Consider the following 114,602-nt stretch of genomic DNA (forward strand, 5'->3'; position numbering starts at 1 on the left):
ATCAAAGTGGCTGTCATCTGCACGTTGTCGCCCGGCATGACCATCTCAACACCTTCCGGCAGCTCAACAGCGCCAGTCACGTCAGTCGTACGGAAGTAAAACTGCGGACGGTAGCCCTTGAAGAACGGCGTGTGACGACCACCCTCTTCCTTCGACAGAATGTAAACCTCTGCCTCAAACTTGGTGTGCGGGTTCACTGAACCAGGCTTCGACAGAACCTGACCACGCTCAACCTCATCACGCTTGGTTCCACGCAGCAGAACACCCACGTTCTCACCCGCGCGGCCTTCGTCAAGCAGCTTGCGGAACATCTCAACACCAGTACAGGTGGTTGTAGTCGTATCGCGGATACCCACGATCTCAATCTCTTCACCNACCTTGATGATGCCGCGCTCAACACGACCGGTTACAACCGTACCGCGACCAGAGATAGAGAACACGTCCTCTACCGGCATCAGGAACGCACCGTCAATCGCACGCTCAGGCTCAGGAATGTAGGAGTCCAGGGTCTCAACCAGGGTCTTCACCGCGGTGGTACCCAGCTCGTTGTCATCCTTGCCTTCCAGCGCCATCAGCGCAGAACCACAGATGATCGGCGTGTCGTCGCCAGGGAACTCGTACTGGTCAAGCAGCTCACGCAGCTCCATCTCAACCAGTTCCTTCATCTCTTCGTATTCCTCAGAGTCCGCACCGCCGCAGTCTTCCGCCAGCAGGTCAGCCTTGTTCAGGAATACCACGATGTAAGGTACGCCAACCTGGCGTGACAGCAGGATGTGCTCGCGTGTCTGCGGCATCGGGCCGTCAGTCGCACCACAAACCAGGATCGCGCCGTCCATCTGCGCCGCACCGGTGATCATGTTCTTCACGTAGTCCGCGTGTCCGGGACAGTCAACGTGCGCATAGTGACGGTTGGGAGAATCGTACTCCACGTGAGATGTCGCAATGGTGATACCACGCTCTTTCTCTTCCGGTGCGTTGTCGATGCCGTCAAAGGCAACCGCTTCACCGCCCCAAACCTCTGCACATACCCGTGTCAGGGCCGCTGTCAGCGTGGTCTTACCGTGGTCAACGTGACCGATGGTGCCCACGTTGACGTGGGGCTTAGTACGTTCAAATGTTTCTTTTGCCATTACGACAATCTCCTATCGACACCGGCCGCAGCCTTGCTACAGTTAAAAAAACCAAACAACTCCAAACACCAAGAAGGAAAAGTGGAGCTCATAACCGGACTTGAACCGGTGACCTCTTCCTTACCAAGGAAGTGCTCTACCGACTGAGCTATATGAGCCTTTAACCTTCAAATCCTGGAGCGGGTAGCGGGAATCGAACCCGCATCATCAGCTTGGAAGGCTGAGGTTCTACCGTTGAACTATACCCGCGCACCGCTAAACCAAATTTTTAACGCAGATCAATCGCTTGACCTGCTGAGTACAACTCCAGTCATACTCGTCATACATGGTGGAGGGGGGTGGATTATTCGGGGCTTCGCCCCTCACCCTCCGGGTCGCCGCAAGCGGCGCTCATCGCAGCGTTGCTGCTCTGTCGAACCTTGTGGTTCCAATCCACCCCTGGTTCGCCCTCAATCTAACCACCGCGCAACTCACATACAGCCGGAGCTACTTAAACTGGTGGAGGGGGGTGGATTCGAACCACCGAAGCTTTCGCGTCAGATTTACAGTCTGATCCCTTTGGCCACTCGGGAACCCCTCCGGAAGGCGGCATATTGTCCGGATGCCCCTACCCTATGTCAACCGCTTCTCCCAATAAAATTATCGACTTACACACACTTTTACGACCCCGGCACAGGGCGACGGAAAAGTGCGCCACCAACATCGTGGTATGTGCAGTCACTGTGCGGATTGCCTTGGGGAAACGAGGGTGGAATGGAGCTGGCGAGAGGAATCGAACCCCCGACCGGCTGATTACAAATCAGCTGCTCTACCTACTGAGCTACGCCAGCCTGATCCAGACCTGTGAATAATGAAACCCCTTATATGCGCACCTGATGACAAGTACCTATATATAGAAGGAAGAACACCCAGCGGGCTCCATACTCAACGGCGGGTGATTCTATGCCAAGGGTTGGGGTGTTGCAACAGGAAAGTAACCCGCTGCCAATCACCCGGCCGGTAAGGCCGCCGTTCGCGCTGGCGCTGCAAGGGAAACCGGCTTCAGCGTCCCATATACACTGCCAACATATCCGTCATTTCACTGATCAGCACCGACTGACTGAGCGCCAATTGCCTGGACGGATTGATATCGGGGTAGAACAGTCTTTCAGAGAGACTACTGACCAGCACCAGAATGACCATACGCAGTTGATTCGCTGACAGAGGTGCCGGTAATAGCTCGATAACCGGCTGCAACAGTGCCAGGTACTGACTCTTGCGTGCAGAGCCATGGCGGGAATCAGCCAGATCCCCACCAAGGCGAGCATACAGATGAAGTGTTCGCATCATGCCGCGATGAGTTGAATAAAACTCAACATGCGCGGTCACCAGGTGGTGCAGGCGTGCTTCCGCGTCGGAACACTGCTGCAGCACCTGTTCTGACCACAGGGAGTCGACCCAGGCTTGCAGGTCCTGCTCGTAGCGCCCGTATAACACCGGCAGGAGCGCATCCTTGTCCTTGAACCGCCGGTATACAGTACCAACCGCTACGCCTGCCTTCCCGGCGATATCCTTGATGCTGATCTGATCAAAATAGGCCTCCTCCAGTAGCGATTCGAGCGCATTTAACAGCCGCTCCTCGGTAGACTTCGATCGCGCCTGTTTGGGTGAGTGCGTTAGTGGCATGAGCTTGACTCCTTATAGCCACACAAGCCTATGCGAATTGTAATTCACATACAACGCAATACATGCTATTGTGAATTCTTATTCACATATATGCAACGGAGATCTGTATGCGCCGGCTAATAATCGGCACCTGCGCCATCTTTCTGGGACTCGCGGTCTATTCCATCCTGATGAGCAGCGCCGCCAATACCATCGGCCTCGAAGGCGAACTGCCATACTACCTGCTTAACAAGGGTTTATTTGCTGTTTTGCTGCTGCTGTTGGCACTGGCCCTGGGACATCGCGACCTGGTCGCACTGAATTGCCAGCCGCGTCTTTCTACCCTTGCCATATTCTGGCCCATGCTGCTCATCGCGCTCAGTATCACTGCCGGTGCCGAGCAGCCGGCAAGCGATCCGCGATCGCTCATACTGCTGCTTTTGATCGCTGTAGCCGTGGGCATAGGCGAAGAAGTACTGTTCCGGGGGTATGTCTTGCACTGGGCCAGCTTTGGCGGCGTGCGCTTCCAGATCGTCATCAGTGGCATCACCTTCGGTGCGGTGCACCTGCTTGGGTTAGGCAGCAGTATCCCCGCACCCGTGATACTGGCGCAGGTTTTTTTCGCCGCTGCCCTGGGTATGATTTTCGCAAGCGCCCGAATTCGTGATAACTCGCTGTGCCTGCCTATCGTGGTGCACGCACTTTTCAATTTTCTCGCGTTCCGCGCCGCAGGCGGTATTCACAGCACGTTTGAACACCCGGAACAGGTCATACCGGGCATGCTGCTGGCAGGCACCATAGCGCTGGCCTGGGCGATAGTTCTGATATATCGTGCACCTGGTTTCCGCAGCACAATAGCTGATCAGCAACACGGCGGCTGAAAGTCGATTCAAGGCGGCAAAACCAGCTAACGAGAATCCGGCTGTACCGGGCCGGCAACGAGACACGGCATGTGCCACGTATCCCGTCTAAACCTTTGAGAGCTCTACATGCTGCACTGCAGAATTATCCGCGTTCTGTCCCCCCTGCTTCTGGCGCTATTTGCCGCCTGTGCGCTTGCAGCCATTCGCACCACGCTGCCAGTCTCGGCTGAACTGGCGACAGACATCGCCCGCGAACAGTTCCCGGTAACGGTAAAGATCAACCAGGCCAACCTGTTCCTGACCGAGCCGAGGGTAGTCTTTGTGGATGCAAAGCGGATTGCCGTACACGTGCGCTTCCAGGCCTACGATCACCGCCCCGAGCACGGCATCGCCATGAGTGAGACAGGGCGGGCGGCATTTTCCGGGGAACTGGATTTTGATCCGGAGACACGGCAGATCCTGCTGTTCCGCCCAAAAATCGACCAGTTGGTGTTCGACAACGAAAGTCCGGCTGCGACCCACCTGTCGACAGAACTGGGCACAGCCTGGTCACGGCAGGTAAAGGACCCGTTGCGCACCGACCTGCCGAATCACCCATACATTGCCGCCTTCAAGGAGAATATCCGTGACGTGGGGTTCGACGGCCGCAGCATAAATCTTTCCATTTATTACTGATACGCAATCACGAGTCTGGTACTCCACCACTAACCCGGTCTTAAGGCGGCCGCGAGATCAGTCGCTGTTAGGTGCTGCGATTACCGCGACTATCAATCCTCTGCGGATTCTTCTTCTATCTCTTCCTCTCCCTCTTCTTCGAGCTCTTCCTCTATTTCTTCCTCAGATTCTTCATCGTCGCCTGAAGATTTGTTCTTATCCTTGCCTTTGGCCAGCCCGTTATTACTTTTCTCACCATCTTCGCCAGCTTCACCCTGTACCGGGCGCAGGATAACTCTCGTATAGGACGTTGCGACAGCCACATCCGCCGGGACAGTCAATCCCAACTGCTCGAGCAGGAGCGCAACAACTTCTTCTGTAAAGCCAAGGCTGACGCCGCGTATGCGCAGGACGTTGCCACCGGCACTGATGTCTAAAGTCTCATCCAGTGGCGTGAACACAGGAATTCGCTCAGTTATGCTACCATTTACCGAAATCAGGCCAGTCAACCGCAAGTCACTGCCATCCGTGGAGTCGCCTTCAGTCTCCGCCATTTGATGATCGATCCTGAAATTCTGCAGGCCGACCACGTTCTCACCACCATCGCATTGCAGAAGCAAACCGCCTCGGTGTTCGATTTCACCCAATGCCGATTCAAGATCCAGGGCACCGCTGCCTATGCTGAAGCGCAGGCGATCGCCACCAGGTTTGATCACTGCCGGCTTTATCCTCTCTATCTGGCAGCTCACCAGGGTTTCCAGAACGTCCTCCGACAATACCAGTGACGTCAGCCCCCCCTGTATTTGCACGGCAGGTGCCGCGTGTACGGTCACTGCCGTCATGGCCAGCCCCAAAATTGCTCCTCGCATCCTGTTCAACATAGCCAATCTCCTACGGCGGCCCTGACCTGCCGCGACACTGTGAAAGAACCTCGAGTATTCCGTACGGCACCGAGACGGTCCAATGACTACTGCTTATGACATGTTATTCCTATTTCATATATCTGCCAGCCACTTCGCCCGCCGCTGCCGGCTGTGCTCCCCCCAGCATGACAGGGATCCGCCACAGGTTCACTTTAGGCAGGGGCACCTGTACCCTGCTCTCGTCCCGGTAACACACCGAAATACATGCACATCCCCTTTTTACGCACAAGGCAATGACCGTCTACCGCGCTGACATAGACGGCCTCAGGGCCTTCTCCATCCTTGCCGTGGTGGTTTATCACGCCTTCCCCACGGCTTTGCCGGGCGGTTTTGTCGGCGTGGATGTGTTCTTCGTTATCTCAGGGTACCTGATTTCCGGCATCATTCTGAAAGGCCAGGCCACCGGGGATTTTTCCCTGGCGACATTCTATCGCCGGCGCATCCAGCGCATCGTCCCCGCGCTGCTGCTGGTACTGGTTTTCTGCCTGGCGGCGGGATGGTGGATACTGCTGCCCTATGAATATGCCATGCTCGGCAAACAGACTGCCGCCAGCGCTATTTTCGCGCCCAATATCCTGTTCTGGAGCGAAGCGGGCTATTTCGATACCGACAGCCGGCTGAAGCCACTACTGCACCTGTGGTCGCTGGGCGTTGAGGAACAATTCTACCTCGTCTGGCCGCTGGTGCTGGTAGCCGCAGCCCGCTTCGCGAAGCGCCCGTTGCTGGTGGTCGCGGTGCTGCTGCTCATGTCATTCATTGCCAGCACACTATTACCTGCCGATCCTGCCGCGCACTTCTTCCTGCCCCAGTTTCGCATCTGGGAGCTGCTGCTTGGTGCGGCGCTCGCTGCCAGTGGCGCATCACCGGGCTCGAACTTGAAGGCAGGCGCTGCCGCATTACTGGGCATCACCCTGCTGGTAATCGCCACGTACATTATCAACAGCTCTACCCATTTTCCCGGCTGGTGGGCACTCTTGCCGACGCTGGGTGCGGCACTGTTGATTTTTGCCGGCACTGACAACCCCATCAATCGCTTCCTGGGCTGGGCACCGCTGGTATTCGTGGGCAAGATCAGTTTCCCGCTCTACCTCTGGCACTGGCCACTGCTGACCTTTGCCAGGCTGATGGAGTCCGGTGAACCCAGTGCCGCATTGCGAGTAGCCATCGTGATCGCCAGCGTATTCCTGGCCTGGCTCAGCTACAGGCTGGTGGAAACCCCCTTGCGCTACCACCCGGCCCGTGGGGTACCGGCCATGCTGCTCACCGGGCTTTTGCTGACCGGGGCTGCGGGCGCGGTGATATTGCAAGGGGATGGCGTGCCATCGCGCACTGCCGGGATGGACCAGGCTTTTACCGCGTTATATTGGAAGGAAATCGGCTTACACCGACGGGATGACTGCTCTGACACACTGTCAGTGCCGGGCCGCTGCCTCAGCGACGGCAAGCCACCTGCTATTGCCGTCATCGGCGACAGCCACAGCACCAACACGTTTTTCGCCCTGCAACACGCCTATCGCGAGTCCAGCGAAGGCATCATCAGGCTCGGCCGCGGGGGCTGCCCGCCACTGCTATCGGTAGCGGTGACCGATACACGTGGCGGTAATAGCTGTATGCAAGATACCCGGGGGAATCTGGACTGGGTGCTGGAGAACCCGGCAATACACACGGTCTACCTGTCGTCCATGGGGCCGCCCTACATCAATCCGCGGCAGTCGCGGTATCGCCTGCACTACCCCGACAGACCTGAACTGCAGCAGAACGAGGCGATATTTGCCGCTGCCCTGGGCGACACTACCGCCCGCCTGCTGGACGCGGGCAAAGAAGTCGTGCTGGTAATCGACTGGCCGGGGCTTGGCATGCACCCTGAGACCTGTGTCGACACACGGCCAGTGCGCCTGACTAACTTTACCGCCCGCGACTGCAGCATACCGAGGGCGCGCTACGAGCGCAGCAATCGCAGGTATCGGCAAATACTGCAGGACATCGCCAGTGCGTCTCCACAGGTAAAGCTGTGGGACACCAGTGAAGTTTTCTGTGATGCGCACTACTGCTACGGCATGCGCGAGGGCAGACTACTGTATCGCGACCCGGGCCATCTCTCTCTCGACGGGTCGCGCTACCTCGGCGACCGACTAAATCTGAGCGCCGGAGGCAGCGACTGACGCCGCCATCAGTTCCAGGCCCTCAAATACGAGGTCGGGAGCATGGTCGGCATCCTGCCCCAACAGCGCCATCAGGGTCTTACCCGCACCACCGCAGAAGAACAACCGCGGCGCCGGATTGCCCGCCTGGCGCAGCGCGACCGTCACCGCACCTACCTGTGCCACGGCGATGCCATGGCGCACAGCGGCTGCCGTTGATGTACCCGGAGGCAGGGCGTAGGCAACGTCATCATCGAACCGGACGCGGTCGGTATCCAGCAGCAGCGCACGCTCCATAAGCGCCGGCCCGGGAATGATGTAGCCCCCTTCATGACGGCCATCGGCTGCCACCAGGTCAATGGTCAGCGCCGAACCGGCATCTACAACGCAGATGCGCCCGCCACAGCGAGCACGAGCCCCCAACATGGCAAGCCAGCGATCCACTCCCATACGTTCTGGCTCAGCGTAACTATTCGTCAGGCCGGCGAATACCGCCGGGGTTCGCGCAAACCAGGGCTCCACACGCCACTGTTGCCGCAGCAGGCCGGCCAACTCGTGCTCCAGTTCTGCACCCGCCACGCTGGCAAGCCAGATATGATCGACGCCAGTAACGCTGTGCAGCATCGCCTCGCGGCCGGCATTGTCGCCGTGGGCATAACCCCCGCGAGCGATAATCTCGCCGGCATGCCGAACCCGCCACTTGGCATAGGTGTTGCCAACGTCCATTTGCAGGGAAGTGGTCATGTCGCGCGCCTCAGGGATATCTCGCCGCCAAAGATTGATTGCACGCCGCTGGCCGCCGTTTCCAGTTGCAGCGCCCCGCGCTGATCAACACCCCGGGCAATGCCGGCCATTTGCTGGGCGCCGCTATACAGCACCACTGGCGCATCAGCATAGGCATCCAGTGCCTGCCACTCCTCCCGCCAGGGTCCGAAACCGGTGCTTTCAAAGCCAGCCAGCATCGGCAGCAACTCATCAAGTATCGTACCCAGCAACTGCGCACGCGTTGGGCGCTTGTGTTCACAACAACGGGCCACGTCGGTCCAGTCCTGGTCTATGGCTTCACCCTGCTGCGCCGGCATATCCACGTTCAGGCCGATACCCACGACCACCTGGCACTGGCCGCTGGCGTCACCGGTCATCTCCAGCAGGATGCCGCCAAGCTTGGCACCGTGCGCCAGTACGTCGTTGGGCCATTTAAGCTGCACCGGCGGCACGCCGCAGCGACGCAGCGCACGTGCGACCACGACACCGACAGCGAGGCTCATGCCCTCCAGTACGGCCGCGCCGCCAGCGTATTGCCAAACCGCCGACAGATAAATATTGCGTGCGTAGGGGCTGACCCACTCACGACCGCGCCGGCCACGGCCGGCACTCTGCTGCTCGGCGCTGCACACGTAACCCACGCCAACGCCACTTTCAATCTGCTGCAGCGCCTCGGCGTTAGTGGAGTCAATGTCGTCACGCAGGTCCAGATGGGCCAGCAGGGCCAGCGCTTCAGCCCCCATGACTGCGCGCACGGCCGCTTCATCCAGAAGGTCCATGCCGCCTGGAATCCGGTAGCCTCTGCCCTTCACCGACTCGATCTCGATACCCAGACCGGCCAGCCCGTTGAGCTGTTTCCAGACTGCCGTTCGGCTGACGCCCAGCGCGTTGGCAACATCCTGGCCGGAGACGAATTCCCCACTGGCAAGCAGCGGCAGTAACTTGGTATTTGGCATGGTTGGTGATGGCCCGCGAAACAAGCCGCGATGATAACAGGCCTGCCGGCGTCGGCCAGTGCATACGGAAATAATTTACCGTTTACGTTAACGTAAACTTGAGCTATATTTCACCGGTCCCTGAAGCCGAGGCGCCCGCGCAGCAGATGCCCGAGAAAACCTACAGCATTTCCGACCTTGCCAGTGAATTCGGCGTCACCACCCGCACTATCCGTTTTTACGAAGAAAAAGGGCTGGTCACCCCAAGGCGCGAAGGCCAGAAGCGCCTGTACAACCAGGCCGACCGTGTGCGCATCAAGTTGATCCTGCGCGGTAAGCGCATCGGCATGACCCTGGACGAGTGCGTCGAAGTCATCGACATGTATGATCCCGAGCACAATAACGCCGAACAGCTACACTCTCTTATCGCCAGGGTGCAGGACAAACGCGCACGCTTCGAGCAGCAGCGTCGTGATATCGACGAGATGTTAAAGGGCCTGGACGAGGTCCAGGCCCTGTGTGAAAGCGCCCTGGCGGAGGCCGGGGCAGCCAACTAACCAAGACGACAAGCAGGAAACCAGCATGAACACAGGCTACCCCACCCTCAACTTCGGCCTCGGCGAGGAAATCGACATGCTGCGCGATGCGGTCTACAGCCTCTGCCAGAAAGAGCTGGCCCCGCGCGCCGCCGACATCGACCGCGACAACGATTTCCCACATGACATGTGGCGCAAATTTGGCGACATGGGCCTGCTGGGCATTACCGTCGAGGAAGAGTACGGCGGCAGCAATATGGGCTACCTCGCCCACTCCGTGGCCATGGAGGAGATCAGCCGTGCCTCTGCATCCGTGGGCTTGTCCTATGGCGCTATGTCCAACCTGTGCCTGAACCAGTTACGCAAGCATGGTACCGAGGAACAGAAGCAGAAGTACCTGCCGAAACTGTGCAGCGGTGAACACGTGGGCGCACTGGCCATGTCCGAACCCAACGCCGGTTCTGACGTGGTCAGCATGAAACTCAGCGCCCGGCGCAAGGGTGACCACTACATTCTCAACGGCAACAAGATGTGGATCACCAACGGCCCGGATGCCGACACCTATATCATTTATGCCAAGACCGATCCGGAGGCCGGTTCCCGCGGGATCACTGCATTCATTGTGGAGCGCGATTTTGCCGGTTTCTCCCGCTCCCCCAAACTCGACAAACTGGGATGTCGCGGCTCAAATACCTGCGAGCTGGTATTTGAGGACTGCGAAGTACCTGCGGAAAATGTGCTGCGCAACGAAGGCGACGGCGTGAAAATCCTCATGTCCGGTCTTGACTATGAGCGCACCGTACTCTCCGGCGGTCCCGTCGGCATCATGCAAGCCTGTCTCGACCTGGTGCTCCCCTACCTGCACGACCGCAAGCAGTTTGGCCAGAGCATCGGGGAGTTTCAGTTAATGCAGGGCAAGCTGGCCGATATGTACGCCGACATGAACGCATGCCGTTCCTATCTCTATGCCGTGGCCGCGGCCTGCGACCGCGGTGAGGAAACGCGCCAGGACTGCGCGGCAGTCATCCTGTACACCGCAGAAAAAGCCACGCAGATGGCACTGCAGGCAATTCAGGCACTGGGTGGCGTGGGCTACACCAATGACTTCCCTGCCGGCCGCCTGCTGCGCGATGCCAAGTTGTACGAGATCGGCGCGGGCACCTCGGAGATCCGCCGCATGCTGATCGGCCGTGAACTGTTCAACGCCACCAGGTAACAACCGGAGTCTTCCATGACAGTGCTGCACTCGCATATCAATACCCGTGATGACGCCTTCAATCGCAACCGGGACGCCATGCAGGCACAGGTCGATGACCTGCGCAGGGTGGTGGAAAAAATTCGCCAGGGCGGTGGCCAGCGCGCCCAGGAACGGCATATCTCCCGGGGCAAACTGCTGCCTCGCGAGCGTCTCAATGCACTGCTGGACCCAGGTTCACCGTTTCTTGAGTTTTCACAACTGGCCGCGCACGGCGTCTACGACCACGATGTACCGGCTGCGGGAATCATTACCGGTATTGGCCGCGTCGCCGGCGTGGAGTGCATGATTTTCGTCAACGACGCTACCGTGAAGGGCGGCACCTACTACCCGCTTACCGTGAAAAAGCAGGGTCGTGCCCAGACCATGGCGGCAGAAAACAATCTGCCCTGCATCTACCTGGTGGACTCGGGCGGTGCCTTCCTGCCACTGCAGGACGAGGTCTTTCCCGACAAGGACCATTTCGGTCACGCGTTTTATAACCAGGCGCGCATGTCGGCACGCGGGATACCCCAGATTGCAGCTGTACTCGGCTCATGCACTGCCGGCGGCGCCTACCTGCCCGCCATGGCTGACGAATCCATCATCGTCAAGAACCAGGGCACTATCTTCCTCGGCGGTCCGCCGCTGGTGAAGGCCGCCACCGGGGAGGTCGTCAGCGCCGAGGAACTGGGCGGTGCAGATGTGCATTGCCGCACCTCGGGCGTTACCGACCACTACGCGAACAATGACCACCACGCGCTGCAACTGGTTCGTCGTGCGGTATCGCGCCTGAATCGCGTGAAACCGGTGCACATGGATATACGCGAGAGCATTGAACCCGCCTATCCCGTGGAGGACATCTACGGCGTTATCCCCGCCGACACAAAACAGCCTTATGACGTGCGCGAAGTGATAGCGCGGGTTGTCGACGGTTCCGAGTTTGATGAATTCAAGGCCTTGTACGGCGAGACACTGGTCTGCGGCTTTGCCCGCATTCACGGTTACCCGGTCGGCATTATTGCCAACAACGGCATCCTGTTCGCCGAGTCCGCGGTCAAGGGCGCACACTTTGTAGAGCTCTGCGCGCAGCGCAAGATACCACTGGTATTTCTGCAGAACATTACCGGCTTTATGGTCGGCAAGCAGTATGAACACGGGGGCATCGCCCGGCACGGAGCGAAAATGGTGCACGCCGTGGCCTGTGCCAATGTACCCAAATTCACCGTGATCATCGGCGGCTCCTTCGGTGCGGGCAATTACGCCATGTGTGGGCGCGCCTACGAGCCGCGCTTCATGTATATGTGGCCCAACGCGCGAATTTCGGTGATGGGCGGGGAACAGGCAGCTGGCGTACTGGCCACGGTCAAACAGGAACAGTTGGCACGGGAAGGCAAGTCGATGACACCGGAGCAAGAGGCCGCGTTCAAGCAACCCACGCTGGAACTGTACGAAAAACAGGGTCACCCCTATTACGCCTCTGCTCGCCTGTGGGACGACGGCGTCATCGACCCGGCAGACACGCGCATGGTCCTGGGCTTGTCGATTTCGGCGGCGCTGAATGCGCCGATAGAAGCGACGCAGTTCGGGGTGTTCAGGATGTGAACAGGACCAGGACAGCAGCATGAAACAGACAGCAGTGATGACCGGGATTGACTCCCGTGGCGTGGCCACAGTGACACTGGATCGCGCCGAGAAACACAACGCCTTCGACGATGCCATGATCGCCGAACTGCGCGAGGTCTTCGACAGCCTCGCGCAACAGGACGAGGTGCGCGTGGTCGTACTCGCTTCCGCGGGAAAGAGCTTCAGTGCCGGCGCCGATCTCGCCTGGATGAAGCGCATGGCAGAGTACGATCACAGCCACAACCTCGCTGACGCCAGGCTGCTGGCAGGCATGTTGAAATCCCTGTTCGAATTGCCACAGCCCACCGTTGCGCGCGTGCAGGGCGCGGCGTTTGGCGGAGCTGTTGGCCTGGTCAGCTGCTGTGACATGGCGGTGGCCAGCGAGCGTGCCAGTTTTTCTCTATCGGAAGTGAAAATCGGTCTGATCCCGGCCACCATTAGCCCTTTTGTAGTGCGGGCCATGGGCGAGCGCGCCTGTCGGCGCTATTTCACCACCGGTGAGCGCTTTGGCGCCGTGCGCGCACGAGAACTGGGGCTGGTCAGCGAAGTCGTCGACGGTGAAGCACTCGATGCAACCGTGGATCAAATTGTAACAAGCCTGCTGGGCAACGGTCCCCTGGCCGTGCGGCAGGCCAAGCAACTGGTGAGCGACATCGCCGGACGCGAGATATCGGACACCCTGGTCGAAGATACCTGTGAGCGCATTGCGCAGATCCGGGTTTCACCGGAGGGACAGGAAGGCCTCGCGGCATTCCTTAACAAGCGCCCGCCAGCGTGGCTCGAAAGCGCCGAGTAATCGGGCCGTACCCGCCGGCAGAGGGCATGACTGAGCGCCCGGGCCCATGAATGCCGCGCCGGCGGATTAACGACAGACAACAGCGGAACTGAATATGTTCAACAAAATACTGATAGCCAACCGTGGGGAGATTGCCTGCCGTGTGATTCGCACTGCCCACCGTCTGGGCATCGCCACGGTGGCCGTTTATTCGGACGCGGACCGCGATGCCTTGCATGTGCACATAGCCGATGAAGCCATACATATCGGTGCCGCTCCGGCCAGGGAGTCCTACCTGCTTGCCGACAACATCCTCGCTGCAGCACTGGCCACGCATGCCGATGCGGTGCACCCGGGATACGGCTTCCTGTCGGAGAATGCCGCCTTTGCCCGCGCCTGCGCCGAGCAGGGTGTGGTGTTTATCGGCCCGCCGGCGGCGGCTATTGAGGCCATGGGCTCCAAGTCTGCCGCCAAGCGCATCATGGGCGAAGCGGGCGTACCCCTGGTCCCCGGCTATCACGGCGACGACCAGGACCCGGCTGTGCTCAGGCAGGCGGCGGATGAAATGGGCTATCCGGTCCTGCTCAAGGCAACAGCAGGCGGCGGTGGCAAGGGCATGCGCCAGGTCTGGTCCGCGGACGAATTCGAAGCTGCCCTGGCAGCGGCAAAACGCGAAGCGGTGGCAGGTTTTGGCGATGACACCATGCTGGTGGAGAAATACCTGACGCGCCCGCGACACGTGGAGCTGCAGGTATTCTGTGACAATCACGGCAACGGGGTTTACCTGGCGGAGCGTGACTGTTCGGTTCAACGTCGCCACCAGAAAGTGATTGAGGAAGCGCCAGCGCCCGGCATGACTGAAGCCTTGCGACAGGAGATGGGAGAAGCGGCGGTCACCGCAGCCCGCGCCATCGATTACCGTGGCGCCGGGACCGTGGAATTCCTGCTCGATGAGGATGGCAGCTTTTACTTCATGGAAATGAACACCCGCCTCCAGGTCGAGCATCCCGTCACCGAGATGATCACCGGCCAGGACCTGGTGCATTGGCAGTTGCAGGTTGCCAGTGGCGAACCGCTGCCGCTGGCCCAGGACGAGGTGCAAATCCACGGCCATGCCTTTGAAGCGCGGGTTTATGCCGAAGATCCCGACAACGATTTCCTGCCCGCCACCGGCACCCTGGGCTTCCTGCAGCCACCGGAAGAGAGCCAGTATGTACGCGTCGATACCGGCGTACGCCAGGGCGATGAGATCAGCGTCTACTACGATCCCATGATCGCCAAGCTTATTGTCTGGGACGAATCCCGGGAACGCGCACTGCAACGCCTCGCCAGCGCGCTGGCCGAATACCGTATTGGCGGCACCGTGACCAACCTCGATTTTCTTTACAACCTGGCCACCTCGCGCCCGTTCACAGAGGCGGAACTGGATACCGGTTTCATCGAGCGTCACAGCGAGCTCATTTTCCACGACCGCCACCAGGACCTCGAGCGTGAGCTGCCGCTGGCGGCACTGGCACTGTTGTTGTACCAGCGGACACAGCAGCGAGCTGCTGCGCGTGACCCGTTTTCACCCTGGCAGGACAACAGTGGCTGGCGCCTCAACGAGCCGCATGTGCACCGGCTCACGCTGCACTGCCACCAGGCAGATCATGCCGTCACCGTCGAGCAGAAGGGTGACCTGTACCGGGTCAGCGCCGCCGGCAGCGAAACCACGCTCAGTGGTCATCTCGACGGCGACACACTGCACATCGATCGCGAGGGCCACCGCCAGCGCGGCACCCTGGCCCGCACCCACGATGGCTTCACGCTCTACCTGCCCGAGGGCGCCTGCCACTTCCACGAGGTGCTGCCGGACACCGGTGAAGGTGACGGCAGCAACGCCGGCGCGGGGCTGTCCGCACCGATGAACGGGACCATTGTCACCTTGCTGGTGGAACCCGGCACGTCGGTAGAGGCCGACACACCGTTGCTGGTCATGGAAGCCATGAAAATGGAGCACACTATCCGCGCCCCCGGCGCCGGCGTGGTCGAATCTTTCTATTACGCCGCTGGGGACCTGGTCGATGGCGGCGCTGAGTTGCTGCAATTCACAGCGCTCGAGGAGTAACACGCTATGACACTGCCACAACAGGTGCGCATTGTTGAAGTCGGCCCCCGCGACGGCTTGCAGAATGAACCTGGCACCATCCCCGTGGCCAGCAAGCTGCAACTGCTGGACGACCTCGCCGCCGCCGGCCTGCAGGTACTGGAAGCGGGTAGCTTTGTGAATCCCAAATGGGTACCGCAGATGGCCGATAGTGAAATCGTGTTCCAGAAGTTACGACGTCACCCGGGGGTACGCTACACAGCGTTGACGCCGAACCTGCAGGGCTTCGAGCGTGCACTGGCCGCCGGCGCTGACGAGGTCGCCGTATTTGCCGCCGCCTCCGAATCATTTTCCCGCAAGAACATCAACTGCGACATTGGCGAAAGCCTCAAGCGATTCGAAGCCGTGATGGCCGCAGCTCGTGATCACCAGATACCGGTGCGCGGATATGTTTCCTGCGTGCTCGGATGCCCTTATGAAGGCCCGATCGCGCCCGAGGCGGTGGCCGGCGTCAGCGCCGCACTGCTGGATATGGGCTGCTATGAGGTTTCCCTTGGCGACACCATCGGCACCGGCACACCCGGCAGCATGGCGACCCTGCTGGAGACCCTGCTCGCCTGCCTGCAACCAGAACAACTGGCCGTGCACTGTCACGATACCTACGGCCAGGCTCTGGCCAACATTCTGGTCGCCCTGCAACATGGCATTGCCACTGTGGACGCCTCGGTAGCCGGCCTGGGTGGTTGCCCCTATGCGAGCGGCGCTACCGGCAACGTGGCCACCGAAGACGTGGTTTACATGCTTGACGGCCTCGGCATCGAGACCGGCATCGATCTTGTCCGCCTGGTGCATGCGGGCAACGCCATCTCATCTACTATCGGGCGAAGCAGCCAATCGCGGGTGGCGAGGGCACTGGGAAATCCGTTGCAGACGGCAGCGCCCGCTTAGCAACGCCCACCGGGGCCGCAGTGAACGTTATTCCATGCGCAATAACATGGTACATTGCGGTCCATGTCCGACCGACTCATAATTGCCCTGCGTTACACCGCCGCCAGCCTGATCACCGCGTCTGGCCTGGTGCAGGTAGCTTCACTCTGGTTCCGCCCCCTCGACGAAATCGCCGTGGCTGCGTTGCTGCTGGGCGCCGCCTACCTGATTATCGGTATCGGCCTGTTCGGCCAGTCCCGGTTCACGTTGTTTCTCGCGATTCTGGTTCCCGCGGCAGTCGCGGTCCTCACGCTGCGCCAGGTGGAAACATTGTCCAGCCTGCAGTCGACAAGCATGGCCGCTGAATTGCTGGCCATTGTATTGGCCGCCGTGGTGCTCTGGCAGGTGCGCAACAGGCCCAGCCGATAATGCTCGACCCGCTGATTATTCTCATCGCCCTGGCAGGCGGCCTGCTCAGCAGAGCGCTCGGGCTGCCCGCCCTGCTCGGCTACCTCGCTGCCGGGTTCCTGCTCCATGAAACCAACATTGACGCCGGGCCGATGCTGCACAATCTCGCCAACATCGGCGTCACCCTGCTGCTGTTCACTATCGGCCTGAAACTGGCCCCGGCAGAGTTACTGAAGACCCGGGTTTGGGGCACGACGCTGCTGCACATGGCGCTGATGCAGGCGCTGTTTACCGCCGTACTGTGGATAGCCGGTGTGGCCATGCCCGGACTGGCGCTGGAGATCAGCGAGATGCTGATCATCGCCTTCGCCCTGACTTTCTCCAGTACGGTATTCGTGATCCAGGTGATGCAGGAAAAGGGCGAGATGTCCTCGCGCCATGCCAACCTCGCCATCGGCATCCTGGTCATCCAGGACCTCGCTGCGGTGTTGTTCCTGTCTGCAACCAAGGGCACTGTCCCCCACATCGAGGCCCTGTTCCTGCTGCTGCTGTGGCCGCTGCGGGTACCGGTAACGCGCTTGATGGAGCGCGCAGGCCATGGAGAACTGTTCACCATGTTCGGCCTCTGCCTGGCGCTGGGCGGTGCCGCCCTGTTTGAACTGGTCGGCATAAAAGGAGACCTGGGTGCGCTGATCATCGGTGCGCTGCTGGCGGGTACCCAGAAATCCAAGGAACTCTATCGCAACCTGATGAATTTCAAGGACCTGTTCCTGGTTGGCTTTTTCCTCACCATCGGGCTGGATGGCTGGCCTGCGGAGGAAGCGCTGATACTGGCGCTGGTGCTGGGCGTGCTGGCGCTGATCAAACCCCTGCTCTACTTCCCGCTGATGACCTGGTTCCACACTGCGCCGCGCACAGCACTGCTCAGTTCGAGCGTGCTCGGCAACTACAGCGAATTCGGCCTGGTCGTGGTGGCAGTCGCCGCGCAGGCCAGCTGGATTGATTCCGAGTGGGCCAGCGCCATTTCCCTGGCCATTGCCACCAGCTTCGTGCTGTCGTCACCCATCAACAAGCGTGCACATACACTGTACCGGCGTTACCACGATTTCTGGCTCCGCTTCGAGTCGGAGAAGGTCAGCGAGTCGCGTCCCGACACCAGTGGTGTGCGTATTATGGTGCTGGGCATGGGCAATATAGGCACCGGTGCCTATGACGCCATCGCTGAACATCATGGCCGGGAAGTGCTTGGTGTGGACCTCAATGAACGCAAGCGCGAGGAGCACGCGCGCAAGCATCGACGTGTGGTGATTGCCGACGCGTCAGATCCCGATTTCTGGATCCCGGTGCAACTGGACGAGGTCGAACTGGTGCTGCTCGCCCTCACCCATCACCAGGAGAATATGCTGGTGGCCAGCCTGCTCACCGACCTCGGCTACACCGGGCGCATTGCAGCAGTGGTACGCTTTTCAGAAGAGGCGCGTGACCTTGAGAAGCGCGGGTTCTCTGCGTTCAACCTCTACGCCCAGGCCGGGGCCGGTTTTGCTGATCACGCCGCGGCACAACTGCAGGCTGAACCGCGCTGATCGCCAACAGGTAGCTCAGGAGGACAATGAGGCAGGCCCTGCCATCGCGGTGCCATCAGCGTGCCGCCCCAGCAGCCACAGGAACCACGTATTCAGGACGAGGTAGCCCAGCCCGAGGAACACCAGCAAGCCGCCACTGCCTGCTGCCGCAGCGGCAGCCAGCAAAGCCGCGAGGCAAAGCAGCCGCAGCTGCTCCCAGCGCATCACGCTGGTCGCTGCCCTCGCCTCCAGCCAGAAGGTGGTGGTCATGGTTGTGGCCAGCAGAGCGGCCCAACCGGCCACGCCCGCAGCATAGCCCGGAGAGCTCTTCAGCAACCAGTCCAGGCAGGCAATGACCGCGATCAGTTGGAAAAAAGCGTACCAGGACACCGCCGCGGGCACCCCGGGATCGTATTTTACAAAGCTGGCGAGATCATTCTTGTGTCGTGGATAACGCCGGGCAACGTCCTCGGGTTGCCAGCCCGTGCGTGCAATCCACACGCGCAGCTTGTCGCGCCAGTCAGCGGCCCGCCAGCTGTCCTTGAACATATCCACGTACACATGTGTCAGGGCATGCACGGGATTAAAGCTGTGCAGCGGCCCCCGGATGCCGAAGACTACCGGTTCGCTGTCGAGTTCTTCCTGGAAAGTGCCGAACAGCCTGTCCCACAGGATAAACACGCCGCCATAGTTCCGGTCCATGTACAGGTCGTTCTGGGCATGGTGGACGCGGTGATTGGAGGGTGTGACAAAGATCCACTCGTACCAGCCCAGCTTGGGAATATGTTCGGTGTGCACCCAGAACTGGTAGAGCAGGTTCAGTGACGCCACGGTCACGAACACTTCAGCCGGCACACCAACCAGGAACAGCGGTATGTAGAATATCCACCCCAACAGGAACCCCGTGCTGGTCTGGCGCAACGCTGTCGTCAGGTTGTACTCCTCGCTCTGGTGATGCGCGACATGTGCAGCCCAGAGCAATGTGCGCTCATGCCCCAACCGGTGCAGCCAGTAGTAACAGAAGTCATACAACACAAAGGCCAGCAGCCAGGTCCAGACACTGCCGCTGTCAAGCAGTGGCAGCGAGAAGTACTGGGTAACGAGGTAATAGACGTAGCCGCCTATGCCGAGTGTGACCAGGCGCCTCGCCTGGCTGAGCACACCGAGGAAAAGACTGCTGACAGAATCGTTCAGGCGATAGGTGTTGCGCCCGTGATAGAAGCCGTAGGCCAGCTCCACCAGCATGGCGAACACAAAAAACGGGACGGCGTAAATGGTCAGGTCCATCGGCTCCCTGCTCTGATCCAATACCGCGCATGGCGCAAACGCCCCGTATTCTATTACGCAACGCGGGTAATTACAGCACATCGATACAGGGCCGAATTTGGCTAGTCAGTGATTCGGGGCAGGACTATAGTGGGCTCATGAACAACACGGACAATCTACCCCACGGGCTGGATCCAAAGGGCCTGCAAAGAGCGCGACTCGCCCGCGACCCGCGTTTTGACGGCGCTTTCTTCCTGGGTGTGAAAACCACCGGCATCTACTGCCGTCCCATCTGTCCGGCGCGCCCTGCGGCGGAGAAAAACGTCCAGTACTTCAATCTCGCCAGCCAGGCAGCCGCCGCGGGCTTTCGCCCTTGCCTGCGGTGCCGGCCGGAGTGCGCCCCCGGCAGCCCTGCCTGGCAAGGCACCTCCACTACTGTGAAACGTGCCCTGGACCTGATCGACAGTGGCGCCTTGAATACAGCTTCGGTGCCGCAACTCGCCGGGCGGCTCGGCGTGGGTGAACGCTATTTGCGCAAACTGTTCCAGCAGGAACTGGGCGTTTCGCCGCAGGCAGTAGCGCTCAACCGGCGCCTCTTGTTTGCGAAAAAACTGCTGGCGGAAACCGACATGCCGCTTACCCAGGTTGCTTTTGCTGCCGGTTTCGGCAGTGTCCGCCGCTTTAACAGCGCAGTGCTTGAACACTTCAGGCTCACTCCCGGCCAGATGCGCGGCCGACCCCTGCCGGCTTCGGGCGGCGGCATACGCCTGTTACTTCACTATCGCCCGCCCTATGACTGGGACGGCGTGGTGGCATTTCTCGCCCACCATGCGGTGAGTGGTATCGAGAAGGTCACGCCGGAGCGCTACCGGCGCACTATCAGCTGCAACGGCGAACCCGGCACCGTGGAAGTATCACCCTGTCCCGGACAGAATGCCCTGCAGCTGACACTGAATACGGCCGATCCGGGGCAATTGATGCCGGCGGTAGCGCGAGTGCGGCGCATGTTTGACCTCGACGCCAACCCGACACAGATCAACCGTCACCTGCAGACCGACAGCATTCTCGGTGCCCTCGCCGCCGTATCCCCGGGCGCGCGTTCACCCGGCCACTGGAGTCTTTATGAAGCAGCCGTGCGCGCAATCGTAGGACAACAGGTGAGTACCGTGGCGGCACGCACTGTATTGTCGCGACTTGCCAACGCGTGCAGCGACGCGCAGAGCCCGGTCTTTCCGTCTGCCGAGGGCATCGCCGCACTGCCTGACGACGCCTTCCCCATGCCAACACGGCGCCGCGATACCCTGCGCACGGTATGCGCCGCCTACAGTGGACGGGAGCAGGAACTGGATTTGCAAGAGCTGGCCGGATTCAAGGGCATCGGTCCGTGGACCGTGGCCATGGCCGCTATTCGCGGCGCCGGGAGCCCGGATACCTTCCCCGCAGGAGATCTCGGCCTGCAAAAAGCCTGGCTACGGCATGGTGGCAGCAAGGAGCAACTGCAGGTCACATCAGAACAATGGCGCCCGTGGCGCTCTTATGCTGCCAACCTGCTCTGGAGGAGCCTGTAGCCATGCACTACCAGTATTTTGAAAGCCCCGTGGGTCGCCTGCGCCTGCTGTCATACGGAACCTCGCTTGCTGCCATTGAGTTTGAGAATCTACAGGCCGAACGTGCGGATAGCAGCGAGCGTGCGGACGCGGTGCTCACTGAGTGCGCGCGGCAGCTCGATGCCTATTTCAGTGGCAACAGGCGGGATTTTGCCTTGCCATTGGCCCCGGGCGGCACCGCGTTCCAACAGCAGGTCTGGCGGGCCCTGGCCGATATTCCCTATGGCGAATTGCGCAGCTACCGGGACATTGCCAGGGTGATCGGCAGGCCCAAAGCGATGCGTGCGGTGGGGGCGGCCAACGGCCGCAACCCCATACCGATCGTGGTGCCCTGTCACCGGGTGATAGGCAGTAACGGTTCACTGACCGGATTTGCGGGGGGACTCGAAGCCAAGCGCGTGTTGCTAGCCCTTGAGGGCATTGAACTATAGCGCCTCAGCGGCGTTTCACACGGCTCGCATCAGCAGCTCAGAGACTGCCGGCGACGAAGCTGATCCAGGCCGCTTCCTTGATAAAACCCTTGCCATAGTCGGCGTAATCAGGCCCGAGGCCCTGGGCTGTGATGTCTTCTACCGACTTGCCTTCCTGCAGCAGTTTCGACACCTGCTCGGCGCTGGACTTGATGGCGGCCAGGTCGGCCTGCAGGTCGTCCCTGGTGCTCAACGGGCCATGCCCGGGCACAACCACGGTATTTTCGTCCATCATGGTGAGGGCTTTCTCAACGTTGGCGATAAAGCCGAAAACATTGCCGCCCGAGCCCAGATCAACGAACGGGAACGCCCCGGCGAAGTAGTGGTCGCCCATGTGCACCACGTTTTGCTCGGTGAAAAACACCATCGAGTCGCCGTCGGTGTGGCCGCTGGGAAAATGCTGTACCTGCAGGGTATCGCCGTTGAAGCGCACGGCGATTGCATCCGCATACGTCACCACCGGCAAGGCAGCCGGCGGACTGGGCTCAACCACGCGGTCGAAGGCCTTCATTTCCTGGCGCGTGCTCATACGCTGGTAGATGTTTTCGTGTGCCAGGATCACGGTGCCCTGCTCACCCCAGTAAAAATTGCCGCCCACATGATCGAAGTGCCAATGGGTATTGAGCAGGAAGCGGGGCGCGTCCTCGGAAGATTTGAGACCTGCCAGCGCCTCGGCATGGGCTTCGGCGTACTCGGCGTAGTCGGAATCAATCAGCAGCACGCCGTCATTGCCCACGGATGCCACCACGTTGCCACCCCGCCCCTTGAGCATGTAGAGCGGACCCTTTATCGGCGTGACGTTTACAGAGGGGCTGCTTGCTTCCTTGGCCACGGCTGCACCGGCAACCAATACCAGGCCAAGGCCAGCCACGAGGGAGAGAGTCTTGTTCATGATGCAGTTCCTGTGCTGTGATCAGGCGTTCAAATCGGGAATCATATCGTCCTTGAGCCGCTCGATTGCGTCCTTGAGACGCAGTTTTTCTTTCTTCAGCCGCTGCAGCAGGATCTGGTTCTGGTAGGGGTACTGGTACATCTCGTGGATACGCGCATCCAGGGTACGATGCTTGGTCTGCAATTCCAGCAACCGCATGGCAGGCGTCATCACCTCGTTGGCGGCTTCTTCCGCGGCGTCACCATTCGGGCCTGTATGGTTATTGTCTGTCATGCAATCATCTTATCCACGGCGAGCGCTGCAACGTCAGTCTGCAACTCTATACCCACTTCGTTTGCCGGCACAAGCCTTCTCATCAAACTAGCCCGCGGATGTTTTTACCCGGGCCAGCAATTGCTGCCACAGGGGGTGGACAGGATCTGCCAACGCCAGAAAATTGGGGCTTAACAGGGTATCCCGCCGATTATACGTCAGGGCCTTGCCATCGAGACCCAATAAAGCGCCGCCTGCAGCCTCCAGTAGCGCCTGCCCCGCCGCCGTATCCCACTCACAACAGGGCGAAAAACGCGGGTAGATATCTCCCTCACCGGCTGCCAACTGGCAGAACTTGAGGGCACTACCGCTGTTGTCCCGGTGGATGTCGTCCCACTGCTCCTCGAGCCACTGCAGGCAGCTTTGCAGGCGCTGGCCTTTGTGACGCCTGCTGGCCAGTATCGTCATCGGCTCGCCGTCACGCAACGGCCGGGTCGCAAGTTCGGTGACCTCACCCGACTTCATATCGAAGCTGCGCGCCGAGTGACCGGGGATGCCCACGTAGGCCAGCTCAGGCAAGGGCAGGTAAATCATGCCCAGCACTGGCCGATGCTCCACTATCAGTGCGATGTTGATAGTGAATTCACCGGTGCGCCCGAGAAATTCCTTGGTGCCGTCAAGCGGATCTACCAGCCAGAACACCGGCCACTGGCGACGGTCAGCTGCCTCTTTTTCAGTGGACTCTTCCGAGAGTATGGGGATGGCGGGGGTGATCGCCGACAACCCCTCGCACAGCAGTCGGTGCGAGGCAATATCCGCCCTGGTCAGGGGTGAGTCGTCGCCCTTGGCGGAGTATTCATCGGCACCGGGGGCGTGGTAGTGCTCACAAATCACCCGCCCTGCCTGCTGGCAGAGAGTCAGCAGGGGCGAGACCAGATCCGGGAGTTGAGGTGAGGCGATGTCCATAGGGCGCCACAATTATACCCGGCAAACGCGCGGGATGCGTGTGCAGCGTCAACTTGGCATAATCCAGCCTGCGTGCAACGGGAGTGCTGGCATGATCGACTGGGACCAAATTGATACCGTATTGCTGGATATGGACGGCACCCTCCTGGACCTGCACTTCGACAACTATTTCTGGATGCAGCACGTGCCGCGGGTGTACGCGCAGCAGCATCGGCTCAGCGAGGAGGAATCCGCGGAGAAGTTGCATACTGAATTCAGCATCGACCAGGGCACACTGGACTGGTACTCACTGGATTACTGGTCTGAACGTCTGCAACTGGATATTCCCGCCCTGAAGCGCGAACTGAAGCACATGGTCAGTGTGCGGCCCCACGTGACGGAATTCCTAACCCGGCTGCACCATTCCCACCGGGACGTGGTGATGGTCACGAATGCTCACCGCAAGACACTCGACATCAAGATGGACCATGTCGATATCACCGGCTGGTTTGACCGCGTCGTGGTATCACATGAACTCGATGCCGCCAAGGAAGAGCAGGCATTCTGGCACCGGCTGCAAGCCCTGCACCCGTTCAACCCGGAGCGCACACTGCTGGTGGATGACACCGAGCGGGTACTGGACTCCGCGCGAGACTACGGCATTGCCCACCTCCTCACCCTGCTGCAGCCGGACAGCCAGCGACAGAAACGTATCGACACGCGCTTCCCGGGCATTCATCATTTCGATGAAATCATGCCGGACACCCGGCAGCCATGAGGCCGGCCCCACGCCACCGACAGGACATCGGCAATGACTGAACACACGCTCGACAAACTGCGCCTCGACAAATGGTTGTGGGCAGCACGCTTCTTCAAGACCCGCAGCCTGGCCAAGGCGGCGATCGAGGGCGGCAAAGTCCATCTGGGCGGCCAGCGGGTCAAGGTTTCCCGTGAGATCAGCGTCGGTGACACCCTGCAGATACGCCAGGGCTGGGACGAGAAAGTCGTGGTGGTAGAAGCGCTTTCAGACCAACGTCGCGGAGCACCGGAGGCAGCCAGTTTGTATCGCGAAACGGCGGAAAGTCTGGCCCGACGTGAGGCCGATGCCGCGGCGCGCAAGGCCGCAGGGGGCATGATCGACCGCCCCGCCTCCCGGCCCACGAAAAAACAGCGGCGCCAGATTCACAGGTTCAAGGAAGGTTCGTAACGCCCCGCTACCGCGATGCGGTTCCTGCCTGCCTTCTTGGCCTTATACAGGGCCTGGTCGGCCCTCGATATGAGCTCGGCCGGCAGCAGTTCGCCCTCGGGCTGCACCGTGACCAGGCCCTGGCTCACCGTAATCACGTCTGCCGCACCCGAGCTCTCATGCGGAATCTTCTCGTCTTCAACCATGTCTTTCAGCCGGTTGGCGGTGCGCAGGGCTGAATCCGGCTCGGCACCGGGCAGGATCAGCACAAATTCCTCGCCGCCATAGCGGGCTACCACCTCACCGGCACGGGAGCTCGCCTGCTGCATCAAATCGGCCAGTTTCTGCAAGACCAGGTCACCGGCCGGGTGGCCGTAGGTGTCGTTGTAATTCTTGAAAAAGTCCACGTCCAGCAGGATCAGCGAAACGAAACCGCCGCTGCGGCGCGCCCGGTTGATTTCCTCTTTCAGGGCGCGATTGACCACGCGGCGATTCCCCAGCCCAGTCAACTCATCGATATTGGCCAGGTCTGTGAGCTGCCTGCGGGCATCACGCAATTGCCGGTTTCTGTCACGCAGGGAGTTGGTGATGTCCGCCAGTTCCTGCGACATGGTCTCTCGTTCCCAGTTGAGCACGATCATGTTGCGGAAGGACCGGTAGAGTCGGTCACAGACCACCACCAGGACAGCGCAGAATGCCAGCAGGCCCAGGCCGATCAACAGGTTGTAGGGTTGCTCCCAGTAGTGTGCCAGGCTCCACCAGGCAATCGGCCAGATGGCGGCAAACAGGTAGGCGATGAAGTACTCGCGAATGATCACGGAAAACCCGACCGAGATCGCGGTGATCATCAGGATCAGCAGCAGGAAGGTGTACTGCATGGTGATGGGCACGTGGTGCGCGGCAAAAATGTAGACACCGGCCCAGATCGCACCCGTGGCCGCAGCGCCGGCAATCAGGCGCAGGTACACGCCGCGGGCATTGGTCAGGTAGCTGCGACTGACCAGCGCGTTGCTCATTTGCAGCGAGCGCAGTAACAGCAGGATCAGGAAAGCCGCGGCCCAGAGCAGGATAACAGTGATATCCAGGAATGGCCAGAACATGGCAATCGTCGCCGCCACCCCGATCAGGTGCGCGGTCACGGTAGCCAGCTGTCCGTTCTGCATCAGCAGCTCAAGCTGGGAGGAGAATAGCTCCTCCCTGGGGATGCGACGTTGGTAAATCATGCATTTATCCTACATCTCAGCCATGGAAATCATACACACTCGTGGTAAAGCTGCGACCCAGGTCACACCCTGAATGGGGCATTCATTGCCCCGCGCGCCTGATTCGGCGACACTTGCAGCAGACCGAAGAGGGGGATAACGGCCAGTTTGATTGCCTGGAAAACATTGCGCACCGTGTGCCTGGTGCTGCTGCTAATACCCATTGTGCACCTGGTGTACCTGGTGTCGCGGGATACGCTCGCCTCCCTGAACAGCTCTCCCGAGGCCTGGGCCGTCGAGGTCGATGCCTATGTACGCGAGGATCGCACCTCCAAACTCCCAAGTGATCCCATCGTGGTCATTGGCGGGCGCCGGGTAAAGCTCTGGCGGGGGCTTGCTGACATCATGGCGCCCAGGCCGGTGCTGATGCGCGGTCTGGGCGAGGCCACGGTGGATGACCTGGTGCATCACTATGAGCGGCTCGTCGCCTTTTACCAGCCCGACACCGTGGTAGTGCTGCCAAGCAACAGCGAATTCCACATACGCGCCAACAAGGACGCGGAGAGTGTCGTCAGAAGCATCCGCGAGTTGATCCAGCTCGACACCTCCATGGCCGACACCCGCCGGTTCGTGATCATCACGCCGATCAAGACACCACTCTATCCCGCGGATGTGCCTGTGATCGACGAGGCGTTTGCACTGCTGCAGACAATGGCTCGCAAGCATGACCATGTCTCGGTGCTGAACGCCAACTCACTGCTCAGCAGGCCCGATGGCATGCCCAATCCGGCCTACTACCGCGCTGATGGCGTCAACCTCAATGAACACGGCTACCTGCGCCTGTCTGTGCTGCTGCAGACAGAGCTGGACAAGCACTCGCCGCCAGGCTAGAAATGCGCCCACAGCGCCCCACAGCCCCCGCGATATGGGATAGAATGGGCCCATGTTTCTGGAAATACCCACGACAGCCCCGGACACACCCCTGCTCAACGCCATCGATGGCGGGCGCCGCCCTGCCGACCTGAGCACTGACGAGTTGCTGCAACTGGCCAAAGAGTTGCGGGCCTACCTGCTGTACAGTGTGGGCCAGTCCGGCGGCCACTTCGGGGCCGGTCTGGGGGTAGTTGAGCTGACCATCGCCCTGCACCACGTTTTTAATACGCCTGATGACCGGATCGTGTGGGATGTGGGTCACCAGACCTATCCCCATAAAATTCTCACCGGGCGCATGCAGCAGATGCACAGTATGCGCCATGCCGGCGGCCTCTCCGGCTTCCCCAAACGCAGCGAGAGTGAGTACGACACCTTTGGCGTCGGACACTCATCTACCAGCATTTCTGCGGCAATGGGCATGGCGCTGGCAGCACGCCAGCAGGAGCAACAGCGCAAGGTAATAGCCGTCATTGGCGACGGCGCCATCACCGGGGGTATGGCCTTTGAAGCGCTGGCTCACGCCGGGCACGAGCGCCCCGACATGCTGGTGATTCTCAATGACAACCAGATGTCCATCGGCCACAACACTGGCGGCCTGGCCAACTATTTTGCCAAGATCTGGGCGACCAAGACCTACCTCGGCATGCGCGAGCGCTCCAAGCGTTTCCTGGAGCGCTTCAGTTTCCTCTGGGAATGGGCCAAGCGCACCGAAGAGCATATGAAAGGCATGGTTGCCCCGAGCACCATGTTCGAGGAGCTCGGCTTTCACTACATCGGTCCCCTGGACGGCCATGACCTGCCCCAGCTTGTGAAAACGCTGGAGAACATGAAAGACCTGGAGGGTCCCCAGTTCCTGCATATCCGCACGGTGAAAGGCAAGGGTTTCACGCCGGCCGAGGACGACCCCGTGGGTTATCACGCGCTCAACAAGGTCGAAGCCAAGCCTGCCAGCGAGGCGCCGGTGGCGCCACCGCCGAAAGCGCCAAAATACCAGGATGTATTTGGCCAGTGGTTGTGCGATATGGCAGAGCAGGATGAGCGCCTGGTGGGAATTACCCCCGCCATGTGTGAAGGCTCGGGCATGGTGGAGTTTGCACAACGTTTTCCGGAACGCTACTTTGACGTCGCCATTGCCGAGCAGCATGCGGTCACGCTCGCCGCGGGCATGGCCTGCGACGGCCTGAAACCGGTGGTTGCCATTTATTCAACCTTCCTGCAGCGCGGCTACGACCAACTGATACACGATGTTGCCCTGCAGAACCTGGACGTGACCTTCGGCATCGACCGTGCCGGACTGGTTGGCCAGGACGGCCCGACGCATCACGGCGCTTTTGATCTCAGCTTCCTGCGCTGCATTCCCAACATGGTGATCGGCGCCCCCTCGGACGAGAATGAATGCCGGCAGATGCTGTACACCGCGTTCCAGCACCCGGGACCGGCAGCGGTGCGGTATCCACGGGGCACAGGTACCGGCGCAGCGATTGCCAGTGAGATGGCGTCCCTGGAAATCGGCAAGGCAGCGCCGCTCCGGGATGGCGAGAACGTGGCGATCCTCAATTTTGGCACCTTGCTTGCCGCCGCCAGTGAAGCAGCCGACGAACTGGACGCGAGTCTCGTGGACATGCGCTGGGTGAAGCCGCTGGATGAGGAACTGACACTGGCCCTGGCATCACGCCATGCACTACTGGTCACAGTGGAAGAAAACGCCGTGGCCGGAGGCGCGGGGGCCGCAGTCAGTGAATTACTCGCACGCAATGCTGTGGATACCCCGGTCCTGCACCTGGGCCTGCACGACGAGTTTATCGAGCACGGCGAGCACGCTGAACAATTACGGGACTTGCGCCTGGATGCCCGCGGGATAGTCGAACAGGTGAACGAGCGCCTCGCCAGACTGGCCGGGAGCACCACGCCGCCACGGAATATCACCGAGCATCCGGCAGCAGCCAAAGCGCGACAACAGGGCAGTTGATCCTCACAGAGTACCCCGCTCCTATGATCCACGTTTTTATTGGCACCAAGGCCCAGCTTATCAAGATGGCGCCGGTGATGGTTGAGCTACAGAATCGCAACATACCCTACAACTTCATATTCAGTGGGCAACACCAGGCCACCGTTGCCAATATCCGCGAAGAGTTCGGTCTCAAGGAACCGGACATCACGCTGTACGAGGGGCGCGATATCACCGGCATCATCCAGATGCTGTTCTGGGCCATGCGCATCATTTTCTTCTCGCTCGCAAACCGTGACAAGGTCTGGCAGGGAGACAAGGGTGGCATCGTGCTCAACCATGGCGATACCTTTTCCACGCTGCTGGGTTCGCTGCTGGCGAGGATTTCAGGACAAAAGTCGGCACATGTGGAATCAGGGCTCCGATCGTTCAACCTGTTTCACCCGTTTCCCGAAGAACTGACCCGCATCCTCACCTTCAACCTCTCCAACATGTACTTCGCCCCGGGCCCCTGGGCCCTGTCAAACCTTGAGAAGTACCGGGGCATCAAGGTAGACACCGTTCACAACACGCTGCTGGATGCACTGCGCATCAGCGAGAGCAATGTAAACCAGGCCGAGGTGGACATTCCTGAAGGTGAATACGCGGTTGTGTCCCTGCATCGCTTCGAGAATATCTTTTCCGAGAAGAAGTTGCGGGAGATCGTCGATCTGCTGCTTGCCATCAGCCAGCATTCCAAGCTGCTTTTCATCCTGCATAAACCCACCGATGAAAAGCTGACCCACTTCGGCCTCAAGCAACAACTGATAGATGCACCCAATATCGAACTGCGACCCCGCTACAGCTACTTCCAGTTCATCAAACTGATCAAGAGCGCGGCTTTCGTGGTGACCGATGGCGGCAGTAACCAGGAAGAGTGCCACTACCTGGGCAAGCCCTGCATCATCATGCGTACCACGAGCGAACGACAGGAAGGTCTCGGCGAGAATGCGGTCATCAGCAACTATCAATTGCCGGTGATAGAAAAAGTGATTGCAGACCTGCCGTCCTACGCTATTACACCGCAAGACCTGGACATCTCCCCCAGCAAAATAATCGTCGACGCGCTGATCCCCGACGATGAAAATTGACAAGTCCAGCCCATCCCACTGGCTTCTCCTTGGACTGCAGGGCCTCTACTGCCTGATAGCCATAGCCCTGCGCCCGTTTACCCGCAAGCCGGACATTCCGCTGGTGATACTTTACGGCCACCAGTTCTCCGGCAACCTCAAGGCACTGTACGATCAATGGCTGGCGACCCACCGGAACCGGATGTCGCTGCAGGTGCTGTCGCTGGACCCGGAACATGCCCGGTCGCTGGAGCAGGATGGCATCCAGGTACTGCGTTGCAACCGCCTCACCGACATGCTGTACCTGGCCCGCTGCAGTGCGATGATCACCGATCACGGGCTGCACCTGATGACCCCGCTGCTGAGGTTCACAGACATCCGCTTTATCGACGTATGGCATGGCATTCCCTTCAAGGGGTTCGTGCCGGAGGACTTCGCGCTACAACACAGATACGATGAAGTGTGGGTCTCTTCCGAGCGACTCGCGCAACTCTACAGGGAGCAGTTTGGCTTTCAGGACTCTCAGTTAAAGTGCCTCGGCTATGCGCGTACTGACAGACTTTTCAGAGCCGCCGCTGGCCCACAAAGCCCTGAAGCGGACCTCGCGCTACCGCCTGGCAAATATGCGCTTTACGCCCCGACCTGGCAGCAGGACGAAAAGGGCCGCGAACTCTTTCCATTCGGAGAATCCGGGGAATCGTTCATTTCAGCGATCGCGGACACCTGTGCAGCTCATGGTGCGACCCTGCTGGTAAGAAGCCACCTGAATTCAGAGATCAGCCAGTTCTCTCACCCCAACGTGACGTTCTGCTCACAGCGGGACTATCCTGATACCGAAGCGATACTGCTGCAAGCCGACATCCTTATCTGCGACTGGTCCTCCATCGCATTCGATTACCTGGCACTGCGCCGGCCCATGCTGTTCCTGGACGTACCCCCGCCCTTCAAGAACGGTTTCTCCCTTGATGGCAGCTATCGCGCGGGGGCAGTTATAACGGGAATGGAATGCCTGCGTGATTCACTGGGCACTTTCGTGGACGATCCCGTCGAGTTCGCCCGGCGGTACGCCGGTTTGCAGGACCAGACCCTGGCAGAAATCTATCAGAACCAAACCCAGGGCGCGGCAGCCAGGCTGCAGCTTGACCACCTGGCGAGACAACTGCAACGCTCTAATCCCTGATCTTCTCTATGACTTCCGTCGTTGAAATGGCGGGAGTCCGGGGCAGGTACACAACTTTACACAGGTCTCCGAACTCGTCGAATTTACCTTGCCAGTCGTCACCCATAACCAGGACATCGGCCTGGTGCTCACGTATATATTGGGGCTTCAACTCCAGCGATTCCTCAAAGAATACGCCATCGACACATTTCAGCGCTGCCACGATCTCCATTCGCTCATCCTGGTGGTAGACCGGCGGCCGCCCTTTCTTCTGTATATTCAGGTGGTCCGTTGAGATACCGACGATCAGGCGCTCGCCGAGCTCACTGGCACGTTGCAGGATCCTGAGGTGCCCGACGTGGAACACGTCGAAGGTACCGAATGTTAAGACTGTTTTTTTCATCGTTGCATCACACGGCTATTTTTCTATTGCTACTGGCAGTTTCATTGCTCTCAGGTAGCTATCTGTGGCGGTATCGGCGGAAAACTCCATCGCCCGCTGGACGAGCAGTTCTGGATCCACGCGAAAAACATTGTTGATGCTGTTCATAAGAGCCGTACACAGCCCCTCTGCATCGCCCACTTCCACAAGTTGGCCATATTTGCCATCTTGCAGAATTTCTCTGGGACCATGCGGGCAATCCGTGGATACCACCTGGGTACCGCACGCCATTGCCTCGACAAGCACATTACCAAGACCCTCGTAGTCTGAGGGCAAGGCCACCACGTGGCAACGTCTCATTAGCGCGTAGGGCGATTCAGAGAAACCGAAGAAATGCACATCTCCGCCAAGCCCCAAACCGGCCACCCTGAGTTCGAGCCGTTCTCTCTCAGCACCTTCTCCCACGAGCAGTAGACGGCACGCTGCCTTCTTCCTGAGCATGGCAAATGCATCGATAAGCAGGTCTACTCGTTTCTGTTCATGCAGCCTGCCAAAGAAACCGATGGTGGGCGCACCGTCCTGCTCATAGTGGAGATCACTTTCCCCGGCCGCCAGCTGCGCGGCAAAAGAGTCCGCTATAACAGGGTTGTAGATCACATTTATGGCAGACAGCGGCAGGTTTAGATATTGATGCAGTTCCAACGCCACCCCCTCTGAGACGGCGACTAGGCTATCGGCCGATGGATAAAGAGATTTCATCATCGGCCGCAGCAGCCTCTGCTTCAGGCGATTCAGGCGCCCACCCTCATGCACCAGCTGTGAAATCGCATTATGGGTACTGAGGAGCGTGAAGGTATCAGCTCGGAGAATTTTCTTTGCCAACAGCAACATAATACTCAAGTCCTCGTAAGAGGACATTACGTGCGAAGGCTGGCGTTCTCTCAGGTATCCCATAAGCCCCAGGGGAAGACCCAGGCGGCCCTTACTACTGAGCGTGTAGAGCGATACACCGGGAGGAATTTCGTCTACCAACTCCCCTTTCGCCGCACCCACCACCAGGTCGACCTGGTAGCCGCGCCTCAAAAGACATCGAATGATATTGAAGCGCATCCGCTGTATGCCAGCGCCGCGTAGCTGGGCCAGTAGTACCGCAATTCTCACGGAATCCGGATGCACACTGGGAGAAGCGCTGGTCGTTTCAGCCCGAGAGATCATTGCTAAATCCAAGTCTTTGCGCGATTAGGAACAAATACAGCTTCTATAAAAAGTGGCTCGCTCACATCCAGACCTGTATCTCGGAAGATAACGTGGCGAACCAACTGTTTCGACCCGGCTGTAACAACCAGCCGCTCTTGTTGGCACACAGCATACTACCAAAAACCACTGCATGGCCTTCAGTTTCTTAAAGAATTCGGATAAGTTAAACAGCTGTGAAAGCGATGCTGTCTTCACCATCATTGCGAGACCAACGCAGCGACGATTATTCATGGAGCCGGCTTAGTTTGCATAAACCACCTACAGAGCGCTGTGAAGTGCCGAACCGGGAACAACTATAATGGGCTGGCTCATGTCGTTACAAAACTCGATAGCCAAGTTCCGCGACTTCAGCAATTGGCAAAAGCTTCATATCACTCTCGGTCGACTCGACACCCTTGAAGGTCTCGCGCTGCGGTCCGAAGAGTCCGGGGTGGCTGAGAAAGTAGTCGAGAAGCCGCTGACGGTCTCACTTACCACCTATGGCCATCGCATCTACGATGTGCATACCGTGATCGAGAGCATCTTTCAGCAGTCCATGCGAGCCAATCGCGTCATACTCTGGCTGAGCGAGGATGAATTTTCAGCAGACAGCGTTCCGCTTATTCTCAGGCGCCAGGAAGCACGCGGCCTCGAGATTCGGTTCTGCGAAGATATCAAGTCATACAAGAAGATTGTTCCTGCGCTCCGGGAAGGTACAGAGGGCGCCATTATCACCATTGATGATGACGTCATTTACCCTGTGGATACTGTCGAACGCCTTTTCAAGGCCCACTTGCGGCAGCCCAATCGCGTCCACTGCAACAGGGGACACGTGATCAAACTCGACGTTTCCGGAAGTATCCTGCCCTATGCGCAGTGGGAATACGATACACGCCAGCCGGATGCGTCTGCCCTGATCGTCCCAACAGGTTGTTGCGGAGTCATCTACGGACCGGAATTACTCGACACAGAGGTAACGGATGCCTCGAAGTTCATGAGTCTTTGCCCGACGGCAGATGATTTATGGCTGAAAGCAATGACGCTTAAGCAGGGTGTCGAGTGCCAACTTGTGCCCTACGCACGTCCTTACGAAAGCTTCCTGAAAATACCGGACAATGGCGCCAAGGGCTTGTTTGAGATAAATCAGATACAGAATGATGTTCAGTTCGCCAGACTTCTCGAAAAATACCCTGAACTTGCGGCGGCTATAGTATAGCGCTAGAGGCTGAGCCAGCTTAACCCCTGCGGAGCGGCGACAGGCCGCCATGCTGTTGGCTTCAAGCACCGCGTGCGTACCGAAAAAAACGCATACCTTTCTTACAAATCGCGTCTATTCGTTCAAGATTCCGAGCACCGAAAAAGGCATTCAGGGATACGCTGTGGTCGCCCTTGGCCTGGTACTGGATATCTGTTTGCTCTGCAATGTCGTGTACCCGATCGAGAGACAACCCGTCAACCAATCTTTCAATTGAACCCACTTTATCGACCAGGAAGTCTTCATACCGAATGATCTGGAAATCATCGACATTCGACGAAGCAATATCACTGAACAGCTGCCATCGGCTGGCTAAACGGGTGACATAGTCATCTCCGCTTATGCCTAGCCAGCCGCTGTCGAGGATAAGACGCCATGTCTCCGAAATATCTTGTAATGCACTGGAATCCACCTCCTCGGGTCGACCCGAAAGGTCGAGACGTTGGAGAATACTTCGTATATTTGTTCGTGGATCGCGCACAACAAAGACGAAACGCGCGTCTGAATAGGACGAACGAAGGTCATCGAACATCGGCGTGAGGTTAGCTTCCTTAATAATATCCTTGGAAAACTCCACGGCGTTGAGCCTCCTATACTCGGCCAAGCTCATTTGCCTTCCCACCCGCTGAAAAGCCGGCGCGTGGAAGTCCTTCGCCAAATCGACGGCAACGCTCTTTCCAGTCATCTCACCCAAGAGAGAAGCAATAGCTGATGTCCCCGACTTTTGATTCCCCAGTATGAATATCGGGCTCGAGCAAGGACGGGCAAAAAAATCGCGAAGCCAACGAGTTCGCTTAGCCACGAGGGCCCTTCTTGGCGCGTTTTCAGACATCAGGAATCCCATACCAACGCCCGGTGTTTACCACTAGCAGCGGTACCGGATAGTACGCCAAACATTCCTTGAGGCGAGGAAATATTCCGTTAATGCACCCTTCAATGAACCTGTGACATGCTTTGCTCTCCAGTCCGACGTCATCAAGCGCAACAGGCCTTGAGGGTAAATAGATGCGGCCAAATCAATCCCCTCCAAAAACATCACCTTTTCCTTTTCGTCCATCTCCAAGCTGGAGATTCCACGTGCAACCTTGTGCAATCGATGACCGAACATCACCGTGATCTGTTGCATACAGTCTTCGGACAGTTCTGGGTACTGTTCGAGTGTCAGCGCATAGGCACGAAACAATTGAATATAAATGGACAGGCGATCCTGATCTCTAGTTACACTGGTCTCATTCCATGCATGCCGGTAAAGAGGTTGATCAACCAAGACCACATGCCTGGCCTTGTTGAAACAGCCAATATTAATAATCGTATCCTCGCTGATATCCTGCCGCCACCTAAACGGTAAGGTTGCGAACTGACGAATCAGCTCTCGGTCATACAATTTATTCCACAACGCATTCGTGCCGAACTGCCCGGAACAAAATGAGCTGAGAAGCTTCTCACTGTGCGACGTACTACCACCAAATTTTGCTCTGAAATTTTCTTTACCATTGGCGGCCACTTCGACGGCTTCACATATCACAATATCAGCGCAACGATCCTTCGCGACACCCTCCAACACTTCGTACATTCGTGGCTCTATGGTGTCGTCTGCGTCGACAAACCCGATGTACGCCCCTCTTGCTGCCATAACGCCTTCGGCTCGAGCCCGATAAGCTCCAACGTTTTTTTCAAGGGTAATGCGTCGGAAACGAGAATCGCCCACAACTAGATCATTGATGTTACTCGAAGAACCATCTATCGAGGCGTCATCGACAAGGATGAACTCAATACCTTGAAGAGTCTGATTTTGTAATGATTGAATGCAGGTACGCAAGTAGCAACCTGGATTATGGAATGGCACTACAACAGAAACACTTATAGAAGTAGTTCCACTTCGCGCTGCTAAAGATCTATCCGTCAATCAGGCCATCCTCGAGAAAGTCGAGAGACTGCTCTCTCTGCGCGGCGAGATCGTGCCACACGCTAGTCCAATCTATTGACTCTCGAAAAATTTGCATAACATTCTCAAAGTCACATGGAACCAGTCTTCGCGCAAGACCTAAACCACCCAGTAAGGAGTCAAATCGCGCCACTCCTCTAACACGATTACCGAAAACCACAAACGGCTTCTGAAAAATTATCGCCATGACACAGCCATGGAAGGAATCGGTCATGACATAATCCGCCTCAGCGAAAGACCTTATCCAGGACTCAACACTTGGCATTACAGCCACTTTTTTTTGGCCAATCTTTTCATAGTGGAGATCCCATATCTTAGAATCTTGACCATCATTTTCTCCAAGCGCCATAGCCACTGAGCGCCAAACTTTCTCTTTTTCTATATTCCTATCGAGGAAGAATGCGAAAACTTTAACAGTTGACCCACTTGAAATTCGCGTATCAACACTTGCCATCGAAAGATATTGCTCAGGAGCAAGCAGTAGTGTTGGATCAAGCACACAAGTAGATTCGACGCCTAAAAATTCACGGCTGAGTACAACCGCTGAACTCTCTCTTACTGATATAGCGTCAAAACGTTTGGCCAAATTTGAACATAGACGTGTCTGCCTTGGGGAGAACTCCCATTTATCAGTACCGAACGAAGCAGCGTAAGCCAGCTTGCGAACAGGCATATCAGCAGCGAAATCCAAAAAATAGTTGTAGATGTTTGGAGAATACTTCGGCCGCCACGTCTGATCGCTACCAACAACCACGGTATCGAAATCATTATCCAAAAATATTCTCTTAAGTTCAGAAGAAGACCTTACAGGCTCAGTCGTTACAATATTAGCGCCTATAAACTCGAGCGTATTCTTAAAACGCGCAGGATCAGGCCGATCCATACCCAAAATATTCTTTATCGATTTTTTGATGGCATAGCCTTTCCAGTTCGATAGCGGAAGGAGATCTGGTTGCCTATCTATTGTCACGACTCGGTGGCCCCTGCTAACCAGAACTCTTTGCAAAGCGAAAGCCTGAAGCATTCCGCCATAGTTGTGCTTCAAAGGTTGGGTCAGTATTGCAATATTCTGTGACACTACGAAATCCAATCCAAGGCATAAACCCTAGTCAAACAAGCGATCGCATATTCTATACGCAAGCGTTAAATCTGAAACGCTTTCTACATCAACTAAGTGACTTAAGCCGGGAGATATGCAAAACACCGGGTCGCTACCCTTGAGACCGGTATGAGGATATCTCACGCCTTCCAGTTTTTCCGACAGTTCACCATAATGCGGGTTACATGTAATGAAACTGGGCCGTCTACCCGAAAAATACATCGTATCAGGCTTCTCAATCCTTATATCGGGCATATATTGGCAGTATTTTTCCTCTGCGAATTTGGCTCTATAAGGGGTAGCAACCATCCCGTACTGTTTCGCCTCCGGCGTCTCATTAAATTTAGAACACAAATCCGCAACAAGCTCCTCCATTGCTGTGACGCCGTGGACCGGACCTCGAAACCTATCACTATCGTTTATATATATACCGGCAAAGTTACCAGTGTCATAGAATGTTGAAAAAGCGCGAGTGCGGCGTCTGGAAAAACGTGTGATAGGTCGCCGATGTGACAGCCAAGGCTTTGATAAGCCAAGCCGAGCCATCCAACGATTACCTAACCTGGCCAGCTTATAAGAATAGTCATCAATTGCATCCTCCCACGTCCCCATTAACTCAAGAAAATCGTTTTGCTGCAGCCAGATATCGAGATTAACTTCGTGAAGAAACGACGCCGTACTGTGGTCTCCTAAGATCATGAAATGATCTGGGTCTAGGGCTTCAAACAGATCTCGTATGCAGTTATCCATGTGTTTGTAGTGCTCAATTAAACTAGCCAGAGTCGGGGCCAGGTTACGTCTTTCGTCGAATGAACTCGTGCCCTCACGTGAGCCAAGCACATACCGATCTATCTCTGACTTCGCGAGATATTGCAACTCCGTTGTCATCCTGAAGCAGAAAAAGCCAAATTCAGGCTGGTCTTGCTTGCAAAGGTCTAAATAGGAATCCTTCTGGCAGCTCTGCGCCTTGGTGATCTTAGTCGCAAATTCTGAAACGGTAGCGCAATTACCCGGCAACCTGATATCCGCAACGTACCCTCGTTCATTCAGGAGCTTAGCGATTTTCTTTGGATAGACCATCGACTCAGAAATACCCCCGGATGCCTTCAAGCCGCCGCCACCGCCTGCGACCGCAAACCCGTTCACCGTGGGGGCAGGTGCAGTTGTCGGCACGTTCATAATACCAACTGAGTAACCACGCTCATTCAGCAGCTTCCAGATGGGCACCACGCCTCTCTTTGTAGACAAGTCTTTCTGGTTATAGCTTATTGAAAACCGATATGAATGATCACAAAAGGGCATCATATAGAACGCACTTGTAGTACTTGCGTGGTGTCCAGTAAGAATTTCTGCCCAGCCTCTGCTAAGCAAGTCTTCATTCATGCGTTGTTGCTTACCTTCGCTCAGTAGCTTTTTCGTGAAGGGCATCGGCATTCCCTCCAGAATTTTTGTCGTACCACCATCGATACCAATAACTAGTAACTTCATTTTATTTGTAACTTTTTGATGCGCCAAAAGATACTCCCAATCTTTTCTTGACCTGGATACTCAAAAATAGATTCCAGGAAAAAGTTCCGGCCAGCATTGCGCCCGCTGCGCCCACACTCCCATAAGAAGGGATAAAAATAAAACCTGCAACGGCCGTTGTACTAAGCCCGATTAGTTGCCCGAGAAGGGTGATTCGCTCATACCCAGTCATGGACAGCACCATACCTACTGAACCAAATGCAACATTACAGATGTTCGAAAAAACCAGAACGAGCATGGGCATATAAGCTATTACTGAGTACTCAGCACCGTAGGCAATGCTCAACAGATTTTCTCCAAATAGTGCCAATATGACACCCAAAGAAAACGCAAATACAAAGGCTTTCCGAGTAAATTCTCGCAACATCGACTGCATCGAGACCGTATCGTTGCACTTATAGAATTGTACAACCTTCGGAGATAGAACCGGATTCATCACTGCCAGCGGTAGCGCAATAAATCCAGCTGCGCGTTGTGCCACTCGCAAAGCGGCCACGTCGGAATCATCGCTCATGGAGCCAAGCATGAGAATTCCGATCTCAGCACTAAAAGTGGTAAACACACCGATCAGCATGAACGGTCCAATACCGGCAAACCAACTAGCAACTTTAAATTCAGGACGTATGCTATGTGTTCCCCTAAGCGAAGAATGCAAAATCGTCTTCGCGAACAAAAAGATAAAGAGTACTAGGGATATGGCTACCTGAATCCATAACACGACCATCAGATTCAAGAAATCTACGAACCATACCGAGACCAAAAGCAGCAAGAGAAGCAGGGGTTGAAGAAGCTTTTTCGAAAACTCTGGCGTCTCTGGACGCGCCTCTCCTCGGAGGACACCAGTCAAAACAGCTATGAGGCCATTTAAAGGGAGGGCCAGCAGCGCAATAGATAATAGGAAAGACAGGTCTCCATCAGATTCTGGAGATGACACCACCCGACCTAAGATGAATGAGACTAAGTAGAAAAGGATGCCGCAAGATGTGACAAATCCGACAGAAAATATTACGAGCCCTTTGTATTCACTCCAGTTTTTTGCCTGCACGCTAGTGGCAATAGATCTGGTTAGATACTGAGGGAACCCAGCGACCAGCGGTAACGATATAATTGAGACGAGGGAAAGTACGTATGAGTATCGACCGTAGTCTTCGGGACCCAGAAGCCTTGCCAAGATAATACTCGACAATAAGACCAAAGGAACATTAAGCAGATAGAAGCTACTAATCTTGATGACCGTCCGCCCGATTCTGCTATCTCTCGGTTTACTCGTACGCATTAAAAGCAGGGCCTGAACGGAGGAGCACGATAAATATCTATTGGGCGGAGCAATAACAATGTGATATTCGCTTACTTTAATAGATCATCTATACGCAGACATTATGCCACCACTCATGCTCCTTGGCAGTTATTGATCGATATTCCGTAGAATTCAAAACACGGCGCTCTAAAACGTCATTTCGCACTGGTTCGACCCATATCGAGTATAATCTAGGTTCCAACCCGAATTCCTCAGAGGGCGAACTTTAATGGCAGGAAAGAAGAAGAGTCACGATTTTAGCGCGCTGATAAGTGAACTCGAAGGCTTGGTAACTGAAATTGAAGACGAGAGTCGTAGTCTTGACGACGCCCTCAGGACGTTCGAATCGGGCATCACTCTCGTGCGCCATGCCCAGAAGCTCTTGGAGGAGATGGAACAAAAAGTACAGACACTCACCGCGGCGGGACAGGCCGCAGATACCGCAGCGCTAGATGATAAGGATATAGAGTGACAGCCGGGCTCACCGATAGTATCAAGGCCGGCCGGGATGAATTGCAGGCTCAACTTTTGGCAGTGTTTGATCGCAGTACCAAAACCGCACCAGCATCTGAATCGGTTTTAAACAGCCTTCTCGGCGCTTCCAGTTACGCTTGTGAAAACGGTGGCAAGCGCATCCGACCTATTCTGGCACAGGCGGCTGCCAGTGCTGTCAGCATTGGCGACGCAGACAAACCCGCAGTCCATTCCACGTCGATTGCCCTGGAACTCATCCACACCTACTCCCTCATCCACGATGACCTCCCCGCCATGGACGACGATGACATGCGCCGGGGCAAGCCCAGCCTGCACAGGGCCTACGACGAGGCCACCGCGATCCTGGTGGGTGATGGCCTCCAGGCCAGGGCTTTCGAGCTGCTGGCCGATGCACCCGACCTCACGGCGGAGCAGAAGGTGCGCATGATCCGGGTACTGGCAAAAGCTTCCGGCATGGAGGGCATGGTCGGCGGCCAGTATATCGACATCCAGGCGGTAGATTCCCAAATGACCCTGGAGGAGCTCCGCGCCATGCATATGCTCAAGACCGGGGCCCTCATCCGGGCATCCCTGGCCCTGGGCGGCATTGCCGCCAATGCCACTGAAGCGCAGTTGGCTGCGCTGGATAAGTACGGCTGCCACATTGGCCTGGCCTTCCAGGTGGTGGACGACATACTCGATGTGGAGGGTAATACCGAGACGCTGGGCAAGACCCAGGGCAAGGACGCCGAGGCCAACAAGCCGACATACGTGAAGCTACTCGGCCTGGACGGCGCCAAAGCCGAGGCGCAGCACTTACTCCAGTCTGCGCTGGACGCGCTGTCAGGTTTCGGGGAATCGGCTGATCAGTTGCGGGAATTGGCGCGCTATATCGTCGAGCGCGACCGCTAGGGGGAAGGGGTAAGGTTGGGTTTGCTAACCCTGCCCCTCAAACATATGCCCGAGCTTTCCCGCCTTGGTGCTGAGGTACTTTTCGTTGTGGGGGTTGCTCTCGGTGTGTAAGGCAATTCGCTCAACCACCTGAACACCCTGCTCTTCCAGAGCGGCCACCTTGCGTGGATTGTTGGTCATCAGGCGAACCGCGGTAATGTGAAGATGTTCAAACATCGGCTTGAGAATGCTGTAGTCACGCATATCGGCGCCAAACCCCAACTGCTCGTTGGCTTCCACCGTATCCGCACCGGCGTCCTGCAACTTGTAGGCCTTGATCTTGTTCAACAGGCCGATACCACGCCCCTCCTGGCGCAGGTAAAACAGCGCACCGCGCCCTTCCCGGGCGATCGCCTCCAGCGCCGCCTGCAACTGCTTGCCGCAGTCACAGCGCATGCTGAACAGGGCATCACCGGTCAGGCACTCTGAATGCACCCGCGCCAGCACTGGTTCGCTATCAGCGACGTCGCCCATGGTCAGCACCACGTGCTCCTTGTTGGTGTCAGCATCCTCAAAGCCATGCATGTCGAATTCGCCCCATGCAGTGGGCAGGCGGGAGGACTCTACGTAGCGTGTACTCAAAGGGAGTGTATCCGTACCGAATGGGCGCGTATTCTAACAGTTTGACCGGGCTTGGGCGAGGGTCCTCAGTGGGTGCGGCTCAGGGTCAGAATGCCTTGATTTTCCTCGAATTTTACATGGCGCAGGTAGGTCATACCCAACAGGACCGTGCCTGGAAACTCACCTGAAATCACCGTTGCCGGCACGTTGTCGATGCGTATACCGCCCACGTCCACACTGCGCAGGGTGACACTCCAGGCCGGCACCACTCCGGCGGCCGTCTCCACCTGCACCCGCGCCGCTGAGCCAAGGTCTATACCAAGGCGGGAGGCCTCCGCCTCATTCATCGCCACCATGTTGGCCCCGGTATCCACCAGCACCTGCAGCTGCCGGCCATTGATTTGCGCATTGGTGCGATACTGCAGCCTCGCGTCGCGGGCAATGGTGACCACCTGTTCAGCGGGACGCTGGTAATTGGTGCCTACCTTTTGTGACAGGCCGAGAACCAGCTGCTTGCCCGCGACCTCCAGCGTCGCCGTGCGCGAGTAAACCGCAACCAGCTTCACGCCCTTGAAGTCCTGGCCCTCGCGCAGCATTTTACGCTCGCCATCGACCTTCAGCACCGCCGCACCCGGCATCAGGCCCTCGATCTCGATGTTGGGGTTCGCCAATACAGGCACGCACAACAGGCAGTACAGGCATAGCCCCAGTGCGAGATGCAGTGGGCCTGCAGACGGGACCGAAGCCTGTACGCGCCGGGCCAGTGCACGTAACGCGTTCTCCGGCATCAGCCCAACCACCACAGCGCCAGGTGCAACACGGCGCAGGCCATCAGGCCCGCCACCACATCATCAATCATGATGCCCAGCCCACCGTCCACACGTTTATCCAACAGGCCAATGGGCCAGGGCTTCCATATATCGAACAGGCGAAACGCGGCGAATCCAGCCAGCACCCAAAGCCAGTTGACTGGCAGTGCCCACATGGCAATCCAGTAACCCACAAATTCATCCCAGACGATGCCGGGATGATCATGCACCTGCAACTGCCGGCTGGCGACATCGCATATCCACACGCCGAGGCCAAATGCCAGCAGCACCGCAACGAGATAAAGGCCCGGGGAAAGATGGGAAAGCAGCCAGAAAAGTGGCACTGCCGCCAGTGTGCCGAAAGTACCCGGCGCCTTCTTCGCCAGCCCGGAGCCAAAACCGAAGGCCAGCAACTGTGCGGGCGAGGCGAGTAAATCGGGTTTGATGGTCGGGGGCATCAGCCGTCACCTGTTATTATCACGGTCATCACCGCGCCAGTTAAAAATGCTGGTAGCCGCCGGCAAAGTCAAGCTCCATACCCACGTCAACGCCCTCCCCGGCCACCACTTCACCTATGGCGGTGCAGCTTTGCGGCGCGCTGGTGCCGGCCGACAGGGTAAAGCACAGTTCGTAGTCGTCCCCACCCCCCAGCGCCCACTTCAGCACCTGCTCCTGGTCATCGCAGCCTTGCAGCGCCGGGGAAACAGGCACCCTGGCCGGGTCTATGCGCAAACCAACGCCACTGGCAGCGGCAATATGTTGCGCATCGGCGAGCAGGCCATCGGAAATATCAATACAGGCGCTGGCGTGGCCCAGCAACTGTGCCCCCAGGTCCAGGCGGGCCCGGGGCCGGTTGAAGCGTTGTAGCAAATACTCCGCTGCCGCAGCTGACGGTCGCCATTCATCGTTGAGGAAGGCCAGCGCAGCGGCCGCATCGCCCAGGCAACCTGATACATACACCACATCACCCACCTGCGCACCGGTGCGCAACAACGCCTCTGCCAGTGGCAGGGCGCCGAGTACCTGCACCGTGATGCTCAATGGACCCCGTGTCGTGTCTCCGCCCACCAACGGTATCCCGTATTCGGAAACAGCCTGGCCAACGCCCTGGCTGAAGGCGTTCAACCAGAACTCGTCTGCATCGGGCAGGGTCAGGGCGATGGTCATGCCCAGTGGTCTGGCGCCCATGGCCGCCAGGTCTGACACGGCAACAGAAACCGCGCGAAAACCGATGTCCTCGGGGAAGGTGTCTGCGGGAAAGTGCACGCCCTCCACCACCGTATCCACCGAGGTGGCCAGGCGTTCACCCGGCTCCAGGCGCAGCAGCGCACAATCGTCGCCCACGGAAAGGTCCACGGCGTCGCCGCGCCCGAGCGCGGCAAAGTAGCGATAAATCAGGGTAAATTCGGAAGCGGGCATGGATCAGTGACCAGCGATGAAAAGGTCCCGCGCCAGCCAGCCATCACTATCGTGAACATGCACGGCGTTCAGGTACCGGTTTCGGCCTTGCGCAACTGGCGCGCGGCCTTGTCCAGCACGCCGTTGATATACTTGTGGCTTTCACTGGCACCGAACTTCTTGGCCAGGGCCACCTCTTCATTGATGACCACCTTGTAGGGCACATCAATACGGTCTTTCAGCTCGAATACGCCCATGCGCAGCAGGGTGCGCTCGATAGGGTCCAGCTCTTTCAGGCTGCGGTCCAACAACGGCTCAAATACCGCCTCCAGTTCCTCGACCTGCCCCGGCACACCGTGCAGCAGGGCCTGGAAGTACTCCAGGTCGACGTGGGAAAAGTCGTACTCGGCACGGAACTCCGCCTCGATATCGGACAGGGCCGCCCCGGCCATCATCCACTGGTAGAGCGCCTGCATGCCATAGTGCCGCGCCTTGCGACGCTCCGCGGCCAGGGTGTTGTGTGTGGTCTTGCCCATTCAGCCCAGCTTCTGCATCAGGCTGACCATTTCCAAAGCTGACATGGCGGCCTCTTCGCCCTTGTTGCCGGCCTTGGTGCCGGAGCGCTCCACCGCCTGCTCAATGGTATCCACTGTGAGCACACCGAAGGAAACCGGCACGCCGTATTCCATGCTGACCATAGCCAGGCCCTTGGTGCATTCACCGGCCACGTACTCGAAATGCGGGGTGCCGCCACGAATTACTGCCCCCAGGGCAATAATCGCATCGACCTCACCCTTGGCCGCTATCTGCTTGCATACCAACGGAATCTCAAACGCGCCGGGAGCCCGCACGATGGTAATCTGGCTGCGGCTGACGCCATGGCGACGCAGGCAGTCCACCGCGCCTTCCAACAGGTGTTCCACCACGAAGCTGTTCCAGCGGCCAACGACGATCGTGTAGCTGCCCTTGCCGCTGGTGAAGTCACCCTCTACGGTCTTTATATCGCTCATGTTTCTGCTTACTCCTTGTCACCGCGTCATAACCGCAGCAGCCTCACTGCAGGGACGGCAGCCTGTGCCTGCCCCTGCGCTACCCGTTATGACGCTGGTCCTAACGCCCGGGTTCAGCCCTCGGGATCAACGAAATCCAGCACTTCCAGGTCGAAACCCGAAATTGCATTGTACTTGATCGGCGCGCCCATCAAATGAATTTTTCCCACACCCAGGTCGCGCAGAATCTGTGACCCCAGGCCAACAGTGGTGTAGGTGTCAGGTGCCGCTACCGCCGCAGATGACGCCGCGCCGAGGGCAAGGTCTATGCTGCCCAGCAAACGCTCAGGGCTTTCATCCTTTGCCAGCAGCACGATAACACCACGCTCATCCCGGGCCAGTCTCTCCATACAACGACTGATACTCCAGCCAGGATGGTCCTCCACCTCACAGTGCAACATATCGCGCATCGCCGACTGCACGTGCACGCGTACCAGGGTCGGCTGATCCGGTGTAATGTCGCCGCGGGACAGGGCCAGGTGCACGTTGCCCTCGGTCTGGTCGCGATAGGCGGTCAGCCTGAACTGTCCGTAGGCGGTATTGATCTCGCCTTCGCGTACCCGCCGGATGGTCCGCTCGTTCACCATGCGGAAATGAATCAGGTCGGCGATGGTGCCGATCTTCAGGCCGTTGCTAGCCGCAAACTCGGCCAGTGCGGGGCCGTCGGCGAGCGTGCCGTCGGGCGTGAGAATATCTGCAATGACAGCGGCGGGCAGCAAGCCGGCGAGGCGCGCATAGTCTGATGCCGCCTCGGTATGCCCGGCGCGCGTGAGCACGCCTCCCGGCACCACTTCCAGCGGAAAGATGTGGCCCGGCTGTACGATATCCTCGGGCACGGCGTGCGGCGCCACAGCCGCCTGCACGGTAAGCGCACGATCGGCCGCAGAAATGCCGGTATCGATTCCCTCCGCCGCCTCGATGGAAAGCGTGAAGTTGGCCTTCTCGCCCATCGCGTCATCAACCATGGGAGGCAGGTCCAGCTGGCGACAGCGCTCCTCCGTAAGCGTCAGGCAGACCAGGCCACGAGCCTTGCGCGCCATGAAATTCACGTGCTTGGCGTCGCAGTGCTCCGCCGCGACCATTACCACGCCTTCGTTATTGCTGTCGGTATCGTCATCGACCAGCACCACCATACGGCCCTGGCGGAGGTCTGAGATCAGTTCGTCTACGGTGTTTACTTGCATACTGTTTACTCTGGTCATTGGCGCGTCAGCAAAAGCCCCGTGGCAGGCAACTGACCTGACACGCTGCAGCAACCCGCGTTCCGGCGCGGACCGCTGGCACTGACCAAGACGCGCTACTTATTCAAATAGCCGTTCTCGGCCAGTGTCTCCGCGGACAGTCCGTCACCGGCACTGTGCGCTGCGGCCTCCCCCTGCATCAATCGCTCCAGGTAGCGGGCGATCAGGTCGACCTCAAGGTTGACCCGCGTACCGGGCTGGTATTCATCAAAAATGGTCTCGGCCACGGTCTGGGGAATGATATTCAGTTCGAACTCAGCACCGTTCACTGCGTTGACCGTCAGGCTGGTGCCATCGACGGTGATACTGCCTTTGTGTGCGATGTACCTGGCCAGATCATCCGGGGCGCGCAGTACAAAGCGTATGGAGCGTGCGTCCTCGTGCAGGCTGACTACCTCTCCCACACCGTCCACATGGCCGGAGACTATGTGGCCGCCAAGACGGCTCGCAGGCGTCAAGGCTTTCTCAAGATTCACCCGTGAGCCCGGCTTGAGTGCGCCGAGGGTGGTGAAGTTCAGGGTCTCGACCGATACATCGGCCCAATAGCCGTCCCCAGGCAGTTCAATCACCGTCAGGCAAGCGCCGTTGGTGCAGATACTGTCGCCCAACGCCACATCGCCCAGATCAAGTTTGCCGGTATTGATACGCAGTCGCAGATCACCACCGGAGGGCTGCATTGCCGCCACTTCACCGACAGCCTGGATAATGCCTGTAAACATAGTGATTCCTGTAAAAGCTGTAACACCAATGTACCGCCACCGCATAGTGGGCGCGTTATTGATTAACGCCTGCAGCGGTTACCCGGTTCGCAGCCGTTTCGCGACACCAGTCACGCCCGTAAAGATGGCACCGCGGTGATACGCCAGTCTTCCCCGACCCTGCGCATATCCGCAATCTTCAGCGGCACTTTCTCGGCCATCTTCTGCAGCGGCAGATGCAGCAGCGGCTGTGCATCGCTGCCCATGAGCACCGGCGCCATGTACACGATCAATTCGTCCACCAGCCCTGCGCTCAGGAACGCACCTGCCAAATGGGGCCCGCATTCTACCAGAATTTCATTGCTCTGCCGCTGGTTGAGATGCTGCAACAGTGCAGCCAGGTCCAGTCCCTTCTGGTCCCGTGCCAGGGGCAGCAGTTCGACACCGGCAGCGGCGATTGCCGCGGGCACCGGGGCGTCAATGGCGTGACAGAGCAGGCTGGGGGCCGTGGCATCCAGCACTTTCGCGGCAGGGGGCGTGCGCAGGTTTGAATCGAGCACCACGCGCAGCGGCTGGCGCACGCTGGCAAGCTGCGCCTGTGCTTCGGGCAGGCCGGTTTCCGCCGCGCGTACGCTGAGGGAACAGTCGTCAGCCAGCACCGTGCCAACACCGGTTACCACGGCGCAGCTCATGGCCCGCAGGCGCTGGACATCAGCACGCGCAGCAGGTCCGGTGATCCACTGGCTGTCCCCGGATGCCATAGCGGTACGACCGTCGAGGGACATCGCCAGCTTGATGCGCACGCGGCCACGGCCGCGCGTCATGCGCGCAATAAACCCGGGTATCACCGCGCGCGCCTCATCGGCCAGCAAGCCGCTGTCCACGATCACGCCAGACTCACGCAGGCGGGCGAAGCCGTTCCCGGCAACCAGTGGATTAGGGTCCTCGATTGCCGCCACCACGCGGCTTACTCCTGCCTCGATCAGTGCCAGCGCACAGGGGCCGGTTTTGCCATGATGAGAACAGGGCTCGAGCGTAACGTAGGCGGTGGCTCCACGCGCCTGGTCCCCGGCCTGCCTGAGCGCCTGAATTTCAGCATGGTCTCCGCCGGCAGGCTGGGTGAATCCCTCTCCGACCACGGCACCCTCGCGCACCAGGACGCAACCCACATGAGGGTTGGGCATCGCCGAGTAGCGGCCGCGGCGCGCCAGTTGCAGCGCGCGAGCCATCATCAGGGTGTCAAATTCACCGGACATGGGCAGGGATTATTCCGGCCGCGGTTCGGATTCCAGGGAATCGATCGCATCGCGGAATTCAGAGATGTCCTCAAAACTGCGATAGACCGACGCGAAGCGGACATACGCCACCTTGTCCAGCCGCTTCAGGTTCTCCATTACCAGTTCGCCGAGGAACACCGAGTTCACTTCCCGTTCACCGGTGGCGCGCAGGGCGTGCTTGATCTTGTTGATCACCGCTTCGATGTCTTCAGTTGGCACCGGACGCTTCTCCAGCGCGCGAGTGAAGCCTGCGCGCAGCTTGGCCTCGTCGAAAGGTTCGCGATTGCCGTTCTGCTTGATCACGCGAGGCATCACCAGTTCGGCCACCTCATAGGTCGTGAAACGCTCAGCGCAACTCAGGCACTCGCGGCGCCGGCGGACCTGATCGCCTTCGGCGACGAGGCGGGAGTCGATAACTTTGGTATCTTCGGCGGCGCAGAATGGACAGTGCATGGATTATTCACCTTTAGCTACATGGCAGAACTTTAACATATCAAGGCCTTACCAGACGCCCTGCAGGGATTATTGCCGCTATCCTCCCGTCAGTTTGCGGCTCAGAACTTCATCGACCGTCGCGGGCCCCCTATCTATAATGGTGCGATGCAGCGTCTATACATCAACCCAATTTTCAAAAAGCGCCTCAACGATCTACAGTGCTGCGATTTCAAGTCCCTGTCAGCGCTTACCTCCGATGGAGACCTGATAGCCCATGACAAGGGGCGCACAACACACAGGCTTGAGCTTGCCGGCGAGACCTACTATCTAAAGAGCGTGCACAAAGCCATTATCGGACCTTCAATCGAGTCACTGCTCTCTCTCAGGATGCCGCACCACTATTGTTGGCGTGAAATGATACAGGTGAACGCCCTGGCAAGCGCCGACATTAGCGTTATGCAGGTCGCTGCGACGGGTGAGCACAGCAGGCGTGGCGTGCTGGACTACAGCTTCCTGCTGACACCAGAAGTTCCCGGCGAGTTGCTGGACAAGGTTTTTGAGCAGGCTGACAGAGACCAGCAAGCCAGGCTGTTGTCCAGCCTGGGGGAGCTGATCGGGCGCCTGCACAGCCACGGTTTTTTCACCTCGGTGCGCATGAAGGACGTGATCGTCGATTCAGCAGGGAAATTCACCCTCATAGATCGCGAGACCCGTAAACCCGGCGCCCGCCGCGTCAATCCGCGAAAGGCTGTGAATGGACTCGCGCGGACCTTGCGCCGCCAGTCGCGAGACGGAATGACCCTGGATCCGGAGCAGTTGCAGACGCACCTGCAAGCCTACTTGACCACAGCTCCCCTGAGCATCACCGTGGAACAATTGAAAAAGCTGGTCTGATTTCGGAATTCAAGCCCGATCACGACAGCCACTGGCGACCCAAGGTAGTCAGCCGTATACCGGGAAGCGCGCACAAATCTCCAGCACCTTGCCCTTCACCTCCTCGATCACCTGCTCGGAATTACCTGCCTCGAGGGACTCCAGCACGTCACACATCCAGTGCGTCAGCTGCGCGGTTTCTTCCTCGCCGAAACCGCGCGTGGTAATAGCGGGCGTGCCGACACGCAGGCCGGAGGTGATAAACGGTGAGCGCGGATCGTTGGGCACCGCGTTCTTGTTGACGGTGATGTTGGCCGCACCCAGCGCTGCGTCGGCGTCTTTGCCGGTGTAGGGCTTGCCTATGAGATCGACCAGCATGAGGTGATTCTCGGTACCGCCGGAGACGATGTTGATCCCGCGCTCGATGAAGGTAGCGGCCATGGCCTTGGCATTCCTGACCACCTGCTTCTGGTACTCGACAAACTCAGGGGTGGCCGCCTCCTTGAAAGAGACCGCCTTGGCAGCAATGACGTGCATCAGCGGGCCGCCCTGGCCGCCCGGGAACACGGCGGAGTTAAACTTCTTCTCCAGTTCCTCATTGGCCCTGGCGAGAATAATCCCGCCACGGGGACCGCGCAGGGTTTTGTGGGTGGTAGAGGTCACCACGTCGGCATGGGACACCGGGTTCGGATAAACACCCGCGGCGACGAGACCTGCCACGTGAGCCATATCCACCAGCAGGTAGGCGCCAACCTTGTCGGCAATTTCGCGGAAGCGGGCCCAGTCCATGACCTGCGAGTAAGCGGAAAAGCCGGCGATGATCATTTTCGGCTTGTGTTCCAGCGCCAGGGCTTCTACCTGGTCGTAATCCACCTCGCCGGTGTCATTGTTGAGGCCGTACTGCACGGCGTGGTAGGTCTTGCCGGAAAAGTTGGGCTTGGCGCCATGGGTAAGGTGGCCGCCGTCGGCGAGACTCATGCCCAGAATGGTGTCCCCGGGCTGCAGCAGGGCGAGGAACACGGCCGCATTGGCCTGGGAGCCGGAATGCGGCTGCACGTTGGCGTAGTCCGCGCCGAACAGCGCCTTGACGCGCTCGATGGCCAGCTCTTCCGCCTGGTCAACATACTCGCAGCCACCGTAGTAGCGCTTGTGGGGATAGCCTTCCGCGTACTTGTTTGTCAGCGCGGTACCCTGTGCCTGCATGACCCGTGGACTGGCGTAATTCTCGGAGGCAATCAGTTCGATATGCTCCTCCTGGCGACGCTCTTCCTTGCTGATGGCAGCGAAAATTTCGTCGTCAAATCCTTCAATGGTCATGCTGTTGTCGAACATGGATGTCTCCCGACTGCTGGCGGAGCCTGAAGCCCCTGGATGGAAAGCGGCGCATTTTACAGAAAAAGCACGGCGCAAAGAAGCGAATCGCGTTCATTATTTGGCCGCTGGGCGCCGGTAGCGAATACACTGAAAGTTAGCGCAGGCGAGGTTACTTATTGCAGTTGCGGACCCTTTCAACTATACCACTAACTGTGGCGCGCTCATTGCATGTGCACTGAAGGAGTGCGCGCGCATCACCTTATTCAGGGGACACATGAAAAACACTTGGAAAACCTACGATACCGGGCCGTTCTACGATGAACTGGTCACCGCCGCAGGCAAGCCGCGCGTGGCGGCGAGGCGCGCAGTAAACCTGTTCAAGGACCTGTCGGTGGAAGAAATGTCGGCAAGGCGCTCGGCGGCGGAAATGGCCATCCTGGACATGGGCATCTCCTTCACGGTTTACAGTGAGGGCGAGAACATAGACCGGGCCTGGCCCTTTGACATGATTCCACGCATTATCACGGCCAAGGACTGGGCCAGGGTCAGCCGCGGCCTCGCCCAGCGCACCCGTGCGCTGAACGCCTTCATTGATGATGTCTACAACCGACAGAAGATCCTCAAGGACGGTATCGTGCCGGCGGAGACCGTGCTCGAATCCGGCAACTACAAGGAACAATGCGCTGGCATGTCGCCCCGTTATGGCGCATGGGCGCATATTTGCGGCACCGATCTGGTGCGCGACAAGGACGGCAAATTCTACGTACTCGAAGACAACCTGCGTGTGCCCTCCGGCGTGTCCTACATGCTGGAAAACCGCGAGATCACCAAGCGCGTGTTGCCGGAGCTGTTCGAAAACTACAGTATCCAGCCAGTGGATGACTATCCGTCGCGCCTGTACAGCACGCTGGCCTCACTCTCGCCTCGCGAGCGCCGCCGCCCCTGCATCGTGGTACTGACTCCCGGCATCTATAACTCCGCCTACTTCGAGCACTCTTTCCTGGCCCGGGGCATGGGTGCCGAACTGGTCGAGGGCTCGGACCTGTTCGTAGACGATGACGACTGCCTGTACATGCGCACGGTGGACGGTCCCGAGCGGGTCGACGTGGTCTACCGTCGCATCGACGACGATTTTCTCGATCCCGAGGCATTCCGCGAAGACTCGATTCTCGGCGTGCCCGGCATCATGCGCGCCTGGAAGGCACGCAACGTCGCGATCGCCAACGCGCCCGGTGCGGGGGTGGCAGACGACAAGGTCGTGTATGCATTCGTACCGGACATGATTCGCTACTACCTCAAGGAAGAACCTGCGATCGACAGCGTCAAGACTTACCTGTGCATGAAAGAAAAGGACCGGGAATACGTGCTCGAAAACCTGGACAAACTGGTGGTCAAGCCGGCTAATGAGTCCGGGGGCTACGGCATGATGGTGGGCCCGCACGCCAGCAAGACCCAGCGCGCCAAATTTGCCAAGCTTATCGAGAAAAATCCGCGCAACTATATCGCCCAGCCCACCCTGTCCCTGTCCACCGCACCGACCTATATCGACGATAAGGTGGAACCCCGGCATCTCGACCTGCGCCCGTTCATTCTCAGCGGCAGGGACACCTGGGTGACACCGGGCGGCCTCACCAGGGTCGCCATGGTCAAGGGCTCCCTGGTGGTGAACTCGTCACAGGGCGGCGGCAGCAAGGACACCTGGATCGTGGAGGGCTCGAAATGAGATTACTCTCCCGCGTTGCCGAACGGCTTTACTGGATGGCCCGCTACCTCGAGCGGGCAGAAGATACCGCGCGCCTGCTGCGCTCCTACACTCACCTGATCATGGATATCCCGGCAGGCTCGGAGCCGGGTTGGGACGTATTGCTGCAAACCCTGGATGCGCAACACAGCTTTGGCGAGCATTACCGCGTAGCCAATGAAACCAACGTGTTGAAATTCCTCATTGCCGACCACAGCAACGCCAGCAGTATTGCCCAATCTATACGCGCAGCCAGGGAAAACGTCCGTACCACGCGAGATGTGCTACCGTCGGAAGTCTGGGAGCATGTCAATGAACTGTACCTGTACACCGAGAAGCACGCGGCCAATTCGGTGGGGCGTCGCAACCGCCACGATTTCTTTGACCAGCTGATCGGGCGCTGCCAGATGATCAACGGGTTGATGACGTCCACGCTCTGTCGCGACCACGCGTACCGCTTTGTCAAAATCGGCCATCTACTGGAACGGGCGGACATGACCACGCGGGTACTGGATGCGGGTATCGGCGCGCTCATGAATGAAGAGCGCAATCCCAGCACCACGGACCCCCTGGTCTGGGCCAGCGTGCTGAGCTCGCTGTCGGCGATGGAGACCTATCGCCGTACTGTCGGCCCCATGGTCGAGGGTGCTGAAGCCGTGGACTTTATTTTCCGCGACCCCACCCTGCCGCGCTCTCTCAGGTTCTGCCTCGGCGGGATACGCGAGGAACTGGTACCCATGCGCAACAACAGGAATGCCCTGAGGGTGATCAACCGCTCACGCCGCAGCCTGTCGCGCTTTGACCCACAAGCTGCCGGTCGCCGTGACATGCACCGGTTCATCGACAGGTTCCAGGCCAATTTGCTAGCCCTGGGTGAAGAAATCAACGTAGCCTGGTTCCTGACTGACCAGGCCTGAACATCCATTCACGCAACCATTTGCGGTACCCTAAATGACGATTCGCGTAGCAATCAACCACCGGACAACCTACAAGTTTGACCGGCCCGTCAACATGTCACCGCATACCGTGCGACTGCGACCGGCGCCCCACTCCCGCACGCCCATCCACAGTTACAGCCTGAAGATCAAGCCGGATACACATTTCATCAACTGGCAGCAGGACGCCTTTGGCAATTACCTCGCCCGCCTGGTGTTCCCGGAAAAGTGCACCGAGTTTGAGGTGGACGTGGAAGTGATCGCTGACATGACGGTGATCAACCCCTTTGATTTCTTTCTCGAGGAATACGCGGAGAGCTTCCCGTTTACCTATCCCGAGCAATTGCGCAAGGAACTGCAGCCGTACCTGGAAAAAAACGACTACGGCCCGTTATTCAGCGAGCTTGTGGCCGGGATCGACCTCGAAGAGATGCCGGTCAATGACTTCCTGGTAGAGATCAACCAGCGCATACAGCAGCAGATCGAGTACCTGGTGCGCATGGAACCGGGCGTGCAGACACCCGAGGAAACACTGGAGCGAGGCAAGGGCTCCTGCCGCGACTCCGCATGGCTGCTGGCGCAGCTGCTGCGGCACCTGGGCCTGGCTTCCCGCTTTGCCTCGGGCTACCTGGTGCAGTTGAAAGCCGACGAGAAATCCCTGGACGGCCCCTCGGGCACCGAAGAGGATTTCACCGACCTGCACGCCTGGTGCGAGGTGTACCTGCCCGGCGCGGGCTGGGTTGGCCTGGACCCCACATCGGGCCTGTTCGCCAGTGAAGGCCATATCCCGCTTGCCTGCACACCCCACCCCGTCTCGGCAGCCCCTATCGCCGGCGCTACCGACAAGTGCGAGGTGGAATTCGACTTCAGCAACGAGGTGACGCGGATACTGGAAGACCCGCGTGTCACCAAGCCCTACAGCGAAGAGCAATGGGCCCACATCCTCGCCCTGGGCGGCGCGGTAGACGCCATATTCGACATCAACGACGTGCGCCTCACCATGGGCGGCGAACCGACGTTCGTCTCGGTCGACGACATGGAATCGGCACAGTGGAACACCGACGCCCTCGGTGATGACAAGCTCAGCCTGGCCAAGACGCTGTTGCTGCGCCTGCGGGATCGCTTTGCTCCCCAGGGTTTGCTGCACTATGGCCAGGGCAAGTGGTACCCCGGAGAAGAGGTACCGCGCTGGGCGCTGGGGGTATTCTGGCGCAAGGACGGTGAACCTTTGTGGCAGGACCACAGCCTGCTGGCCCGCGTGGACAGGGATTACCAGCGGGAGATCAAGGACTGCATTCGTTTTGGCCGCAAGCTTTGCGACCTGCTGGGCCTGCCGCGGGCCTGCAGCCAGCCCGCCTATGAGGATGGCATTCACTACCTGATGCAGGAACAGAACCTGCCCAAAAACCTGGACATACTCTCCAACCGGGTCAGCAGCGACCTGGATCGCCGCCGGCTGGCGCGACTGATTGAACGCGGCTTCAGCATACCTACAGGCATGGTACTGCCGCTGGCACGCAACACCGGCTGGCCGCTGGTCGAGAATACCTGGCACTCCAGCCTGTGGCCGATGAAGCGGGAACGCATCACGCTGATACCGGGTGACTCGCCCATGGGTCTGCGCCTGCCGCTGGCGGACCTGCCGGAACTGGCCGAGAAGGCCGACCTGTTCCGCCCGCAGCGCGATCCCTTTGAACCGCGCAAGGGCCTGGCAAAACGCGAGGACATGCAATTCCACGAAGCTGACGAGCACGCCGACGAGCCGTTACAGGAGCCTGAGTACGAGCAGGTCGTGCGCACCGCCATGTGCATCGAAGCCCGCGCGGGAAGGCTCTACGTGTTCATGCCGCCGCTTGAGTACCTGGAGGACTATGTTGAGCTGGTCGCCGCGGTCGAAGAAACCGCCGCGGCCCTGCAGATGCCGGTCATCATTGAGGGCTACGAGCCACCGAAGGACCCGCGCATCCAGAAACTGCTGGTCACGCCGGACCCGGGTGTCATCGAGGTCAACGTGCATCCCGCCAGTAACTGGCAGGAACTCGTGGATAACACCACCGCGCTGTATGAAGAGGCGCGCCTGTCGCGGCTGTCCACCGAGAAGTTCATGCTGGACGGTCGCCACACCGGCACCGGCGGCGGCAACCACATCACCCTCGGCGGCGCCACGCCCGCCGACAGCCCCATGCTGCGCCGCCCCGACCTGTTGCGCAGCCTGATCACGTTCTGGCAGCACCATCCCAGTTTGTCTTACCTGTTTTCCGGCATGTTCATAGGCCCCACATCGCAGGCACCGCGGGTTGATGAAGGCCGCGATGAGATGCTGTATGAGCTGGAGGTGGCTTTCGCCCAGATGACGGAAGGGGAAGTACCCCAGCCCTGGCTGGTGGACCGCCTGCTGCGCAACCTGCTGATCGACGTCACCGGCAATACCCACCGCGCCGAGTTCTGCATCGATAAGCTGTACTCGCCTTCGGGGCCCGCAGGACGTCTTGGTATTCTCGAGTTTCGCGGCTTCGAGATGCCGCCCCATCCGCGCATGGCGCTGGTGCAGGCGCTGCTGCTGCGCTGCCTGGTCGCGCGCTTCTGGCAGAAGCCGTACCACAAGCCACTGGTGCGCTGGGGTACCGAACTGCACGACCGCTTCATGCTGCCGCACCACATCTGGGAAGATATGAAGGATGTGGTCAATGACCTGCGTGAACACGGCTTCGCCTTCGACCTGGACTGGCTGCTGCCCTTCGAGGAGTTCCGCTTCCCGCACTACGGCCGCGTACAGCTGGGCGATATCGAACTGGAACTGCGCTGGGCCGTGGAGCCCTGGCACGTGCTCGGCGAAGAGACCACCAGCTTCGGCACCTCACGCTATGTCGACTCTTCCGTGGAGCGCCTGCAGATACGCTGCACCGGCCTGAGCGAGGGCCGCTACGTGGTGGCCTGCAACGGCCGGCGCGTACCCATGCGCAGTACCGGGGTGCACGGTGAGTACGTAGGAGGCGTGCGCTACCGCGCCTGGCAACCGCCCTCTGCACTGCACCCGCTCATTGGTGTGCATGTGCCGCTCACCTTCGATCTCATCGACACCTGGAATGGACGCTCCCTGGGCGGCTGTACCTATCATGTTTCCCACCCTGGCGGCCGCAGTTACGATGTTTTCCCGGTCAACGCCTTCGAGGCAGAGTCGCGCCGCATCAACCGTTTCGATTCCGTCAGCCACAGCCAGGGGCCATTTATCCCCATGCCGGAAGTCTCCGCCCTGCGCGAGTTTTTCCCCGACGGCGCCGTACCGCGGCCCATGGAGCCACCGCCCGAAGAACCGGCCGGTGAATACCCCTATATTCTCGATATGCGCAGCCCGGGGCCACGGTAGCCTCCCCCGGGCTTATTGCGTATATTATGCGGCCCTTACCAGCGCCCGGCGCGACAGGTAGCCCCCACACACATGTCCCAGACCCAATCCCAGTCAATCGGCCAAAGCGCACAGAACGCCGTGCAGGCAAGGCTTGAATACAGCCCCCCGGCAGGGTTGCTGGACGAGTCCAGGCTGGCCGACGGCACCGTCAACCCGGCCTGGCGCTACCTGCTGGACAGTGTCGACAACCTGGGCCCGGAAGCGTTGCGCAAGCGCGAGCAGAAAGCGCGCCGGATCCTGCGCGATGACGGCGCCACCTACAACATTTACGGGAAACCCGGCAGCTCCAGCGCCAGCTGGGAACTGGACCCCCTGCCTTACGTCATCGACAGCGCGGACTGGTCCAATATCGAAGCCGGCCTGATCGAACGCTCCGAGCTGTTCAACCTGATCCTGCGTGATCTCTACGGACCGCGCAAACTGATTCGCCACGGCGCGCTGCCGCCGGAGGCGCTATTCGGCCACAGCGGTTTCCTGCGCGCCTGCCAGGGCATCAAAATGCCCGGTGAGCAGGAACTCATCCTGCACGCGGCGGACATGGTGCGGCGGGATGACGGCAGCATGTGCGTGCTGTCCGACCGCACCCAGGCGCCCTCAGGTGCTGGCTACGTGCTGGAGAACCGCACCGTGATGTCACGCGTGTTTCCCAGCCTGTACCGCGACAGCCACGTGCACCGCATCGCCAGCTTCTATCAGCGGCTGCGGCTAAAGCTGAGCTCGCTGTCGCCCTCGGGAGACATCCCGCGCATAGCCTTGCTAACCGCCGGAGCCCAGAACGAGAGCTATTTCGAGCACGCGTATCTTGCCAATTACATGGGTTTCCCCATGGTCCAGAGCGGCGACCTGGTGGTACGCAACGGCTTCCTGTGGATGAAGAGCCTGGACGGCCTCAGACGGGTCGATGTATTGCTGCGCCGGGTGGATGATGAGCTCTGTGACCCGGTAGAGCTGCGTGCGGATTCCCAGCTCGGTGTTCCCGGGCTGCTGGAAGTGGTGCGCACCGGGCGCGTGGTGCTGGCCAATCCGCTGGGCAGCGGCGTGCTGGAAAATGCCATCCTGCTCAAGTACCTGCCGGATATCTCGATGCAGTTGCTGGGCCGCGAGCCCAGGCTGGCGTCAGTGAAAACCTACTGGGCCGGCGATGATCGCGACCTGGCCTATATCATCGCCAATATCGACAAGCTGATCATCAAGCATGCATGGCGAGGCAGTGGCCAGAGCAGCGTCTACGGCGGCGACCTTGATCCTGCGCAGTTGCAGGCCCTGCAGGCCCGGATCCAGGGTCAACGCTACCAGTACGTGGCCCAAGAAAAAGTGGGCAAGTCCTACACCCCCACCTTCAACGGCAATGGCCTGGAGCCCCGCCCCACCCTGCTGCGGACATTTTCCGTGGCTACGGATCTGTCCTATACAGTGCTGCCCGGTGGTCTCACCCGCATCGGCACCAGTACCGACGGCCAGTTCATCAGCATGCAGGAAGGCAGCCCGTCCAAGGACACCTGGATTACGGCCTCGGAACCGGAGCGTGCCCCGATACAGGGCCCCACCCCGGAGACCTTGCGCTTCTCCAGCGAACCGGTGCTGGACAGCCTGCCCAGCCGGGTGGTGGAAAACCTCTACTGGATGGGGCGCTATGCCGAACGCGCGGAAGCCTCCATGCGCCTGCTGCGCACCGTTTTCGTGATGCTCAATGGCGAGGACCCTATCAGCCCCGAGGCCCAGCGCATCCTGCTGCACACCGTATCCGAGATCACCCACACCTTGCCGGGGTTCACCAACGCCACGCCAGAGCAGCTGGCGGACCCGGAAGAGGAACTGATGCAGATCGTACGCGACGGCAACCGCGTCGGCAGCGTGCGCTCCACCATCAACTCCATGCTGTCGGCGGCGGACGAATCCAAGGAACTGTTATCCACCGACACTATCCGCGTGATCAATGACCTGCGCGACGCCCTCGACGACCTCGACGCCGACCTCGCCGGCGGCCTGGCCTTCGCCCCGGAAGAGGCCCTGGACCCATTGGTCACGGCACTGGCGGGGCTCTCCGGCCTGACCCAGGAGTCGATGATCCGCAGCGTGGGCTGGCGCTTCATTGAGATGGGCAAACGCATTGAACGCGCCCTGCAGACAGTCGCCACCGTCAAGGGCCTGCTGACAGAGGTCAGCGGCGAAATGGAACAGGTGACCCTGCTCACCGCCTTGCTCACCAGTATGGAAGTCCTGATCACCTACCGACGCCGCGGACGCGAGAAGCGCGACATCGAACTGGGCCTGGAACTGGTGCTCCTCGACAGCACCAACCCGCGCTCGGTCATTTTCCAGTTGGAGCGCCTGCACGAACACCTGGTTGAACTGCCCAAGGCGGACAAGGGCTCGGGCGAGCTGAATGAGGAGAGCCGCACGCTGCTGGAGGCCAGCACCCTGGTAAAACTGACGCGCCTGCCGCAGTTGCTTGAAGCCCGTGACGGCCAGCGCCAGCTGCTGGCCCGGCAGATGACACAGCTGGCGGAACTGCTGCGTGAGTTCAGCCGCCTGATCAACGACAAACACTTCGATCACCGCATCGGCCAACACCAGCTGGTTTCCAGTTTCGGTGGCGCCGGGTCTGTGCTGGCCGGATCCGCCTCCGCGGCGCCCATCTCAGGTGCCACCGGCTCCATCGCGCCGGTCCCGGAGGGAGGCAGCTGATATGCGTTTTCGCGTCATTCACTCCACTCACTACACTTATGCTGCCAGGGTCACATCCTGCTACAACGTGGCCAATGTCATGCCGCGTGATACCCGGCGCCAACGCTGCCTGAACAGTCGCGTCACGGTATCACCGCATCCGGCGGTCAGCCGTTCACGCACCGACTACTTTGGCAACCAGGCCTACCACTTCGAGATCCAGAACGCGCACAAGGAGCTGGTCATCACCGCCGAAAGCGAGGTGCACATTTCTGACCGCGACCTCGACCTGAACCTGGACTTTGGTGTCTCCTACGGCCAGGCCCTGCACCATATCCGCAACAACCGTTCCCAGCAGATGCTGAACGCCAGGGAGTACCTGCTGGATTCACCGATGATCGAGGCCACCGAGGAGCTGGCTGCCTACGCCCAGCCTTCGTTCATCCCCGACCGCTCGCTGAAATCCTGCGTGTCAGACCTGACCACGCGGATTTTCCGCGACTTTGCCTACGACCCCGACTTCACCACCATCGCCACGCCTCTCAGCGAGGTACTCAAGCACAAGCGCGGCGTGTGCCAGGACTTCGCCCATCTGCAAATAGGTTGCCTGCGGGCCGTGGGCATCCCCGCGAAGTACGTTTCCGGTTATATCGAGACCCTGCCCCCGCCGGGGAAGGAAAAAATGGTCGGCGCAGACGCTACCCACGCATGGGTGGCCTATTTCTGCCCGGACGAGGGCTGGCTGGAGTTCGACCCTACCAACGACACCGCCGCGTCCTACCAGCACATCGTGACCGCCTTCGGGCGCGACTACTTCGACGTGACACCCCTGAAAGGCGTGATTTTTGGCGGTGGCAAGGCGCCGATGCTCAGCGTCTCGGTGGATGTGTCCCGCCTCGAAGACACCGACTGATACCGGCGCGAAGCCGGCGGCACCTGTTTCCGGCAGCCCCCTGGCGCCGGCACCCCGGCACCCCGGACGTGACCTCACCGGCCAGCGTCACCATCAGCGGGGTGCGCCGCGGCCGACGCACTGCTAAAATCCGCGCCTTCGTGAGCCCAGTTGAGAGTTATCCATGGCCCAATACGTCTACACCATGAACCGGGTCGGCAAAATCGTGCCGCCCAAGAAAGAAATCCTCAAAGACATCTCCCTGTCGTTCTTCCCCGGCGCCAAGATCGGTGTACTGGGCCTGAACGGCGCCGGTAAGTCCACCCTGCTGCGCATCATGGCCGGCGTGGATACTGATATCGTCGGTGAGGCCCGCCCGCAACCCGGTATCAAGATCGGTTACCTGCCCCAGGAGCCGCAGCTGGATCCGGCAAAGGACGTGCGCGGCAACGTGGAGGAAGGCGTACAGGAGGCCATCGATGCACTGGCCGGGCTGGAAAAGGTGTATGCCGACTACGCCGAGCCGGATGCCGACTTCGACGCCCTGGCCAAGGAGCAGGCGCGGCTGGAAGACATTATCCAGGCCACTGACGCCCATAACCTGGACCATCGCCTGGAGGTCGCCGCGGATGCCCTGCGCCTGCCGCCCTGGGATGCGGATGTGACCACACTTTCCGGCGGTGAGCGCCGCCGCGTGGCGCTTTGTCGGTTGCTGCTGTCCAACCCGGACATGATCCTGCTGGACGAGCCCACCAACCACCTGGATGCGGAAAGCGTGGCCTGGCTGGAACGCTTCCTCGAGAGTTTCCCGGGCACCGTGGTGGCCATCACCCACGACCGCTACTTCCTCGACAACGCCGCCGGCTGGATTCTCGAACTGGACCGCGGCCGCGGAATACCCTATGAAGGCAACTACTCCGACTGGCTGGACGCCAAGGAGAAACGCCTGGAGCAGGAAGCGCGGCAGGAAGCCTCGCACCAGAAAGCGATCAAGGCAGAGCTGGAGTGGGTGCGCTCCAACCCCAAGGGTCGGCAGGCCAAGAGCAAGGCCCGCCTGCAGCGCTTTGACGAATTGCAGTCACAGGAATTCCAGGCCCGCAACGAGACCAATGAGATCTATATCCCCCCCGGCCCGCGTCTCGGGGACAACGTGATCGAGGTAAAAAACCTGAAAAAGGCTTTCGGCGACCGCCTGCTGTTCGATGATGTAAGCTTCGTGGTACCGCCGGGTTCCATCGTCGGCATCATTGGCGCCAACGGCATGGGTAAATCCACGCTGTTCAAGATCCTCACCGGGGCCGAGCAAGCGGATGGCGGCGAGGTAAAGGTGGGCGAGACGGTGCAGCTGGGTTATGTCGACCAGTCCCGCGATGACCTGGACGGCTCGAAAACCGTGTGGGAAGAGATCTCCGACGGTCATGACATTATCCGCATCGGCAACTACGAGGTGCCGTCGCGCTCCTACTGCGGACGTTTCAACTTCAAGGGCTCTGACCAGCAGAAATACGTGAAGGATCTCTCCGGCGGTGAGCGCAACCGCCTGCACCTCGCCAAGCTGCTCAAGCAGGGCGCCAACGTGTTGCTGCTGGACGAACCCACCAACGACCTGGACGTGGAAACCCTGCGCGCGCTGGAAGAGGCCCTGCTGGCTTTCCCCGGTGCCGCCATGGTGATCTCGCACGACCGCTGGTTCCTGGACCGCATCGCCACCCACATTCTCGCCTACGAGGACGACGGTGGCGTGGTATTCCACGAGGGTAACTTCACCGACTACGAGGAAGACCGACGCAAGCGCCTCGGCGCCGCCGCCGACCAGCCTCACCGGGTCAAGTATCGCAAGCTGAAGTAACTTCGCCTGCCCGCAGGAGCGGCTACAGCCGCGATTATTCGGCCCACCGGCACCCCTTCGCGGCTGTAGCCGCTCCTACAGTGGCAACCGCTTGCCTCCCAGGCCCGTAGGAGCGGCCACAGCCGCGATCATACCCCCGGCCCTAACCACCACCCGAGCAGTGGCATCCACGTGCGTGATCCCTGCGCCACAAACAACACAATCTGCGCTTTTCATGGTGCAGGTATTTGCCTCCGCCACGCCCGGCGCTATAGTAGAACGATCACTAAGGTATCAAGGTTTTTTACATGTCCGACATTCGCAACGAGCAACGCAACTTTACCCGCGTGCAGCTGGACCTCCCGGTGGAAGTGCACCAGGGCGGAGACATGTGGTCACAACGCCTCGTTGATATTTCCCTGTCCGGCATATCTACCGACCAACCGGATGTCTGGGATGCGCAGTACAACGAGCCCTTCACCCTCATCGTCAAGTTGCAGGATGGCAATGAACTGGAGTTACACGCCTACCTGCAGCATGTGGAGGCCGGGCGGCTTGGCTTTGCCGTGCAGCACGTGGATCGCGAGAATATCGAACCGCTGATGAACCTGCTCGGCCAGCACATGGACCTGGCGGCGCTCGAGGAAGAGTTGGCGCGGCTGGAGTAGCGTGCTGTGATCGCGGCTGTGGCCGCTCCTACAGATCTACCTCTGCCTTGGTCTGCGCGGTGATCGCGGCTGTGGCCGCTCCTACAGTTGTTTCTGTTGCCTTTGGCCGCGCCCGTCCTGTTCTGCTTGTGGGAGCGGCTATAGCCGCGAAAAACGCGGCGCCCTAGTCGACTGCCGCCAGCGCCTCTGACAATTTCGACACCGCGATAATGTCCATCCCGGCCAGCGCGCTTTTCGGGGCGTTGCCGCGGGGTATGATAGCGCGCTTGAAGCCGTGTTTCGCCGCTTCCGACAAGCGCTCCTGCCCGGAGGGTACCGGGCGTATCTCTCCCGACAGGCCTACCTCGCCAAAAATCACCATGTCCCGCGGCAGCTGCCGGTCGCGGTAACTGGAGACGATCGCCAGTAACAGCGCCAGGTCGGCACTGGTCTCCAGCACCTTGACCCCGCCGACAACGTTGGCGAACACATCCTGGTCCCCCACCTGCAGGCCGCCATGGCGATGGAGCACCGCCAGCAGCATGGCCAGGCGATTTTGCTCCAGGCCCACTGCCACCCGACGCGGGTTGCCCAGTTGGCTGTCGTCCACCAGCGCCTGGATTTCCACCAGCAGGGGGCGTGTACCCTCCCAGACCACCATTACCGCCGAGCCAGATGCCGGCTCGCTGCTGCGGTCCAGGAAAATTGCCGACGGATTCTTTACCTCGCGCATGCCCTGCTCGGTCATGGCAAAAACGCCCAGCTCATTGACCGCGCCGAAACGGTTTTTCTGTCCGCGCAGGGTACGAAAACGTGAATCGTGGGTTCCCTCCAACAGGATCGAGCAATCAATCATATGCTCCAGCACCTTGGGCCCGGCCAGGGAGCCGTCCTTGGTCACATGCCCCACCAGGAACAGTACGGTGCCGGTCTGCTTGGCGAAGCGGGTAAGGTAGGCGGCGCACTCGCGCACCTGTGACACGCTGCCGGGGGCAGAGGCAATTTCGTCACTGTGCACCACCTGTATGGAGTCCACTACCAGCACCCGGGGCTTGAACTCCTCGGCCGCGGCGACGATCGTTTCGACATTGGTTTCTGACATGAGGCGCAACTTGTCGGTGGGCAATTGCAGCCTGCGCGCACGCATCGCCACCTGCTGCAACGACTCCTCTCCGGTGATGTAAAGCGCCTCCATGGAGCGGGCGAGGTGACACATGGTCTGCAGCAACAGCGTGCTTTTACCCGCCCCGGGATTACCCCCCACCAGCACGGCGGAACCCGGCACCAGGCCGCCGCCCAGCACCCGGTCGAACTCTTCCGCACCGGAGGAGAACCGGGGCAGGTCGTCCAGATCGATGTCCTGCAGCACCCGCGCGCTGTCCAGTGCACCGGCAAACCCGGCGCGACTGGCAGTAACTCCACCACCGGCCCGGCCACTGCCCTTGCCGCCCGCCGGCCCCAGCCTGATTTCGGTTATCGTATTCCACTGCCCGCAGTCGCTGCACTGGCCCTGCCACTTGGCGTAGTCAGAGCCACATTCGTTGCATACAAAGGCCGTTTTCTGTTTTGCCATTTTCTACTCAGTGTCCTTGCCTCGGCGCACGCGGTACGCCGAATGTTGTCATGTCATGGTCGCCGGCGCCCGCACCAGCCTGCTCGACCCGGCGTATTTCGCAAAGTCATTCCAGGATACCGCAGAGAGATCTGTGCGCTGGCGGGTTGCTGTCCGAGTCAGCCCTGGAGCTCGGTGAAGGCACCTTCCTGCCACTGTTTGCGCAGCACGAATTTCTGGATCTTTCCGGAGCCGGTCATCGGGTACTCATCAACTTGAAACCAGTAGCGCGGAGTTTTCTGCGGCGACAGGTGCTCGCGAACGTAGGCAAACAGCACCTCGCGATCAAGCGTTTCCCCGGGAGCAGGCCGCAGGAAAGCGGCCACTTCCTCGCCCATGCGCTCGCTGGGCAGGCCCACCACCGCCACGTCTGCCACGGCCGGGTGCTTGAACAACAGCTCCTCGATCTCTCGCGTGTAGATATTCTCGCCGCCGCGAATGATCATATCCTTGAGCCGGCCCTCAACCCGGGTGTAGCCGCGCGCATCCATTGCACACAGGTCCCCGGTATGCAGCCAGCCGTCGTCATCGATAGCCTCGGCGGTGGCCTCGGGCATATCAAAGTAACCATGCATGACGTGATAGCCGCGGGTGCAGTATTCACCCAGTTCCCCCACGGGTAACGTCTCGCCGCTGGCCGGGTCGATGATCTTCACCTCCACGTGCGGCATGGGACTGCCCAGTGTGTTCGCCTTGTCTTCCAGGCTGTCGTCAGCACTGGTCATGGAGGCCACCGGCGAGCACTCGGTCTGCCCGAAGACGATGGTGAATGGCGCCCCCAGCCCGGATTCAATCTTCTCCACCAGCGCGGTCGGCACGGTCGCCCCACCCCCGGTGACGGCCTGCAGGGAGGACAGGTCACGGCGGGTGAAGTCCGGATGTTCCATCAGCGCCAGCAGCATGGTGGGCACACCGAACATATTGCGTGCCCGATAAGTCTCCATCAGTTCCAGAATCAGGCCGGGGTCGAACATCTGCACCACCACCAGGTTGGCGCGCTTGTGCAACGCCCCCAGCACACTGAGCACACTGCCCCCGGTGTGGAACAGGGGCATGTAGCCCATGTGCGCACCGCCCGCTTCCATGCCGGTGCGCTCTCCCACATGGGCTGCATTGTTGAGCAGGCCACGGTGGTGCAATACCGCGCCCTTGGGAAAACCGGTGGTACCGGATGTGTACTGAATCATGCAGGCATCCAGCGGTTGCGCCTCGGGCAGTGGCTGCGTCAGCTCCCTGCCGGCGGCAACCAAATCCTGCCACTGATCGAAACGAATCACCTCGCGCAGTGTCGGGCACTGGTCGCGCACGGCTTCCACGTGCTGCAGCATGCGGTTGCCGCGAAACTCCGGCAGCACCACCACGCCGGCACTGCGTGACTGCTGCAGTACGTAAGCCAGCTCCTTTTCCTGGAATGAGGGGTTCACCGTCACCAGCACTATGCCGGCCAGGGCGCAGCCGTATTGCAGTACCACCCATTCGGGCATATTGGGCGCCCACACGGCCAGCCGCTCGCCCGGTTCGAAGCGCTGCAGCAGGGTGCGGGCCACCGCCTGGGCCTCATCGTAAAGCTCGGCATACGTCCACTGGCACCGCGCCGCCGGGTCGGTGCTGCCGTCTGTCATGGCGATGGCATCGGCAGCCTGCGCCGCGGTGTCAGCCAGCACCTGCCCGATGGTGACGTCGCTCACCGGCGGCGACAACGGGCCCTTGGCATACGCGAGCTGAGTGGTCATGTTGTGGTCTCTCCCGGGTCTGGAAAGTGTCTGTGCCGCGTGGCCAGGGCAGGATTTTCCGCGCAGCTCAAGTCGAGTTCAGGTATCCTAGCAGACCGACCACAGAAACCGTAAACACGATGTCCGAATCCTCTTTTGTGCCCGAACGACAGCTGGTATTTTCCCCCGGCCTCGCGGCGACCATCGGCCTTGAGGAAGCCATCCTGCTGCAACACCTGCAGGCCCTGTTTGAGCATCGAGAGGCGCAACTGCGGGATAATTTTGCCTGGCTGAGGGTAGAGCGGAATTTCCTGCTGCACACACTGCCGTTCTGGAATGCGGTGGACCTGCACCGCATCACCCGCTCACTCGTCGACAAGGGCGTCATCCTGGTGGAATCGCCGCCACTGCACAGCAGCGAACACCTGTTATTCGCCATCAACGAACCCGTCCAGTCCGGCCGGGCCGCCCCCGAGGCGACGCCAACGCCGCAGCCAGCCTCGCCCTCGCGCCGCAGCGCCTCGCTGCTGCCGGTGCACTGGGCGCCCAGCGAAGACCTGCTGCAGTTGCTGGCGCTGAACCACAACATACCGCGCCAGTTCGCCCTCGACCAACTGGAAGATTTCATCTTTTACTGGCGCGAACGCGGCGAGACCTCGCATGCCTGGGAAAACAAGTTCCGCCAGCATGTGGTCAGCAACTGGCGCCGCCAGCAGAGCCAGGGGTCGACGTTTGCGGTGCAGGGGCCAATGCCGCTGGACGCCAACTGGCGGCCCAGCGACGACGCCATGGAGATCATGGCGCGCAGTGGCATCGCCGCCGACTTTATCGAACAGGCGATCCCCGAGTTCATCCTCTACTGGCGCGAGCGCGGCACCACACCCAAGGAGCTGAACTCCAAGTTTATCCAGCATATCCGTATCCAGTGGGCGCGCTTCAGCTCCAGCCTGGAACACAGCACAGAGCCAAAACGGATTGTGGATCACTGGCAGCCAAGTTCGGACGTGTATGACATACTGCGCATGTCCCATATCGACCTGGAATTTGCACGCTCGCTACTGCCGGAGTTCATTGTCTACTGGAAGGATTCCAACCAGGCGCACACCTCCTGGAACAGCAAGTTTCTGCAGCATGTAAAATACCACTGGGCCAAGCGCCATCAATTACAACAGACGGACACCAGCCATGGCGGACAGCAGGGAACTCATTCAACGGGTCGCACAAGAGATCGAAGCCTCGAAGACGACCTCACCGACACCAGCTGGGCCAACTGATTCAGCCAGGGCGGCGAGCGAAGCGCATGTGGAGGCCATCAACCAGGTCTTCGCCCTGTTTCGCCTCAATTATCACAACCAGTACTACGCCGCCTATCCCGACCAGAGCCAGCTGAAGCAAATCAAGAAGCTGTGGCTCGATTCGCTCGCGGGATTCCCGGTGGAACAGATCCTGAAAGGTGCCAAACACGCCATCGAGCATTCCGAGTACCTCCCCACCCTGCACCGCATGCTCGAGTGCTGCCACGCCGGGCTATCAGACTTGGGCCTGCCGGCTCCTCACGACGCCTACGTGGAGGCGTGCCAGGCGCCCTCGCCCAAGTCGGCGCAGGACTGGAGCCACGCTGCCGTCTACCTGGCAGGCCGCGACAGTGACTGGTTCTTCCTCGCCAACAACCCGGAACGGCTGACCTGGCCCGTGTTCAAGGAGAACTACCAGCGTTACGTCTCGGCCGTGTTGCGAGGCGAGCAGCTGGAGATGCCGGAACCCGCGGCGCTGGAGCAGAAGCCATCGCAAGCGCTAACGCGTGAGGAGCAGCTGGCACAGCTGAAGCAGTTGCGAGAACGCAGCGGGCTGTAAGTCATCTCCAGCCTCCAATCCCCCGGATCCCGCGATGGCGGAGCACCGCCTACGCGGGGATGACAAATCACGGTCAAGGCTTACCTGACGCGAGATCCCCACCTACGCGGGGATGACAAATCACGGCCAGGGCTTACCTGACGCAGGATCCCACCTGCGCGGGGATGACAAATCACGGTCAAGGCTTACCTGACGCGGGATTCCCGCCTGCGCGGGTGACAAGCTTTACAAATACGGCAGTGCTCAAATCAACGCGTAATTCATCCGTATTCGCCAACGTCATTCCCGCGCAGGCGGGAATCCAGTAGGCTCGATGCCTCATCCATACCAGGGAGGGTAGGATGGCTTCGCAACCTGCGGTTTATATTCTGGCAAGTCGGCGTAACGGTACGCTCTATATCGGCGTCACCAGCAATCTGATACAGCGTGTCTGGCAACACAGGAACCTGCTGGCGGAGGGCTTTACCTGTCGCTACACCGTGCATCGACTGGTGTATTTCGAACTGTTTACAGACATGGACAATGCGATTGCGCGCGAAAAACGGCTGAAAAAATGGCACCGGGCATGGAAGCTGCGCATTATCGAGGAGAAGAACCCGCACTGGCTTGACCTGTGGGACCAGATTTTCCCGTGATAGCGTGCCGGTTATCAGTGCTCGTCAGCGAAGCCCCGGGCGAGATTCTCGAAGCGCGTGTACTGGCCGATGAACGCCAGTTTGCACATCCCGATCGGGCCGTTACGCTGCTTGCCGATGATGATTTCGGCGGTGCCCTTGTCCGGTGAGTCCTCGTTGTAGACCTCGTCCCGGTAGATGAACATGATCACATCGGCATCCTGCTCGATGGCGCCGGATTCGCGCAGGTCAGAGTTGACCGGACGCTTGTTGGGGCGCTGTTCCAGGGAGCGGTTCAGCTGTGATAGCGCCACGACCGGTACCTGGAATTCCTTGGCGATGGCTTTCAGGCTGCGGGAAATCTCGGAAATCTCTGCCGTGCGGCCCTCGGAGGATCCCGCCACCTGCATCAGCTGCAGATAGTCGAGCATGATCATGCCCAGTTCACCGTTGTTTTCGCGCACCACCTTGCGCACGCGACTGCGCACCTCGGTCGGCGTCAATGCCGGCGTATCGTCGATAAACAGCGGCATATCGTGCAGCTTGTTGATGGCGACGGTGAGCTTGGGCCAGTCCTCCTGCTCCAGCTTACCGGTACGGATACGGGTCTGGTCGATGCGGCCAATGGACGACAGCATACGAATCACCAGCTGGTCCGCCGGCATTTCCATGGAAAACACCAGGATCGGCCGCTGGGTGCCCAACAGGGCGTTCTCCACCAGGTTCATGGCGAAGGAGGTTTTACCCATGGAGGGTCGGCCCGCCACGATAACCAGGTCTGAAGGCTGCAGCCCGGAGGTCATGTTGTCGAGGTCGGCGAAACCCGTGGTCAGGCCGGTAATGTCCCCGCCCGAACTGTACAGCTCCTCGATGCGGTCGAGTGCCTTTTTCAGCAGCGGGTTAACCTCCTGCGGCCCGCCGGCCTTGGGCCCCTGCTCGCTGATCTGCATGATGCGCCGTTCGGCCTCGTCCAGCAGTTCCTGCGAAGTGCGCCCCTCCGGGCTGAAGCCGGAATCGGCAATTTCCTGCGCCGCTTCAATCAGCTTGCGCAGGCTGGCACGCTCCCGCACAACCTGGGCATAGGCCCTGATATTGGACGCACTGGGGGTATTCTGGGCCAGCTCTGCGAGATAGGGCAGGCCGCCGGCGCCATCGAGCTCACCCTTGGCTTCCAGCTTGTCGGCCACGGTAATCACGTCGATGGGCTCTGCGGCGTCAGCCAACAGGGCGATTTCGCGGAAAATTGAGCGGTGCGCCGGCCGGTAGAAATCCGCGGCGGCCACTTCTTCCGCCACCGCGTCCCAGCCATCCGCCGAGAGCAACAGGCCGCCGATAACGGACTGCTCTGCTTCCAGCGAGTGAGGCTGCATCTTGATCCGGGCTATCTCGCCATCGGCGGAACCGGGCAGCTCGGAAACGTTGGGTGGGTAGCCGGGATCTTCCATGTATTACGATTTCTTATTTGGCCTGACAGGGTACCGAAAAAGCCTGGCAGCTGTCATCAATCTGCGGTTGATTGCCAGGTGAAATGTGCCCGGGGCGCCCGTAGGAGCGGCTTCAGCCGCGATCAGTTGGGATATCTGCACACCCTATCGCGGCTGAAGCCGCTCTCAGGGCGCGCGACACTGAAGTGACAGACACAAAAAATGCACCGGCCAGCTATGACCGGTGCATCTCAGTCTTCTGCAGCCGCCCGTTTCCGGGCAGCGGGCAACGATTTACTCGGCTACCACGGCCAGCGCGATATCGCCGGTCACGTCGCCGTGGACCTGGATGACGATCTCGTACTCACCCAGCTCACGCAGCGCACCTTCAGGCAGGCGCACTTCAGACTTGTCGATTTCCACACCGGCAGCGGTGACCGCGTCGGCGATGTCGCGCGTGCCGATTGAGCCGAACAGCTTGCCTTCTTCACCGGCATTGGCGGTGATGGTGATCAGCTGCAGCTCGTTAATTGCAGCAGCGCGCGCTTCCGCAGCGGCCAGTGCCTCTGCTGCTGCCGCTTCCAGTTCAGCGCGGCGCGCCTCAAACTGGGCCACTGCATCTTCAGTGGCAGGCACTGCTTTACCCTGCGGGATCAGGTAGTTACGGCCAAAACCGGCTTTCACGTCAACCTTGTCACCCAGGGCACCCAGGTTGCTGATGTTCTCCAGCAAAATGACTTCCATCTTACTTTCCTCTTAATGGGGAGCGTGCTCCCGCTACTTCAAAATTCTCATTCGTCATCGCGGCGGCTGACATCCCGGGTGGCAGAGCCACTCCAGCGCTGGCGAAAATCAAACCAGCTGTCAGCGATAGCCGCGAAGACCACCATCAACTTCACCGGGTCCAGTATCAACCAGGCCAGGTAAAAGGCGACCAGCCAACCTGTGCCCTGCCCCTTGAGGTGGACCCTGGCATGCACCAGCGCGAGGCCGGCGAAACTCAGCGGCAGCATCACAATCATTGCCCAACTGCGATACTCAACACCGATACTGGACAGCACAACAGCTACCAGGGCCAGGGCCGTCACCACCAGCGGCGAATACCGCAGCGCCCTGAACTCAGTGCCAAAACCGCCCGGGTTGTAAAGGGCTGCCTGCCAGTAGCGGCCCAGCATCAGGCACAACACCGCAGTCATCCCGGTGCCAGCCCCCATCATTCCCGCGATCTGCGCGGCGGTGGGCCGGGCCAGCTGTACGGGCTCACCACCCTGTGACAGCTGCTGTTCCATATTGGCCAGGAACTCGCCAAAAACACTCACCATCTGCTCGAGATAGTGGCTGCCCAGCGTCATCAGTACCAGGGCACTGAAAACCCCTACAGCAATGCTGGCCAATACGGCCAACGGCAGATTCACAGTGGTGCGCAGTATCACCGCCAGCAGTGTCGTTCCCACCAGCAGTGAGAGCGGTCCACCATCGCCGACGGCATACAACAGCACACCCGACGGTAACAGGGCCCAGAACAACAGCTGGACCCCGGGTCCCACGCCTTTGCGCAGGGTGACCAGTGCCACCACGGCGGCACTGATCCAGCAAAACAACAGGCTTCCGGCGCCCGCCACGGTCAGCAGCAGGGCCTGGAAACGTCCGCGCATGGCAAACTCAGCTATCGCCTTCATCGACCGATGCCTCGCTACGCCAAGCGCGGTACAGGATTCTTAGTTATGGGAATCCGAGTACGGCAGCAGGGCCAGGAAACGCGCGCGCTTCACTGCGGTAGCCAGCTGACGCTGGTACTTGGCCTTGGTACCGGTGATACGACTGGGTACGATCTTGCCAGTTTCAGACACATAGGCCTTCAGGGTGTCGAGATCCTTGTAATCGATCTCTTTAACGCCTTCGGCGGTGAAACGGCAGAACTTACGGCGACGGAAAAAACGGGCCATGACAATACTCCTCTCTATTACTCTTCGGAGGCGGCTGTTTCTTCAGCCGGCTCTGCTGCTTTTTCGGCGGGCTTTTCCTCGGCCGCGGGGGCCTCGGCTGCCTTGCGCTCTTCGTAACGGCTCTTGCGCTCGCGCGACTCTTTCTCGGCCTTCATGATGTCGGATTCACCGGTCACGGCCTCATCGCGGCGGATCACCAGGTTACGGATCACAGCGTCGTTGTAACGGAAGGTGGTGGTCAACTCTTCCATGGCGTCGTTGGATGCTTCCACGTTCATCAGCACGTAGTGTGCCTTGTGGATCTTGTTGATGGGGTAGGCCAGCTGGCGACGACCCCAGTCTTCCAGGCGGTGTACCTGGCCACCATCCTTGGTGATGGTGTTGGAGTAGCGCTCGATCATGCCGGGCACTTGCTCTGACTGGTCCGGGTGGACCATAAATACGATTTCGTAATGACGCATTGAATAGCTCCTTACGGGTTAATGCTGCCCATCAATGTGGTGCAGCAAGGAGGATCGGCGGCACGGGGCCCCCGGGCAAATTTTGAGGCGCGGATTGTATAGAGTTTGAGCAGGGGTAGCAAGCCTGTGGAATGCCCCTTCTACATTAACGCTCGCAATGCCGGGCGGTGAGGCAATCGGTATCCGGCCAGGTCCCGGAACTGCCGCCCGAAAACCGCCAAAAAGCGGCATCCGTGCCAGGCTTGGCGTCGGCCGTCCCTGGCCGACGACATTTTCGGGCGGCAGTTCCGGCACCTGTCCTCCGTCATCGACTCAGCTGACGCTTATTGGCGATTTTCGGGAGGGAAACCCGGCACCTAGACCATGTGTGCAAGAACTCTCGGCCCAGCCTGCCCGGTGTCCGCTTACGCCCCCCGCTGCCGCACCACCTCAAACAGGCAGATGCCGGTCGCCACCGAGACATTGAGGCTGCTTACCGAGCCGGACATGGGCAACTTGACCAGGAAATCGCAATGCTCGCGGGTCAGGCGCCGCAGCCCGCCCCCCTCGGCGCCCATTACCAGCGCAGCGGAGCCACGTAAGTCACTGTCATAAATAGTTTTTCCTGCCTCGCCAGCAGTGCCGTAGACCCACACATTGCGTTCCTGCAGGGCCTTGAGGGTGCGGGCTATATTGGTAACCCGGACAAAAGGCACCACTTCGGCGGCGCCGCAGGCCACCTTGCGGGCGGTGGGCGTGAGGTCGGCCGACTTATCCTTGGGCACTACCACCGCATCGACACCGGCGGCATCGGCACTGCGCAGGCAGGCGCCCAGGTTGTGGGGGTCGGTGACGCCGTCGAGCACCAGGATCAGCACCGGCCCCTGTTTTTCATCCACGGCGCGCAGCAGATCGCTTTCCTGCCACAGGTTGGACTGGACAACGCTACCATGCACCGGCGCATCCAGCGTTTCCGCCACCACACCCTGGTGGCGCCCGCTGACCATATCGTCAAGGTCCTTGCGTGGCTCGCGGGCAATCGGCACTCCCTGGTTCTGGGCCAGCTCCAGCAGGGCCGCTATACGCTTGTCTTCCCGCCCCTGCTGCACCCACAGGCGCTGCACCGAGCGCGGGTTCTGCCGCAGCAGGCTGTCAACCGCATGTATTCCATAGATGTACTGCATGCTTACACTCTCGCACTCACGATCGCGCTATTCACCCTTTAGGTAGGGGCCGGAAGTGACGGCCACGGCCTAGTGGTGGCGCCGCAATCCTGTCTTGCCCTTGCCACGGCCTTTCTGGGCCGTCGCGGACTTGCCACCGCGCTTGCGCCTGGACCCTTTCTCTTTCGCCTGTCCCGACTTTTTCGATGCCTGCTGTTTCGGCCCCTTCTTTGGCGGCCTCGCATCGATCATTTCCAGGTCGATCTTGCGGTCGTCCAGGTCCACCCGGGCGACCTGCACCCGCACCTTGCCGCCCAGCTGGAAACTGCGCCCGGTGCGCTCACCGGTAAGTCGCTGCTTGGCGTGATCAAAGTTGTAGTAATCACCCGGCAGAGACGTCACATGCACCAGGCCCTCGATGTACAGGTCGCTGAGCTCCACGAACAGGCCGAAGCTGGTCACGGCGGCAATCACGCCGTCAAATTCGTCGCCCACGTGCTCCTGCAGGTATTCGCACTTGAGCCATGCATCCACCTCGCGAGTGGCGTCATCGGCGCGGCGCTCCGTCATGGAGCAATGATCCCCGTGCACGGTCATGGCATGGATGTCGTAGGGGAAGATCCGCTTGCCCGGGATTGGCTCGGCGCCCTCCACACGGCGCACGCCCTCTGCCGGCTGCTGTGAGCGCACCAGGGAGCGAATGCCGCGGTGAACCAGCAAATCGGGATAGCGGCGGATCGGCGAGGTGAAATGCGCATAGGCCTCGTAGTGCAGGCCGAAGTGGCCGCCGTTCTCGGGCTGGTACTTGGCCTGGCTGAGCGAACGCAGCAACATGGTCTGGATCACATGGGCGTCGTCACGATCCGCGATCTGCTCCAACAAATGCTGGTAATGCAGCGGTGTGGGTTTAACGCCGCCGCTTAATTCCAGACCCAGCTCCCCGAGGAATTTGCGCAGCGCTTCCAGTTTTTCTTCACTGGGCCCCTCGTGCACCCGGTAGAGAATCGGCAACTCGTTGGCCTCGAAGAAGCGCGCGGCCGCCACGTTGGCACAGAGCATGGCTTCTTCGATGAGCTTGTGCGCATCATTGCGCACCACCGGCACGATGGACTCGATCTTTTTCTGGCGGTCAAAAATAATGCGTGTTTCCACGGTATCGAAATCAATGGCGCCGCGCTCGTCCCTGGCGCCGCGCAGGACCTTGTACAGCGCGTGCAAACGACCGAGGTCGTCTACCCGCTCAGAGTCCACGTCGGGGTGGCTGCCCCATTCCAGTACCTCACCCACCTGGGTGTAGGTCAGTCGGGCATGAGAATGAATCACCGCTTCATAGAACTCATACCGGGTGAGCCGACCCGTCCGCGACAGCTCCATTTCGCACACCATGGCCAGGCGATCGACCCTGGGTTTGAGCGAACACAGCCCGTTGGACAGCACCTCCGGCAACATCGGCACCACACGCTCGGGGAAATAGACCGAGTTGCCGCGATTGGCCGCCTCTTCGTCCAGGGCCATGCCGGGACGGACGTAGTGGGACACATCGGCGATGGCTACAAACAGGCGCCAGCCACCGCGCCGCTTCTCGCAGTACACCGCATCGTCGAAGTCGCGCGCGTCCTCGCCGTCGATGGTGACGAAAGGCAACTTGCGCAGGTCCACGCGGTGCTGTTTGTCGGCTTCTGCAGGCTCCTCATCAAGGCTGCCGGCCTCCGACTGCACCGCTTCCGGCCACTCGAAGGGAATGCCGTGGGAGCGAATGGCAACGTCGATTTCAAGGCCCGGGTCGAGGTGGTCGCCGAGTATCTCGGTAATGCTCGCCTTGGCACCCAGCCGCCGTGTGGGGTAGTCGGTGATTTGCGCGGTGACGATCTGGCCATTGGCCGCACCGTTTTTCTCCTTTGGCGGGATCAGGAACTGGTGGGTGAGGCGCCCGTTCTCCGGGATGACAAAGCCAATACCGCTTTCTTCCTGGTAGCGGCCCACCACCGTGGTAATGCCGCGCGACAGCACCTCGACAACCTTGCCCTCGAGGCGGCCACGCCGGTCCTCCCCGGTGACCATGATCAGCACCTCGTCGCCATCAAACACGAAGTGCATCTGCCGCGCATTGAGATAGATGTCGTCACCTTCGCCGAGCGGCATGGCAAAGCCGTAGCCATCGCGGTGGCCCTGCACCTTGCAGTGGATCAGGTTCATCTTATCCACCAGGCCGTAAGCGCCCTTGCGATCCGACATGATCTGGCCGTCGCGCTCCATGGCGCGCAGGCGCTTGCGCAGGGCATCGACCTGTTCCGCTTCAGTCAGGTTCAGCTTTCTGCACAGTTTGTCGTGATTCAGCGGCTTGTTGACTTCTTCCAGCAACTCGAGGATCAGTTCCCTGCTGGGAATGGGATTATCGTAATTGGCCGCTTCACGCGCAGCGTGAGGATCGGTTTTGGTTTTTTTCTCTCGGGCCATGAAATGGGGCCTATGTATTAAACGTGGGGTGAATGGATTGTTCTCGCTCCCGATCAGGCGGTGTTCCGCCAATGCGAAATTCGGTAAGCGGCAGCACCCTTCCCCGCTCAATAGCAGGCTGACATCCTCACAAAAAATGAGGATGTGGATGACTACACCCTCATTATACGCCAGGGAGCGGAGGATAGCGGCACTTTCCCCCGCAGGCTCAGATCACGCCATAGGCCAGCATGGCGTCGGCCACCTTGATGAAGCCGGCCACATTGGCGCCCTGCACATAGTTCACGTGGTCCTCTTCCTGCCCGTAGCGGACACACTTGCGATGAATATTGGTGACGATCTGCCGCAACCGCGTTTCCAGCTCATCCGCCGTCCAGGACATGCGCTGGCTGTTCTGGCTCATCTCCAGGCCGGACACCGCCACGCCGCCGGCGTTCGCTGCCTTGCCCGGGCCGTAAACCACCCCCGCTTCCTGCAGCACATGCACCGCAGCAGACGTTGTCGGCATATTGGCGCCCTCGGACACGGCAATGCAGCCGTTGCTGACCAGTTTGCGCGCATCCTCCTCCTCGAGCTCATTCTGCGTGGCGCAGGGGAAAGCCAGGTCACACTCCACACCCCAGGGACGCCCCTCGTGGAACTCGCAGCCGTATTTTTCGGCGTACTCCTGTATACGGCCCCGGCGCTCAAGTTTCAGCTCCTTGATCCAGGCGAGTTTCTCCTGGTCGATGCCGTCAGCGTCGTAAATAAAGCCAGAAGAATCCGAGAGAGTCACCACCTTGCCGCCCAGCTGGATTAACTTTTCGGCACAGAATATCGCCACGTTGCCGGAACCGGACACCACGCAGGTCTTGCCATCGATGCCGTCGTCGCGATGGTGCAGCATTTCCTCCATAAAGAAGGCGTTGCCATAACCGGTTGCTTCCGTGCGGATCAGGCTGCCGCCATATTCCAGCGCCTTGCCGGTGAGCACGCCGGTGAACTCCTTGGCCAGGCGCTTGTACTGACCGAACATATAGCTGATTTCGCGGGCGCCGACACCGATGTCGCCAGCGGGCACATCCACGTCTGCACCGATATGGTGCCAGAGCTCCGTCATGTATGACTGGCAGAAGCGCATCACCTCGCGGTCTGACTTGCCCTTGGGATTGAAATCCGCCCCACCCTTGCCAGAACCCATGGGCAGGGTGGTGAGGCTGTTCTTGAAAGTCTGCTCAAACCCCAGGAACTTGAGTACGGAAAGGTTGACCGAGGGGTGGAAACGCAGCCCGCCCTTGTAAGGGCCAATGGCATTGTTGAACTGCACCCGGTAGCCGCGGTTGATGCGCACGTTGCCCTCATCGTCCTCCCACACCACGCGGAATATCAGCGTCCGGTCCGGCTCGGTCATCCGCTCCAGGATGCGCGCCTCGCGGTAGCGCTGTTTATCCAGTATGTAGGGGATGACCGACGCGGCAACCTCATGGACGGCCTGGTGGAATTCCTTCTCGCCGGGATTGCGCTTGACCAGTCCGTCCATGAAGCGGTCAAGGGTGAGTTCGTCGTAGTTCATGGGCTTTGCCTGTTTTTTATAAGGTCATGATTTAACTACGATATAAGGCATTGCCCAGATCGTTACAAGCGACTATTTTCACCCGCCGATTTTTGCCGGCACGGCATTGACAAAAACACCTCGGGTCAGTAAAGTGCGCGCCCTCGGGTTGCGCTGCGGCAAACACAGCGCCACCCGCGATGCCCAGGTGGTGAAATTGGTAGACACGCTAGCTTCAGGTGCTAGTGCTCGCAAGGGCGTGGAGGTTCAAGTCCTCTCCTGGGCACCACATTCGAAAGGCCGGTCACATGACTGGCCTTTTTTGTGCCCGCACAGGTAGCAGGAGAGGACTTCCGGGGTCCGGCCTCCCGGCCGGCTGATAACGCGCCGGCGCGAACCCTCGCTCGAAGCGGTGCTTCGACAACGCGAGGAACATCCCTCTCTCAGTTCAATGTGTTCTTATAGATCACGCCGTCCTTCATAATCAGATCGAAGTTGTTCTCGTAATCCACCATGATCATGGCGTCTTCCACCGGGTTGCCATCAACCAGGAGGATGTCCGCATAGGCGCCTTCCTTGATCACACCCAGCGGACCAGCAGGGTATGGGTTCAGTTTGCCCGACAAGGCGAGCAATTCCCCAGCTTTTGATGTTGCCTGCATCAACACTTCATGCGATGACCAGGCTTCCAGGCGGTACTTGAACTCGTCATTCTGTTTGGTGAGCGCAGCAGGGCTACCGATGATATCGGTTGAAAATGCGACTTTCTCAATCTTGTACTCTTTGAGCAGCTTCATCTGATTCCTGGCGCCGTTCTGCACCTTGAGAAACTTGGGTGCAGCATGGGGTCCCAGTGCTGTCCTGACGGTCTCCTCGTCCAATCCAAGCAGCGAGAAGAAGGGGACGACCCAAACATCTGCTTTCTTGATTGCTTTCGCCGAAACCTCGGTCATCAGTTGGGCATGGTCAATACTTAGGACACCGGCGTCGATTGAACGCAGGATAGCCTCATCATTGTAAACGTGTACAAGCACGTATGTGTCCCAGTCCGCTGCGGCTTTTACAGCCGCCTCCAGTTCCTCTGGCAAATATTGCACGGTGTGCAGTGGATCCACACTCGACGACACGCCACCACCGGCCATTACCTTGATTTGTGAAGCGCCGAGGCGCAGGGCCTCCCGTGTCGCCCGCAGCACTTCGGGAACGCCGTCAGCCAGGAATTCCAGGTGTTGATTAAAGAAAGAAGGGGAAGCACCTTCAAAATTTGGGTGCGGTTCTGTGTAGTGGCGATGTTCGCCATGGCCTGACGTTTGCGAAATGACCGGCCCGGAAGGGTAGATGCGCGGGCCTACAGCCTTGCCCTTATCGATAGCTTTCTGCAGCCCCATGGCGGGCCCACCCGCGTCCCGCACACTGGTAAACCCGCGCAGCAACATCTTTTCCGCTTCAATGGTGGAAACTGCGCCCCAGTACATCCAGTCATAGTTGTCCCTGAGGTCGGCGATAGATTCGGTAATGGTCATGTGGACGTGAGCGTCGATCAGGCCCGGCATCAGGGTACGCCCACCGCCGTCGATCACTTCGGCGCCTTCGGGCTTCGGGATTGACACACCTACTGCAGCTATGAGGTTGTCTTCCACCAACACATTGGTGTTCTTAACCAGCGATTTGCTGACGCCATCAAACACGTTGACGTTGGTGAACATTATTCGATTAGGTGCTGCCGCTTCCTGGGCGAAGGAAAAACTGGCTGCAATAGAGATTGTTAGAGCAAGCAAAGTAACCGTGAGATGTTTCTTCATATTCTTCTCTCTTGGTCGGTAGAAGGCGAATCCTGCCCGCCACCGGCGTATTCAATTCAAGGTGCTCTCTTGGATCACGCGGTCCCTCATGATCAGTTTGATGTTGCCTGCAAACGAGGACGGTGCGGATAGCCAACTGTTGAGCGAGATGCTGCGCGCAATCATTAAAAGGTCGGAGTATCTGGCCAAATGCAGTTACGCCTCACACGAGTACAATTCTGCTGGTCAATACTAGCTAAATCCACGCCGGTGTTTATACTTGGTTTTTATCATTTCTGGACATACTACTCTCGCCGACATGGACACCGGTACGATCCCATTGATACGTGGCAGCCAGCTGTCACCCTTCATCAACTACCTTCATGATTGCGGGATTGGCGCAGACAAGTTGCTGAGAGTATGCCGTTGCCCCCTCAGGGAAGACTTTGACAATCCCGACCTGATCATACCCACGAATAGACTTTGGCAGTTCATTGAGGAAGCCGCTCGTGTACTGCGCGATAAAGATCTCGGATGGAAAGTAGCAATGCGGTACGGCGTTTACGGCGGCGGCCACTTCGGCTACCAACTGGAAAACCAGCCGTCCCTGAGAGAGGCTATTCGCTGCTACAGCAGCACGATTTCCGAACACGCCAGTGTCAGTCACGGACAACTCGAAGCCATCGGAGGTAACGTCTGGTTTTACCGAGCGACCCTGCCCAGGAAGGGGTCTGCGTACTTCCAGGTCGAACAGTACGCCCTGGGGACCCTGGTTCACATTGTGAAGCGCTACCTTGGGCGCCAGTGGCGCCCAAAACGCATCGCCATTACAACGAGGCCATCGCGGGCAGAACGGCTCGCCATTGCAGCTTCCTGTGACGAACTGATCACCGGTGCAGCAAGAGCGGCCATAGAAGTTCCGGTGGCGGGCCTCGATGCAACGCCAGGTGCCTTACCCGCCTCGATAAAGGAGCCTGGCATTCCCGCTAAACCTTTCCCTGACGAGGTCCCGCACATCCTTACGCAGATGTTGATGTATTACATTGGCGACTATCCCATTACCCTCAACGTGGTGAGCGATATACTTGAAATGCACCCGCGCACCCTGAATCGCCGGCTTGAGACCTACGGTTTGAGTTTCCGAGATGTCAGAAAGCAGGTCTTGATAGAACGGGCCAAATGGGAAATCAACAGAGCAACATTCTCGATAGAGGAAATTTCACGGCTACTCGGGTATTCGCACCAGAGTTCTTTTTCTCGCGCCTTCGCCGCAATCGTCGGGGTCCCGCCAAGAGAGTTCGCGGCACATGCTACGGATTGACTATCGATCGAGATGTTGAACAGACCCTGCAGTGGATAGCCAGGGACTGGAGGCGGGGAAAACGCAACTATCCAGCGCACGACAAAGCAATTCACGTGGGTCTGGACCCTAAATAATGGTGTATTTCAGAGGGTCAGGCGGATACGCAAACCAGTGACCCAGACGCTGTCGTCTTCTTCGTTCAGGGCCGGGTCCTTGAGTAACTGGATGTTGGGAGTAATCGCCAGGTTCTCCGCCAGTTGCAGGCGGTAGAAAAATTCGCCAGTCGTCTGGGCCTCCAACTCGTCCTGGGGCGGTTCTCCCCAGTTCACCGCCAGGCCCAGCAGATCGGCGTTACGACGAAACTTGCGCATAAAACCCAGAGTGTAGGATTTCTCCATTAAGGATGCGTCGCCGTCGGCCCATCCGGCCCGGGCAAAATACATCCAGCGCTGGTCACCACTGGTCCAATTGGCGCCGACTGTAAAGCCGCTGGCGGAATCCAGCCCGGCTTCCTCCCGCTCGTCCACGTGCCATACGCCCAGGTGAATGTTGGTGGTGTAACGTTCACCGCGGCCAGGTGACCAGCCCACCTCACCCCATTTGAAGAACTCGGAACCGTCGCGGAGCCATTGATAATTGGTGAGAGTGCCGTTGGCATCGTTAATGGATCCCTTGACGTACCAATTGTCTCCTAACCAAGTACCGCCCCCGAGACCCCAGGAGACGTCCGGGAACGCGACCGCCGGGTTCAGCAGGGTGGACAGGTTGGAGAATGAGGTCCAGGGATTGGCGTAGCCGAGTACGGCCAGGTAGTCCATGGGATCGAAACGGCCTGCGATAATACCACCGGAGCCATTGCCCAGACCCTGTTGCCAGTTAAAATCGATTACTTGCCAACCGATATCGTTGAACAGCACACCGGTCTGTCCGATGTATCCAGCCTCACCCCCCAGATTGGCAATGGTGATGTCAGAGCCGATCTTGTGGCGGTTATCCAGCTTGAATACCAGGCGTCCGGCATTCCTGTCCTGGCGATTAAAAGGTGTCCACTCCCCGTAGGCGCGCAAAATGCCCGAGGCGGCCCAGTTTTCGTCGGTCAGGGAGTCACTGAGGTGCTGATACCAGGCGGTGTAGTCAATACCGAAGCGTAAGCCGTGCCTGTCGTCAATCCGCGACTTGAAGTCATACCAGCCCTCCATCGAATCGTCGATTTCCGGGAAGCGCAGCAGGGGTTCGGTGCGAATATCCTCCTCTACCAGCAAGCGAGTCGGTGTATTCGGCGAACCGAGGTTTGCGCCACGGCCTTCGTAACCCACCTTGGTGAGCTGTCTTTCGGCAGGCTCCTCATTCTGCGCAAATACCTGGCTCTTTGACATTGCAAGGAGCACCAGCCCGGTAAGAGCTAGTCGCTGGTGTTTAACGGCGTAGTCCATCTTCAGGTCCCTGGGACTGGTGAAAAGATTTAGCATATCAGGACAATTCACGCACCCGCGCAATCAGCGCGACCCAGAATTGCTGGCGGCCATAGTAAAATGCCGTTACCAGCATAGACAACGTATTTACTGGAAGAGGCGCAGAGCGCAGTGAAGGACACTATCTACATATCGTTTTTATTCCGGCCCACGTTGCTGGTGTTTTTTGTACTGATTGGTATTTCAGGGGCTGCACGCGCGGATACCTGGCAACCCGTAACATCGCCGGAACAGTTGCAGCAGATCATGTCAGACACCCGGATGAGTGCGACACTCAAAGAAGGAATTACGGCGACCGGCCAATACAATGCGGATGGAACCGGCACCGTCAGTGCATGGGGTGAGACGTTCCAGCGCCGTTGGCACATCAACGCCGACAACACGCTCTGCATTGACTACGGCAAGCGGCAAGACTGCTTGAAAGTGGAACAACACACGACACGCGACGGATTGTATCGCGCCACTAACCTCGCCACTGGAGCAAGCCAGGAATTTTCTGTGCAGCGGCAGGGGGAGCCCCTGGTGCTGACGTCCCCAGCTGCACGCCAGGGCAGCGCCGCAGCACCCTCGGCAGACGAGCTGGCGAAATCCCTGGCCAACCCCAACACACCGTTGGCGACGCTCAACTTTAAACTTCAGTATCGAACCTTTGACGGCGACCTGCCCGGTGCCAGCGATGAAAGCGGTACCAGCCTGTTGTTCCAGCCGGCTTTTCCCTTCCCGCTGGATAACGGTGACACGGTATTCTTCCGCCCTGCATTCCCTATCCAGTTCGACCAGTCAATTTTTGAGGGGGAAGCAGGATTCGATTCCGTCAGCGGCCTGGGAGACATCGCCTTCGACCTGGCTTACGGCCGCACCAACAAGGAAACCGGCCTGGTCTGGGCAGCGGGTATGATCGCCTCCTTACCTACGGCCACCGAGGACGAGCTGGGTTTTGATCGCTGGACTGCCGGCCCGGAACTCCTCGTCGCGAAGCTCTCGGCCAACGCCGTGCTGGGAGCCCTGACTACTTACCAGACCGACTTCGCAGGTTCCGGAGACCTGGACGTGAGCACATTCACCGTGAATGCCATCGCCATTTTTCTCCCGGGCGGCGGCTGGAACGTCGGTACCGTGCCCATCATGACCTATGACGAAGAAAACAGTCAGTGGACCGTGCCCGTAAACCTGCAGGTAGGCAAGACCGTCATCCTGGGCGGCAGGCCGTGGAAATTCGGAGTCGAAGTCAATTACTACGTCGAGCAGGCGGATGCTTTTGGCCCGGAGTGGATGGTCGGCTTCAACTTCGGCCCGGTGGTTGACAACATTTTCGCCGGCTGGTTCTAGTGTGCTGCCTGTTTAGTACGCGGGGGGGCCAGCTCAGCCGCCACCTCCTCGCGCATCACAAATTTATGATTCGAGGCCCTTTTAACGGCGCCCGGATGTATGCAACTACAGGGTATTCTTGTAGATCGTGCCGTCTTTCATGATAACCCGTATAGGCTCAACTTCCGGCCCACGGGGCGGCGCATCCAACCACTGGTGATGACCGCCAATCGCGGTGATGTCTTCCAGTGGGTTGCCGTCCACGATCAGGATATCGGCATAGGCCCCTTCCTCGATCACGCCCAGCTTGCCAGGGTAAGGGTTATTCTCCCCGGTCAGGGCGGCCAGTTCCCCGCCCGTTGAAGTCAGGGCTTTCAGAGCTTCAAAATTGCCGATGCCCTGGGCGAAGAACCACTTTTCATGGTCGATATGGGCGCGCATTCTGGAGCCGGTGGTGAAAACGATATCGGTGTTGAATACCGTCTTGGGCTTGACCTTCTTGAGCACGTTGAACAGGTTCTTACTGCTCTCCATAAACGTCAGCACCTTAGGGTACTGGGGCCCGTTGGGGTTACCGTAAACGGGGTGCTTGAGCAGGTCCCTGTTCATCGCTGCAGTATTGGGGGAAATAAATGCGCCTTTAGCTTTTAGGTTTTTTGCGGTCTTTTCGCTGATGAACTGGGCATGGTCGAATACCTTGATGCCGAGATCCAGGCCGCGCTGGATGTGCTTGTCGCGGTATACATGAGCCGAAACATAGGTATCCCACTGCTCCGCGGCCTCGACAGCGGCGCGCACTTCATCGGGGGTGAACTGGATGGAGTGTAGTGGATCCTTTTCTGACGATACGCCGCCGCCGATCATCATTTTCAGGTAGTCGGCTCCACCGGCAAAATTGAGTCTGGAGGCCTCCAGTACTTCCGGCCTGCCATCCGCCACGCGAGTAATGCCGAGATTAATGGTACTGGCCTTGTCCCGGTCAAACTGTCCCACTGCGGACGATTCATGGCGAAAATCCCCGTGCCCTGAAGTCTGGGACAGGCAGCCACCACTCAGGTACAGACGCGGACCCGCAATCAGGCCCTTGTCGATCACCTTGCGCATACCGTGGTGCATGCCACACATATCGCGGGCGGTGGTGAAGCCGTTCTTCAACCACTCCTGAGCAGCGTAGACCGCATAAGCGCCGATCTCTTCCCAGGTCTTGCTTTCCAGCCCGGCCGGTCCGCCGTCCACCATCATGTTGAAATGCACATGGCTATCGATCAGCCCCGGCATCAAGGTGCGACCACCGCCATCGATCACAGTAGCGCCGGCGGCGGAGATACTCGAGTCGGACACGCTCTTTATCAGGTTGCCCTCCACCAGGACATTCTGGTCTCGGTAGAGTTTGTTATGCGTGCCGTTAAACACGTTCACATTGGTAAACAGGGTCTGGGGAAGCGCTGCCTCGCCCTCCGCTGCCATGCCAAGGGAGGCCGAAAGACCGCCGCTGATCGCCAGGGTGGCCAGCAGCAAATTTCTAACAAAAGATCTTCTTCGCATATTAGAGTTCACTCCGATTGATATCCATGAATTGCCAACCTATCCCCGCCAGTGCTGGGATGACATGTACGGGCGGAGATAACGAATAATTACTCCCAGTTTGCCTTGTAAACACGCAGCAGGTTTTCGCCAAGAAAACCGCGAATTTCCGCTTCGGTCCAGCCATAGGTGTCTTCCAGCTCGCGCACTACACCCCATACCTCACCGGGCTTACCCATATGCGATGGAGTGGCGTAGCCCATCTCGACGGGGAAGTTCTTCGGGTTGCGCAAAATCCACAACAGGGTATCGGCGTAGTTGTAGACATAGTCAGAACCGTGACACAGGGCCTCTGGCCCCACCAGGTTGCGGATGTACTGCACGTGCTTGGCGATATCGTAGGGACGCGCCAGTCCCTGGGGATTGAGGAAGCCGCCGATGAAATTCACACAGATCACCCCCCCGGTAGCAGCTACGGCCTTGACTGCCTGGTCGGACACGTTGCGGTCGATCGGCTGATAGGTCATCAGGTTGGAGTGGGACAATATCATCGGTTTGCGGGTCATGGCCGCTGCTTCGATGCAGGTCTGGTTACTGGAGTGGGAGCAGTCCACCACAATGCCCAGTTTGTTCGCCTCCTTGACCACCGCTTCGCCCGGCCCGTGCACCCCCTGATCGGTACCATCGCTGTTGGAAACGCCGCCGTCCGCGTAGGGGGTATCAATGTTATAGGTGAAGTTCAGCTGCCGCAGGCCAAGCTTATGGTACTCGCGCAGGTTGGCGATGGCCTCTTCCTCGTTGCCCTCGGCCCCCAGCGGCATCATGCTCTGGAAGTTATGCATCACCGCCAACTTGCCGCTCTTGCGCGCCTTTTCGATGTCATCAAGGCCGAAAACCTGTACATACCGGTCGTCCCGCTCTTTCCAGTACTGGTTGACCCCGGCCATGCGTTCTTTAACCACCTCAGGAGTGTCCTCCGGCGGCCCGTTGGTGATGGTGGCGGAAATAAAGTTGAACTTGTTGTCGATGGAGTGCTGGATCGCGGTCTCGTACAACTCGGCCGAAAACCCGGCTGGGAAACCCGGGGCGCCGACGAACAGGCTGTCCATAACAATGGCCTTGCGGTAGCGCTTCTGCAGCTCCGCATCTTTGGCCCGCTCCGCCTCACTGCGCGGCTCCGCCACCTCCACCAGGTAGTCGATATAGGCGGGGAATTCCTTCTCCTCCGTGGGGCGAGGCTTCATCTCAAAATCGGTGCGCGAGGCACCCGGTGAAGCCAGCATTTCGTCCACCATATGCTCTTCAGCCACTGTAATAACGCTGAACAAGAGAGTTGAAGCCAGTGCCATCGAATTCATCTTCATCTCTTTTCTCCTTTCTAGTGAGGGGCGACAATACTGCACATCGATGCGCTGAAGGATACACAGGCTTGCGCAACATCGACTTATCAGTTCTGGACATTTTTAAGCTGCCAGGGCTATGAAAAGCATCAAGCCGATCAATGTCTCTGGTTTAATGCAGCGGTCATTAAATGCAAAGCGAGTCGTCAGAGGACGGGAGACATCCTATTTTGCGCAGGCAACAGTGTCGCTTCGGTGATTTCGCAATGGCGGCAATTCCGTCAGTGAAAAAGTCACGCTACTACTCATAACCCGGCTCTAAGAACCAGGACTCAGATCTCCATGAAGATTCAGATCACACTCACTGCCCTGCTTATCGGGCTACTACTTCCCGCCTTGGGTTTCGCCCAACCCGCAAGTGACAGGTCCGATGAAAGACCAGTGCAAAGCTACGAATCCATTCTGTTGCGCAACGTGACCCTGATCGACCCGGACGCTGTTGGGCAGACCGTGCAGGTGAATGTCCTGATCCGGGACAACAAGCTGGAACTGGTCTCCGAGGACCTGATTGCCCTGGATGAGGCGGAAGTCACCCTGGATGCCCGCGGCGGCGTCGTGCTGGGCAAGATGACGCTGGGAGAGCCCGCCAGTTTCATGGTCATGGATGGCAACCCACAGCAGGACATCGACATCCTGCTCGATACCAAGGCTCACAATCTGTTCGCCATCAGGCGCGGCGAAATAGTGCGGAACCGTTTGGAAATGATTACCGAGGAGACCCCGGAGGAACGCAAGCGTAGCCAGACCGGCTGGCTGGCCTATTCTCCACCGCCGCTGGCGGTGCCACTCGACTACAACGACCCCAGCAAATTCAACCGCTTCGATACCAAGGCCGCATCCGGCATCTTCGCAGCAGCGGTGGTACTGGATCGCATGTACTGGGTGGACCAGGACGGGGACAGCTTCAGCCAGGTCGGGGACCTGGAAGCCTTCGACGGCGGCGAGATTCGCGGTTTGCGTGCAGGCGGGGTCGGCACCATCAATTTTGATAAACCCTGGGTATGGACTGTGTTCGGTGCCACTCACGCCTTTGACAAAGGCTTCGACGTACGCGAAACCGACGAATTCACTTTCTTCGACGTGCGCCTGGACATCCCGGTGTGGGAGAAAGCGAGTTTTTCTATAGGCAAGCAGAAAGAACCGATTTCCATGGAAAGGATTATGTCCATGGCTTACCTTCCCCAACAGGAACGCTCAGCCGCGGCAGACGCACTACTTCCCTCCCGCAATGTGGGCCTGGTCATGTCCGGCTCGATACTCAACGATCGCGTTGTGCTGGCGGGCGGTGCTTTCAATAGCTGGCTGGACAAGGACCAACCAGATTCTTTCAGCGACAATACGACCAACTACGCCGGGCGTGCCACCTGGGTGCCCTTTGAGGACGAAAGCCAGAGCACGCTGCTGCACCTGGGGATGGCCTATCGCTACTCCGATGGCAAACAGGGCGCCATCGTTACCACCGAACCCGAGTTCAACCAGTCACCCGATTTTGTCAGCAGTGAATTCTTCGATGTCGACAGGATAGACACCTACCAGGCCGAGGCATCGCTGCGCTCCGGTCCCTTCTGGCTGCATGGTGAATGGATACGCGCGGATACCGAGTCCCCTTCCATGCTGGACCCCACAGCCGAGGGCTATCACGTCAGCGCATCCTGGGCACTGACCGGGGAAATGCGCGATTACAACAAACGCGTGGGCGTGTTCAACCGCCTGCCCATCGCACGCACGGTGCACCAGAACGGCGTGGGCGCCTGGGAACTGGGTGTCCGCTACAGTGCCCTGGATGCCAACGACGGCCTGCTGGAAGCGGGTGACATGGACATCTGGTCAGCCGGCATCAACTGGTGGTTGACGCCCTACTTCAACGTCAACCTGAACTACCGCTATATCACGCTGGACAAGGATGGCCTGGAGGGAACCAGCCAGGGCATCAATACCCGGGTGGTGCTGATACTTGAGTAAGCAAACATGAAGACGAGGGCTTAAATCGGGAGCTCAGTGGTCTGCTTTATTTCTTCCATTACAAAGCTGGCGCTGACGTCGAACAAGTCGGCCCTGATCAGTTGCTGGTACAACTTGTCGTAGCCGGCCATATCCCTCACTACCGCCTTGATCAGGTAATCCACTTCTCCTCCCATGCGGTTTACCTCCAGTATTCCCGGGATGTCCTGCACCACTGACTCGAAATGGTTGGCCCAGCGCTCGTAACGCCTGCGCTGGTTCGTCCTGCCCCAGGAAATAGCCCGATCCGCTGCTTGCCAACCAGGTCTACTGTCGACCCTGTAGGCTTTACGAAGCATGAGCCGCGCCCGCTGTCACAGCACTGCCCTTTTTGCAGCGCAGGCGCAGAAAGTGTTAGCGTAACGACCTGCTGGATAGCGTTGATGCTGTCCACCGGTTCCAACCCCCGCTGGTCGCAAGGGTTGTTGAGCTACCGGGCACGTTGCCACTATCCGTTCTGACAGGAGACCAGGGAATGGGACTACAGATTTTTGCATTGGTGGTACTGGGCGTATTGGTCGCCGCTGCCATCTGGTTGATCGTGATCATAGGGAACATTCCCGGCAACATGGCCCGCGCTGCCAACCACCCGCAGGCAGACGCCATCAGCACCCTGGCCTGGATAGGCCTGCTGACCCTCGGACTGGGCTGGTTCATCGCGCTGGTATGGGCAAGGATGAAGCCGGTCCTGCCCACAGCGGAACTCGAGCAGCGCATTGCAGCGCTGGAAGCGCAACTGGCCAACCGGGAGGTGCAGTCGTGATTGCGTTTATCTCGATCATATATGCCAGCCTCTACATCATCATTTTTAATAAACTCGGCCTTTTGAAAAAGACCGTGGGCAATATCTGCGCCTTCGCCGGCGTGGGTGTGGTGATGATCGCTGCCATTGTTTTCATGTGGTACACCTTCGCCCCGATCAGCAATGACGCCCGAATGTTCCGCTACATCATTCCCATTGTGCCCAACGTGAGAGGCGAGGTGGTTGAAGTACCCATACAGGCGCTCCAGCCCCTGGAAGCGGGCGATGTGTTGTTTAAAATTGACCCGGAGCCTTTCGAAATTGCCGTACGCCAGCTGACCGCACAGGTGAACGTGCATGAAGCCGAGAGGCGCCTGGCAGAGGTCAATGTCGAGCGCGCCAAGAGCCTGCTGAAAGTGCAGGCCGCGGCCCAGATCGATCTGGATACCTGGACAGCCAATCGCGACAAGGCGATTGCCGCCATCGAGGCCACCGAAGCACAGCTGGACAATGCCCGCTGGCAGTTGCAGGAAACCGTGGTGCGCGCCCCCGGCCCGGGGCATGTCGTCAACCTGCAGGTACGTCCGGGGAACGTGGTCACCACCGTGCCCGTGGCATCACCCATGGCCTTTGTCTCTGACGAAACCAATACCGTGCTCGCCAGTTTCAGCCAGAGTGCCGTGCGGCGCATAAACGTGGGCGATGAGGCCGATGTGGTGTTTGTCGGCAAGCCCGGCCAGACCTTCGCGGGCAAGGTCGAGCGCATCGTTGCCGCCAGCGGCCAGTCGCAGATGAGTGCCAGCGGGCAGCTGCCCAGTTTCACCGGCGCACCGGTCACCGACCGCTGGGCCGTTGCCATAAGCCTGGACGACGAGGAGTTGGCCCGCAGCTTGCCCCAGGGCACCGCCGGCACCGTGGCCGTGTATACGAACGCGGGCAAGCCCGTGCACGTGATCAGCAAGGTCGCCATGCGCATGAGTGCCTGGCTGAGTTACCTCACCTCGCCCTGAGGCGCTGTTGCCGCGCCATGGCGGTGGCAATCCGGCAGACTCGAACTCAATGGTCACCGACTATACTGGTGCTCCAGGGCAACGGCTTGTGACAACACACCGTGGCCATGTTTTCTTTTGCAAACTGTGTGAGGTTGCAAGGCATGAGTGAACAACAGCACGAAGCAGCGGAGCATCTCGTCGGCGTCTGGTCCCTGGTCAGGTCGGAATTTCGCACGGCGCAGCAGCAAGTGATGTATCCACTGGGTGAGGACGCCGTCGGCCAGGCAATCTTCACTCGCTCGGGTCATATGTCCGGGCAACTTATGCGCCGGGAACGCGCCAACTTCGCCTCGGGCAACCAGCTCACGGGCACACCGGAGGAAGTACAGGGCGCGTTCCACGGATACGTTGCCTACTTCGGGCGCTACGAGGTGGATGCGGGGCAAGGCACTGTCAGCACCCATGTTGAGGGCAGCCTGTTTCCCAACTGGACGGGCGGCGTGCAGCTGCGGTACTACCAGGTGACGGCGGAGCAACTGGTGCTGACCACGCCGCCGATCCCGCTGGGAAATGATGAGATTACCGGGGTGCTCACCTGGCAGCGGGTGACGCCAGTTGCGTAACCCGCCGGCCCGGCCGCGATCAGGAACTGTCAGGCGCGAATGGTGAGCGCGGCATAACCGCGGGCCCAGTGTGACAGGCGCCAACGCGATTCGATGATCTCGTACTCGGGGTATTTCTGCAGCAGGCGCGGGAAAAATGCGCGCGCCTCTGCCCGGGCGATATGCTGCCCGACACACTTGTGCAACCCGAAGCCCAGGGCGAGATGATCCTTGTTGGCGCGTTCAATATCGAAAGCTTCGGGGTCAGGGTAATGCTCCGGGTCGTGGTTGGCCGCCGCGAACACCAGGCTGATCTCTGAGCCGGCGGGAATCACGGTATCGTGCAAGGTGAGGTCAGCCGTGAGGCGCCGCGGCAGGCCCTGCGCGGGAGGTTCCATACGCAACATTTCTTCGATGGCGCCGTCGAGCAACTGCGGATTCGCAAGCAGTTTGCGGCGCTGCTCCGGAAAGCGCGCCAGCAGGCCGGTGCCATTGCCGAGCAGGTTAATGGTGGTATCCACCCCGGCAAAACCCAGGCAGTTGGCGAAAATCGTGACCTCCTCCGCCGTCAACACGCCCGCCTGTTCTCTCGCCACCAGCCAGCTCAGGTGATCGTCTCCCGGATGGCGGCGCTTTTCCTCCAGCACCTGCTGGATCATGGCCGCGAAGTCATCCAGCAGCTGCAAGGCCACCGTCGCGCTGGGCTCATCGTCCGATGCCGGATCCGCTCCCATCAGTATCTTGCCGAGTTCGTGCCAGTGGCCCGCCTCTGACTCGGGGAAGCCGAGGAAGCGGGTCATGAACTGCTGCGGCAGGCGCAGGATCACGCTGTGATAAAGGTCGATATCGCCCGTCGCCGGCAGTGCGTCGAACAGTTCGTCGGCGATGGACTCGATCATCGGCGCCAGGCGCTCCGCCACGCCGCGATTGAATTCGCCGATCACCCCCTTGCGCACGGTAGCGTGAAGCTCGCCATCACTGGTGGCCAGGCTGGGAATGTAGCTGTGACCGGTGTCGCCGTTCAAGGTACCCTCCGGGTGACGCAGCAGCCGGCGCACATCATCGTAGCGGGTAATCATCCAGATATTGCGACTGGCATCGAAGTAGACCGGGTGCTCCCGCCTCAGGATGTCATAGCGGTGATAGAGCTCGTCGTGATACTCCGGTGACAACACATCTACGATGGCGTTCATGCAGTGGCCCCTCCTGTCGCGCAATAACGATCTGTAACCGCACTATAGTACCCCAACTTATCCAGTGCAGGTCCTCATCGCCAGGCCCTTGCGACGAAGGCTGTCACCCACCCGGACTCATCGCGCCGCCGAAGGTCGCGGCACGACACCGGCTGATCCTGTGGCGCAATCAGTCCAGCAACGGGTACTTGAAGTTCACGAAGCCATCGTCGCCGTTGACGGTGGTGCCGTTAATGCAGTTGGCGTCCGACGAAGCGAGAAAAGCGAACACCCTGGCGATTTCCTCGGGCTGGGTGAAGGTATCGCGCATATGCTCACGCCGGATGTGCTCCCACAACCCCAGGGCCTCGTACTGGCGCAGCATGGGTGTGTCGACGCGCCCGGGCGCCACCGCCACCACACGGACATTGTGCGGCGCGAATTCCAGCGCGGCGCACTTGGTCATCATGTCTACCGCCGCCTTGCTGACGTTGTAAACGAACGACATCTCCGCCGCCATCTGACCGTAGACGGAAGACGTGTTGAGAATCACGCCGGGCCTGCCCAGCTCCACGAATTTCCTGCCCGCCGCCACCAGGCCGTGATAAACGCCTTGCTGATTGACCGCGGTAGTGAGTTCCCAGTCCTGCTCAGGGTCATGCTCCAGCAGCGGCTTGGGCAGCCCCACACCGGCATTGTTGACCACGATATCCAGCGTGCCGAAGGCGGCCACCGCGGCGTCCATCATGGCTGTAACCTGGCCATAATCGGTCACATTACAGGCCCAGGCGGCGACAGCATCGCCGTAGTCATTGGCCACGGCGTCCACTGAGGCCTTGTCGAGGTCAACGGCCATGACCCGCGCGCCTTCCTCGACAAAAATCCTGACGATTTCGCTGCCGATACCCCCGGCAGCGCCAGTGACGATTGCAACCTTGTCCTTCAATCTCATCTTCTCACCTCATTCTTATGCCATTGTTCGGTTATGCAACCAGGCTGCTCGCCTGACCATGGCCATCACGTTACCGCCCGGGCGCGGAATTCTCTTGACCCTTCGCGAATCAATCTTGATATATTGCGAATCGATAACAGCGCTAACGAGATCGAGGTAGCAGTCGCCATGTCCCTGGTACGCAGCGGCGCCCTGGAAGGCTACGAGAAACAGGTCAAGCGGCTGGGCGGCAATCCGGTGCAATTGCTGTCCCAGGTAGGGCTGTCGCCCGCCCTGCTGCGCAATCCCAATACCTATATTTCCTACAGCAAAATGATCGAGCTGCTGGAAGTGAGCGCCCGGGCCTGCGCCGAGCCCTGCCTGGGCCTGCTCATGTCGCAACAGCAGACGTCCGCCATCCTCGGGGACCTGAACATGACCGTGTTCCGGCAACCAACGGTCGGCGACGCCATAGCGACGGTCAGCCGTCACCTCTACCTGCACGCACGCGGCGCGCGCCTGCAGCAGGAGCCGCAGGGCGACAACACCCTGCTGGCCCTGAGCATCGACATCAACAGCCCGCTGGGCATGGACCAGACCATGCAGTTGAGCGTTGGGCAGCTGGGCAACTTTATGCGCGAACTCCTCGGCAGCGCCGACTCCGGCTGCAAGGAGTTACTGCGGCAACCGGCACCTGCCGCCGGGCAGAGTCGGGTGTCGGCACAACGCCTGTCGCGCATCGAGTTCGGCGCTCGCGCCGACGGTGTGAGATTCCCCAGCCACTGGCTGCAGGCGCAACCGCGCTTCGATGAGGAACGCATCAGCGAACACCTGAACAGCTATCTCGGCACACTGCAGCAGCGCTACCCGGACAATTTGCGTGACCAGGTAAAAGACATCATCGGGCAGTTACTGTCGTCCGGGGAGTGCAGCCTGGAACAGGTGGCCTCCACCCTGAACCTGCAATCCCGGGTGCTGCAGCAGCGCCTGCAGGCCAGCGGCACCCACTACGGGGAATTATTGCGGGAAACGCGCCAGGATATCGCCGAGCAACACCTGCGCCACGGCTCGCTGTCAGTCACCGACCTGGCACTGCAACTGGGCTTTGCCGAGGCCTCGGTGTTCAGCCGCAGCTTCAAGTCCTGGACCGGCCAGTCCCCGCGGGCGTGGCAGCGGCAGCACGGGACGCAAAGCCCGTAGCGGCCACTGCAGGCGGATTTCAGTCGCAGGAGTAAGCGGCTTCCGCACCCGGCTTGATGTACCTGGGCACGCCCAGACCCTGTGCTTTGGCAGCTTCGAGTACCATTTTTTCAATCCAGCCGGCATCCATGATGTTCACGAAGTTGCCGTCCTCGTCAAAGTTCACGTTGCAGCCATTGATCACCATAAAGCCGTCAGCGCCCTCGCCATCCGCGTCCGTGGCGAAGGTGTGCACGGAGCCGCCTGGCTCGTAGAGGTAACAGCCGGCAGTCTGTGGCTGGTCGGGATACTCCAGGTAGTGCCAGCTGCCGGCAGTGGTGTAGAAATGCACCGTGCCGGTGTGGAAGTGCTTGGGCAATACGATACCGGGGTCGAACCTGGCGCGAATCACCCACACGCCATTCTCCGGATCCAGGAACAGCGGCCAGATGTGGACGCCCGGAAGGGCGTTCTCAACCATGGGCAAGGTGCTGGTGTCCAGGGTGAGTAAAAAGTCCTGATGATGAACGATGTCGGGCAGTGCCATGGTGAATCTCCTGTGCTTGTTATCTGCGGTTATTGCTCACTGTGGTAACACTATAGCGGTTAGCAGCTGCTAAAAACTTGGCGTTTCCCGAAGCCAACTTGATATTTTACGAATGCCATCCCTCGCCGCTTACCACCCAATGCGGTCTTGCCCACGCTGGCATTGCCGCGGGCTCCACGATAAGTTGTCAGCACACCTTTTACACAGAGCCCGCCACCCGCGTATGAACGCACTGATCACGCCGCTGGACTGGACTATTATCGGCACCTATCTCGCCGCCCTGATCCTGCTCAGCGCCTGGCTGTCACGCTCGCAGCATTCACGTGGCGACTACTATGTGGCGGGCCGGGAAACCGGCCCCTGGCCCATCGCCATATCGATCATGGCCACCCAGTGCTCCACCAACAGCATCCTTGGCGCGCCCGCATTCGTGGCGTTTGCCGCAGGTGGCGGCTTGATCTGGTTGCAGTACGAACTGGCAGTGCCCCTGGCCATGGTCCTGGTGATGGTGTTTCTCCTGCCCCTGTTCCGCAGCCTGTCGCTGATCTCGGTATACGATTACCTGGAGCGACGCTTCGACCTGCCCACCCGGCTCTGGCTCAGCGGGTTATTCCAGGTACTGCGCGCATTTGCCACCGCGGTGACCGTGTACAGCATCGCGCTGGTGGTGGAACTGATATCCGGGCTGTCGTTTTTCTGGTCGGTGGTCCTGCTGGGACTGATGACCGTGATCTACGACGTCATGGGCGGCATCCGCGCGGTAATCTACAGCGACGTTATCCAGATGGTGATCCTGGTGGCGGTCCTGCTGCTGTTGTTTGGCCTGCTGCTGGACGCTATCGGCGGCCCCCGGCAGCTGCTGGCCGGTTTACCGGAAGAACGCAGGACGGCCATTGATTTCGCCCATCACGGCCTCGGCGACGGCCGGGATTTCGCTTTCTGGCCCATGCTCTTCGGCGGCCTGTTTCTCTATGTCTCCTACTACGGCTGCGACCAGAGCCAGGTGCAGCGCGAACTCTGCGCGCGCTCGGTGGATGATGGCAACCGCGCCCTCTTCCTCAACGGCCTGCTGCGCTTTCCGCTGGTATTGCTGTACTGCCTGATCGGCGCCGGGCTGGCGGTCTACGCCAGCGCCGAGCCGGGTTTCCTCGCCTCCCTGCCCGCCAACGGTGATACCCCCAACTACAACCTGGCGGTGCCGCAGTTCATGCTCCAGCAACTGCCCGCAGGGGTCGTGGGCATTGCGATGGTGGCGCTGTTCGCCGCCGCCATGTCGTCACTGGACAGCGTCATCAACAGCCTCAGCGCCACCACCATGGAAGATTTCGTGCGCCGCTTTCACGCCGGCGACAGCTGGTCCGACGCCCGCGAACTCTGGTGCTCCCGCGGCCTCACCGTGGCCTGGGGTGTCGTCACCCTGGGCATGGCCTTCCACGTCGGTGACATCGCCGATACCGTGCTGGTGGCGATCAACAAGATCGGCTCGCTGATCAACGGCCCGGTGCTGGGTGTATTTGCGCTCGGCATCCTCACCCGCCGCAGCAATGGCACCGGCGCCAGGGCCGGGCTGCTGGCAGGCTTTGCGCTCAACCTGCTGTGCTGGCAGTTCCTGCCGCAGCTGTCCTGGCTGTGGTGGAACGTGTTCGGCCTGGCCGCCACTGTGCTGGTGGGCTACGGCGTCAGCCGCGCTGGCGCGCTACCCGCGCAGGACCTGTCGGAACTGGTGTGGAGTCGCGCCCGCTATGCCAGCTTCGGTTTTACTCGCAACTGGTGGCCACGCTACCTGGTGCTGCTGGGCTGGTTTGCCGCACTGCTAATGTTACTGACACAGTTCTGACCAGGCGCGCGTTCAGCCGCCGCCGGCGAGATCCTCCCGATCCTGCTGGAACAGGCTGGCCAGCTCTTCGCGGCTGTAACGGCTGTGCTCGATAAGGGCATCCATATCGTCCGTCATTTGCAGTGAATTCTGCAGCGTTTCTTCATCGTGACGCCGGAACAGCTCCACCATGCGCTCGGCCTCGGCCTCGTCGAAGCCGTATTCGCGCAGCACCTGGTCTGCCGCGAGCAGGCTGCCCGCCAGCATCTCGCGTACCACCCCTGCAACGCCCAGTTGGTTGAACAGTCGCACACTCATGCGGTTGTGGGCACGGGCCACCACGCGCACCTGCGGGTAGTTCTCGCGCACCAGTTCGGCCACGCGCAGGCACTGGCTTTCGTCATCCAGCGCCAGCAACACCACACGGGCATGCTCGATACCGGCGGTTTTCAGCAGGTCCAGGCGGGTGGCGTCACCATAGAACACGCGGTTGCCAAACTTCTTCACGAACTCGATGTGCTCGGCATCGTTGTCCAGGGCGGTGAAGGGAATCCCGTTGGCGGCGAGTATGCGCCCCGTTATCTGGCCGAAGCGGCCAAAGCCGGCGATGATCACCGCGGGCTCGGCCTGCTCGCGACTGTCGTCATAAACCCGCGGGCAGTTCTGCGAGCTGAAAAACTGGCTGTGCAGGATCACCAGCGGCGCGGTCAGGGCCATGGAAACGCCCACGATCAGGGTCACCTGGTTGGCCAGCGCCGGCTCGATGAGGCCGTTGGCGGCCGCCTGGGCCATCACCACAAAGGCGAATTCCCCGCCCTGGGAGAGCATCAGGCCCACGCGCATGGCGTCCCTGGACACCTGCCCCGATGCGCGCAGCAATGTCCAGATCACCGCCGTCTTCAGTGCCACCAGCGCCACCGCGGCACCCAGGATCAGCACCGGCTCACGAGTGAGCAGGCCGAGGTCCAGGTTCATGCCGATAGCGATGAAAAACAGGCCCAGCAACAGGCCCTTGAAAGGCTCGATCTCCATCTCCAGCTGATGCCGGAAGCTGGAGTTGGCCAGCAGGACCCCGGCGAGAAACGCCCCCATACCCATGGACAGGCCGGCGGCATCCATACCCAGCGCCGTCAGCAACACGATCAGCAGTGCCGAGGCTGTCATCACCTCGGCGCTGCCGGAGCGGGCCACCAGCCGCAGGAAGGGGTTGAGCAGGAAGCGGCCAACCAGCAATACCAGCACAATGGCGCCAATGCCGACATACCAGGCCGGCGCATCCGGCGAGCCCCTGGCGGCCAGTGACTCCACCAACAGCAGGATGGGAATCACCGCCAGGTCCTGCATCAGCAGGATGCCGAACCCCTGCTGCCCGGGAGGGCTGTTGAGCATGCGATGCTCGTTCATCAACTGGATCGCGAAAGCGGTGGAAGACAGGGCCAGGGCCAGCGCGATCACCAGTGCCACAGGCCAGTCCCCTAGGAGCCACAGCAGCGCCAGGCCGATCAACCCTGCGCACGCCAGCATCTGCCCGCCGCCGGTGAGCACCACCGCGCCGCGCAGGCGCCACAGCTTCTCCGGCTCCAGTTCAATACCGATCAGGAATAACAGCAGCACCACACCCAACTCGGCGAAGTGCAGGATAGTATCCGGGTCACTGACCAGGTTGAATACCGAGGGCCCGATCAGGGCGCCGGCAACCAGGTAGCCGAGAATGGCGCCCAGCTTCAGTCGCGTAAACAGTGGCACCGCCAGAACCGCGGCACCGAGGAAAATCACTGTCGAACCTATCAGACTCACTGGCCGCCACCCCCTGTCGGCATTGCATATGCCGACAGTATATAGAACGGCTTGGGCCAATGGTGGCGCCAGGCCAGGCCATGCCCCTGCAATCTGCAGTGAAATTCATGGCCCTTCTCCCTTCGCCCGGGTTGTGGCACCATCACGCTTTCACCAGCGACAACCCAACTGCATGCACGGCAACCAGAACAGACCGCAGCGCGCTCTCCCCGGCTATGGGAAACAGGAGCTCGCTCGCTGAATGCGTGACTACTTCATCAGGCGCCTGTTGCTGGTCCCGCCCACCCTGCTGGGTATTACCATCATTGTCTTCGCCATCACCCGGCTGGTGCCCGGCGGCCCGCTGGAGCGGGCGATCATGGAAGCCCAGCAGGCGGACGTGACCAGCGGCATCAGCAGCCAGGCCGCCGGACAGGGCATGGCCATCTCCGAGGCGCAGCTGGAGAAGCTCAAGGAATACTACGGGTTCGACAAGCCGGTGCTGCAAAGCTATGCCCAGTGGCTGGGCAAGGTCATGTCCGGCGATCTGGGCAACTCCTACCGCTACAACGAACCGGTGTGGGATGTAATCAAGGATCGCTTCCCGGTATCGCTGTATTACGGCCTGGTGACCCTGGTGCTGACCTATGCCGTGTGCATTCCCCTGGGCGTGGTGAAGGCGATCAAGCACAGAACGGTGGTAGATAATGCCACCTCGGTGCTCATATTCATCGGCTATGCCATACCCGGTTACGCCCTCGGCTCCCTGCTGCTGCTGTATTTCTCGGTGCGCCTGGACTGGTTCCCGATGGGCGGCTTTGTCAGTTACGACTTCCAGGACAAGGATTTCGCCGGCAAGGCCTGGGACCTGCTGCAACACTCGGCGCTGCCACTGATCTGCTACATGGTGGGCGCGTTTGCACTGGTCACCATGCTGCTGAAGAACCATCTCATGGACAACCTGGCCGCAGACTACATGCGCACAGCCGTGGCCAAGGGCGTGTCTTTCAAGCAGGCCGTCACCCGCCATGCCATGCGCAACTCGCTCATTCCCATCGCCACCACCTTTGGCCAGAACATCACCCTGCTGGTGTCCGGCTCGTTCCTGATTGAGACCATTTTCGATATCGACGGCTTCGGCCTGCTGGCGCTGACCGCGGTGCTGGACCGGGACTACCCGGTGGTCATGGGCGTGGTGCTGGTCAGCAGCCTGCTGTTGCTGATCGGCAATATCCTCTCGGACCTGCTGGTGGCTGTTGTCGACCCGCGGATCAGGTTCCACTGACATATGTTTCGCTTCAATCCACAGACGCTGAAAAAGCTGCGCCGCTTCCGCCATATCAAGCGCGGCTATTACAGCTTTCTGTTTCTCTCGGTGCTGCTGGTGATACTCGCCTTCGGCGAGTTGCTGGTGAACAGCCGCGCGCTGGTGGTCAGCTACGAGGGGGAACTGTATTTCCCCACTTACACCAACTTTCACCCGGGCACCGACTTCGGTTTTGATTACAGCTACGAGGTGAACTACCGGGACCTGAAGCGTCACTTCGAGGAACAGGACCAGGGCAACTGGGTGATCATGCCACTGGTGCCCTACAACCCCTACGAGAACAACGCCAGCAACGGGGTGTTCCGGCCCTCGCCGCCCTCGTTCGAGAGCCAGCACTACCTGGGCACCGACACCACCAGCCGGGATATCCTGGCGCGCCTGTTCTATGGCACCCGCATCGCGCTCATTTTCGCGCTGGCATTTACGGTCTGGGTCTACCTGATCGGCATCTCGGTGGGCTGCGCCATGGGCTACTTCGGTGGCGTGTTCGACCTGTTCTTCCAGCGCGTGATCGAAATCTGGTCGAATATACCGTTCCTGTACATGGTGATTATCGTGTTCTCGGTGATCCCCTCCAGTTTGTCGATACCGTCACGCATCGGCATTCTGCTTTTTATCATGGTGCTGTTCTCCTGGACCGGCATGACCTACAACATGCGTACCGAGACCTACAAGGAAAAGTCGCGCGACTACATCGCCGCCGCGCGCATCCTCGGCGCCTCCGACACGCGCATCGTGTTCCGGCATATCCTGCCCAATGTACTGGCCACGCTGGTGACCTTCATGCCCTTTATCGTGGTGTCCGCCATCTCCGCCATCACCGCACTGGACTTTCTCGGTTTCGGCCTGCCGCCACCCACGCCCAGCCTGGGCGAGTTGCTCAAGCAGGGCACCGCGAACCTGCGCACCGCGCCGTGGATTGTGTCCGCCGCCTTCACCACACTGGTGGTGCTGTTGACGGTCGTGACCTTCATCGGCGAGGCCGTGCGCGAATCTTTCGACCCCAAGAAATTTACTGTTTACCGTTGAGGAATCCGGAATGAACAAAGCAAGCTTCGAGCGCAACTGGCTGCGCCTGCTGGCGATTTTTGCGGCAACGCTGGTCCTCGCCGCCTGCGGCGGCGGTACTGATGGCGATGCACAGGGCGAGGCCGCCGAAGTGTACGACAATACCGAGGAGGTAAAAGCCTACTACGCCGCCAATCCGGAGTTCTTCTATTTCAAAACACTTGCGGACCTGCCCGCCAACCTCAACTGGGAGAACGGGGCGGATTTGCCAGAGATGGGCTCCCCGGAAGCAAAGAAGGGCGGCACCGAATACCGGGCACTGCAGGACTTCCCGCGCACGCTGCGCACCCTGGGCCCGGATGCCAACGGCAGCTTCCGCCCCTTCCTGCTGGACAACGTGGAAATGCGCATTGGCTGGCGCCACCAGGATGAGTTCGATTTCATTCCGGGCCTGGCCACGGAATGGGCCATGGGCGAGGACGGCAGGACCGTCTATGTGCGCCTTGACCCTGCGGCGCGCTGGTCCGACGGCGAACCCGTGACCACGGATGACTTCCTGTTCATGTTCTGGTTCTACCGCTCGCCCTACGTCACCGCGCCCTGGTACAACAACTTTTACAGCACCATGTTTACCAACATCACCCGCTATGACGACCTGACCTTCTCCATCACCAGCACCGCGGCCAAACCCGATGCCGACTCCAGGGTGCTGGAGCTCACGCCGAAGCCCCAGCACTTTTACCGCGAGGTGGGCGAGGACTTCGTGGATCGCTACCAGTGGCGCGTGGCGCCCACCACCGGCGCCTACACCGTGCGTGAAAGCGATATCAAGAAAGGCCGCTCCATCGCCCTTACCCGCGTCAAGGACTGGTGGGCCAGGGACAAGAAGCACTTCCGCTATCGCTACAACGCCGACCGCATCCAGTTTTCCGTGATTCGCGACACCGAGAAGATGTTCGAGGCATTTCGCCGTGGCGACCTTGACCAGAACAGCCTGAACCTGTCTGAGTACTGGTACGACAAGCTGCCCGACGACGCCCCGGAAGTGCAGGCCGGCTATATCCACAAGTCTGTATTCCATAACCAGCGCCCCAGGCCCAACATGGGGCTGTGGATCAACACATCCCGCCCGCTGCTGGACGACCTGAACGTGCGCCTGGGCATTCACCACGCCACCAACTTCCAGCTGGTCATCGACAGCCTGTTCCGCGGCGACTATAGCCGCCTGCAAACCGCACACGAGGGCTTCGGCGAGTTCTCCGCTTCCGGCGTCAAGGCACGGGAGTACGATATCGACAAGGCCCTGGCCTACTTCGCCGCCGCCGGATTCACCGAGCGCGGATCCGACGGCATCCTGGTCAATGCCGAGGGCCAGCGCCTGGCCTTCACCCTGTCCAGCGGCTACCAGAGCATGCGCGACGTACTCACCATCCTGAAAGAGGAAGCCGCCAAGGCCGGCCTCGAATTCCGTGTAGAGGTACTGGACAGCACTGCGGGCTGGAAGAAAGTGCAGGAAAAACAGCACGACATCCAGCTGGCGGGATTCAGCGTCTTCCTGGAGATGTACCCGCGCTTCTGGGAGCACTACCACTCGGACAACGCCTACGACAAAGCCTTCCTGGAAGACGGCAGCGTCAATCCGGCGCGCAAGCTGAAAACCCAGACCAACAACCTGGAAACCTTCGCCATGCCCGAGGTCGATGCGCTGATCGAGCGCTACCGCGCCTCCCCCGACAAGGCCGAGATGATCGAGATTGCCAACGAACTCACCCGGATCCTGCACGAGCACGCCTCCTACGTGCCCGGCTTCTACCAGGGCTTTTACCGCATCGGCCACTGGCGCTGGATCCAATACCCCGAGTTCTTCAACCACAAGCACAGCCGCAGTGCCGGCCAGCTGTTCGTGCACTGGGTAGACGAAGACATCAAGCAGGAAACCCGGGACGCCATGCAGTCGGGCAAGACGTTCGAACCGCAGATTCGCGTTTACGACCAGTGGCGGGATTAAGACAGAACCATGCCGCTGCTTGAGGTAGACAATCTCGTCACCGAGTTCGACACGGACGAAGGCCAGGTGCGCGCCGTGGATGGGGTCAATTTCACCATCGACGAGGGCCAGACGCTGGGCATCGTTGGCGAGTCCGGCTGTGGCAAAAGTGTCACCGCGCATTCCATCATGCGCCTGCTGCCACAGCCCGCCGGCCAGATTGTCGGCGGCGCGGTGCGGTTCCGCGATCGCGACCTGACCCGGCTGCCCATCGAGGCGATGCAGAAAGTGCGCGGCAACGACATCGGCATGGTGTTCCAGGAACCCATGACCGCGCTGAACCCGGTGCAGACCATCGGCAAGCAACTGGCTGAAGTCATGCTCCTGCACCGCGACATCAGCGCCGACCAGGCGATTCGCGATGCGGTGGAGATCCTCGCCCGGGTGGGCATTCCCTCTCCCGACGTGCGCATGGGCGAATACCCGCACCAGCTCTCCGGCGGCATGCGCCAGCGCGTGGTGATCGCCATGGCGCTGGCCTGCAAGCCGGCCCTGCTGATTGCCGACGAACCCACTACCGCGCTGGACGTCACCATCCAGGCGCAGATACTGGAGCTGATTCGCGAATTGCAGTCTGAAATGGGGATGGGGGTCATGCTCATCACCCACGACCTGGGCGTTATCGCCGAGACCAGCGATGACGTGGTGGTGATGTATGCCGGACGCGTGGCCGAGCAGGGCAGCGTTTACGACATCTTCGACCGTCCCGCCCACCCCTACACACGGGGGCTGCTGGCCTCCATTCCACGACTGGACACCGAGCCGAAGTCGCGGCTGAGTATTATCGAAGGCATGGTGCCGGGGCTGCAGGACCTGCCCCCGGGCTGCCGTTTCCAGAACCGCTGCCCCGACGCGGTTGACGCCTGCACGCAACAGGCGCCGCCGCTGGAAGCCGTGGCTGACCAACACCGGGTGAGCTGCATCCGCTGGAGTGAACTGTGAGCGCGCCGTTGCTGGAAGTAAACAACCTGCAGATGCACTTCCCTGTGCGCGAGGGCCTGCTGCTGCGCTCACGCCGGCACAACCGCGCCGTGGACGGCGTCTCACTGCATATTCAACCGGGAGAGACCCTGGGCCTGGTGGGCGAGTCCGGCTGTGGCAAGTCTACACTGGGCCGCTGTATCAGCCGCCTGTACCAGCCCACGGGCGGCAGCGTGCAATTTGCGGGGGATGACATCACCCACCTGCGCGGCAAGGCACTGATGCCCTACCGCCAGCACATACAGATGATTTTCCAGGACCCGATGGAATCACTGAACGCGCGTCACACGGTAGGGGAGATTCTGGAAGAGCCGTTCATCATCCACAAGATGGGTGACAAGGCCTTTCGCAGCGAGCGCGTGCGCAAGTTGCTGGATACCGTGGGGTTGCCGGCGCGCTCAGCCACCCGCTACCCGTTTGAATTTTCCGGTGGCCAGCGCCAGCGCATCGGTATCGCCCGCGCCATCGCCCTGAACCCGCAATTGATTGTCTGTGACGAACCGGTGTCGGCGCTGGATGTCTCCATACAGAGCCAGATCCTGAACCTGCTCAATGACCTGCAGCAGGAGTTCAAGCTGTCCTACCTGTTCATTGCCCACGACCTGGCGGTGGTCAAACACATCTCCGACCGGGTCGCCATCATGTACCTGGGCAAGATCGTGGAAACCGCCGACGCCGAAGGCATCTACCGGCAGCCGCGCCATCCCTATACCCGGTCGCTGATCTCCGCCATTCCGGTGCCCGACCCCCACCGCAAGGTGCAGCGGCAGATACTGAGCGGTGATGTGCCCTCGCCCATCGACCCGCCCTCGGGCTGCCACTTCCACCCCCGCTGCCCGGAGGCCGAAGCGCAGTGCAAAACCACCTCACCGGAGCTGATCGCGGTGTCCGGCGGACACGACTGTGCCTGTTTGCTGGCCCGGGGCGATGCCTGAGCAGGCGCAATGCCTGCCCCGGACTGGCGGCTGACACAACAGCGTCAACTTCCAGCGCCACCACCTTCGGCATCTTCCTCAGGGAAACTGGCCGGCCTGGTAATCGCGCAGGGTCTGCTCGATTTCCTCGATAGTGTTCATCACGAAGGGGCCGTAGTGGGCCACCGGCTCGCGCAGGGGCTTGCCCTGCATGATAAGTACGCAGGCACCGGCGCTACCCGATTGCAACACCAGGGCATCGCCCTCACCGGTAATCAGCAGCTGCCGGGGCAATACCTCGCGCTCGGCGACCCGCACGCTGCCGTCGTAGACGTAGCCGATGACGTTGTGCTGCGCCGGCAACGCCAGGGTCACCGTGGTCTCGGGCGCCAGGTGAATGTCCAGCAGTCCCGCGTAGGCCGCCAGTTCGGTCAGCGGGCCGGTGACTGCACCGTTGTCGAGATGCCAGGTGCCGGCAATTGCGGTGGCATCGATACCCGCGGCCGAGTATGTCGCCAACTCACTGGCCGGCACATCGCGGTAGCGCGGTGGCGCGCCCTTCTCGGCCGCCGGCAGATTGAACCAAAGCTGGAAGCCGTGCAGCCCCTGCGTATCCAGCGTCGGCATTTCCGAGTGGATAATGCCACGGCCGGCGGACATCCACTGGGCGCCGCCGCCACGGATCTCACCGCGATTGCCCTCGCTGTCCTGGTGAATGATGCCGCCGTGCTTGAGGTAGGTCAGCGTCTGCATGCCGCGGTGCGGGTGCGGCGGAAAGCCACCGGCGAAGTCTTCCCGGTGCTCGGAGCGCAGCTCGTCGATCATCAGCACCGGGTCCATGCCCGCGTGCTGCATACCGGCGATGCGCTGGATGGCCACGCCGTCGCCATCCCGGCTGGGATGGGCACTGCGGATTTCCTGTATGTGCCTTAATTGCATAAGTCTCCCCTCGCTAGGTTTCGGGAAAGCTTATGATCGTTATTAACGAATGAATAGCACAAATAAACGGCAAATAATTTCGATAATATCGAATTACTTGCCGCTCAGAACGGATTTGACGGAACCGGCCACGTCATCCCCCTCGAGCCACGGCGGTGTCGCGGGCCTCCGGTCCCGGCTTGCAGGTGACGACATCGAAGCAGTGCGCCCGGGCGGGAGATTGCCGGGACATGGCATGCGTTTCAAAAATACTCGCGCATTGAGCAGGACAAAGCGAACGCAATGGGAGTTACAATTGACGAGCCACATTCGTCACGCCCGGACTGTTCCCAATGACGTCCTACATTTGGTCATTTCTCGGTATGTCCCTGATTGTCGGTGCGCACTTCCGCGCCGAGAGCATCCTCAGCGCGCATCGTCACACGACCACGCTGTTAAACGTGATCGCGGGGATAGCCATCGCCTACGCATTCGTCGACGTGTTTCCGCACCTTGCCCGCAAACAGCCTGTTCTCGAGGGGCTGTTTCCCGGCCCCATTGGCGCCTATCTCTCTAATCACGTCTACGTGATGGCCCTTGTTGGTTTTTGCGTGTATGTGGGCATACGAGTATTCAGTGTGGCAGAAATTGACCGCCGGCATTCACGCATGGCCTATATCGCTCTGGTGATATCCATGTGTGTTTACGCGCTATTTATCGGCTACATGCTGGCGGAGCAACCACTGTATCGGCCGGAACCTGCGTTCCTGTTTGGCCTGGCCATGGCTGCTCACTTCCTGGGACTACACCACGAACTCATGCATGAATGGCCGGAACTCTACAACAATGTGGTGCGCTACCTACTGATGGCGGCGACAGTCCTGGGCTGGTGGGGCAGCTTCTTTTACACGATTTCGCTGCCCGTGTACGCGCTGGGCTTCGCATATATCGCAGGTGGCATCGTTGCCGCCGGTGCCATCAATGATCTTCCTCGAGTAAAGTCTGCGCCTGCCCTGGTTGCTTTCCTGGCCGGAGCCGCGGCTTACAGCATCCTGTTGCTGACAATCGAGGCATTTCGAGTATAGGTATTGCGGCGCGTCTTAACTCGTTAGCGTGGAGATAAGTGCTACGCGATGTTCCCGCCGCGCCCACCGGGAACGCTTCGCGGCACTGACAGGCTGAACCGGGGGATGCGCGCTGTAGAACTTGCCGCGCGGCCTGTCATTCTTACAAGCGATGCCGACTGCAGGCGCCTGCAAGTGCATCCAGGTGCCGCGAGCTGCGCCAGGCCAAGTCTTGAAACCCGCGCCAGCCCTGGCCTGCAGGGTTTTTAACCACATCGACAGCACTTCTGGCACACAGGTTGCAACCTCTCACCCAAGCGCGGAGTGGACGGGCCGCTTCGGACTTCAACAACACTGAAAAGGAGAGTCATCATGATGGGTTGGGCACTGACATTCTTGATCATCGCACTGGTAGCAGGCCTGCTTGGCTTTACCGGCATCGCGGGTACCGCCGCCAACATCGCCTGGATACTGTTCGTCGTCGGCCTGGTACTGGCCGTCATCCTGTTCATCACCGGCAGGCGACCGCGCGTCTGACAGCGCTGCAGACGCCATAGATAGAGTGCGCAAACCGCAACACGCGCAATCACTAAAGCATCGCTGCGTGGCGCAGGCGCAAAGCCTGTGCCACGCACTTCTGCCTCCAGCAATCGTTTTCACCATGCAGTACGTAACAACAGGTACAGTCACTGCCCATACGGGGTTCGATTCACACCAATGTCACGCTCTGCCTTTCACAGCGCCCTGCGCGCCGGGGTCATACTCATGACCGGGTTCCTGGCCGCCTGCACCGACCTCGGGCTACGCGCCGTGAGTGCACCCTCAGAACTGTTGGGTGACATGCGGGTGGAAAGCGACATCCCCTATGGCAACAAAGCGCACCAAGGCCTGGACCTGTATTTTCCCGCAGCGGCAGCCGGCGCCACAGCACCCCAGCGCCTGGTCATTTTCGTCTACGGCGGCGACTGGACCTCGGGCAACAAGGACGGCTATGCCTTCGTCGCCGATGCGCTCACGGCTGCCGGCTACACCGTGGCCATCCCTGACTACGCCAAGTACCCCGACGTCACCTTCCCCGATTTCGTGGCCGATGTCGCGCTGGCCGTCAGCTGGCTGGCCGGCAACGGCGGCCGCTTCGAACACGTGGACGAGATCGTCCTGATGGGGCATTCAGCCGGCGCCCACACCGGCGCCCTGCTGGTGACCGACCCGCGCTTCCTCGGCGCCCACCAGTTCCCCCTGCAACGCATAGACGCTTTCGTCGGCCTCGCCGGACCCTACGCCTATCTGCCGCAAAACCAGAAATACCGGGATATATTCGGCAACCTGGAGGACTACCAGCAGATGCAGCCACTGCACTTCCTCAGCGGCAGCGAGCCGCCCATGTTGCTGCTGCATGGCGAGGACGACTCCACCGTGTTGCCGCTGCACACGCAGAAATTTGCCGACAAGGCGACAGCACTGGGCGTGGATGTCAGCGTTCACATTTACCCGGGGCGCGGTCACGCCAACCTGGTGCTGGCATTGTCGCGACTGCAGAGTGAGAACAACGCGGTGCGCGAGGACATTCTCTCCTTCCTCGAACGCTGAAACGCGGTCACGCCCGGACCGCGGCCGGGCCCGGCAACGCTACTGGCTGAGCTGTCGCAGCGCCTCGCGATCCGCTTCCGTCAGTGAACGATTCAGGTGCCGCGATGCCTCGCGCTCAAGATGATTTTGCGGATGCCACTCCTGCTGTTTCCGTCCGTGGTTTGGGAAGCCGTTTTCCGGCGTACAGGTGTGACACACCTGGCCGCTGGGATCGCGCCAGCGATTGACGTGATAGTCGTAGTAGAAGCCACCTGCACCAGCATCCTTGCCGGCGTGATGATGGTGGTGCCCCGATTCCTTGACCGGGCCCGAATCATAATTGGTATGGACCTTTTCCACCCCGCCGTGCTTGTTCACCTTGCAGGTACCGGTGGCAAACCTACCGCCCCAGCTGACGGTCCAGTCCACGTTGCTGTGGTGGTGCGTGCCGGAGTTGACTGAGAACGCGGCCATGGGCAGGTGCTTGAACTTGCTTTCATAGGCCAGCCGGTCACGGCAGGCACGCAGCTGCTGATCAGTGGGGTGCTTGTGCTCTGCCAGGGCAAGGTCCGCGCTGAGCAGCACCAACAGCAACGGCGCATGGGTAAAAGACTTCTTGATAATCATGTTCGAATACTCCGGGAAAACTGACACCGCCACAAAAAACCCTGTTTTTTAAGTGGATTATGAGGGCAACACCTGCCTGCAGGGCGTTGCGCTCCACCCCGTTTACTCTAGCAGTTTGTTTGCCGTTTGTGGGGGAGAACCAACTACACAATGGCAGTTTATCGACTAGAATAAAGCGGCCGGCGACTATCGCCCAGCAGGCTCCCAGCATCAGAATCCTGGAGAGGGCCCAACACCGTAGTGATCAAACCACCAGGGAGAACATCATGTACAGAACAACCATCGCCGGTCTTTCACTTCTGCTCAGCCTGCCAGCGCTGGCCGTGGACAGCCGCGACATGAATCAATCGATTGCCATTAGCTATGGCGTGGTGGAGAGTATCCAGCGCAAGAAAATCGACTCTGCCGCACCCGGCGGCGCCGTGCTCGGCGGCATCATCGGTGCGGCCACCGGCGGCCATCATCACCGCGGCAAGAATGCAGCAATCGGCGCCGTCAGCGGCGGTGTGCTGACTGCCATCCTGCAGGGCAAGCGCGACGCCTACGCCTACCAGTTACAAATGGTAAACGGCGGTGAAAAGGAAATCATGACCGAACAGAACACGGCGCGGGAAGGCGACTGTGTTGCTGTAGAGGAGGGCCGTCTGGCCAATATCCGCAGAGTATCTTCCGCCCACTGTGAACACCACGACCACGCCGCGACCCAGGGATACCTGATTCACTCCAAGAGCCAGGAAAGCGCCGCCGAGTGTCATGTGGCGAAAGAAGCGGCGCTGCAGGCGAATACCGAAGAAGAGATGGATATCGCACTGAAGAAAGTGCAGATCTTCTGCGACTGACTAGCGCCCGGGCCGCAAGTCGTCCAGCATGAAAGGCCATGACAGCGCCAGGTAGAAGGTGTCGGCAGAGTCCGAGGTAACGCCCCAGGCAAAATACACCGGGCCCACCGGCGTGTCGGTGCCAACGTACAGGCTGCCGGCCCAGTTCAGCTCACCGAGGGAGATATCCTCACGGAAACTCCACAGCTCGGCGCCCTCGATGGACGCGCCCACATAGATCGGGCTGACAAATGGCAGTACGCCCGGCTGGGTCAGGCGGCGCTGGTACTGCGCCATAACGAAGGCGAGCTGGCGCCCGGAAAGCGCGTTGTAAGGCAGGCCGGAGAAGTTAAACAGGCCACCCAGCTGATAAAGATTCTGCGGCTGCGCGGGGGCGTCCTCACTGGCGAAGACGCGTCCGCTGAAAATCAGCGTGTGCTGGTCGTCAGCACCGAGCGAGATGGCGGACTGGCCGATCAGCCGCGCGCGCTTGAGCTCTGCGTCTGCGCCCAGGGCGCTGTCGTGGTACTGGTAGTCTGCGTACAGGAAATTGCCCCGGGTCGGAAAGTAGAGGTCGTCGAGGGTGTCGTAGCGAAAACGCGCCAGCCAGCCACCCTCGTCAAAACTGCCCTCTTCCAGATCCGCCGTCGCGGTGCGGCTGAAATCGTAGTGACCGCTGGCGCGAAACGGCCCCACCTGGAACTGGGCACTGTCGCCAAACTGGAACCCCGCCATCAATTCAGCCTGCGTCGTCTCCACACGCCAATCGCCCACCGACTCGCCCAGGTCGAACTCGATACCCAGCGAGGTCACCTTCTTGTCGCTGTAGCTGATGGCGGGCGCAATGAAAAACCGTGAACCGTAATCCAGCGGCTGGTAAAACTGCAGGTACGCAGCCGGGCGATCTCCCAGTTCAAGGCTGCCGTAGAGTTCGCCGCCGCGGCTGTTGAGGTCGCGCGCGAGGTAGCTGCCAAACAGGCCGAAGTCTGTCTGGTCGCCGATCTCGGACAGCAGACCGAGGCTGAATTTCAATGAGCTGGCCTCCCGCTCGGAGGCGCGCGCGGTGATCTGCACGCCCTCGCCGCGCTCATCGGTGACCAGGCTGTACTCGATGGTTTTCCAGTAGCCGAGAGCATAGGCGTCGGCAATATTGCGCTCCAGGGTGGCGCTGTCCAGTGGCTGGCCCTTCTGCTGCTCGATCTTGGCAAGCAGCACCTGGTCGGAGATGTTCGAGTCGTTGTCCAGGGCGATAAAGTCAACCTGTTGCCGGGCCTGGGGCAGGGGTTGTGTCGCGGCGACGTAGTCCTGCCAGGCAGCGTCCGAGAGGCGCAAGGCCTGCAATTGCGCCGCCATCGCCATGGTCGCCTCGTAGCCCAGCGCGACGATCTGCTCGGCCTCATAAAAATCCAGCAGGCCAATGCTGGCCACATCGGGCGCGATCAGCACATCCTCAGGGCGCATCAATGCGAGCTGCTCATTGGAATTGCGCAGGCTCATCAGTTTGACCAGCTGCGCCGCCACCGCCACCATACCGCCGATCTCATCCTGGGGTTTGAGGTGGGTACCTATGTCGACCACAATCAAGTGGTCCACGCCCATATCAAGTGCGGGCTGCACCGGGATGTTCATCGAGGCACCGCCATCCACCAGCAGGCGACCGTCCATCTCAACCGGGGCCAGCAGCCCCGGTATCGACATACTGGCACGCATGACACTGCCCATATCACCCTGCGCCAGCACCACCGGCATGCCAGTGGCGATATCGGTCGCCACCGCGCGGTAAGGACGCGGCAGCTGGTCAAAGTCCGAGACATATTCCGCGCCCTGCAACATGCTGACAATCATTGCCCTCGCCTGCTGCCCCTCCAGCACGCCCAGCGGATCAGCCGGGCCTGATTTGCTCAGCTGCAGACGCAGTTCCCCGGGCGCGTCATAATCGTCACCCTTGCGGCGCTGCGGGCGCAGGGCCCGTTGCTCGGTGTCGCGGAACGCCTGCGACCAGTCCATGTCGGCAACGGCGGCATCCAGCGCAGCCGCGTCCATGCCCGCAGAGTAGAGACCGCCCACCAGCGCGCCCATACTGGTACCGGTAACTGCATGTACCGGCACCTGCAGTTCCTCGAGCGCGCGAATAACACCCACATGAGCCAGCCCGCGCGCACCACCGCCGGCCAGCACCAGCCCGACGCGCTCGGCGGCGGCTGTGGCCATGGGAAAGGTCAGTACCGTGGCCAGCAGGAACCTTGGAAATGGGAACAGGGACATTGTCATCGCTCAAACGCTCGGGTTTCACGCGGCCTATTGCATCAGTTGCAGGCGCCCGAGGCAATGTGCCCTGCGCTGTTAATTTACTTTCAAATGCGGTTGCCATTGTTGCCAGCTGCGACAGGCGTGCTATGTTCTGGCTTTGAACCCAAGGCGCCTGATGCGAGCAAAATGCCGATTGCGCCGCTACCAAGGAGTACGACCCATGCTCAGAGTGATATCCCTGCTCGCAGCTGTCACGCTATCCGCCAGCACCATGGCTGCCAGCGTTGAAGGTGTATGGAAGACCGAAACCAATGACGAAGGCGGCTATCTCGAAATCACCGTGAGTCCATGCTCCGAAAACGCCAGCCTCACCTGCGGGCTCATCACCCAGGCCGTCCGCTCCGATGGCCCCAACCCCGACTACGAACACATCGGCAAGCTGATGATCGAGGACATGCAGCGGGACGACGAGCGCCGTTTCTCCGGCGGCACCATCTGGGACCCGGAAGCGGACAAGGTCTACAAATCCAAGATGCAGCTCGATGGCAATGAGCTGGAGGTGGAGGGCTGCATAGCCTTCTTCTGCGATGGCCAGACCTGGACGCGCGTGGAGTAGCCGGCAGGATTCTCGCGGCTGTGGCCGCTCCTACGGGGAGACGCTGGGCCCTGGGTGGGGTTATCGCGGCTGTGGCCGCTCCTACAGGGAACAACCTGATTTGTGGGAGCGGCTACAGCCGCGAATGCCATCGCTACCGGCACCAACCCTCCTTCAACTATGCCCCGGCGAACCGCCATAGGCGTTGGCGATGTGCGCCTCGATTTTTTTCATCGGCAGCAGGTCCTGGCGGCGGTTGAGCACAAACTCCAGGAAACGGTCCGCCACCAGTGACAGTGTCTTTTGCTGCAGGTGCACCACGTACCAGTGGGACATGATCGGGAAGGTACGCACCGGCAACTGCATGAGCCCGTCTTCCTGGGCATTGGCCAGCACATAGGCCGAGAGAATGGCGATACCCATGTCGGCCATCACCGAGTACTTGATGGCCTCGTTGCTGGCGATGGTGATGTGCTTGCCGATCGCCCAGCCATGCTGGCGCAGGTGCTGCTCCACCGCATTCTGCGTGCCCGAACCGGCTTCGCGCACCAGGAACTTCTCATTGGCGATGTCTGCCCATTCCAGCGGCCCGCGCCGGCCCAGCGGATTCTCCGACGAGGCGATAACCGCCAGGGGGTTGGGCAGGAACTGGTGCCGGCGAATAGCCAGTTCCTGCGGCGGGTCGTCGAACAGGTAGAGGTCGTCGCGATTGCCCTTGAGCCGCTCGATGATCTGCGCGCGATTGCCGACCTTGAACTCCACGTCGATATCCGGGTACTCGCGGCAGAAGGGGCCGAGAATATGCGGCATGAAATACTTGGCCGTGGACACCACGGCAATGCGCAGGGTACCGGCAGTCAGGCCCTTGATATTGTTAAGGTTTTCGTCCAGCCGCTGGATAGACTCGAAGAGTTCCTGGCCGGTGCGCACCACCTGCTGCCCCGCCTCGGTAAGGTGGACCTGTTTACCGATGACCTCGTACAGCGGGATATCGAGGGCCTCGCTCAGCTTCTTCACCTGGTTGGAGACACTGGGCTGGGCCAGGTGCAGCGACTCCGCCGCGCGGGCGATGCTGCCGGTCTCGGCTACACGCATGAAGATTTCCACCTGTCTCAGGGTACCGAGGCGGGTCAGCAGCCGTGTATCCATGGATCGCTCACCAATCAATTACTATTTATGAATGCATATAATAATAATTATCAAGTATCGTGAATAGTAAAACTCCCCTAGCATGGTTTCCTTATTGATAAGCACCCCAGAGGAGACACCCATGCGCCCCCATGTAGAACTGGTCGATGAACGGGACCTGATCCGGCATCCCGCAGAATTTGAACACGCCACCGGCAGTGCCGAGCAACAGCACCTGAGCTATGACGAAGAGGACGGTTCCGCCACCCTCAAGGTGAAATTCACCAGCGACTGGCAGCGCCCCGCCGGCCGTCACGCCGCCCAGACCGAGTGGTTCGTGCTCTCCGGCAGCATCACCGTGGGTGACCAGCAGCTGGGCAAGGGCGGCTACTGGTGCGCCCCCAAGGGCGTCGTCACCCCGGCAATCCAGGCTACCGAGGGCACCGAGATCCTGCTGTTCCGCGACTTCGGCAATTGGGCCTTCACTCCCGCTGGCAACGGCGATGGCACCGCCGATGCCGGCTTCATCATCCAGGACTCCGAGACCATGAACTGGTACGAGGTGGAAGACCCGGAAAACGGCAGCCCGATGAACTTCGAGCGCGGCGGCACCCCGGTACCGGGGCTGTACATCAAGCTGCTGTTCCGCAACCCGGAAACAGGCTTCTACACGCGCCTGATCAAGGCCAAGCCGGGCTGGCGTGAACACCCCCTGGCACACCACCCGGTGTTCGAGGAGGCCTACTGCCTGGAGGGCCTGTTCGATTACAACTACGGGCAGATGGTACCCGGCCAGTACTTCTTCCGCCCGGCGGGCATCCGCCATGGCGACTTCACCGCGGGCGACGCAGAGGGCTGCACCTGGATCGTGCGCTGTGACGGCGACCTGGTAGACTGGTATACGGAAGAGGCCTCGGTGGAAATGAAGGGCAAGCCGGT

Annotated in this window: 103 protein-coding genes, 5 tRNA genes and 1 other RNA gene (1 of these 109 running past the window's edge); 53 read left to right on the plus strand and 56 right to left on the minus strand. The window is 59.8% G+C overall.

Features of this window, described 5'->3' with window-relative positions; translation table 11 throughout:
* From tuf to F0M18_RS16495, 7 genes are all read right to left on the minus strand, one after another.
* Positions 1-1,130: elongation factor Tu (tuf, locus tag F0M18_RS16465; RefSeq protein ID WP_149612568.1), on the minus strand; the 1,130-nt coding region annotated here is incomplete at its 3' end.
* Between the two features lie 82 nt (positions 1,131-1,212).
* Positions 1,213-1,288: transfer RNA gene (locus tag F0M18_RS16470), tRNA-Thr, on the minus strand.
* A 17-nt stretch (positions 1,289-1,305) separates the two neighbouring features.
* Positions 1,306-1,379, minus strand: a tRNA-Gly gene (locus F0M18_RS16475).
* Between the two features lie 77 nt (positions 1,380-1,456).
* A non-coding RNA gene (locus tag F0M18_RS16480) (RtT sRNA) lies at positions 1,457-1,583 on the minus strand.
* Positions 1,584-1,626: 43 nt separating this feature from the next.
* Positions 1,627-1,710 (minus strand) — tRNA-Tyr (locus F0M18_RS16485).
* 174 nt (positions 1,711-1,884) lie between these two features.
* Positions 1,885-1,960: transfer RNA gene (locus F0M18_RS16490), tRNA-Thr, on the minus strand.
* Positions 1,961-2,171: 211 nt separating this feature from the next.
* Positions 2,172-2,795: a TetR/AcrR family transcriptional regulator gene (locus F0M18_RS16495; protein ID WP_149612569.1), complete on the minus strand. Its 624-nt coding sequence runs from the start codon at positions 2,793-2,795 to the stop codon at positions 2,172-2,174.
* A gap of 107 nt (positions 2,796-2,902) precedes the next feature.
* Between F0M18_RS16495 and F0M18_RS16500 the strand changes: the two genes are divergently transcribed.
* Both F0M18_RS16500 and F0M18_RS16505 read left to right on the plus strand, forming a co-directional pair.
* Positions 2,903-3,655 carry a CPBP family intramembrane glutamic endopeptidase gene (locus F0M18_RS16500; RefSeq protein ID WP_149612570.1) on the plus strand — a complete coding sequence of 251 codons (753 nt, stop codon included), beginning with the start codon at positions 2,903-2,905 and terminating at the stop codon, positions 3,653-3,655.
* 108 nt (positions 3,656-3,763) lie between these two features.
* Complete coding sequence (locus F0M18_RS16505) at positions 3,764-4,312, plus strand: hypothetical protein (RefSeq protein ID WP_149612571.1); 549 nt, start codon at positions 3,764-3,766, stop codon at positions 4,310-4,312.
* A 92-nt stretch (positions 4,313-4,404) separates the two neighbouring features.
* Here the strand turns inward: F0M18_RS16505 and F0M18_RS20010 are convergent, their stop codons facing one another.
* Complete coding sequence (locus F0M18_RS20010; protein ID WP_188109767.1) at positions 4,405-5,172, minus strand: hypothetical protein; 768 nt, start codon at positions 5,170-5,172, stop codon at positions 4,405-4,407.
* A gap of 275 nt (positions 5,173-5,447) precedes the next feature.
* Here F0M18_RS20010 and F0M18_RS16515 point away from each other — a divergent pair, with 275 nt between their 5' ends.
* Positions 5,448-7,376: an acyltransferase family protein gene (locus tag F0M18_RS16515; RefSeq protein WP_149612572.1), complete on the plus strand. Its 1,929-nt coding sequence runs from the start codon at positions 5,448-5,450 to the stop codon at positions 7,374-7,376.
* Here F0M18_RS16515 and F0M18_RS16520 read toward each other — a convergent pair.
* Positions 7,347-8,099 (minus strand): type III pantothenate kinase, encoded by a 753-nt coding sequence (locus tag F0M18_RS16520; protein ID WP_149612573.1) that lies wholly within the window; start codon positions 8,097-8,099, stop codon positions 7,347-7,349. The two genes, F0M18_RS16515 and F0M18_RS16520, sit on opposite strands and share 30 nt — an antisense overlap.
* The gene (birA, locus tag F0M18_RS16525) at positions 8,096-9,076 is read right to left on the minus strand and encodes a bifunctional biotin--[acetyl-CoA-carboxylase] ligase/biotin operon repressor BirA (protein ID WP_149612574.1); all 981 of its coding nucleotides are present in this window, start codon (positions 9,074-9,076) and stop codon (positions 8,096-8,098) included. Before birA ends, F0M18_RS16520 begins: the two co-directional genes overlap by 4 nt.
* 98 nt (positions 9,077-9,174) lie before the next feature.
* On the opposite strand from birA, the gene F0M18_RS16530 reads away from it, so the two are divergent.
* From F0M18_RS16530 to F0M18_RS16565, 8 genes are all read left to right on the plus strand, one after another.
* Positions 9,175-9,612, plus strand: coding sequence for a MerR family transcriptional regulator (locus F0M18_RS16530; protein WP_394349411.1), 438 nt, complete (start codon positions 9,175-9,177; stop codon positions 9,610-9,612).
* Positions 9,613-9,637: 25 nt separating this feature from the next.
* On the plus strand, positions 9,638-10,807 hold the full coding sequence (locus F0M18_RS16535) for an isovaleryl-CoA dehydrogenase (protein WP_149612575.1): 1,170 nt from the start codon (positions 9,638-9,640) through the stop codon (positions 10,805-10,807).
* A gap of 15 nt (positions 10,808-10,822) precedes the next feature.
* Positions 10,823-12,430, plus strand: a complete 1,608-nt coding sequence (locus tag F0M18_RS16540) for a carboxyl transferase domain-containing protein (protein ID WP_149612576.1) — start codon at positions 10,823-10,825, stop codon at positions 12,428-12,430.
* Positions 12,431-12,449: 19 nt separating this feature from the next.
* Positions 12,450-13,247: an enoyl-CoA hydratase/isomerase family protein gene (locus F0M18_RS16545; protein ID WP_149612577.1), complete on the plus strand. Its 798-nt coding sequence runs from the start codon at positions 12,450-12,452 to the stop codon at positions 13,245-13,247.
* A 94-nt stretch (positions 13,248-13,341) separates the two neighbouring features.
* Complete coding sequence (locus F0M18_RS16550) at positions 13,342-15,333, plus strand: acetyl/propionyl/methylcrotonyl-CoA carboxylase subunit alpha (protein ID WP_149612578.1); 1,992 nt, start codon at positions 13,342-13,344, stop codon at positions 15,331-15,333.
* A 6-nt stretch (positions 15,334-15,339) separates the two neighbouring features.
* Positions 15,340-16,260, plus strand: a complete 921-nt coding sequence (locus tag F0M18_RS16555) for a hydroxymethylglutaryl-CoA lyase (protein WP_149612579.1) — start codon at positions 15,340-15,342, stop codon at positions 16,258-16,260.
* Positions 16,261-16,323: 63 nt separating this feature from the next.
* Complete coding sequence (locus tag F0M18_RS16560) at positions 16,324-16,668, plus strand: hypothetical protein (RefSeq protein ID WP_149612580.1); 345 nt, start codon at positions 16,324-16,326, stop codon at positions 16,666-16,668.
* Positions 16,668-18,230 carry a cation:proton antiporter family protein gene (locus tag F0M18_RS16565; protein WP_149612581.1) on the plus strand — a complete coding sequence of 521 codons (1,563 nt, stop codon included), beginning with the start codon at positions 16,668-16,670 and terminating at the stop codon, positions 18,228-18,230. Before F0M18_RS16560 ends, F0M18_RS16565 begins: the two co-directional genes overlap by 1 nt.
* 15 nt (positions 18,231-18,245) lie before the next feature.
* On the opposite strand, the gene F0M18_RS16570 is transcribed toward F0M18_RS16565, so the two are convergent.
* Complete coding sequence (locus tag F0M18_RS16570; protein WP_149612582.1) at positions 18,246-19,496, minus strand: sterol desaturase family protein; 1,251 nt, start codon at positions 19,494-19,496, stop codon at positions 18,246-18,248.
* Between the two features lie 137 nt (positions 19,497-19,633).
* Here F0M18_RS16570 and F0M18_RS16575 point away from each other — a divergent pair, with 137 nt between their 5' ends.
* Positions 19,634-21,043, plus strand: coding sequence for an AlkA N-terminal domain-containing protein (locus tag F0M18_RS16575; protein ID WP_188109768.1), 1,410 nt, complete (start codon positions 19,634-19,636; stop codon positions 21,041-21,043).
* A 2-nt stretch (positions 21,044-21,045) separates the two neighbouring features.
* On the plus strand, positions 21,046-21,513 hold the full coding sequence (locus F0M18_RS16580; protein WP_149612584.1) for a methylated-DNA--[protein]-cysteine S-methyltransferase: 468 nt from the start codon (positions 21,046-21,048) through the stop codon (positions 21,511-21,513).
* A 37-nt stretch (positions 21,514-21,550) separates the two neighbouring features.
* Here F0M18_RS16580 and F0M18_RS16585 read toward each other — a convergent pair whose 3' ends face one another.
* The 3 genes from F0M18_RS16585 to cysQ all read right to left on the minus strand — a co-directional run bounded on the left by F0M18_RS16585 (position 21,551) and on the right by cysQ (position 23,662).
* The gene (locus F0M18_RS16585) at positions 21,551-22,444 is read right to left on the minus strand and encodes an MBL fold metallo-hydrolase (protein ID WP_149612585.1); all 894 of its coding nucleotides are present in this window, start codon (positions 22,442-22,444) and stop codon (positions 21,551-21,553) included.
* 21 nt (positions 22,445-22,465) lie between these two features.
* Positions 22,466-22,717, minus strand: coding sequence for a YdcH family protein (locus tag F0M18_RS16590; RefSeq protein ID WP_149612586.1), 252 nt, complete (start codon positions 22,715-22,717; stop codon positions 22,466-22,468).
* A gap of 87 nt (positions 22,718-22,804) precedes the next feature.
* Positions 22,805-23,662: a 3'(2'),5'-bisphosphate nucleotidase CysQ gene (gene cysQ, locus F0M18_RS16595; RefSeq protein ID WP_149612587.1), complete on the minus strand. Its 858-nt coding sequence runs from the start codon at positions 23,660-23,662 to the stop codon at positions 22,805-22,807.
* 91 nt (positions 23,663-23,753) lie between these two features.
* Between cysQ and yrfG the strand changes: the two genes are divergently transcribed.
* Positions 23,754-24,419 (plus strand): GMP/IMP nucleotidase, encoded by a 666-nt coding sequence (gene yrfG / locus F0M18_RS16600; RefSeq protein WP_149612588.1) that lies wholly within the window; start codon positions 23,754-23,756, stop codon positions 24,417-24,419.
* Positions 24,420-24,452: 33 nt separating this feature from the next.
* Complete coding sequence (hslR, locus tag F0M18_RS16605) at positions 24,453-24,848, plus strand: ribosome-associated heat shock protein Hsp15 (protein ID WP_149612589.1); 396 nt, start codon at positions 24,453-24,455, stop codon at positions 24,846-24,848.
* On the opposite strand, the gene F0M18_RS16610 is transcribed toward hslR, so the two are convergent.
* Positions 24,824-26,050 carry a GGDEF domain-containing protein gene (locus F0M18_RS16610; RefSeq protein WP_149612590.1) on the minus strand — a complete coding sequence of 409 codons (1,227 nt, stop codon included), beginning with the start codon at positions 26,048-26,050 and terminating at the stop codon, positions 24,824-24,826. The two genes, hslR and F0M18_RS16610, sit on opposite strands and share 25 nt — an antisense overlap.
* Before the next feature lie 147 nt (positions 26,051-26,197).
* Between F0M18_RS16610 and F0M18_RS16615 the strand changes: the two genes are divergently transcribed.
* Genes F0M18_RS16615 through F0M18_RS16630 form a run of 4 tightly spaced genes read left to right on the plus strand, consistent with a single transcriptional unit; the run spans position 26,198 to position 31,199 of the window.
* Complete coding sequence (locus F0M18_RS16615) at positions 26,198-26,920, plus strand: SGNH/GDSL hydrolase family protein (RefSeq protein ID WP_149612591.1); 723 nt, start codon at positions 26,198-26,200, stop codon at positions 26,918-26,920.
* 52 nt (positions 26,921-26,972) lie between these two features.
* A complete protein-coding gene (gene dxs / locus F0M18_RS16620; protein ID WP_149612592.1) occupies positions 26,973-28,931 on the plus strand; it encodes a 1-deoxy-D-xylulose-5-phosphate synthase in 1,959 nt (652 codons plus the stop codon).
* A 23-nt stretch (positions 28,932-28,954) separates the two neighbouring features.
* Entirely contained in the window at positions 28,955-30,040 is a 1,086-nt protein-coding gene (locus F0M18_RS16625) for a UDP-N-acetylglucosamine 2-epimerase (RefSeq protein WP_149612593.1), read from the plus strand.
* A complete protein-coding gene (locus tag F0M18_RS16630; protein WP_149612594.1) occupies positions 30,030-31,199 on the plus strand; it encodes a CDP-glycerol glycerophosphotransferase family protein in 1,170 nt (389 codons plus the stop codon). Before F0M18_RS16625 ends, F0M18_RS16630 begins: the two co-directional genes overlap by 11 nt.
* Here the strand turns inward: F0M18_RS16630 and F0M18_RS16635 are convergent.
* Both F0M18_RS16635 and F0M18_RS16640 read right to left on the minus strand, forming a co-directional pair.
* A complete protein-coding gene (locus F0M18_RS16635; protein WP_149612595.1) occupies positions 31,189-31,581 on the minus strand; it encodes an adenylyltransferase/cytidyltransferase family protein in 393 nt (130 codons plus the stop codon). The genes F0M18_RS16630 and F0M18_RS16635 overlap by 11 nt on opposite strands.
* Positions 31,582-31,596: 15 nt before the next feature.
* Complete coding sequence (locus F0M18_RS16640; RefSeq protein ID WP_188109769.1) at positions 31,597-32,670, minus strand: glycosyltransferase; 1,074 nt, start codon at positions 32,668-32,670, stop codon at positions 31,597-31,599.
* A 445-nt stretch (positions 32,671-33,115) separates the two neighbouring features.
* Between F0M18_RS16640 and F0M18_RS16645 the strand changes: the two genes are divergently transcribed.
* Positions 33,116-34,012 (plus strand): glycosyltransferase family A protein, encoded by an 897-nt coding sequence (locus F0M18_RS16645; protein ID WP_149612597.1) that lies wholly within the window; start codon positions 33,116-33,118, stop codon positions 34,010-34,012.
* Between the two features lie 61 nt (positions 34,013-34,073).
* Here F0M18_RS16645 and F0M18_RS16650 read toward each other — a convergent pair whose 3' ends face one another.
* From F0M18_RS16650 to F0M18_RS16670, 5 genes are all read right to left on the minus strand, one after another.
* Positions 34,074-34,853: a sulfotransferase domain-containing protein gene (locus F0M18_RS16650; protein ID WP_188109770.1), complete on the minus strand. Its 780-nt coding sequence runs from the start codon at positions 34,851-34,853 to the stop codon at positions 34,074-34,076.
* Positions 34,854-34,916: 63 nt separating this feature from the next.
* Positions 34,917-35,957 (minus strand): glycosyltransferase, encoded by a 1,041-nt coding sequence (locus F0M18_RS16655; protein WP_149612599.1) that lies wholly within the window; start codon positions 35,955-35,957, stop codon positions 34,917-34,919.
* Complete coding sequence (locus F0M18_RS16660) at positions 35,947-37,074, minus strand: polysaccharide pyruvyl transferase family protein (protein ID WP_149612600.1); 1,128 nt, start codon at positions 37,072-37,074, stop codon at positions 35,947-35,949. Before F0M18_RS16660 ends, F0M18_RS16655 begins: the two co-directional genes overlap by 11 nt.
* 27 nt (positions 37,075-37,101) lie before the next feature.
* Positions 37,102-38,610, minus strand: a complete 1,509-nt coding sequence (locus tag F0M18_RS16665) for an alkaline phosphatase family protein (RefSeq protein WP_149612601.1) — start codon at positions 38,608-38,610, stop codon at positions 37,102-37,104.
* The gene (locus F0M18_RS16670) at positions 38,585-39,898 is read right to left on the minus strand and encodes an oligosaccharide flippase family protein (protein WP_149612602.1); all 1,314 of its coding nucleotides are present in this window, start codon (positions 39,896-39,898) and stop codon (positions 38,585-38,587) included. The genes F0M18_RS16665 and F0M18_RS16670 overlap by 26 nt, the downstream gene beginning before the upstream one ends.
* A gap of 250 nt (positions 39,899-40,148) precedes the next feature.
* On the opposite strand from F0M18_RS16670, the gene xseB reads away from it, so the two are divergent.
* Both xseB and F0M18_RS16680 read left to right on the plus strand, forming a co-directional pair.
* Positions 40,149-40,391 (plus strand): exodeoxyribonuclease VII small subunit, encoded by a 243-nt coding sequence (xseB, locus tag F0M18_RS16675; RefSeq protein ID WP_149612603.1) that lies wholly within the window; start codon positions 40,149-40,151, stop codon positions 40,389-40,391.
* A complete protein-coding gene (locus tag F0M18_RS16680; RefSeq protein WP_149612604.1) occupies positions 40,388-41,305 on the plus strand; it encodes a polyprenyl synthetase family protein in 918 nt (305 codons plus the stop codon). The genes xseB and F0M18_RS16680 overlap by 4 nt, the downstream gene beginning before the upstream one ends.
* Positions 41,306-41,329: 24 nt before the next feature.
* Here F0M18_RS16680 and ribA read toward each other — a convergent pair whose 3' ends face one another.
* The 10 genes from ribA to nrdR form a co-directional block, all read right to left on the minus strand.
* Positions 41,330-41,926: a GTP cyclohydrolase II gene (gene ribA / locus F0M18_RS16685; RefSeq protein ID WP_149612605.1), complete on the minus strand. Its 597-nt coding sequence runs from the start codon at positions 41,924-41,926 to the stop codon at positions 41,330-41,332.
* A 65-nt stretch (positions 41,927-41,991) separates the two neighbouring features.
* The gene (locus F0M18_RS16690; protein WP_262500980.1) at positions 41,992-42,693 is read right to left on the minus strand and encodes a retropepsin-like aspartic protease family protein; all 702 of its coding nucleotides are present in this window, start codon (positions 42,691-42,693) and stop codon (positions 41,992-41,994) included.
* Positions 42,693-43,172 carry a phosphatidylglycerophosphatase A family protein gene (locus F0M18_RS16695; protein ID WP_149612606.1) on the minus strand — a complete coding sequence of 160 codons (480 nt, stop codon included), beginning with the start codon at positions 43,170-43,172 and terminating at the stop codon, positions 42,693-42,695. Before F0M18_RS16695 ends, F0M18_RS16690 begins: the two co-directional genes overlap by 1 nt.
* A 40-nt stretch (positions 43,173-43,212) precedes the next feature.
* Positions 43,213-44,133 carry a thiamine-phosphate kinase gene (thiL, locus tag F0M18_RS16700; RefSeq protein ID WP_149612607.1) on the minus strand — a complete coding sequence of 307 codons (921 nt, stop codon included), beginning with the start codon at positions 44,131-44,133 and terminating at the stop codon, positions 43,213-43,215.
* A 68-nt stretch (positions 44,134-44,201) separates the two neighbouring features.
* A complete protein-coding gene (gene nusB, locus F0M18_RS16705; RefSeq protein WP_149612608.1) occupies positions 44,202-44,648 on the minus strand; it encodes a transcription antitermination factor NusB in 447 nt (148 codons plus the stop codon).
* Entirely contained in the window at positions 44,649-45,122 is a 474-nt protein-coding gene (gene ribH / locus F0M18_RS16710; RefSeq protein ID WP_149612609.1) for a 6,7-dimethyl-8-ribityllumazine synthase, read from the minus strand.
* Positions 45,123-45,235: 113 nt separating this feature from the next.
* Positions 45,236-46,345 (minus strand): 3,4-dihydroxy-2-butanone-4-phosphate synthase, encoded by a 1,110-nt coding sequence (ribB, locus tag F0M18_RS16715; RefSeq protein ID WP_149612610.1) that lies wholly within the window; start codon positions 46,343-46,345, stop codon positions 45,236-45,238.
* A gap of 113 nt (positions 46,346-46,458) precedes the next feature.
* The gene (locus tag F0M18_RS16720) at positions 46,459-47,121 is read right to left on the minus strand and encodes a riboflavin synthase (protein ID WP_149612611.1); all 663 of its coding nucleotides are present in this window, start codon (positions 47,119-47,121) and stop codon (positions 46,459-46,461) included.
* A gap of 110 nt (positions 47,122-47,231) precedes the next feature.
* The gene (gene ribD / locus F0M18_RS16725) at positions 47,232-48,356 is read right to left on the minus strand and encodes a bifunctional diaminohydroxyphosphoribosylaminopyrimidine deaminase/5-amino-6-(5-phosphoribosylamino)uracil reductase RibD (protein WP_149612612.1); all 1,125 of its coding nucleotides are present in this window, start codon (positions 48,354-48,356) and stop codon (positions 47,232-47,234) included.
* Positions 48,357-48,365: 9 nt separating this feature from the next.
* Complete coding sequence (gene nrdR / locus F0M18_RS16730) at positions 48,366-48,830, minus strand: transcriptional regulator NrdR (protein ID WP_149612613.1); 465 nt, start codon at positions 48,828-48,830, stop codon at positions 48,366-48,368.
* 147 nt (positions 48,831-48,977) lie between these two features.
* Between nrdR and F0M18_RS16735 the strand changes: the two genes are divergently transcribed.
* Positions 48,978-49,706, plus strand: a complete 729-nt coding sequence (locus F0M18_RS16735) for a lipopolysaccharide kinase InaA family protein (RefSeq protein WP_149612614.1) — start codon at positions 48,978-48,980, stop codon at positions 49,704-49,706.
* Positions 49,707-49,754: 48 nt separating this feature from the next.
* On the opposite strand, the gene glyA is transcribed toward F0M18_RS16735, so the two are convergent.
* The gene (glyA, locus tag F0M18_RS16740; RefSeq protein ID WP_149612615.1) at positions 49,755-51,017 is read right to left on the minus strand and encodes a serine hydroxymethyltransferase; all 1,263 of its coding nucleotides are present in this window, start codon (positions 51,015-51,017) and stop codon (positions 49,755-49,757) included.
* 256 nt (positions 51,018-51,273) lie between these two features.
* Here glyA and F0M18_RS16745 point away from each other — a divergent pair, with 256 nt between their 5' ends.
* The 7 genes from F0M18_RS16745 to F0M18_RS16775 all read left to right on the plus strand — a co-directional run bounded on the left by F0M18_RS16745 (position 51,274) and on the right by F0M18_RS16775 (position 63,139).
* Positions 51,274-52,722 (plus strand): circularly permuted type 2 ATP-grasp protein, encoded by a 1,449-nt coding sequence (locus F0M18_RS16745; protein WP_149612616.1) that lies wholly within the window; start codon positions 51,274-51,276, stop codon positions 52,720-52,722.
* Positions 52,719-53,657 (plus strand): alpha-E domain-containing protein, encoded by a 939-nt coding sequence (locus F0M18_RS16750; RefSeq protein WP_149612617.1) that lies wholly within the window; start codon positions 52,719-52,721, stop codon positions 53,655-53,657. Before F0M18_RS16745 ends, F0M18_RS16750 begins: the two co-directional genes overlap by 4 nt.
* 34 nt (positions 53,658-53,691) lie before the next feature.
* A complete protein-coding gene (locus F0M18_RS16755) occupies positions 53,692-57,042 on the plus strand; it encodes a transglutaminase family protein (RefSeq protein WP_149612618.1) in 3,351 nt (1,116 codons plus the stop codon).
* Positions 57,043-57,114: 72 nt separating this feature from the next.
* Positions 57,115-59,772, plus strand: a complete 2,658-nt coding sequence (locus F0M18_RS16760) for a circularly permuted type 2 ATP-grasp protein (protein ID WP_149612619.1) — start codon at positions 57,115-57,117, stop codon at positions 59,770-59,772.
* 1 nt (position 59,773) lies between these two features.
* Positions 59,774-60,664, plus strand: coding sequence for a transglutaminase family protein (locus F0M18_RS16765; RefSeq protein ID WP_149612620.1), 891 nt, complete (start codon positions 59,774-59,776; stop codon positions 60,662-60,664).
* A gap of 163 nt (positions 60,665-60,827) precedes the next feature.
* Complete coding sequence (ettA, locus tag F0M18_RS16770) at positions 60,828-62,492, plus strand: energy-dependent translational throttle protein EttA (protein WP_149612621.1); 1,665 nt, start codon at positions 60,828-60,830, stop codon at positions 62,490-62,492.
* Between the two features lie 287 nt (positions 62,493-62,779).
* Positions 62,780-63,139, plus strand: coding sequence for a PilZ domain-containing protein (locus tag F0M18_RS16775; RefSeq protein WP_149612622.1), 360 nt, complete (start codon positions 62,780-62,782; stop codon positions 63,137-63,139).
* A 163-nt stretch (positions 63,140-63,302) separates the two neighbouring features.
* On the opposite strand, the gene radA is transcribed toward F0M18_RS16775, so the two are convergent.
* Both radA and F0M18_RS16785 read right to left on the minus strand, forming a co-directional pair.
* The gene (gene radA, locus F0M18_RS16780) at positions 63,303-64,691 is read right to left on the minus strand and encodes a DNA repair protein RadA (protein WP_149612623.1); all 1,389 of its coding nucleotides are present in this window, start codon (positions 64,689-64,691) and stop codon (positions 63,303-63,305) included.
* Between the two features lie 158 nt (positions 64,692-64,849).
* A complete protein-coding gene (locus F0M18_RS16785) occupies positions 64,850-66,463 on the minus strand; it encodes an AMP-binding protein (RefSeq protein ID WP_149612624.1) in 1,614 nt (537 codons plus the stop codon).
* 119 nt (positions 66,464-66,582) lie between these two features.
* Here F0M18_RS16785 and F0M18_RS16790 point away from each other — a divergent pair, with 119 nt between their 5' ends.
* From F0M18_RS16790 to F0M18_RS16800, 3 genes are all read left to right on the plus strand, one after another.
* On the plus strand, positions 66,583-67,716 hold the full coding sequence (locus F0M18_RS16790; protein ID WP_149612625.1) for a DnaT-like ssDNA-binding domain-containing protein: 1,134 nt from the start codon (positions 66,583-66,585) through the stop codon (positions 67,714-67,716).
* Positions 67,717-67,744: 28 nt separating this feature from the next.
* The gene (locus F0M18_RS16795) at positions 67,745-68,296 is read left to right on the plus strand and encodes a replication protein P (RefSeq protein ID WP_262500981.1); all 552 of its coding nucleotides are present in this window, start codon (positions 67,745-67,747) and stop codon (positions 68,294-68,296) included.
* Positions 68,297-68,637: 341 nt separating this feature from the next.
* A complete protein-coding gene (locus tag F0M18_RS16800) occupies positions 68,638-68,931 on the plus strand; it encodes a GIY-YIG nuclease family protein (protein ID WP_149612626.1) in 294 nt (97 codons plus the stop codon).
* Positions 68,932-68,945: 14 nt separating this feature from the next.
* On the opposite strand, the gene dnaB is transcribed toward F0M18_RS16800, so the two are convergent.
* From dnaB to gdhA, 8 genes are all read right to left on the minus strand, one after another.
* Positions 68,946-70,355, minus strand: a complete 1,410-nt coding sequence (gene dnaB, locus F0M18_RS16805; RefSeq protein WP_149612627.1) for a replicative DNA helicase — start codon at positions 70,353-70,355, stop codon at positions 68,946-68,948.
* A gap of 273 nt (positions 70,356-70,628) precedes the next feature.
* A complete protein-coding gene (gene rplI / locus F0M18_RS16810) occupies positions 70,629-71,078 on the minus strand; it encodes a 50S ribosomal protein L9 (protein ID WP_149612628.1) in 450 nt (149 codons plus the stop codon).
* 47 nt (positions 71,079-71,125) lie between these two features.
* Positions 71,126-72,013, minus strand: a complete 888-nt coding sequence (locus tag F0M18_RS16815; protein WP_149612629.1) for a YybS family protein — start codon at positions 72,011-72,013, stop codon at positions 71,126-71,128.
* A gap of 39 nt (positions 72,014-72,052) precedes the next feature.
* The gene (gene rpsR, locus F0M18_RS16820) at positions 72,053-72,280 is read right to left on the minus strand and encodes a 30S ribosomal protein S18 (protein WP_149612630.1); all 228 of its coding nucleotides are present in this window, start codon (positions 72,278-72,280) and stop codon (positions 72,053-72,055) included.
* Positions 72,281-72,297: 17 nt separating this feature from the next.
* On the minus strand, positions 72,298-72,741 hold the full coding sequence (rpsF, locus tag F0M18_RS16825) for a 30S ribosomal protein S6 (protein WP_149612631.1): 444 nt from the start codon (positions 72,739-72,741) through the stop codon (positions 72,298-72,300).
* Between the two features lie 404 nt (positions 72,742-73,145).
* Positions 73,146-73,904 (minus strand): 23S rRNA (guanosine(2251)-2'-O)-methyltransferase RlmB, encoded by a 759-nt coding sequence (gene rlmB, locus F0M18_RS16830; RefSeq protein WP_149612632.1) that lies wholly within the window; start codon positions 73,902-73,904, stop codon positions 73,146-73,148.
* Positions 73,905-73,973: 69 nt separating this feature from the next.
* The gene (rnr, locus tag F0M18_RS16835) at positions 73,974-76,340 is read right to left on the minus strand and encodes a ribonuclease R (RefSeq protein ID WP_149612633.1); all 2,367 of its coding nucleotides are present in this window, start codon (positions 76,338-76,340) and stop codon (positions 73,974-73,976) included.
* Positions 76,341-76,548: 208 nt separating this feature from the next.
* The gene (gdhA, locus tag F0M18_RS16840; RefSeq protein ID WP_149612634.1) at positions 76,549-77,892 is read right to left on the minus strand and encodes an NADP-specific glutamate dehydrogenase; all 1,344 of its coding nucleotides are present in this window, start codon (positions 77,890-77,892) and stop codon (positions 76,549-76,551) included.
* A 181-nt stretch (positions 77,893-78,073) separates the two neighbouring features.
* Between gdhA and F0M18_RS16845 the strand changes: the two genes are divergently transcribed.
* Positions 78,074-78,160: transfer RNA gene (locus F0M18_RS16845), tRNA-Leu, on the plus strand.
* Between the two features lie 154 nt (positions 78,161-78,314).
* Here the strand turns inward: F0M18_RS16845 and F0M18_RS16850 are convergent.
* Positions 78,315-79,673, minus strand: a complete 1,359-nt coding sequence (locus F0M18_RS16850; protein ID WP_149612635.1) for a metal-dependent hydrolase family protein — start codon at positions 79,671-79,673, stop codon at positions 78,315-78,317.
* A gap of 259 nt (positions 79,674-79,932) precedes the next feature.
* On the opposite strand from F0M18_RS16850, the gene F0M18_RS16855 reads away from it, so the two are divergent.
* Positions 79,933-80,973, plus strand: coding sequence for an AraC family transcriptional regulator (locus F0M18_RS16855; RefSeq protein ID WP_149612636.1), 1,041 nt, complete (start codon positions 79,933-79,935; stop codon positions 80,971-80,973).
* Between the two features lie 125 nt (positions 80,974-81,098).
* On the opposite strand, the gene F0M18_RS16860 is transcribed toward F0M18_RS16855, so the two are convergent.
* Entirely contained in the window at positions 81,099-82,331 is a 1,233-nt protein-coding gene (locus tag F0M18_RS16860; protein WP_188109772.1) for a carbohydrate porin, read from the minus strand.
* A 207-nt stretch (positions 82,332-82,538) separates the two neighbouring features.
* Between F0M18_RS16860 and F0M18_RS16865 the strand changes: the two genes are divergently transcribed.
* On the plus strand, positions 82,539-83,756 hold the full coding sequence (locus tag F0M18_RS16865) for a hypothetical protein (protein ID WP_149612638.1): 1,218 nt from the start codon (positions 82,539-82,541) through the stop codon (positions 83,754-83,756).
* 105 nt (positions 83,757-83,861) lie between these two features.
* On the opposite strand, the gene F0M18_RS16870 is transcribed toward F0M18_RS16865, so the two are convergent.
* A complete protein-coding gene (locus F0M18_RS16870) occupies positions 83,862-85,280 on the minus strand; it encodes an amidohydrolase family protein (protein WP_149612639.1) in 1,419 nt (472 codons plus the stop codon).
* A gap of 89 nt (positions 85,281-85,369) precedes the next feature.
* Positions 85,370-86,623, minus strand: coding sequence for a dipeptidase (locus F0M18_RS16875; RefSeq protein WP_149612640.1), 1,254 nt, complete (start codon positions 86,621-86,623; stop codon positions 85,370-85,372).
* Between the two features lie 318 nt (positions 86,624-86,941).
* Here F0M18_RS16875 and F0M18_RS16880 point away from each other — a divergent pair, with 318 nt between their 5' ends.
* Complete coding sequence (locus F0M18_RS16880; RefSeq protein WP_149612641.1) at positions 86,942-88,621, plus strand: OprO/OprP family phosphate-selective porin; 1,680 nt, start codon at positions 86,942-86,944, stop codon at positions 88,619-88,621.
* Between the two features lie 20 nt (positions 88,622-88,641).
* Here the strand turns inward: F0M18_RS16880 and F0M18_RS20140 are convergent, their stop codons facing one another.
* Positions 88,642-88,959: an Lrp/AsnC ligand binding domain-containing protein gene (locus F0M18_RS20140; RefSeq protein ID WP_262500982.1), complete on the minus strand. Its 318-nt coding sequence runs from the start codon at positions 88,957-88,959 to the stop codon at positions 88,642-88,644.
* A 176-nt stretch (positions 88,960-89,135) separates the two neighbouring features.
* On the opposite strand from F0M18_RS20140, the gene F0M18_RS16890 reads away from it, so the two are divergent.
* The 3 genes from F0M18_RS16890 (at position 89,136) to F0M18_RS16900 (ending at position 91,017) form a co-directional block, all read left to right on the plus strand.
* On the plus strand, positions 89,136-89,423 hold the full coding sequence (locus F0M18_RS16890) for a DUF3302 domain-containing protein (protein WP_149612642.1): 288 nt from the start codon (positions 89,136-89,138) through the stop codon (positions 89,421-89,423).
* On the plus strand, positions 89,420-90,412 hold the full coding sequence (locus F0M18_RS16895; protein ID WP_188109773.1) for an HlyD family secretion protein: 993 nt from the start codon (positions 89,420-89,422) through the stop codon (positions 90,410-90,412). Before F0M18_RS16890 ends, F0M18_RS16895 begins: the two co-directional genes overlap by 4 nt.
* A gap of 143 nt (positions 90,413-90,555) precedes the next feature.
* Positions 90,556-91,017, plus strand: a complete 462-nt coding sequence (locus F0M18_RS16900; protein WP_188109774.1) for a lipocalin-like domain-containing protein — start codon at positions 90,556-90,558, stop codon at positions 91,015-91,017.
* A 29-nt stretch (positions 91,018-91,046) separates the two neighbouring features.
* On the opposite strand, the gene F0M18_RS16905 is transcribed toward F0M18_RS16900, so the two are convergent.
* Positions 91,047-92,189: a cytochrome P450 gene (locus tag F0M18_RS16905; RefSeq protein ID WP_149612645.1), complete on the minus strand. Its 1,143-nt coding sequence runs from the start codon at positions 92,187-92,189 to the stop codon at positions 91,047-91,049.
* A 169-nt stretch (positions 92,190-92,358) separates the two neighbouring features.
* A complete protein-coding gene (locus F0M18_RS16910; protein ID WP_149612646.1) occupies positions 92,359-93,120 on the minus strand; it encodes an SDR family NAD(P)-dependent oxidoreductase in 762 nt (253 codons plus the stop codon).
* A 168-nt stretch (positions 93,121-93,288) separates the two neighbouring features.
* Between F0M18_RS16910 and F0M18_RS16915 the strand changes: the two genes are divergently transcribed.
* Entirely contained in the window at positions 93,289-94,299 is a 1,011-nt protein-coding gene (locus F0M18_RS16915) for an AraC family transcriptional regulator (protein ID WP_188109775.1), read from the plus strand.
* Positions 94,300-94,318: 19 nt separating this feature from the next.
* Here F0M18_RS16915 and F0M18_RS16920 read toward each other — a convergent pair whose 3' ends face one another.
* Positions 94,319-94,825, minus strand: coding sequence for a 2,4'-dihydroxyacetophenone dioxygenase family protein (locus tag F0M18_RS16920; protein ID WP_149612648.1), 507 nt, complete (start codon positions 94,823-94,825; stop codon positions 94,319-94,321).
* Between the two features lie 223 nt (positions 94,826-95,048).
* On the opposite strand from F0M18_RS16920, the gene F0M18_RS16925 reads away from it, so the two are divergent.
* Complete coding sequence (locus F0M18_RS16925) at positions 95,049-96,662, plus strand: sodium:solute symporter (RefSeq protein ID WP_149612649.1); 1,614 nt, start codon at positions 95,049-95,051, stop codon at positions 96,660-96,662.
* 12 nt (positions 96,663-96,674) lie between these two features.
* Here the strand turns inward: F0M18_RS16925 and F0M18_RS16930 are convergent, their stop codons facing one another.
* Positions 96,675-98,438 (minus strand): monovalent cation:proton antiporter-2 (CPA2) family protein, encoded by a 1,764-nt coding sequence (locus tag F0M18_RS16930; RefSeq protein WP_149612650.1) that lies wholly within the window; start codon positions 98,436-98,438, stop codon positions 96,675-96,677.
* A 241-nt stretch (positions 98,439-98,679) separates the two neighbouring features.
* Here F0M18_RS16930 and F0M18_RS16935 point away from each other — a divergent pair, with 241 nt between their 5' ends.
* From F0M18_RS16935 to F0M18_RS16955, 5 genes are read left to right on the plus strand one after another with little or no spacing between them, the layout of a single operon-like run.
* Positions 98,680-99,702 (plus strand): ABC transporter permease, encoded by a 1,023-nt coding sequence (locus F0M18_RS16935; protein WP_149612651.1) that lies wholly within the window; start codon positions 98,680-98,682, stop codon positions 99,700-99,702.
* A gap of 3 nt (positions 99,703-99,705) precedes the next feature.
* On the plus strand, positions 99,706-100,773 hold the full coding sequence (locus tag F0M18_RS16940; protein WP_149612652.1) for an ABC transporter permease: 1,068 nt from the start codon (positions 99,706-99,708) through the stop codon (positions 100,771-100,773).
* Positions 100,774-100,783: 10 nt separating this feature from the next.
* Positions 100,784-102,760, plus strand: a complete 1,977-nt coding sequence (locus F0M18_RS16945) for an extracellular solute-binding protein (protein WP_149612653.1) — start codon at positions 100,784-100,786, stop codon at positions 102,758-102,760.
* A gap of 9 nt (positions 102,761-102,769) precedes the next feature.
* Entirely contained in the window at positions 102,770-103,741 is a 972-nt protein-coding gene (locus tag F0M18_RS16950; RefSeq protein ID WP_149612654.1) for an ABC transporter ATP-binding protein, read from the plus strand.
* Complete coding sequence (locus F0M18_RS16955; protein ID WP_262500983.1) at positions 103,738-104,715, plus strand: ABC transporter ATP-binding protein; 978 nt, start codon at positions 103,738-103,740, stop codon at positions 104,713-104,715. The genes F0M18_RS16950 and F0M18_RS16955 overlap by 4 nt, the downstream gene beginning before the upstream one ends.
* Before the next feature lie 78 nt (positions 104,716-104,793).
* Here the strand turns inward: F0M18_RS16955 and F0M18_RS16960 are convergent, their stop codons facing one another.
* Positions 104,794-105,633 (minus strand): pirin family protein, encoded by an 840-nt coding sequence (locus tag F0M18_RS16960; protein WP_149612655.1) that lies wholly within the window; start codon positions 105,631-105,633, stop codon positions 104,794-104,796.
* Positions 105,634-105,965: 332 nt separating this feature from the next.
* Here F0M18_RS16960 and F0M18_RS16965 point away from each other — a divergent pair, with 332 nt between their 5' ends.
* From F0M18_RS16965 to F0M18_RS16975, 3 genes are all read left to right on the plus strand, one after another.
* Positions 105,966-106,697 carry a hypothetical protein gene (locus F0M18_RS16965; protein WP_149612656.1) on the plus strand — a complete coding sequence of 244 codons (732 nt, stop codon included), beginning with the start codon at positions 105,966-105,968 and terminating at the stop codon, positions 106,695-106,697.
* A 351-nt stretch (positions 106,698-107,048) separates the two neighbouring features.
* Positions 107,049-107,213, plus strand: coding sequence for a DUF1328 domain-containing protein (locus F0M18_RS16970; protein WP_149612657.1), 165 nt, complete (start codon positions 107,049-107,051; stop codon positions 107,211-107,213).
* Positions 107,214-107,393: 180 nt separating this feature from the next.
* Complete coding sequence (locus F0M18_RS16975) at positions 107,394-108,266, plus strand: alpha/beta hydrolase (protein WP_149612658.1); 873 nt, start codon at positions 107,394-107,396, stop codon at positions 108,264-108,266.
* 39 nt (positions 108,267-108,305) lie between these two features.
* On the opposite strand, the gene F0M18_RS16980 is transcribed toward F0M18_RS16975, so the two are convergent.
* Positions 108,306-108,872, minus strand: a complete 567-nt coding sequence (locus F0M18_RS16980; protein WP_149612659.1) for a hypothetical protein — start codon at positions 108,870-108,872, stop codon at positions 108,306-108,308.
* A gap of 266 nt (positions 108,873-109,138) precedes the next feature.
* On the opposite strand from F0M18_RS16980, the gene F0M18_RS16985 reads away from it, so the two are divergent.
* Positions 109,139-109,711 carry a hypothetical protein gene (locus tag F0M18_RS16985; RefSeq protein ID WP_149612660.1) on the plus strand — a complete coding sequence of 191 codons (573 nt, stop codon included), beginning with the start codon at positions 109,139-109,141 and terminating at the stop codon, positions 109,709-109,711.
* Here F0M18_RS16985 and F0M18_RS16990 read toward each other — a convergent pair whose 3' ends face one another.
* Complete coding sequence (locus F0M18_RS16990) at positions 109,712-111,955, minus strand: patatin-like phospholipase family protein (RefSeq protein ID WP_188109776.1); 2,244 nt, start codon at positions 111,953-111,955, stop codon at positions 109,712-109,714.
* 205 nt (positions 111,956-112,160) lie between these two features.
* Between F0M18_RS16990 and F0M18_RS16995 the strand changes: the two genes are divergently transcribed.
* Positions 112,161-112,556, plus strand: coding sequence for a DUF2147 domain-containing protein (locus F0M18_RS16995; RefSeq protein WP_188109777.1), 396 nt, complete (start codon positions 112,161-112,163; stop codon positions 112,554-112,556).
* Positions 112,557-112,709: 153 nt separating this feature from the next.
* Here the strand turns inward: F0M18_RS16995 and F0M18_RS17000 are convergent, their stop codons facing one another.
* Complete coding sequence (locus tag F0M18_RS17000) at positions 112,710-113,684, minus strand: LysR family transcriptional regulator (RefSeq protein WP_149612663.1); 975 nt, start codon at positions 113,682-113,684, stop codon at positions 112,710-112,712.
* 121 nt (positions 113,685-113,805) lie between these two features.
* Here F0M18_RS17000 and F0M18_RS17005 point away from each other — a divergent pair, with 121 nt between their 5' ends.
* On the plus strand, positions 113,806-114,602 hold the 5' portion of the coding sequence (locus F0M18_RS17005) for a DUF4437 domain-containing protein (RefSeq protein ID WP_149612664.1). The gene runs 100 nt beyond the window's last position; only the first 797 of its 897 coding nucleotides appear in the window; the start codon lies at positions 113,806-113,808; its stop codon lies beyond the right edge, outside the window.

Source organism: Pseudohalioglobus sediminis (genome assembly GCF_008370495.1).
In the GTDB taxonomy this organism is placed as follows: Bacteria; Pseudomonadota; Gammaproteobacteria; order Pseudomonadales; family Halieaceae; genus Halioglobus.

What these genes read in the sequence shown, in the direction of transcription:
- F0M18_RS16495 (WP_149612569.1), bottom strand. Translation starts at nt 2,795, where the DNA reads ATGCCACTAACGCACTCACCCAAACAGGCGCGATCGAAGTCTACCGAG.
- F0M18_RS16500 (WP_149612570.1), top strand. Translation starts at nt 2,903, where the DNA reads ATGCGCCGGCTAATAATCGGCACCTGCGCCATCTTTCTGGGACTCGCG.
- F0M18_RS16505 (WP_149612571.1), top strand. Translation starts at nt 3,764, where the DNA reads ATGCTGCACTGCAGAATTATCCGCGTTCTGTCCCCCCTGCTTCTGGCG.
- F0M18_RS20010 (WP_188109767.1), bottom strand. Translation starts at nt 5,172, where the DNA reads ATGTTGAACAGGATGCGAGGAGCAATTTTGGGGCTGGCCATGACGGCA.
- F0M18_RS16515 (WP_149612572.1), top strand. Translation starts at nt 5,448, where the DNA reads ATGACCGTCTACCGCGCTGACATAGACGGCCTCAGGGCCTTCTCCATC.
- F0M18_RS16520 (WP_149612573.1), bottom strand. Translation starts at nt 8,099, where the DNA reads ATGACCACTTCCCTGCAAATGGACGTTGGCAACACCTATGCCAAGTGG.
- birA (WP_149612574.1), bottom strand. Translation starts at nt 9,076, where the DNA reads ATGCCAAATACCAAGTTACTGCCGCTGCTTGCCAGTGGGGAATTCGTC.
- F0M18_RS16535 (WP_149612575.1), top strand. Translation starts at nt 9,638, where the DNA reads ATGAACACAGGCTACCCCACCCTCAACTTCGGCCTCGGCGAGGAAATC.
- F0M18_RS16540 (WP_149612576.1), top strand. Translation starts at nt 10,823, where the DNA reads ATGACAGTGCTGCACTCGCATATCAATACCCGTGATGACGCCTTCAAT.
- F0M18_RS16545 (WP_149612577.1), top strand. Translation starts at nt 12,450, where the DNA reads ATGAAACAGACAGCAGTGATGACCGGGATTGACTCCCGTGGCGTGGCC.
- F0M18_RS16550 (WP_149612578.1), top strand. Translation starts at nt 13,342, where the DNA reads ATGTTCAACAAAATACTGATAGCCAACCGTGGGGAGATTGCCTGCCGT.
- F0M18_RS16555 (WP_149612579.1), top strand. Translation starts at nt 15,340, where the DNA reads ATGACACTGCCACAACAGGTGCGCATTGTTGAAGTCGGCCCCCGCGAC.
- F0M18_RS16560 (WP_149612580.1), top strand. Translation starts at nt 16,324, where the DNA reads ATGTCCGACCGACTCATAATTGCCCTGCGTTACACCGCCGCCAGCCTG.
- F0M18_RS16565 (WP_149612581.1), top strand. Translation starts at nt 16,668, where the DNA reads ATGCTCGACCCGCTGATTATTCTCATCGCCCTGGCAGGCGGCCTGCTC.
- F0M18_RS16570 (WP_149612582.1), bottom strand. Translation starts at nt 19,496, where the DNA reads ATGGACCTGACCATTTACGCCGTCCCGTTTTTTGTGTTCGCCATGCTG.
- F0M18_RS16575 (WP_188109768.1), top strand. Translation starts at nt 19,634, where the DNA reads ATGAACAACACGGACAATCTACCCCACGGGCTGGATCCAAAGGGCCTG.
- F0M18_RS16580 (WP_149612584.1), top strand. Translation starts at nt 21,046, where the DNA reads ATGCACTACCAGTATTTTGAAAGCCCCGTGGGTCGCCTGCGCCTGCTG.
- F0M18_RS16585 (WP_149612585.1), bottom strand. Translation starts at nt 22,444, where the DNA reads ATGAACAAGACTCTCTCCCTCGTGGCTGGCCTTGGCCTGGTATTGGTT.
- F0M18_RS16590 (WP_149612586.1), bottom strand. Translation starts at nt 22,717, where the DNA reads ATGACAGACAATAACCATACAGGCCCGAATGGTGACGCCGCGGAAGAA.
- cysQ (WP_149612587.1), bottom strand. Translation starts at nt 23,662, where the DNA reads ATGGACATCGCCTCACCTCAACTCCCGGATCTGGTCTCGCCCCTGCTG.
- yrfG (WP_149612588.1), top strand. Translation starts at nt 23,754, where the DNA reads ATGATCGACTGGGACCAAATTGATACCGTATTGCTGGATATGGACGGC.
- hslR (WP_149612589.1), top strand. Translation starts at nt 24,453, where the DNA reads ATGACTGAACACACGCTCGACAAACTGCGCCTCGACAAATGGTTGTGG.
- F0M18_RS16610 (WP_149612590.1), bottom strand. Translation starts at nt 26,050, where the DNA reads ATGATTTACCAACGTCGCATCCCCAGGGAGGAGCTATTCTCCTCCCAG.
- dxs (WP_149612592.1), top strand. Translation starts at nt 26,973, where the DNA reads ATGTTTCTGGAAATACCCACGACAGCCCCGGACACACCCCTGCTCAAC.
- F0M18_RS16625 (WP_149612593.1), top strand. Translation starts at nt 28,955, where the DNA reads ATGATCCACGTTTTTATTGGCACCAAGGCCCAGCTTATCAAGATGGCG.
- F0M18_RS16630 (WP_149612594.1), top strand. Translation starts at nt 30,030, where the DNA reads ATGAAAATTGACAAGTCCAGCCCATCCCACTGGCTTCTCCTTGGACTG.
- F0M18_RS16635 (WP_149612595.1), bottom strand. Translation starts at nt 31,581, where the DNA reads ATGAAAAAAACAGTCTTAACATTCGGTACCTTCGACGTGTTCCACGTC.
- F0M18_RS16640 (WP_188109769.1), bottom strand. Translation starts at nt 32,670, where the DNA reads ATGCGCTTCAATATCATTCGATGTCTTTTGAGGCGCGGCTACCAGGTC.
- F0M18_RS16645 (WP_149612597.1), top strand. Translation starts at nt 33,116, where the DNA reads ATGGGCTGGCTCATGTCGTTACAAAACTCGATAGCCAAGTTCCGCGAC.
- F0M18_RS16670 (WP_149612602.1), bottom strand. Translation starts at nt 39,898, where the DNA reads ATGCGTACGAGTAAACCGAGAGATAGCAGAATCGGGCGGACGGTCATC.
- xseB (WP_149612603.1), top strand. Translation starts at nt 40,149, where the DNA reads ATGGCAGGAAAGAAGAAGAGTCACGATTTTAGCGCGCTGATAAGTGAA.
- F0M18_RS16690 (WP_262500980.1), bottom strand. Translation starts at nt 42,693, where the DNA reads ATGCCGGAGAACGCGTTACGTGCACTGGCCCGGCGCGTACAGGCTTCG.
- F0M18_RS16695 (WP_149612606.1), bottom strand. Translation starts at nt 43,172, where the DNA reads ATGCCCCCGACCATCAAACCCGATTTACTCGCCTCGCCCGCACAGTTG.
- thiL (WP_149612607.1), bottom strand. Translation starts at nt 44,133, where the DNA reads ATGCCCGCTTCCGAATTTACCCTGATTTATCGCTACTTTGCCGCGCTC.
- nusB (WP_149612608.1), bottom strand. Translation starts at nt 44,648, where the DNA reads ATGGGCAAGACCACACACAACACCCTGGCCGCGGAGCGTCGCAAGGCG.
- ribH (WP_149612609.1), bottom strand. Translation starts at nt 45,122, where the DNA reads ATGAGCGATATAAAGACCGTAGAGGGTGACTTCACCAGCGGCAAGGGC.
- ribB (WP_149612610.1), bottom strand. Translation starts at nt 46,345, where the DNA reads ATGCAAGTAAACACCGTAGACGAACTGATCTCAGACCTCCGCCAGGGC.
- F0M18_RS16720 (WP_149612611.1), bottom strand. Translation starts at nt 47,121, where the DNA reads ATGTTTACAGGCATTATCCAGGCTGTCGGTGAAGTGGCGGCAATGCAG.
- ribD (WP_149612612.1), bottom strand. Translation starts at nt 48,356, where the DNA reads ATGTCCGGTGAATTTGACACCCTGATGATGGCTCGCGCGCTGCAACTG.
- nrdR (WP_149612613.1), bottom strand. Translation starts at nt 48,830, where the DNA reads ATGCACTGTCCATTCTGCGCCGCCGAAGATACCAAAGTTATCGACTCC.
- F0M18_RS16735 (WP_149612614.1), top strand. Translation starts at nt 48,978, where the DNA reads ATGCAGCGTCTATACATCAACCCAATTTTCAAAAAGCGCCTCAACGAT.
- glyA (WP_149612615.1), bottom strand. Translation starts at nt 51,017, where the DNA reads ATGTTCGACAACAGCATGACCATTGAAGGATTTGACGACGAAATTTTC.
- F0M18_RS16745 (WP_149612616.1), top strand. Translation starts at nt 51,274, where the DNA reads ATGAAAAACACTTGGAAAACCTACGATACCGGGCCGTTCTACGATGAA.
- F0M18_RS16750 (WP_149612617.1), top strand. Translation starts at nt 52,719, where the DNA reads ATGAGATTACTCTCCCGCGTTGCCGAACGGCTTTACTGGATGGCCCGC.
- F0M18_RS16755 (WP_149612618.1), top strand. Translation starts at nt 53,692, where the DNA reads ATGACGATTCGCGTAGCAATCAACCACCGGACAACCTACAAGTTTGAC.
- F0M18_RS16760 (WP_149612619.1), top strand. Translation starts at nt 57,115, where the DNA reads ATGTCCCAGACCCAATCCCAGTCAATCGGCCAAAGCGCACAGAACGCC.
- F0M18_RS16765 (WP_149612620.1), top strand. Translation starts at nt 59,774, where the DNA reads ATGCGTTTTCGCGTCATTCACTCCACTCACTACACTTATGCTGCCAGG.
- ettA (WP_149612621.1), top strand. Translation starts at nt 60,828, where the DNA reads ATGGCCCAATACGTCTACACCATGAACCGGGTCGGCAAAATCGTGCCG.
- F0M18_RS16775 (WP_149612622.1), top strand. Translation starts at nt 62,780, where the DNA reads ATGTCCGACATTCGCAACGAGCAACGCAACTTTACCCGCGTGCAGCTG.
- radA (WP_149612623.1), bottom strand. Translation starts at nt 64,691, where the DNA reads ATGGCAAAACAGAAAACGGCCTTTGTATGCAACGAATGTGGCTCTGAC.
- F0M18_RS16785 (WP_149612624.1), bottom strand. Translation starts at nt 66,463, where the DNA reads ATGACCACTCAGCTCGCGTATGCCAAGGGCCCGTTGTCGCCGCCGGTG.
- F0M18_RS16790 (WP_149612625.1), top strand. Translation starts at nt 66,583, where the DNA reads ATGTCCGAATCCTCTTTTGTGCCCGAACGACAGCTGGTATTTTCCCCC.
- F0M18_RS16800 (WP_149612626.1), top strand. Translation starts at nt 68,638, where the DNA reads ATGGCTTCGCAACCTGCGGTTTATATTCTGGCAAGTCGGCGTAACGGT.
- dnaB (WP_149612627.1), bottom strand. Translation starts at nt 70,355, where the DNA reads ATGGAAGATCCCGGCTACCCACCCAACGTTTCCGAGCTGCCCGGTTCC.
- rplI (WP_149612628.1), bottom strand. Translation starts at nt 71,078, where the DNA reads ATGGAAGTCATTTTGCTGGAGAACATCAGCAACCTGGGTGCCCTGGGT.
- F0M18_RS16815 (WP_149612629.1), bottom strand. Translation starts at nt 72,013, where the DNA reads ATGAAGGCGATAGCTGAGTTTGCCATGCGCGGACGTTTCCAGGCCCTG.
- rpsR (WP_149612630.1), bottom strand. Translation starts at nt 72,280, where the DNA reads ATGGCCCGTTTTTTCCGTCGCCGTAAGTTCTGCCGTTTCACCGCCGAA.
- rpsF (WP_149612631.1), bottom strand. Translation starts at nt 72,741, where the DNA reads ATGCGTCATTACGAAATCGTATTTATGGTCCACCCGGACCAGTCAGAG.
- rlmB (WP_149612632.1), bottom strand. Translation starts at nt 73,904, where the DNA reads ATGCAGTACATCTATGGAATACATGCGGTTGACAGCCTGCTGCGGCAG.
- rnr (WP_149612633.1), bottom strand. Translation starts at nt 76,340, where the DNA reads ATGGCCCGAGAGAAAAAAACCAAAACCGATCCTCACGCTGCGCGTGAA.
- gdhA (WP_149612634.1), bottom strand. Translation starts at nt 77,892, where the DNA reads ATGAACTACGACGAACTCACCCTTGACCGCTTCATGGACGGACTGGTC.
- F0M18_RS16850 (WP_149612635.1), bottom strand. Translation starts at nt 79,673, where the DNA reads ATGAAGAAACATCTCACGGTTACTTTGCTTGCTCTAACAATCTCTATT.
- F0M18_RS16860 (WP_188109772.1), bottom strand. Translation starts at nt 82,331, where the DNA reads ATGTCAAAGAGCCAGGTATTTGCGCAGAATGAGGAGCCTGCCGAAAGA.
- F0M18_RS16870 (WP_149612639.1), bottom strand. Translation starts at nt 85,280, where the DNA reads ATGCGAAGAAGATCTTTTGTTAGAAATTTGCTGCTGGCCACCCTGGCG.
- F0M18_RS16875 (WP_149612640.1), bottom strand. Translation starts at nt 86,623, where the DNA reads ATGAAGATGAATTCGATGGCACTGGCTTCAACTCTCTTGTTCAGCGTT.
- F0M18_RS16880 (WP_149612641.1), top strand. Translation starts at nt 86,942, where the DNA reads ATGAAGATTCAGATCACACTCACTGCCCTGCTTATCGGGCTACTACTT.
- F0M18_RS20140 (WP_262500982.1), bottom strand. Translation starts at nt 88,959, where the DNA reads ATGCTTCGTAAAGCCTACAGGGTCGACAGTAGACCTGGTTGGCAAGCA.
- F0M18_RS16890 (WP_149612642.1), top strand. Translation starts at nt 89,136, where the DNA reads ATGGGACTACAGATTTTTGCATTGGTGGTACTGGGCGTATTGGTCGCC.
- F0M18_RS16900 (WP_188109774.1), top strand. Translation starts at nt 90,556, where the DNA reads ATGAGTGAACAACAGCACGAAGCAGCGGAGCATCTCGTCGGCGTCTGG.
- F0M18_RS16905 (WP_149612645.1), bottom strand. Translation starts at nt 92,189, where the DNA reads ATGAACGCCATCGTAGATGTGTTGTCACCGGAGTATCACGACGAGCTC.
- F0M18_RS16910 (WP_149612646.1), bottom strand. Translation starts at nt 93,120, where the DNA reads ATGAGATTGAAGGACAAGGTTGCAATCGTCACTGGCGCTGCCGGGGGT.
- F0M18_RS16915 (WP_188109775.1), top strand. Translation starts at nt 93,289, where the DNA reads ATGTCCCTGGTACGCAGCGGCGCCCTGGAAGGCTACGAGAAACAGGTC.
- F0M18_RS16920 (WP_149612648.1), bottom strand. Translation starts at nt 94,825, where the DNA reads ATGGCACTGCCCGACATCGTTCATCATCAGGACTTTTTACTCACCCTG.
- F0M18_RS16925 (WP_149612649.1), top strand. Translation starts at nt 95,049, where the DNA reads ATGAACGCACTGATCACGCCGCTGGACTGGACTATTATCGGCACCTAT.
- F0M18_RS16935 (WP_149612651.1), top strand. Translation starts at nt 98,680, where the DNA reads ATGCGTGACTACTTCATCAGGCGCCTGTTGCTGGTCCCGCCCACCCTG.
- F0M18_RS16940 (WP_149612652.1), top strand. Translation starts at nt 99,706, where the DNA reads ATGTTTCGCTTCAATCCACAGACGCTGAAAAAGCTGCGCCGCTTCCGC.
- F0M18_RS16945 (WP_149612653.1), top strand. Translation starts at nt 100,784, where the DNA reads ATGAACAAAGCAAGCTTCGAGCGCAACTGGCTGCGCCTGCTGGCGATT.
- F0M18_RS16950 (WP_149612654.1), top strand. Translation starts at nt 102,770, where the DNA reads ATGCCGCTGCTTGAGGTAGACAATCTCGTCACCGAGTTCGACACGGAC.
- F0M18_RS16960 (WP_149612655.1), bottom strand. Translation starts at nt 105,633, where the DNA reads ATGCAATTAAGGCACATACAGGAAATCCGCAGTGCCCATCCCAGCCGG.
- F0M18_RS16965 (WP_149612656.1), top strand. Translation starts at nt 105,966, where the DNA reads ATGACGTCCTACATTTGGTCATTTCTCGGTATGTCCCTGATTGTCGGT.
- F0M18_RS16970 (WP_149612657.1), top strand. Translation starts at nt 107,049, where the DNA reads ATGATGGGTTGGGCACTGACATTCTTGATCATCGCACTGGTAGCAGGC.
- F0M18_RS16975 (WP_149612658.1), top strand. Translation starts at nt 107,394, where the DNA reads ATGTCACGCTCTGCCTTTCACAGCGCCCTGCGCGCCGGGGTCATACTC.
- F0M18_RS16980 (WP_149612659.1), bottom strand. Translation starts at nt 108,872, where the DNA reads ATGATTATCAAGAAGTCTTTTACCCATGCGCCGTTGCTGTTGGTGCTG.
- F0M18_RS16985 (WP_149612660.1), top strand. Translation starts at nt 109,139, where the DNA reads ATGTACAGAACAACCATCGCCGGTCTTTCACTTCTGCTCAGCCTGCCA.
- F0M18_RS16990 (WP_188109776.1), bottom strand. Translation starts at nt 111,955, where the DNA reads ATGTCCCTGTTCCCATTTCCAAGGTTCCTGCTGGCCACGGTACTGACC.
- F0M18_RS16995 (WP_188109777.1), top strand. Translation starts at nt 112,161, where the DNA reads ATGCTCAGAGTGATATCCCTGCTCGCAGCTGTCACGCTATCCGCCAGC.
- F0M18_RS17000 (WP_149612663.1), bottom strand. Translation starts at nt 113,684, where the DNA reads ATGGATACACGGCTGCTGACCCGCCTCGGTACCCTGAGACAGGTGGAA.